A 115,343-nucleotide genomic window follows, 5' to 3' on the forward strand; every position below is an offset into this window, starting at 1 on the left:
CGGGGTGAAACTGGACGAGCTTGAGGATCTTCATATATTCGGTTACGGCTCTCTTCCCGATAAACCGCACTGGCAGCCGACGTCGATGACGCCGGCTTTTTTAACGGGTTTTCGCCGCAGTTTCTGCTGTAAATGTATTAGCCGCGGCACGGATGACTTCACGGGACTGACTTTGGGGCTTGAAAAGCTGGAAGACGGAGTCGTGCCGGGAGCGGTATTATCATACCGCAATATACCGTTGGGGGATCTGGCCGATATGATGCATGTTTTTGCCGACCGCGAAGTACCACGTTTAAAAATTTATCATTTCGGATTATGCGATACGGAGCTGGCTGACGGCCGGATTGTGAAAGCATTGGCCTGTTTTGCCGATACAGGCAGCGAAAATTATCTGCACGGCATGTCCGTGACGGAAAAGTCGCAGATTATCGCCATGGCCAGCGGTGAAAAAGGCACCTGTAAGACCTATCTGGACCATTATGTGCGGCTGCGTGTGCAGAATGCGCGTTTTGACGATCATCCGCCGGAGCGGCAAATTGCTTTGATGCGGGACAAGGATTATTTCATGCGGCTGATGCAGGCGGTTGATTTGCGCCGCGCTGAAATGCGGCTGACAATGCCGGAATATGTTGCGCAGCTCGAAGAGCTGGAAGCACAGCAGCTGCATCTGTGGCAGGTCAGCAAAGGCAAGGCTGATAATGTGTTTGAAAATGACAATCCCGCCGCAAAACATGCCGACAGGGCATAGGTGACATTCCCCCCGCTTTGGTGTAGCTTTTGAGTCCGAAGTTATAACCGCTGGATAAGGGATACGGAATCATGACGACACAAGCTGCATTGAAAAACCGGCGTGAAATTCATGCGCCGACGGGAACCGCGCTGACGGCAAAATCCTGGCTGACCGAAGCCCCTTTACGCATGTTAATGAATAATCTTGATCCCGATGTTGCGGAGAACCCTGATGCGCTGGTTGTTTATGGCGGTATTGGTCGTGCGGCGCGCAACTGGGAATGTTACGACAAAATCATCGAAACCCTGACGGCACTGAATGAGGATGAAACCATGCTGGTGCAATCCGGCAAGCCTGTCGGCGTGTTTAAAACCCATAAAGATGCACCGCGCGTGTTGATTGCCAATTCCAATCTGGTGCCGCATTGGGCAAATTGGGAGCATTTCCGCGAGCTGGATCAAAAAGGTCTGATGATGTATGGCCAGATGACGGCGGGATCGTGGATTTATATCGGCTCGCAAGGTATTGTGCAGGGCACTTATGAAACCTTTGTCGAGGTCGGGCGCAGCCATTTCGGCGGTGATCTGAAAGGCAAATGGATTTTGACGGGCGGGCTTGGCGGTATGGGCGGCGCACAGCCGCTGGCCGCGACGATGGCCGGCGCATCAATGCTGGCGGTGGAATGTCAGGACATCTGTATCTCACGCCGCCTGAAAACCCGTTATCTGGATTGCCGTGCCGAGACGCTGGACGAGGCGATCGACATCATTGAAAAAGCCCATGCGGACGGCAAAGCCGTTTCCGTCGGGCTGCTGGGCAATGCAGCGGAAATTTTCCCTGAAATTGCCCGCCGCGCGAAAGAGGATGCGCGTTTCCGCCCTGATGTGGTCACCGACCAGACCAGTGCCCATGATCCGCTGAACGGTTATCTGCCTATAGGGTGGACATGGAAAGAGGCGGAGATTAAACGCGAAACAGACCCCGATAATGTTGTGAAAGCGGCGCGGGACTCAATCGCCGTGCATGTGCAGGCGATGCTGGATTTATTCCATATGGGTATCCCGACGCTGGATTACGGCAATAATATCCGTCAGGAAGCTTTCGATCAGGGCGTGAAAGACGCCTTCGATTTTCCCGGCTTTGTTCCGGCCTATATCCGCCCGCTGTTCTGCCGCGGTGTCGGCCCGTTCCGCTGGGCGGCTTTGTCGGGCGATCCTGAGGATATTTACAAAACCGATGCCAAGGTCAAGGAGCTGATTCCCGATAATCCGCACTTACATAACTGGCTGGATATGGCACGGGAGCGCATTGAATTTCAGGGCCTTCCGGCGCGAATTTGCTGGGTGGGTCTGGGTGAACGCGCAAAGCTGGGGCTGGCCTTTAACGAGATGGTGGCATCGGGCGAATTATCCGCGCCGATCGTGATTGGCCGCGACCATCTGGACAGCGGCTCTGTCGCCAGCCCGAACCGCGAGACCGAGGCGATGAAAGACGGCAGTGATGCCGTTTCGGATTGGCCTTTGCTGAACGCGCTATTAAATACCGCATCGGGTGCGACATGGGTATCGCTGCATCACGGCGGCGGTGTCGGGATGGGATATTCCCAGCATGCGGGGATGGTGATTGTCGCTGACGGCACGGAGGATGCGGCGCGGCGTCTGGAGCGCGTTTTGACCAATGATCCGGCAACAGGTGTGATGCGTCATGCCGATGCGGGTTATGATATCGCGGTGGACTGCGCGAAAGAACAGGGTCTTAATCTGCCGATGATTAAATAAGGAAAACACAAGGATGGCAAAAGAATTTCTGCTGCAACCGGGGGCATTGACACTGGCTGATTTGCGCCGCGTGCTGGAATCGCATGTGCCGGTCAAATTGCCGAAAACGGCTTATGCCGCCATGGCGAAAAGCGAGAAGGCGGTCGCGGATGTGATCGCGCAGGGGCGAACGGTTTACGGGATCAACACCGGTTTCGGTGATTTGGCAAAAGTCTCAATCTCCACGGAAAAAATCGGACATTTGCAGCGTAATCTGGTGCTGTCCCATGCGACGGGGGTTGGCAATCCGCTGTCGGATGATGTCGTGCGGCTGATACTCTTTATGAAGATCAATGCGCTGGCGCAGGGTTATTCCGGTATCCGCCGCGAAGTTATCGAGGCGCTGCTGTTTTTATACAATAATGAAATCTATCCGATTATTCCGGCGAAGGGGTCAGTGGGGGCATCCGGTGACCTCGCGCCGCTGGCGCATATGGTGCTGCCGCTTTTGGGTGTCGGCAAGGTGCGCATCAAGGGCAAGGAACAGGATGCCGCCGCCGCGATGAAAAAACGCGGTTTCAAATTCCTGACGCTTGCGCCGAAGGAAGGTCTGGCGCTCTTGAACGGGACGCAGGTCTCCACCGCGCTGGCGCTGGCGGGATTGTTTCAGGCAGAGGATTGCTATGCCGCTGCCGTGGTGGCGGGGGCTTTGTCGATTGATGCGGCAAAGGCCAGTACCGTGCCGTTTTATCCCGAAATCCAGCGTGTGCGTGGACAGCAGGGGCAGATCGACATTGCCGCGCAGTACCGCAAATTGATTAAAGGTAGCGCCATCCGTGAATCGCACCGCGCCGTCGATTCCAAAGTGCAGGACCCGTATTGTCTGCGCTGTATGCCACAGGTGATGGGGGCCTGTCTTGACCAGATGCGTTATGCTGCGGATATTTTCGGGCGCGAGGCTAATGCCGTGACTGATAATCCGCTGATTTTTGCCGAAGACGGCAATATTTATTCCGGCGGCAATTTCCATGCCGAACCTGTTGCGATGGCCGCCGATGCGCTGGCGGTGGTGATCGCCGAAATCGGCGCGATGAGCGAACGCCGTATTGCCATGCTGATTGATGCCAAGGTTTCCGGTCTGCCGTCTTTTCTGGTGAAAGATGCGGGGGTGAATTCCGGCTTTATGATTGCGCATGTGACGGCGGCGGCGCTGGCCTCGGAAAACAAGATGCTCTCGCATCCGGCCTCGGTCGATAGTCTGCCGACATCGGCCAATCAGGAAGATCATGTTTCGATGGCGACGCATGGCGCAAAGCGTTTGATTACGATGGCGCGCAATACCTCCGACATTGTGGCGATTGAGTTGCTGGCATCTGCACAGGGCGTCGGTTTCCATGCGCCGCTGAAAACCTCCGTGCAATTGCAAAAAGCCGTGGCGCTGATCCGCGAGAAAGTCGACCCCTATGAGGAAGACCATTATTTCGCGCCCGATATCGCCTTTGCAGGCGGGCTGGTGCGCGCGGGGCATTTCCGCGGTTTTGTCACGGCGGAAATTCTGCCGTCAGGGAATAAAGGGGTATAAAGGAAAGCAAGCGGTATGAAAACGCATAACCTGTATTGCGGTACGTCGCCGCTTTTGATCTCCGTCCCGCATGCGGGCACATTCGTGCCGCCTGATATCAAGCGACGGCTCTCCACCCCCGCGATCAAACTGCCGGATACCGACTGGCATCAGGAACAGATTTACTACGAAATGCATGAGGCGCTGGGCGCGTCCCTGCTGGCGGCGACGCATTCGCGCTATGTGGTTGATCTGAACCGTTCCCCTGCGGATGAAGATTTATATCCCGGTCAGGTCAAGACAGGGCTGGTGCCGCTGGAAACTTTCGCGGGCGAGAAAATCTATCTGCCGGGTGAAGAGCCCGATGCGATCGAACACAGTAACCGCGTCACCGCCTATTGGTATCCTTACCATGATGCGCTGGCGGCGGAGCTGGCGCGGATTAAAGAAGAATTCGGTTTTGCGCTGCTTTATGACGGGCATTCGATCTGCTCCACCGTGCCGCGTTTGTTTGACGGCACATTACAGGATTTGAATATCGGCACGGCACGGGGTGAAAGCTGCGCCCCCGATCTGGCGGAGTGTTTTTACGGCGCCTTGCAGGATCAGGGATATTCCAGCGTGCTGAACGGGCGTTTTGTCGGCGGCTTTATTACCCGTAATTACGGCAAGCCTGCCGAAGGCGTGCATGCCATCCAGATGGAGCTGACATGGAAGAATTACATGAAGAAAGAGGCCGCGCCTTATCATTATGATGCGGATAAAGCGGCAAAGCTTTCCGCAGTTTTGCAAAATGCGCTGGCGCAGCTTATCCGCTTTGCGGGTGAACGGTTTGCCCGCCCCGAATTGTCGCTGCACAAGGACTGAAGCCGATATAGTAGGATAGCTCGGCAGGGTGTGAAATATCCCAGAGTGCGAGATCAGCGGCTTTGCCTTTTTCCAGTGTGCCGCAGTCCTCCTGCCAGCCGAGTGCCTTTGCCGCATTGATTGTTGTACCTTGCAGCGCTTCCAGCGGGGTCATGCCGAACAACATGCAAGCCATATTCATCATCAGCAAAATCGAGGCCGAGGGGGAGGATCCGGGATTGCAATCCGTGGCAATGGCCATCGGTACATTATGCTGCCGCATCAGATCGAGCGGGGGCAGTTTTGTCTCTTTCAGGAAATAGAAAGCACCGGGCAGCAGTACGGCAATTGTTCCGGCCTCCGCCATTTTTTTGATGCTGTCTTCCGTCGTATATTCCAGATGGTCGGCAGAGAGCGCTTGATACTGCGCCGCCAAAGCGCCGCCGTTCTGATCGGAAAGCTGGTCGGCATGAAGTTTGACCGGCAGGCCGTATTTTTTTGCGCGCTCGAAAACGCGGGCAACCTGTTCGGGGGTGAAGCCGATTTTTTCACCGAAAGCATCAACGGCGTCGACAAGGCTTTCGCGGAAAACGGCGGGCAGCATTTCCTTGCAGACATGTTCGATATAGCCGTCAGGGTCATCCTTGAATTTCGGCGGCAGGGCATGTGCGCCCAGAAACGTACGCTGTACGCGTAGCCCCGTATCCGTTCCCAGACGGGTGGCAACACGCAGCATTTTCGCCTCGGATTCCGGTGTCAGGCCGTAGCCGGATTTGATTTCAATACCTGTCACGCCTTCGCCGATCAGCGTATCAAGACGTTTGCGGGCGGCATTATAGAGGCTATCTTCATCGGCGATATTGGTTGCGGCAACGGTGGAGAGAATGCCGCCGCCTGCCGCGGCGATTTCGGCATAGCTGGCACCGTTCAGGCGTTTTTCGAATTCCGTGGCGCGGCTGCCGCCATAGACAAGATGGGTGTGGCAGTCGATCAGTCCGGGGGTCATCCATTTGCCTTCTGCGTCATGGACTTCTTTGGCAAGCTCTTGCGGTGCGCCGGGCGGCAGGGCGGACATTTCACCCAGCCAGCGTATTTTGCCGTCGGCAATACCGAGCGCGCCGTTTTTGATGATACCGTAATCCCCCTCCGGCGCCATCGTGGCAAGATGTGCGTTGATCCAGATTGCGTCCCACATAATTTCCCCCTAGACTGCGTTAGTCGTTGCGTTTTTTATTGAAGCTTATTATCCGCATCGGGGTAGGGAATGACAACAATTTTTGCAAAAACCGCGCTTTTGCCCGCAGGCTGGGCCGATAACGTGTTGATCAGAACGGATGATAACGGCCGGATTACGGATGTGCAGCCGGATAGTGTCGCGCCGCATGATGCCGTGCAGGCAAACGGGCCGGTGCTGCCCGGTATGCCGAATACGCATTCCCATGCCTTTCAGCGGGCGATGGCGGGGCTGACGGAACGGGTGACGGGCGAGAAAGACAGCTTCTGGACATGGCGCGATATGATGTACCGTTTTGCCGCCAGTATCACCCCCGATGATCTGGACGTGATTGCCACACGTCTTTATATCGAGATGTTAAAGAGCGGCTATACCAATGTGGCCGAATTTCATTATCTGCACCACCAGCCTGACGGCAAACCCTATGATGACCGCGCCTTGACCTCGCGCGTTCTGATCGAGGCGGCTTTGGCGGTCGGTATCGGTATGACGCATCTTCCGGTGCTTTACGCCTATAGCGGTTTTGGCGGTGCAGCGCCGCATGCGGGACAAAAGCGTTTTTTGAACAATGTGGACGAGATCTCCGGCATGGTGGCAACGCTGACGGCGTCCTATGCGGATAGCGCACAGGTGCGGATCGGTCTGGCGCATCATTCGCTGCGGGCAGTGACGCCGGAGATGCTGACTGCGGCGACGGAAAATCTGCATGCGGCGGATAAAAACGCGCCGGTGCATATTCATATCGCCGAACAACAGGCGGAGGTCGATGCCTGTATTGAATGGAGCGGAAAGCGGCCCGTGGCCTGGCTGTTGGATCATGCTGATTTGAATGAAAACTGGTGCCTGATTCATGCCACCCATATGGATGAGCCGGAAACGACGGCATTGGCGGAAAGCGGTGCGGTGGCAGGGCTGTGTCCGACGACGGAGGCGAATTTGGGCGACGGGTTATTTCCGCTGACGGGATATCTTGAAGCGGGCGGGAAAATCGCCATCGGCTCGGACAGTCATATTTCCGTCAGCGCACGGGAGGAATTGCGCTGGCTGGAATACGGGCAGCGGCTGTTTTTTCAGGCGCGGGCGGTGACGCGGATTGCGGGTAGTGCCTCTTCAGGAGCGGCGCTTTATAACCGCTGTTTGGAGGGCGGTGCGCAGGCGGCGGGGCGTAAGATCGGAAAAATTGAAAAAGGATTCCGCGCTGATTTGATTGTGCTGGACGGGGAGAGCCCGGATCTGGCCGGAAAAAACGGTGACGATATTCTGGATGTGCTGATCTTTGCGGCCAATAGTAATCCGGTGCGTGATGTCTTCTGCGGCGGTAAACAGGTTGTGAAAGACGGGCATCATGTTATGGAATCTGATACCGATACGGCCTATCGCGCTGTGCTGGCGAAGCTGCTTTCCTGATATTGCAATTCTTTATGTACAAATAAAGCCCGTCATGCTAGGCTCGGCGCATTCAAAACATGTGCATTTTTTAACAGGAGCCTTTCCCATGAAAAAGGAATTCAATCTATTGTCGCGCCGTGTTCAGGCGATTAAACCTTCTCCGACGATGTCGCTTTCCGCAAAAGCGGGCGCACTGAAAGCGCAAGGGCGCGATGTGATTAACCTCGGCGTGGGGGAGCCTGATTTCGATACGCCGGTGCATATTCGTGATGCGGCAAAAGCGGCAATGGATGCAGGCCAGACGCGTTATACGCCGGTCAACGGCACAATGGAGCTGCGCAAAGCGATCTGTGAAAAATTCAAACGCGAAAACAATCTGGATTATGCGCCGGATGAAGTAATTGTCGGCACGGGCGGCAAGCAGATTTTATACAATGCCTTTATGGCGACGCTGGACAAGGGCGATGAAGTGATTATCCCTGCGCCGTATTGGGTCTCTTACCCCGATATGGTCGAACTGGCGGAAGGCACGCCGGTTATGGTTGAATGCACATCGGATGACAGTTTCAAACTGACACCGGAAAAACTGGAAGCCGCCATCACCGAAAACACGAAATGGGTTGTGCTGAATTCGCCCAGCAATCCGACAGGTGCGGCCTATACGCGGGAGGAAATGAAGGCGCTGACGGATGTGCTGTTGAAACACCCGCAGGTGCATGTGCTGACGGATGATATTTACGAACATCTGGTTTATGACGGTTTTGAATTCGTCACTCCTGCGGAGGTCGCGCCGGAATTGAAAGACCGTACGCTGACCGTGAACGGTGTCTCCAAAGCCTATGCGATGACAGGCTGGCGCATCGGTTATGCCGCAGGTCCGAAAGAGCTGATTAAGGCGATGTCGAATATTCAAAGTCAAAGCACTTCCAATGCCAGCTCCGTCAGTCAGGCGGCAGCAGTAGCCGCGCTGAACGGTGATCAGGAATTTTTGAAAGACTGGCGCAAAGAATTTCAGGCGCGCCGCGATCTGGTTTTGTCGCTGCTGGATAAAATCGACGGTATTGACTGCGTGAAACCGGAAGGGGCGTTTTACGTCTATGCCTCTTGCGAAGGGGTGATCGGAAAGACGACGCCATCGGGGAAAGAGATCAAGAATGATCAGGATTTCGCCGAATATCTGCTGGAAGAAAAAAACGTCTCCGTCGTTCATGGTGAGGCTTTCGGTCTGTCACCCTATTTCCGCATTTCCTACGCTTTGTCGCAGGAGGATCTGACCAAAGCCTGTACCCGCATTAAAGAAGCGGTAGATGAATTACAGCCTGCGGCAGTACAAAAACCTGCGGCCAAGAAAAAGCGCGGCTTTTTCAGCGGTTTCGGCAAGCGGTGAAAATCAGGTTTCTATTTTCTTGGCTTCGCGGCGGTAGATTGTCGCGGTGATCTCGAAGATAAAGGCCGTGCTCCATCCAAACAGCAAAAAGCCGTTCGCCGAGGCGATGCTGCCAAGCAACCGCCAGTTATCGGTCGGGATAACATCGCCGTAACCCGCCGTTGTGAAGGTGGCAATGGAATAATAAAGGGATTGTTCCAGATCGGGGAAGGCGCCTAGCCCGTAAAATAATCCGCACCATGCCCACATCTCGATGACCAGCGCGACAAAAACCGCCAGAACGACGATGGCCAGTAACAGCGCCTTCCAGATTCTGCGGATATTGCGCAGAACGCTATCCTCCAGCCAGCGTACCTTTTTGATGATGAAATCAAAGGCAAAGGCGTGAAAGACAACGGTTGCGCCGATCATAAATGTGCCGAGTAACAGCTGTGTAAACATGGGCTTATCTTCCGAAAGCGGTGGCGGCATTATGCTGCCTTTTATCCACTATAGAAAATCCTGTGCCGCAGTGCTATGACGAAATTAGCGCTTGCGATTGGGAAAAGCGGCAATCGTTTTTGGCACGCGGCGCGGTACAAGTTGATCACCCAGTGTTTTTTCACGCAGTTCAATCACTTTGGAATAGGGGATCGGAGTGGAATCCGCCGGCGTGAACCATTCGTAACGGTATCCTGCGGCGCAGGGATAGCCGTTTTCCTCCGAATCCTTTTTTGATGCGGCATTGAAAACGCCGCGCACAGTACGCGGTATGCTGACGACATAGGTATCGCCGTATTTATTATACATGGCCGCTGTTGTCGTATGTTCCAGACCGTAATGCCCGTTACCGCTGCGTCCTGACGGATCACGCAGATGGTCAGGGTTGGTCGGCACATCTTTTTGGCCTGTCAGTCTTTTGGCAAACAGCGCATAGGTCATCTCCAGCCCGCTCGGGATATCTTCCATTTTATCATACAGCGCCAGACCTTCCGGCGTGTCCGTATTGATGTCATAAAGGTACACGGTTTTTCCGTCTTTCTCGGTTTTTTCCTGCATGAATGTCAAAGCGGGATGCGTTGTTTTTTCGGCAAAGCGGAAGGTCGCGTTATAGCGCCCGCCTTTCAAAGACAGCGCACCGTATTCGCGGGCGATTTCATCCAGCAGCGGCTGCGGGTTTTCACAATCGGCTTCATATTTTTTGATGATCTCAAGCGTGCGTCCGCCTGCAATAAAATGTGCGTAATGATCGGAATATTCCTGACCGAATGACATTTGCCTTCTTCCCTTTTTTGATATGAAAATTATTATATTCCATAAATATGGGGTTTTGGTAGGCTTGTCAAGTGTGAAAAAAATCAGCGTTTGGGATGCTTTTGCGGTATTTTGTGGTGTTGCAGCAATGCGGCAACCTGGGGGTTTTTGGCGAAACTGGCGGCAAAAACACGTTTGCCGCGTATATTGGCGGGGATGCTGTGATTCTGCAGGGCTTTGATGCGTTTGATGCGCTGCTGCTCATCCTGAAAATTTTCGCGAATATAGCGGCGCATGGCTTTGTCTTTTATATCCTCCGGTGCAGGGGCCAAATCAATATGGTCACTGATGCGGATGGCTTCGATCAACGCCTCCTGATTGGACATGAAAGCCAGCGAGGTTTGTGCGGGGATGGCGGCAAGTGCCAGCGGACGGTCAGGATTTTGCGGATCCTGCAAAGCACCCCAGACGGCAACATAGGCCAGAGGTTGCGGGATTTTGACGCCGTTTTGCAGGACCGCCGGCGTATCCAGCAGTAATCCGTCGTAATTCGGTTCGGTACCTGTGATGTGACCCGCGGCTTTTGCATCGTAAAAACCGATGGTAATCGTGGCGATGGTGCCTTTATCTTCGTGAATGGTCGCAGGGACGGGGCCGCGCGCACCGACAAAAGCGCCGTGAACAACAGCATGATCCTCCAGCGTGGCGGGAATGACGCAAACCGCCAGCGGCGTGTCGTCTTCGCTTTTGAAATGATGGAATTTGCGTGCCAGCACTTTTTGTGAGGAATTCGAACCGATACCGGCAATAGCGACCCGGTCTTTCAGAATATGCAGATTACCGTCCGTATCAGTGATTTCCAGCGTATAGGAAGGTGTTTTACGTTCAGCATTGGGGAGTGTGATCTCTTTTCCGGGGGTGATGCGGATATTTTCCGGCGTAAAACTGCGGAAAACATCATGACCGGCTTCATGTGTGAAGAGAAATCCGTCCTTAAAATCATCATGTTTCACAAGAGGATAGCCAAGTGCGGACGTTTCAAGAGCGTGAAGCTCTTTTTCGCTGAGGGCTTTTTGCCGGAATTTTCTGCGGATTCTGCCCATTACGGGGATTCTCGCCTCCTTTTATTTCTAAAATATATGAAAATCATTAACAAAGTCTTGCATTTGCAGGGTTTTCTTGACGTTTGCGGCGGAAAAACAAAAAAATGGCGCAGGGTTTTTAAGACTGCTAACGTATTACAGATAGTGGGAGAATTTATTATGAGAAAAATAGCATTTATTTTGATGATTTTCGCGGTTTTCACGCTGCTGCTGCCTGCTGCGGCCAAAGCAGAGGGGCAGGCAATCGGCGTTTTGCTGGAAATTGAGGGGGCGGCGCATATTACCCGTGCGGACGGCAGTGTTAAACAGGCTGTGGTTGATGATGAGGTTTTTCTTGATGATGTCATTAAAACCGGCGCAGATGGGCGCGCTTTTTTGTTTTTGATGGATGGCACCGAATGGACGCTGTCGGAAAATGCGGTTTTCCAGGTCAATCACTATGCGTTTCATCCGGAAGATCCGGAAAAGAACAAGGCGCGTTATTCCGTTGTCTCCGGTGCCTTTCGCTATGTCAGCGGCATGATTGCCAAAACGCAGGAACCTGATATTGCGATTGATACCTCTGTCGGCTCGATCGGTATTCGCGGTACGGATATTACGGCCGCAGTCGATACGGATGGCGGTTATGATATTTACGTTGATGAGGGCAAAATCGAAGTTGCCAATAACGGCGGTAAAATGTTTTTAACGCCGGGGCAGGGAACTTTTGTCAAAAACAAAGGCATTGCACCCTGGCACCCCAAAAAATGGCAGCCGGAGCGTTTGCAGCGGTTGCGTCAGGCCGTTCATTTGAAACGCGGCGAGACAATCCGTGCGCGTGCGAAGAATTTGCGGGAAAAACGCAAAGAAAAGCTGAAAAAGCATCTGCAAAAACGTCAGGAAATCTCGCCGCAGCAACGTGAGCAGTTTAAAGAAAAATGGCAGGAAAAACTGCAGGAACGCCGTGACACACCGCAAGGTGAACGTAAAGGCAATTTGCAGGAAAAGCTGCAGCAGCGGCGTGAAAATAGCGGACAGAATATCCGGCAGGAAAAACTGCAGGAGAAAATCCGCAACCGCCGCGGAGGCGGTGACGGCAAAGCCATACGGAAATGGCGCACCAATCCCTAGAAAGAAAACTTAAGCAGAACGACGACCGGCCGCATCCGTGCGGTCGGTCTTTTTGACCGTACAGTAAGGTGCCAGTTTTGCGGCGGCGAAACGCACATCTTCTTCTGTTGTATCGCGGCCCATGGAAATACGCAGGGCGCGGAATGTTTCCTCATCCGTGAGGCCGATGGCTTTTAAAACACCGGAAGGCTTGCCGCTGCCTGATTTACAGGCCGAACCCGTGGACAGGCAAAGATCATCCGCCAAATCCAGAAGCACATCTTCCGCTGCACAAGACGGCAGCAGCAGGTTGATTGATCCCGGGATACGCGGGCTGCGTGCGCCGTTGATGCGGATATCATCCGGCAATTCCGACAGCAGCAGATCAACCAGCCCGTTCAGTTTTTCGGTATATTGCGCCATGCCTGTGCGGGCAATCTCGGCGGCCACACCCATACCGACCGATAGCGCCAGCGGTACCGTGCCCGAACGGCAGCGTTGCTGTAACCCGCCGTTTAAAACAGGTTCCAGCGAGAGCGGCGGTTTTGTCCGCACATAAAGCGCACCGATACCGCAAGGGCCGTAGAGCTTATGTGCCGACAGGCTCAGCATATCAATCTCCGCATCACGGATATCAATCGCTACCTTCCCTGCGCATTGGGCGGCATCACTGTGGAACAATGCGCCATATTCATGTGCAACAGCGGCCAGTTCCTTGATCGGCTGCACTGTGCCGATTTCATGATTTGCCGCCATCACGGAAACGATACGTGTTTGATCGGAAATAATCTCCTTTAAGGCATCGGCGGTGACAAAGCCGTCCTTATTGGCGGGGATGATTTTGACGGTAAAGCCTTTGCGTTCCAGCGCGGGGATGGAGGCCAGAACGCTCGGATGTTCCAAAGCACTGATCAGGATTTCATGACGCCCGTCTTCGGGGCACAGGCCTAAAAGCGCCGTGTTATTGGCTTCGGTTGCGCCGCTGGTGATGATTAATCCGCCGGCATCGCAATTCAATAAGGCGGCGATTTGTTCTTTTGCCGTGTCGATGACGGCGGCGGCGGCGCGTCCGTTTTTATGAGATTGTGCATGCGGATTGCCGAATTTGTCATGGAAATAGGGCAGCATCGCGTCCACCGCTTCGGGGGCGCAGGGCGTTGTGGCGTGGTAATCAAAATAAAGGGGTTTAGGCTGTGCAGGCATTTTTATCTCTCTCCTTTTTGTCATTTTCCGCAGGATGTTTTGCTGCGGATGCTACCAATCCGTTTTGCAGCAATTCTGCGGCGACGGCGATGGCAATCTCGCGCGGATGCTTTCCTTTTACCCCCTCGACGCCGATAGGGCAAGTCAGATCGGATAAGCGTTCGGCACTGATACCGTCCGCCTGCAGGCGTTTTTCAAATTTTGCGCGTTTCGTGTCTGATCCGATCAGACCCAGATAAGAAAAATGATGCTGCTTCAGCGCTTTTTCAACAATCGCATAGTCAAGATCATGGCTGTGGGTGATGACCAGAATATAGGTGTTGTCTCCAAGATTTTTCAGCTCGTCCACAGGGCCGGCGGTGATGATTTTTTCGACATTGCCGGGCAGCTCTTGCGGGAATTCATTGACGCGTTCATCAACCCATTTGATTTTAACGGGCAGCCCTTCCAGAACTTTCACAATCTCTTTGCCGACATGTCCTGCGCCGAACAAAACAAGTGTTTTGCAATTGGCCAGAAACGGCTCCAGCAAAACTGTGACGGCACCGCCGCAGCATTGCGCCAAAGACGGACCAAGGGCATAGTCATGGATTTCCGGTGCGGCGGCGGCATCTTCCAGCAGTTTTCGCGCCGCTGCAATGGCTTCGAATTCCAGATTTCCCCCGCCGATTGTGCCGAGCTGCTGGAATTGCGTGACGATCATTTTTGTGCCGGATTCGCGCGGGGTGGAGCCCTTGGCAGAGACGACGGTAATCAAGACACAGGGCGTTTCATGTTTGCGCAACTCGCTTAAATCGGAAAGCCAGCGGTGGCTGATATCGGGTTTCATGTCAGTTTCCGTCCTTTCCCGTTAATGGCGTTTAAAACCGCTTCGGGCGTTGCGGGGGCATCCAGATGCGGGATACTGCCGTCAGTGCGTGCGGCGCAAACGGCATCCTTGATGGCAAGAAATGTCGAAATGGCCAGCATAAAGGGCGGTTCCCCCACGGCTTTGGAGCGGTAGACCGTCTCTTCCGGATTGTCGCCCTTATAAAGTTCAATACGGAAGTCATTTGGAATATCGCGCCCTGTCGGAATTTTATAAGTGCTGGGCGCATGTGTTTTTAAGACGCCTTTATCATCCCACCATAATTCCTCGGAGGTCAGCCAGCCATTGCCTTGAATATAAGCGCCCTCAATCTGCCCGATATCAATGGCAGGGTTAATGGAGCGCCCGACATCATGCAGCAGATCGGCGCGCAGGATATTATATTCGCCCGTCAGCGTGTCGATGATGACTTCCGTCACCGCTGCGCCATAGGCAAAATAGAAGAAGGGGCGGCCTTTGGATTTGACGGGATCCCAATGCAGTTTCGGCGTTTTGTAAAAACCGGTGGAGGATAGTGAGACGCGGTTCTCATAGGCCAGCATAATCAGGTTTTTAAAGGAAATGCTTTCATGACCGCCAAGACGGATGCGGTTGTTTTCAAAGATGACGTCCTCTGCGGGGATGTCGAAATGTTTGGCGGCAAATTTTATGAGCCTGTTCTTGATGGTGATGACGGCGGCTTGTGCGGCTTTGCCGTTTAAATCCGTTCCGCTGGAGGCGGCCGTTGCCGAGGTGTTTGGAACCTTGCCGGTATCTGTCGCGGTGATTCTGACGCGGTCCAGATCAACCTGAAATTCATTGGCGACAATCTGCGCGACTTTTGTATGTAATCCTTGCCCCATTTCGGTGCCGCCATGGTTCAGCTGGATACTGCCGTCTTTATAAACATGTACCAAAGCACCGGCCTGATTGAGCATTTTCAAGGTAAAGCTGATACCGAATTTAACGGGGGTCAGGGCGATGCCTTTTTTCAGGATTTTGCTGTCTGCATTGAATTTGTCAATCGCGGCGCGGCGGGCGCGGTAACCGGAGGATTCCGCCAAAGCGGGAAGCAGTTCATGCAGGATATTATCTTCGATGATCATACCGTAAGGTGTGGTGCAGCGGTTTTGCAGATGATCTTTTTTGTCATACAGGTTTAACAGCCGTACATCCAGGGGGTCTTTGCCGAGGCTGCGGGCGATGTTATCAATCATCTCTTCTGCGGCCAGCATGCCTTGCGGCCCGCCAAAGCCGCGAAAGGCGGTATCGGAGACCGTATTGGTGCGGCAGCGGTAACTGGTGATGCGGACATCTTTCAGGAAATAACCGTTATCGGTATGGAACATCGCGCGGTCGGCAATCGCATTGGAGAGATCGGGTGACATACCGCAGCGTACGGCATGGTTCATATGCAGACTTTCGATTAAACCGTCATCGTTAAATCCGGCCTGATAAGAGACGTCAAAAGCATGGCGTTTTCCGGTCAGGGTCATATCGTCATCACGGTCAAGGCGCAGCTTGACGGGGCGTCCGGTTTTCCATGCGCCTAATGCGGCCACGCAGGCAATCAATGATGCCTGACTTTCCTTGCCGCCGAAACCGCCGCCCATACGGCGTACGCGCACAGTGACGGCATGATCGGAGAGGAGAAGGGTTTTCGCAATTAAATGCTGCACTTCCGACGGGTGCTGCGTGGATGACCAGCAGGTAAACGTGCCGTCTTCCTCCGGAATGGCCATGGCAATCTGCCCTTCCAGATAGAAGTGATCCTGTCCGCCGCTTTTGAATGTTGCGGATATTTTATGCGGAGCTGCTGCATAGGCTTTGTCGGCATCACCTTGCTGCATGATATGGGTTTCACCGACGAAATCCTGTTTTTCCAGCGCCTCTGCCGTTGTTAGAACGGCAGGTAATTCTTCATAGTCAATAACAGCCATTTTTGCGGCGCGGCGGGCAAGGGGGATCGTATCGGCAATCACCGCCAGAACGGATTGTCCGGCATAATGCACCTCCTCCTCGGCGAAAATAGGGTCGCCGCCGAAAACAGGGGCGGCATCATTACTGCCCGGAATATCCTGTGCCGTCAGAACGGCATGGACACCGTCAATATGGCAGGCACCGGTATCGATTTTTTTTATGCGGGCATGGGCATGCGGACTTTGCAGGATATAGGCATGTAGGCAGCCCTCCGGTTCGCGTACATCATCCGTATAGACGGCTTCGCCGGAAACATGCAATACGGCGCTATCATGGCTTTTTGCACTGCCTGCGCCTCCCTTGATCTCATGCGTCATCGGCATCTCTGCGCTATCGGGCATAATCGTAAACCCTTGTTTCTGTTTCGGGCTGTGTCGTTTCGATGAAAAAGCGATAGAGAAGATTTTGCGCCGTTTGCATCCGGTATGCGGCACCGGCACGCATATCGGTCAGCGGTGCGTAATCTTTTGCCATTTCTTCCATAGCGGCGCGGCAGTTTTCCTCTGTCCAGTTTTTACCTGTAAGAAATGTTTCGGTATGGTCGGCGCGTTTCGGTGTGGCCGCCATACCGCCATAGGCAATGCGGGCTTCCGTAATGATGCCGTCTGTGAGTGTTAGCGCATAAGCGCCGCAAACAGCTGAGATATCCTGATCAAAACGCTTGGACAATTTATAGGTTTTAAACAGCACATTCTCCGCTTTGCGCGGCACGATAATTTTTTCGAGGAACTCGCCTTTCTGCAAATCCTGTTTGCCGTAAGCGATAAAATAATCCGCGATCGGAATGCTGCGGGTTTCATCCGCTTTGCGCAGGACAAGCTGCGCCCCCAGCGCGATCAAAAACGGTGCGCCGTCACCGATGGGGGAGCCATTGGCAATATTACCGCCCAATGTACCGGAATTTCTGATCTGGACGGAGGCAAAACGCTGCAGTAATTCCGCAAGACTGTCATCAAAATTTGCCAGATGTTCAAAAGCATCTGTGTAGCTGACGGAAGCGCCGATCTCGATAGCACCGTCCGTTTCAGTAACATGGCGCAAGGAGGAAATTTCGCCCGTATAGATCATGACAGGCAGTTCTTTGTGATGTTTGGTGACCCATAATCCGATATCGGTCCCGCCGGACAGGATAATCGCATCGGGATATTCCGCCAGCAATGCGCTGAATTCATGTGCTTTATGCGGTGCGAAAAATTTAATGCCGTCTGCTTCGTAAGCAAGACCGCTGCTGCGTTGTAGATTTTTCAACGCTTTATTTTCAGGGATTTTAAAGCTCCCCATATTGCGGGCGGCATCCAGAATAGGGCGGTATCCGGTGCAGCGGCACAGATTACCGGCAATCGCATTTTGAATATCGGTGTCATTTGGTTTGTCTTTATTATGCCCCAATGCGTAAAGCGACATGACAAAACCGGGTGTGCAAAAGCCGCATTGCGAGCCGTGGCAATCGACCATGGCTTGCTGGACAGGATGCAGCGCATTGCTTTTTTTGTCACGCAGATGTTCAACGGTAATCAGATGTTTGCCGTCCAGAACGGGTATAAAAAGAATGCAGGCATTCACGGATTTATAGCGGGTTTCTCCGTCGATGATTTCGCCGAGGACGACGGTGCAGGCACCGCAATCACCTTCGGCACAGCCTTCTTTGCTGCCTTTCAGGCGCAAATGTTCGCGCAGATATTGCAGCACGGTGGTGGTCGGCGCAAGGCCGGAGATTTCGTGCGGGACATCATTGAGTATGAATTTGATCGTGTCGCTCAAAATTTTTCTCTCTCCAGTATTGCAGGAAATATAGCGTTTTTGCGCGAATGTGTCACGAAAGAAGTATAAGCGGCACGCCGATACACATGGCGATGACGCCGAGAATTTTCGGTGTGGTAATTTCCTCGCCAAAGGCGATGCGCCCGAGAGCGATGGCGGAGATTTGTCCGATAACGCGTTTGACCGATTCCATGATGCCGACATAAACCATTTTCAGGGACAGCATTTGCAGCCCCATTGCGCAGGCATAGAATGCGGCGACAATACCGATGATTTTCCAGCCCTCTTTTTTCGGCAGCGGGTTTTTCTTGAAGCCGCCGCGCAGAAAAATCCACAGCCACAGTAAGGCGGAGGAGACGGTAAAATGGATCAGCGCATGGGTCGGCACATCGACATGGCGCAGGGCGACACGGTCAAAAACAGGGGCAAGCGTCCAGAACAAAGCCGTGACGCACATGAATTTTGCCCCCGGTTCGGAAATAAAATTTTTCCAGACGCCGGCAAAGCCAAAAATTTTCTCCGGCGGTACATAGAGCCAGAGAATACCGAGAACAACCAGCACAATGCCGCCCCATTGCGAGAAGACAAGCGTTTCTTCAAGAAAGAAAAAGCCGATCAGTGCCGTTAACACAGGTGTGATTGACAGCAGCGGCACAGTCTTGCTGAGAGGCGAAGCAAAAACCGCGCGGACAAAAAAGATATTGGCAATGACATTGGAGAGAATATTTAAAGAACCGGGCAGAATATAGGCGCGGGAAAAAACATGATTGCCCGAGGCAAAAAACAGCGCGATATAAAGCGGAATGACAGCGGTAAAAATAATGGCGACCAGCATAGCCGGACCTGCGTGCTGACTGGCCGATTTACGGGTAAAATCCGCACCGGCATAGCATAATCCGCATCCGGCGACAGCCAGCAGGGCGGGAAGGGTCATTTCCATTGTCATACCTTCTTCAATAACACTTTTCCTGTCGTGGGGGGAGGGGGAAAACGCGCTCTTGCGCTTTTTTACCGATAGATATAGGCTTTTGGCAAAGTTTCAAGGAGAGCGGATATGGCAAGAATTCCAAGCATTATCTATGGTACCGCATGGAAGGAAGAGCGGACGGAGGCGCTGGTGCGCCAAGCGCTGGATGCCGGATATACCGCAATCGATACCGCTAATCAGCGCAAACATTATTATGAGGAAGGTGTCGGCAATGCGCTGGCGCATTTTCTGCAAACGGGCCATGTGCCGCGTGCGGATTTATTCCTGCAGACAAAATTCACCTATGCGGCAGGGCAGGATCACCGTTTGCCTTATGATGTCAATGCCTCCTTCGCACAGCAGGTGCGGCAATCCTGTCATTCTTCTCTGGAACATCTGGGCGTTGATTATATCGACTCTTATATATTGCATGGTCCCAGCGCGGGCACAGGGCTGACGAGCGCGGATATGGAAGTCTGGGCGGCGATGGAGGCGCTGGTCAACAGCCATCAAGTACGGATGCTGGGCGTCTCCAATGTGAATCTTGATCAATTGAAATTGCTGTATCGCAATGCGCATATCAAACCGGAATTTGTACAGAACCGTTGTTTTGCGGCAACGGGGTGGGATAAGGATATTCGTGATTTCTGCACGGCAAACGGTATTTATTATCAAGGCTTCTCGCTTTTGACGGCGAATGCGCGGGAATTGCAAAATCCGGCGATTGCCGCATTGGCGAAAAGCAAAGGCAAAACCATTCCGCAAACCGTGTTCCGTTTCGCTGTGGATGTCGGGATGATGCCGCTGACCGGAACAACGGATGAAAATCATATGCGTGAAGATCTGGATATTTTTGATTTCGAGCTGACAAAGGACGAGATTGCGCTGGTTGAAAATATCGCGCAAAAACAGGAAGGACAGATGTAGAGATGCAGGACTTAAAAGGTAAAAAAGCAATTATTTGCGGTGCCAGTAAAGGCATCGGCCGCGCTTCGGCGATTGCGCTGGCTGAGCGCGGCGCAACGGTGACGGTATTGGCGCGCAGTGCCGCGCCGCTGGAAGATGTACGGATATCTCTGGACACGACGGCAGGACAGACGCATCTGGCGCTGGTTGCTGATTTCCATGACCTTGACGGTTTGCAAACAATGATTGATGCTCATCTGGAGGCGCATGGCGCGTTTCATATTCTGGTCAATAATTCCGGCGGCCCGCCTGCGGGGCCTGCGCATCTTGCCGATGTAAAAGATTTTGCCGCCGCTTTTTCACAGCATGTGCTGGGCGGTCATATTATGATGCAGGCCTTACTGCCGGGGATGAAGGCGGAAAATTACGGGCGCATCATTAATATCATTTCCACTTCGGTCAAGCAGCCGTTGAAGGGGCTGGGCGTATCCAATACCGTGCGCGGTGCGGTGGCGAACTGGGCGAAAACGCTGGCGGGCGAACTGGCGGAATGGGGGATTACCGTCAATAACGTGCTGCCCGGCGCGACCGATACCGATCGTCTGGGAGAAATTCTGCAAGGCAAGGCGGATAAATTGGGCAAGACGCTGGACGAGGTTATCGCAGCGGAAAAAGCGGGGATTCCGGCAGGGCGTTTCGGCATGCCGGAAGAGCTGGGCGCGGCTGTTGCTTTTCTGGCAAGTCCTGCCGCCGCTTATATCAACGGTATCAATCTGCCTGTCGATGGCGGGCGTACAAGCTGTTTGTAAGAAGGTGACAAGATGCTGCCGTCAACGGAGAAAATTCTGAATTTTATCGGCGGTGAGATGCGGCAGCCGCAAAGCGGTGCATGGCTCGATAATGTCGACCCTGCAACAGGGCAGGTTTACGGACAGATTGCAGACTCCGCGCGGGATGATCTGGAGGCGGCGGTTCTTGCGGCAAAAAACGCTTTTCCGGCATGGCGCGATGCGGGGGCGGAAAAACGCGCTGCCTGCCTAAAAAAACTGGCCGATCTGATCGAAATGCATTTTGAGGCATTTGTGCGCGCCGAGAGTATTGATAACGGCAAGCCCGTTTCATTGGCACGGGCCGTTGATATTCCGCGCGGTATTGCCAATTTGCGTGCCTTTGCCGATGCAGCGCTGGAATTTTCCGGCGAATGTTTTGAAAATGATGTGTCTGAGAGTTATACGCTGCGCCAGCCGCATGGCGTGGTTGCCACGATCAGCCCGTGGAACTTGCCGCTGCTGCTGTTTACATGGAAAGCGGCACCCGCATTGGCGGCAGGGAATTGCCTGATTGCCAAGCCGAGTGAGGTCACGCCTGCGAGTGCGTTTCTGTTATCTGCGCTGATTAATGAAGCTGGTTTCCCACCCGGTGTCTTTAATGTATTGCATGGGCGCGGTGCGGAAATCGGCGCGGCGATTACGGCGCATCCCGATATTGCCGCAATCTCTTTCACAGGTGGAACGGCAACGGGGAAGGCGATTTATGCGGGTGCGGCTGAGAATTTGAAAAAAATTTCGCTGGAGCTGGGCGGTAAAAATCCGACGATTATTTTTGCCGATGCGGATTTTGACAAAGCTGTTGAAGGAGCGAAAACAGCGGCATTTGCCAATCAGGGGCAGGTCTGTCTTTGCGGCTCGCGGCTGTTGATTGAAGAGAGTATCTTTGAGAAATTCAAAACGGCTTTTCTTGAAAAAACCGCCGCGCTGAAAATCGGCGATCCGCTGGATGAGGGAACGCAGCATGGCGCAACGGTTTCAGAGCAGCATATGCAGAAAGTGCTGTCCTGTATTGCGCTGGCAAAGCAAGAGGGTGGCAAAACTCTGACAGGCGGTGAGCGCGTGACAGTTGAAGGACGCTGCGAAAACGGCTTTTTTATTGCGCCGACGGTGATTGAAAATCTGCCGCAGAATTGCCGCACAAATAAAGAGGAAATTTTCGGTCCTGTTGTGACATTGATGCCGTTTAAAACGGAAGCAGAGGCTTTAGAAATTGCTAACGGTACCGAATACGGGCTGGCATCTTCCGTCTGGACGCAGGATGAAGAAAAAGCGGCGCGTATGGCGGCGGGAATTGACAGCGGCATTGTCTGGATCAATTGCTGGAATTTGCGTGATTTAAATACGCCGTTTGGCGGTATGAAAAAATCCGGCATCGGGCGCGAGGGCAAACACCGCGCCATGCAGTTTTTTACCGAGGAAAAAACCGTCACCCGTCCGAAATAAAGGAGAGAGAAAATGAGTATCGCCCATAATTCAGAAAAAGCGCCCGAACCGGTCGGGTTGTATCCGCATTCGCGCCGTGTCGGTAATTTGCTGTTTTTGTCCGGCGTTGGCCCGCGCAAAAAAGGCACGAAAGAAATCCCCGGCGTGACGCTGGATGCCGATGGCAATATCACGGATTACGATATTGCCGCGCAATGCCACAGCGTTTTTGAAAACGTCAAAAATATTCTGGAATCCTCCGGCGCATCATGGACGGATTTGGTGGATGTGACGGTTTATCTGACGAATATGAAACAGGATTTCCCGATCTATAACAAAATCTGGGCGGAATATTTTTCCGAGAACCCGCCCTGCCGTACAACGGTCGAAGTGACGGCACTGCCGACCCCGATTGCGATTGAGTTGAAATGCCTTGCCGCTTTAAAGGAGGTGTAACATGCTGCCCCCGATTAATTTTAAACAATGGATTGACGATAATCGCGATAAATTAAAACCGCCTGTTTGCAATCAGGTTGTTTATCAGGACAGCGAATTCATCATCATGGTTGTCGGCGGTCCGAATACGCGCAAGGATTATCATGATGATTGCGGCGAGGAATTTTTCTACCAGATCGAAGGTGATATGGTGTTGCGTATTATCGAAGACGGCAAACCGAAAGATATTACGATTAAAGAAGGCGAGATTTTCCTGCTACCGCCGCATGTGCATCATTCGCCGCAGCGTTTTGAAAATACCGTCGGTTTGGTAATCGAGCGTAAACGGACGAAAGAGGAGTTGGACGGCTTTGTCTGGTATTGTGATAAATGCCATCACAAACTTTATGAGGAATATATTCCGCTGAAAAGCATTGTGAAAGATCTGCCCGCCGTGTTTGACAATTTCTGGAACAGTGAAGCTCATCGCAGTTGTGAGGTTTGCGGTTATGTGATGCCGCTGCCGGAAAACCGCAAAAAATCCGCATAAAAATATGACGCAAAAAATGGAAAAATGGGACGTTCATACGCATACGACACTGTCGCCCGCGACTTATGAGGCGTTGGGGCGTTTTACGTCTTATGCGGATTTTGTACGTATCCGCACCCATGCGTCAAAACCCTGCTGTGCCGAAATGGTCAATAGCTGCGGCGAGATTGTGCGGGAGATTGAAGAGAATGCCTATGACGGTGCGGCGCGGATAAAAGATTGCGATATGCATGGTGTGACGATGCAGGTGCTGTCGCCGACACCGATGATGATTCCCGACTATGTCGATAATGCAAATGATGCGGCGGAAATTTGCAAAATTCTCAATGATGATAATGCGGCGACGGTTGCAAAATTCCCTGACCGCTTTACGGCATTGGGGGCGCTGCCGCTGTCGCATACGGATGCTGCCTTGCGGGAATTGCACCGTTTGAAAGATGAGTTGGGAATGCGTGGTATTGAAATCAATTCCAATATCGCCGGGCGTGATCTGGATGACCCGCTGTTTTTTCCGGTATTTGAAGCAGCGGCGGAAATGGGGATGGCGGTCTTTATTCATCCCTGGGGCGGCTTTATGTCACCGCAGGAAGAGACATTAAAAAAACGCATGAATGCCAAAAACGGCTGGCGTCCGTGGCTGATCGGTATGACCACGGAAACCGCACTGGCTTTTGACGCGATGCGGCGCGGCGGCGTGCATGAGCGTTTGCCGCATTTGCGCGTGTTATATGCACATGGCGGCGGTGCCTTTCCGGCCTTGCTGGGACGACTGGAACACGGCGCTTATTGCCGTCCTGATCTATTCACGGAAGATTCGGGGAAAGATCCGTATCAGGTTTTGCGCGATTGCAGCGTTTACACCGACAGCCTTGTGCACAGCCCTTTTGCCTTCGGGATGCTGCTGGATACGATGGGAGCGGGGCGGATTGCCGTGGGGTCCGATTATCCCTATCCGCTGGGGGAAATGGAGCCCTTTGAGGCACAGACGAAAAAAGACCAGCTGGGCAATGATTGCCCCTATGCGGCGCCGAAGGGACTTTACCCCGGCCATATGGTGGAACATCTGCCTGCGCCTGATGCGGATTTGGAACAGGCATGGAAAAATTTTGCATGGATTGAGGACAAAGACAGGGACGGCAATCTGCGCAATCTGCCGCGTCTGACAGATGCGCAGCGCGCACGTATTTTATCCGGTACGGCAAAGGAATGGCTGGGCTTTGAATAAGATTGATGAATGAAGGGAAATCCTCTACAACATGGCTATGGAACTTGCAGTCACAATCGGCAAAAACAGCTACCGCATTGATCCTGCGGAAGGGATGGATATATCCATCCCTGTGCGTTTTGATGAAAACGGGCTGACCGCTTTTGGTGCGGAGAAAGCCTCTTCCACTGCCTATCAGGCGGAAGGTTTTACCGGCGCTGTTGAAAAGGGTGGCAGCTGTAATTGCGGGCTGTATCATTTTTCCCCGCATCTTCACGGCACACATACGGAATGTGTCGGTCATCTCAGCAAAAACGCCCTGCATATCACCGACAGACTGCCGCAGGCTTTTGTGACGGCGACATTGATTACCGTCACGCCTGAAACGGAAGAGGGTGACAGGGTCATTACAAAACAGTCCTTGGAAAGTGCTTTGAAAGAGGCGGCTTATGATTTTATGGATGCGCTGGTGATCCGTACATTGCCCAATGATGCGGAAAAGAAATCCCGCGATTATGACGGCAAGGAGATGCCGCCTTATTTTACTGGTGAGGCAATGGCTTTTATCGTGCTGGCGGGGGTTCGGCATTTACTGGTTGATTTACCCTCGATTGACAGGATGGATGATGGTGGTGCGCTCGCCAATCACCGTATGTTCTGGAATGTGCCGGAGGGTGCCGGGGAAATTTCAGAGGGGATGGCATCGGACAATACCGTGACGGAACTGATCTATGTGCCGGAGGCGATCAAGGACGGAAAATATCTTTTGAATTTACAAGTGGCGGCTTTTGCGGCGGATGCTGCGCCGAGCCGTCCCGTGCTTTATGAGGTGATGACATGATTGATTACCAGAGTGATGCGGCCTTTGCAAAACGCATGGATGCGGAAGACCCGCTGCGCGGCTTTCGCGAGCGCTTTTATATTCCGCCCGCCCCGAATGGCGGCGAGGCACTTTATTTCTGCGGAAATTCGCTCGGCTTACAGCCGAAAGCAACGGAGGCCTCTGTCTTGCAGGAACTGGAAGACTGGAAGAATATGGGGGTGCACGGGCATCTGGGTGCGAAAAATCCGTGGCTGCCTTACCATGAATTTCTGACGGAAAATCTGGCAAAGATTGTCGGCGCAAAACCTGTCGAAGTTGTGGCGGCCAACAGCCTGACTGTGAATCTGCATTTGATGATGGTGTCTTTTTACCGTCCGACGCAGGAGCGGTTTAAAATTCTGATTGAGGGCGGTGCCTTCCCCTCCGACCGCTATGCGGCGGTATCGCAAATTAAATTTCACGGTTTTGACCCTGCGGAGGCCTTGATCGAACTTGCGCCGCGCACCGGGGAGAAGACACTACGCATAGAAGATATTCTGGATGTGATCGAAAGCGAAGGCGCACAGATTGCTCTGATCCTGATCGGCGGTGTGCAATATTATACCGGACAGCTTTTTAATATGGCGGCGATTACCAAAGCCGGACATGACAAGGGCTGTATTGTCGGGTTTGATCTGGCGCATGCCGCCGGAAATGTGGAACTGAAACTGCATGATTGGGATGTCGATTTCGCCTGCTGGTGTTCCTATAAATATCTGAATGCCGGGCCGGGTAGTGTGGCGGGACTGTTTGTGCATGAACGCCATGCGCAAAATAATGATTTGCCGCGCTTTTGCGGTTGGTGGGGGCATGACAAAGAAAGCCGCTTTAAGATGGGGCCGGAATTTCACGCCATCACCGGTGCGGAAGGCTGGCAGCTGTCAAACCCGCCGATTTTGTCACTGGCGGCGGTCAAGGCATCGCTGGAAGTTTTTGCCGAAGCGGGCATGGAACGCCTTGTCGAAAAAAGCCGCAAGCTGACAGGCTATCTCGCCTTTCTGCTGAATGCTTTGGAGAGTGATGCTTTTGTGATGATGACGCCGGATGATCCGGCGCAGCGCGGTTGCCAGATTTCCATTACCGTAACGGGCGGCGGGGGCAAAGAAATTTTTGCGGGGCTGGAAGCCGCGGGTATTGTCTGCGATTGGCGTGAACCTGACTGCATCCGTCTGGCACCTGTGCCGCTTTATAACAGCTATCAGGATATTTATGATTTTGTCCGTATTTTTGCGGAGCAGCTGGGCTTGAACGGAAAATTGCAGGAGGCGGCAGGATGAACGAGACAAAAAAAGAAACACTGCATGTGATCGGCGGCGGGCTGGTCGGCCCGCTGACGGCGATTTATCTGGCGCGCCGCGGCTTTGACGTCAAACTTTATGAACGTCGCGGCGATATGCGTCGCGGTGACGCGGATGCGGGGCGTTCCATCAATCTGGCGCTGACGGCGCGGGGCTTGAAAGCGCTGGAGCGGGTCGGGCTGAAAGAGGAGATCATGAAAATCACCATCCCGATGACGGGACGTATGGTGCATGACCGCGCAGGCAAGACGGAGCTGCAGCCTTATGGTCAGAAAGAAGATGAAGTGATTTACGCGGCCTCGCGCGGGCTACTGAATATCATGCTGCTGGATGCGGCGGAGAGTTATGAGAATATCACTATTCTTTTTCACCAGCGCTGTCTTGAATGCGATGTGGAAAACGGCAGTGCCGTTTTTGAAGATATCAATAGCGGTGCAAAAACGGAAATCAGCGGCGGTCCGATCATTGCGGCGGATGGCGCGTGGTCTGCCGTGCGGAAATCCATGCTGGAGAATGTGCCGAATTACAATTACGCGCAAAGCTTTCTGGATTACGGCTATAAGGAGCTGGAAATCCCGCCCGCTGAAAATGGCGGATTCCTGATGGAGAAAAATGCGCTGCATATCTGGCCGCGTAATGCCTATATGCTGATCGCGCTGCCGAATACCGATGGCAGTTTTACCTGCACCTTGTTTTATCCTTACAAAGGGGAAAATAGTTTTGCGCATTTGCAAACACCGGAAGATGTGACGGCGTTTTTTAAACGCGATTTTGCCGATGCGCTGGAATTGATGCCGACATTGACGGATGATTTTTTCGACAATCCGACCGGAGCGCTGGCAACGATTAAATGCAGCCCGTGGCATGATGGCGGGAAATGCTGTCTGATCGGTGATGCCGCCCATGCGATTGTGCCGTTTTTCGCGCAAGGCATGAATAGCGGCTTTGAAGATTGCGTTGTGCTGGATGATATTCTGGAGGCGGCAGGCGGAACGCCTGATTGGGCGGATGTTTTTGCCAGGCTGGAAACATCACGCAAGCCGAATACGGATGCGATTGCCGATATGGCGGTGGAAAACTTTACCGAAATGCGTGACAGCGTGACCGATCCGCATTTCCTGCTGAAGAAAGAGGCGGGTTTTGCGCTGGAAAAGCGCTATCCGGGCAAATTCATTCCGCGTTATTCCATGGTGATTTTCCACCCGGAAATTCCCTATGCTGAAGCGCGCCGCCGCAGCATCGAACAGGATGCGATGCTGGAAGAACTGTGCCGCGACATTCAAACTGCCGAGCAGATTGACTGGAACAAGGCGGACGCACTGATGCAGGAGCTCAGCATTGCGGCATAACAGCTGTTAGGGCGTGTTACCGTTCTTCTTTTTCTTTTTATTCGTGAACTGTCCGGCTTTGGTCACCATCGGTGTGCCGAAGGTCAGGTAAACTTGTTCATCCGTGATTTCTGCGCTGCGCATATCGGCACCGGACATGACAGCCGTGGCGACCTCTGCGCCGGTAAAGTCAGCCAGCTTTAAAATAGCATTGGCAAAGACCGCGCCGATCAGGTTTGAATCCTTGAAATTCGCCTTTGTCAGATTGCTCCAGGTAAAGTCGGCAACAATCAGATTGCCGTCAATACCGGAGAAATCCATCCCACTGAGGTCTTTTTGGCTTAAATCGAGGTAGCCGCCGCTCTGGATTTTTTCCGTCCGAAGGAAGTCGCAAAAGGCTTCGCGCGATTCAAAGCTCAGCACTTCCAACACCGTCTTATTGTCATACAGGCTACGGATTTCGACGGAAAAACCGGCGGCGGCATCTTGAAAATCTTTTTTTACGGTATCACTCATCATGTGTCCCTTTCCCGTGAGAAAAACTTGAGAGAGGCCGAACCTTCTGCGTGGGCAGTTTCTTATATTTGTGGGTGTTCGCGCATGCGGTTCGGCACCCTCTCCGTCTGTCCTGCGCCGCGATTTGCACGTCCAAAGAAAAGCACGGCGGCAGGGTAAAAACTTGTCGCTGTTTTTTTTGAGATGAAAATCACGGATGTCGGAAGGGATGCCGAAAATCGGGCTTAAAAGCCGGGCGATCAACCTTCTGACACGGATGATTCCCAAGTGTCGCACATATGTTCCATGCGACTCTCGCGGTTTCAGCATTCCGCTTTGCGTCAGAGTTTGTACTTGTTGAACTGCCCCTCGGCCCGCATATTCCCGCTTCGTTTTTTTGAAGCATCAAGGGCGCGCTCATGCGCCGGAATAATTGGATGTGGCTTTATGGGATTACATTACCGCAATAGAAATGCGTCTGTCAATAGCGAAAATTATGGCAGTAGCGAGAAAAAGATTTTATTTCGGCGGATGCGGAAAGCCGTAGCGGTCAAAGCGCCAGTCGCGAAAGGCGAAGCCGTAAGGGGCTCTCAGCGGCGGCCAGTTTTGGTCGAAATGCCATTCATTGCGGTGGTTAAAACGCATGGCTTTTTGCATCATGGTCAGATCCAGACGCCATGCGCCGTCTTCAAAAACAAAGAAGAAAGGGGAACATTGCCTCTCCTGCGGGGTGTAGCGGATGACGGCATAGCCATCGCCGATTCTGGTCTCGCCCGCGCCGCAGCGCCGGATGCTGCGGGCTTCATTATCCATTTGCGCAGGCGTAACCGTCCATTTTTTCAGCATGGCGCGTGTGCCGGTGCTGTAAATCGATAGCGACGGATTGGCGTTGCGTTTCTCCCTTGCAGCAAGATAAGCCTGCAACACAGCGGAAGGGGCATTGCTTTCCGAACGGACATCCGGTGCTTTACGGAAACTGTTATCTGCGCCTTTACCGATATCGGCAGGATTTGCCGCACCGCCGCCGATCGAAGTGCTTTCCATCGGCGGGGTGAATTCCTGCCCCGCTTCGGCATCCTGCGCACGGGTAAAGATCAGCTCCGTCGTGGCTAGAATACCGTCGGCGATTCTGCCCGTGCGGAAAAACGGAATCATCTGGCGGTGCTGTAAATAGGAGGTGAAGGCATCGGTGTAAACAGGTTCCAGCGCGGCGGAGACTTCCAGTCGCACTTCGTTTTGTCCGGCATCAATCAGCAGCAACAACCCGCGGCCGCTTTTACTGTATGTGCCGACCTCCCGCTCACGAAAGGCGGTATGGGACAGTTGATTGATATCGGCGGGCGTATCGCTTTTCACCGTCAGAACGCGGTAATCAATGTCATGGTCTTGCAAAAGTTTGGCGTGATATTGGTCAATACCGGCTAGCTGGTCGAGATCAAACAGATTGGCCTCGTCATAGACGGTCGGGAAGCGCGGCGGGGCAAATTTTAAATCGGTAAAAGCAAATTGCAGCAGGCCGATCGCAATCATAATGAAACCGATTGCCATCCCTGCCTTGCGCCATGCTGCTGTTTTGCCCATTATTTCCGCTCCTTGCCGTCTCTGTTAAAAGGCGGGTTTGACAGCGTTTTCACTGCCGTCATCGGCTTCGAAATAGGCTTTGCGTTTAAAGCCGCCGACACTTGCCGCCAAGGCGCCGGGCATTTTGCGTGTGGCGCTGTTATAGTCGCGCACGGTTTCATTAAAGGCCATGCGGGCGACATTGATACGGTTTTCGGTGCCTTCGAACTGGTCTTGCAGTGTCAGGAAGTTATCGGCACTGCGCAGTTGCGGATAATTCTCGGCCAGGCCGAACAGGCTTGTGACATTTGCACGCAGAGACCGCTGCGCATTTTCCAGCGCCGCCAAAGCATCTTTATCTTCCAGTTTTTTATCCACATTTTTCATGGCGTCCATGGCATTGGCGCGGCTTTTTGTGACTTCGACCAGCACGCTTTCTTCGTGATCGACATAGGCTTTGACCGTATCGATCAAGCCGGGGATCAGATCGGCGCGGCGCTGATAATTGCTTTCCACCTGTGACCATGCCGCCATGACATCTTCTTCCTTTTTCACAAGGTCGTTATAAAGATATGTGAATCCCAGTGCCGATAAAACAATCGGCAGCAGGATGATAAACATGCTCATTCCGGTTGTGACATTCTTGCTCATTTCGCCCACCTTTCCGCTTTGGTTCATAATTTCAGAGACATTTTGAATAACATCGGCATCCGGCGCAGGAGCCGTACCGCCTGTGGTAAAAAAGAAAACAGCGAGAACAGCCGCCGCACCAATACCGGCAATCAGCCCCATCGGCAGCGGGCGCCGCGCATTTTCAAAAACGGGCGTATCCATTGACCGGATGCTGGCGCGCATTTCCTCCGCCTGTTCCACCGTGATTTTTCCGGATGTTTCCATCCTTGTAATGCGATCTTCAAAGCTCACCGTTTAACTCCTTTATCTGCCGCAATCCTTTTTCCGCCGATAATGTTCCGGCTTCGATCTGTTGCAGGATGTGTCCGATTTCTTTTTCATCCTGTTTTTTCAAGCTGCGCATGGCATCAATGACCGTATCCAGTCTTTTACGCAAAGTCGGGTAGCTGATCTCCAGCACCTCCGTTAAGTCTTTCAGATTGCCGCCGCATAAAACAAGTGCCTCGACAAATTTTTGATGTTCCGGTGTCAGCCGCGCAAGGCGCGGGGCACGGAATGAGCCTTCAATACAGATATCACAGCTGTGGCAGGACATCTGCGTTATTTCCAGGCGCTCTGTGCATATCGGACATCTCATCATATTTCCAGAATATCAAAAATAATAAGTATTGTCAATGATAATTTTAATATAATAAAAAAATATACAGAATAATTTTAATAATATTTAGTCTTTCTTTGTTTAATATCACCGCTTGAAACCGTGCGGCGCAGCGGTTATAGCTAGAAGGGAATAAAACAAAGGGAGAATGTGTCATGAAAATCGGCGTGGTCGGATGCGGACAGGTCGGGTCAGCCAGTGCCTATGCCTGTGCTTTGCGCGGTGTCGGTTCACAGCTGGTGCTGATTGATCACAATCCGGGTTTTGCCGCCGCGCAGGCCGAAGATATTCTTCATGCGACGCCTTTTGCCGCGCCCGTACGTGTGCGAGCGGGGAATTATGCTGATCTGGCAGGGGCGGGGATTGTCATGATCGCGGCAGGAGTCAGCCAGAAACAGGGAGAGACGCGGCTGGATCTGCTAAAACGCAATGCGGCTGTTTTTGCAGAGATCATTCCGCAAATACTTGATGCCGCGCCGGAGGCGATTTTGCTGATTGCCAGTAATCCGGTTGATATCATGACACATCTGGCGGCTGATATTGCCGCAAAAAGTCATAAACTGCCTGCCGCCCGCGTGATCGGATCAGGCACGATTCTGGATACGGCGCGTTTTCGCGCATTGCTGGGGCAGCATCTTGGTGTTTCCAGCCATTCCGTCCATGCCTATGTGATGGGGGAACATGGCGATTCCGAAGTGCTGCACTGGTCGGGCGCGACAATCGGTAATCTAAAACTTTCCTCCTTTGCGGAACAGGCGGGAATTCCCGTGACCGAGACACTGCGCGCGGAAATTGATGACGGTGTCCGCCGTGCGGCCTACCGCATTATTCAGGGCAAGGGCGCGACATGGTACGGCATCGGCGCGGGCATGGCGCGGATTGCACAGGCTATTCAGGATGACGAGCAAACGGTACTGACCTGTGCGGTTCTGACCGAGGAGGTTGCCGGTGTAAGAAATGTCACATTATCAATGCCACGCATTATTGCCGCGGGCGGTGTGACGCGCAGTATTTATCCCGCATGTGATACGGCGGAACAGGCGGCGCTGCAAAACAGCGCGACGATTCTGCGCCGCGCTGCCGATGAGCTTGATTTGCCTTAAACTGTGGTGATGATGCCCTGTTCTTCGTGATCCCAGCGCGGACAAGGTTGATCGGCGCGGATTTCACAGCCGCCGACCCAGCGCGGAGGCGGTGACAGCGCAAGAAAATCCAGATCATTTTGCAGAAGTTTTTTGCCTGTCTCATTTAATCTGAGTTCCTGTTCGTGCCATGGCGCGGTTTTGTCTGTGCTGTCAAAAAGCGGTTGTTCCGCTTGCATCATATGATCCAGCACATCCCGGAACATCAGATCACCCAGAAAAGGCAGCGGTTCTTTTTCCGTGGTTAGAATGCCGAATAACCGCCCGCCTTTCAGCGTCCCGTGTTCGGCCAGAATTTCCAGCGTTAGTTGCTGCGTCAGGCTCAGCCCGTTTTGCGCGGAAGGCAGTTCCATCAATTGCCGCAGAATTGCCCCTGCCATTTGCGGAATGGCGGGCGTAGTGTTTTGCGCAATTCTATGCAGTGTTTCGAAATCGGCTTTGCGGTAAGCTTGCCAGACTTTTTTGCCCAGTGCGGTCATTTCCGCTGTGACGGGGCGGCGTTCATGCTCCCATAAATATTGCAATGCTTCGGGGGAAAGCTGCCCCAATCCGACGAAATCGGGAACGCCCGGTACATTGTCTACGCAGATGATCTCGTATTTTTCCGGCAGTTTTACGGCGGCAAGCGTTTCCAGCAAAAAAGCCAGAATAAACTGGTCATAAGCATCATGTTCAAACCACAGTACCAGTTGGTCATAGCCGGAAAACGCGGTAATGGCGGCATATTCCTTTTGCTGCCGTGCCAGCGCGTCTTTCAATGTGATGTCATAGCTTTGTGAAATGAATGCCGCGCGTATTTCAAGAAATTCCGGCAGCGGCAAGTCGGGAACGGGCCCTTGACAATAAGGATCGGCGAATTCCAGAAAGGCGCCTTTGAAACCTGCGATGTCCAGCCCGTGTTTGATATCGGAACCGCAGCGGATATGAACCGTGCGCGGCGTATCGCGGGCGGGGACTGTGCCGCTTTCAATTTGTTTTTTCGCCAGTGCCAGCGCATCGCAATGCGCTTTCATTTTCGGCCAGCTGGTGAAACCGTTTTCCCGTGCAATGACGGATTGGGCATCCGCCAGCTGCGGCGTCGTTTTTGCGGTGCTTTGCGGATGATGGGCGGCAAAGCGTGCTGCAGCTGCGGCATCACCTTTGCGCAGGGATTTCAGCAATTCTTTTGCCTGTTTTTTCTGCTGTTCAAAATTCAAGCGTCCGTGAAAATAGCGGCGTTTTTGACGCGGCGCGGACAGGGCGGTATTAGGGGAGGTGTTTTCAGACATTGACGATCTCCTCATCATTTATGCCTGCGTCCGCCAAAACAGGCCAAGGAAAACCGTAAAATAGACTTTATATTATAAGTCGGGCGCAGCCCTTTCCGCGGACGGGAAGCCAATAGGCTTATGCGGAAAGTGTCGCGTGAATCGCGGCGCATGTCAATATATGGCTTTGTATGTTATTTGCTTTTATAATCAAGCGGTATCCGCATTGTCGGTATTTTTTACGGTGATTTCATGAAAAAGAAAATTTTCTTAGGTGTTGTTATGTCTCTGTTTTTACTCGCAGTCATGAACTATTTATGGCTTGAAACGACACGGGCGCAAGTCGAAAAACTGCCGGTCTTGAAATCGGGTGATTTGGTTTTTCAGACAATCAATACCGGACAAACACTGGCTGTTGCGGCAGCTTCTGCCAGTGCCTATACGCATGTCGGCATTGTGAAGATTGATGAAAACGGTACAGCACTGGTCGTCGAAGCTGTCGGCCCTGTCCGTGAAGTTCCGCTGGAAAAGTGGTTAAGGCAGGGAATCTTTGACCGCGTTGCGGTGATGCGCCTGAACGGGTTGACGGAAAAGCAGGCCGAGAAAATTCTGAAAGCGGCGGAAAAATATTACGGCAGACCGTATGACTTCTTTTTCCTGTTTGATAAGGAGAAGATTTATTGCAGCGAGCTGGTTTATTACGCCTTTAAAGAGGGGGCGGATATAGATATCGGCAAAATACAGAAAGTCAGCGAGCTGCATATTGATAATTTCGCCGTGCGTAATCTTATCAAACAACGCTGGCAAAAATACAAACCCTGCCGCCAGCAAAAGGCAGGCACTTTCAGCGCTTGCCTTCCGGTTATCCTGTCACAGGAACTGATTACGCCGACAAGCGTTGCCAATGATCCCCGCGCGGAAATGATTTACAAAAATTATATGTTCCGCTGGTAGTGTCATTTTGCCTTTTGATAGATGACGGTGCCGTCGATCTGTTTCAGTTTTTTCTCAAGCCCGCTGACGCCGTCGGCCTCGATAAACAGAAATTCTTCGGGCAGACCGGATTCATAGATAAATTGCATCACATCCTCATCGACCTTTTTCTGTGAAGCCCAGAAACCGGGTTTTGTTTTATAGGCGATGACATAGCAGGGGAATTCCGGCATATATTTGACATCTTTTTGCGCCAGATAAACGCGCGCGATAATCGGATGTTTGGCGGCATGCTCGGACAGATAGGTCAGCGCTTTTTCGGGCAGGTCATGTGCTTTGAATTCGTCTGCGGACAGAATGGCATCGCGCTCGTCATTGGCGGCGCGGCTGAGATAATGCCAATCATCAAGTTTTTCGTGATAGGGCTTGGCCTCTTCCGCCCGTCCATCTTTTTCCAGAAATTCAATCGCATAGCCGCAGACATCGGCGGTATAAGAGGGATGCGTTTTCAGGAGTTTTTCCATTTCCGCCAGCTGGCTTTCGTCTTTTTCGACCATCAGCCTGTACCACAGGCAGTTCAGCAAAGCACCGGCACTGTCAGGATGGCGGCGCAGCATTTCTTCGCTGGCTTTGTAATAAAGATCATCATCTTCCATGCGCCCTGCGGCACTGACCAGCTCACGCAAATCTTCTTCTTCCAGATCGCCGACGGGTTTTGTTTTTAATTCCTCGTAACGGTTTTGCCAGTGTTTGCGCTCTTCCTGCCGTCCCTCCCAATGTTCCTGTGCTTTTTCCTGCCATTCGCGGCTGAAATCATTGGCCAGCTTTTCCGCCATGCCTTCCAGCAGGGCTGTCGCGGCAGAATGACCGGGCGTTGGCGGTTCGGGAACATTGAAATCCGTTCCCAGTGCCGCCAGTCTGTCGGAAACGGAGGGGTGGGTGCCGGTATAGTCGGTTTTTCGCTTGAGTGCTTGTTCAATACTGTCGGAGACATCCTCCAGATTGCCGAAAAAGGGAGGAATTTCCTTGTAAGGCGCAATGTTTTGCAGGTTCTCACCTGTATCGCTGCGTTCCCAGATTTTCCGCCAGAATGTGCCGTTATATTGATCGCCGTAAACGGCGAGGGAGGAGAGCGCCTCGGCGATGGCGTCTTTTCCGGCAACGCGGGCGGAAAAGGCATCGGCCTCATATTCGCAGCTGCGCGACAGGGCAAAGCTGTAAGCGCTGAAAGTCGCGATAAACCATTCATAAAAACGGTTCAGTTTCAGCGTGTACCAAAGATGTTCAAAGCGCAGCTTGTCATCCAGTACCAGCCAGCTGTTGCGGATGCGGTAAACCCATTGTCCCCAGACATTGTCCTTGGCGGCGACATGGCCGTATTCATGTCCGATCACGCCGGAAAGTTGTTTGGCCGTTTGCGATTGCATCAGCGGCAGACCGATGGTCAGCACAACGGGCCCCATGCCGAAAAATCCCAGCAATCCGCCGCTACGCGTGACGGAGGCATTTAGCTGGTTATCAATGAAAACGCGCTTGAACATCGGCCCGTTTGCTTTTTGGCAAATCTCCTCCAGCAGGGCGAAAAGTTTCGGGCAGTCCTGCGCCGTGACCTCAACGCCTTCATAATCAAAAGACGGGGATAGCAGGGATTTCCCCATATGCCAGGCAAAACCGATCGGTACGGCGGCGATCACAAAGGCCAGTTTGGCAACGCCCGCATTGCCGCCTGTCAGCACAACCAGCGCCGCACCAAGCCCCAACCCGACCGGCAGCATCAGCAGAATACTGCCGATAACGACCAGATAGCCCAGAAAGGCAAGCCGGATGGTTTTGCGCCGCAGCCAGAGGGGGTTGCCCTGGGCGCGGTTCTCGATGTCTTTTACCAGTTCGACAAAATCCAGATATTTGCGCTTTCGCTCCTGCGGGGTATCAATCGTGACCTCGTCCACCATCAGCCATAATGTCAGTAATACCGGCAGGGCAAGACAGAAGAACAGTGTGAACAGAAATAAACCGTTAAAACGCATTTCTCCGATGCTGTATTTTAATCCGGCATCATGTTCCAGCCCCCATTGCGTCACAAAAGGGAAATCCTGCCGTCCTGTGATGTAAACCGCGCCCGACTTGATTTTGCGCCGTCCGCCGCCATACAGCCACTCCATGAAATCCGCTTTTATCACAACGGGGTAGGGGCCTGATTTTGTGCTGAGATTGGCGTGTATCAGCATTTCCGGCTTGAAACCGTCGAAATAAAAGCTGCGTTTTTCAATTTTCCACTTTTTATAAGGGCCTTTCCAGGCATCGCTTTGTTCCAGAGCAGGGGAAAAAGAGGTGTTTCCGGCGGCAAAAAGCAGGGAGGGAAGCCAGATCACCAGAAAAACGAGGGAGACAATCAACTGTTTCATCAAAAAATCCTTTTAAAATACCGCCTTTTTATCATTGCTTAGAAAGCTTTATAAAAACTTAAAATTTTTTTTGCAAAATAGGCGCAGGGTTTTGCAAAAACGGAACGTATAACCAATATAGGCGGTAAAACAGCCGATAAAAAACGAGACTTATCAACCAGTAAAATAAAAGACGCAACACATTCAAGAATTTTTAAGGAGAAGACATATGCGACGATTTGTAACAGGACGATTTTTAACAGGGCGCGCTTTAACCATGGCAGCCGTTACGGTTTTGACGGTCGGGCTTTCCGGTCCGGCTTATGCGAGAGAGGCGGCAGCGCCTGAAGTGGATGGCGGGCCGGAATATCACCGCGATTACCGCGAAGATGTGCGTGACCGCCGTGAAGATGTCCGCGACCGCCGCGAGAATTGGCGTGACCGCCGTGAAAATGTCCGTGACCGCTATGAGGACAAGCTGGACCGCCGCGAAGATGTGCGTGACCGCAAGGAAGATGTGCGCGATCGTCGCGAGGATGTTCGTGACCGCAAGGAAGATATCCGCGACCGTCGCGAAGATGTTTGGGATGAAAAACATGACGGCGGCAAATACGATAAAATAGAAGACAGATGGGATCGCCGCGAAGATGTGCGTGATCATCGCGAGGATGTCCGTGACCGCAAGGAAGATAAATGGGATCGCCGCGAGGATGTTCGTGACCGCAAGGAAGATGTGCGCGACCGTCGTGAAGATGTCCGCGACCATCGTGAAAATGTCCGCGACCGCCATGAAAACCGTTTTGACCGCCGTGAAGATGTGCGCGATTACAAGAACGGCCCGTCAAAAGGCAAGCTTGGCCGTTTTGAAGGGCGAGGCGAAAATGCCGGCAAACATAAAGGTGATTTTAAAGGAAAGCACCGCGGCCAGCGTAAAAAACGCCCGTCCGGCCAACGCGGTAACCGTTAATATTTCTCTGTAAGAAGACAGCACCCCGCCCTTTATACGCTAATTATGTGTATATGATGGGCGGGGTGTTTCTTTGTCCGCAATTAAAAAGCTTTTTGCCATCCGGCAGTCAGACCGTAATCGCTTTTCAGCTGCGGGCCGTCCAGATCCTGATAAACGGGAATGGCCAGTTCCAGCGCCAGACGGTGACCATCCAGCGTGCCGCCCTGCCGGTAAAAATTCACGCCGACAGCGGCATCAACCCGCGTACCGGCACGCAAATCCGTCCGTGCGGCAGGCATCATTGCCGGATTTAAGGCAGGGTCGCGTCCGTGAATATCCCCCCATCTTTTGCCTTCCAGACGGAAAGACAGTGATGCGGAATCATTCAAATTACGCGCAACCCAGCCTGTGGCACCGTATTCATTGCCTAGGCGGTAACCGTCGCTGTTACTGCCAAAGCGGAAGACGGTGTTGCCTTGTGCGCCCCATGACCAGTTTTGCAGACGCTGCGTAAAGGTGATGCCCAGCATCGGATCAACCGTGCCGGAGCCGAGCTGCATCGGATAGGCCAGCTTCACATTACCCATCGGTGTGGTGTCGCGTTTATCCGTTGACCCTGTCGGCAGGCTGGCCCCTAATTTCAGCAGCAATTTGTCTTTTTTGCGCTGCTGCGCGGTGCTGTTGTTTTTATCATAAAGTGTGAGCAGGGCAGACAGTTTGGCATCGCCGATACCTTCGCTTTGCGTTTTGAAACGCACAAGCCCGACATTGACGCTGCTCATTTCCTTGCGGATATAGGGCAGCATGGCCATCACGGTCAGATTGTCGGAAATGCCGTACATGGCACCGAACATATGCATATCCATGGTCATTTGCAACGGCGCGACCATAAAGCCCGTCAAAACACTCGCCGGGCTAATATCGGTTGTGCCGGTGCGGCTGCCGCTCATTTCCATACGGGCATAGCGGTAGGACAGCATCCATTCGCCTTGTTTATGTGCGTGATCGCCCATAACGCCGATCGGCGCATGGTCATCGGGAAGAGTTATTGCGGCGTCATGTGCCCGGGCCGTGGTTGCGGATGTCAGAATCAGCAGGGACAGGGCGCAAGTCATTGCGTGTTTTTTAAGCATTTTATGCCTCCGTTATCATAGAGCCCGCGCCGGAAAACCGGCGGAGACCATATTTGTTTTGTTATATTATTGTTATGCGAGAAAGCCCTTAGGCGGAGGCGGGCGGTGCGCGGCTGTCATAGCTGCGATATGTGAGGGAGGTATATCGCAGATCATTGCCATGCGGATGCAACACGTCGTCAATAGAGGCCGGAACACGGTCCAGCGCGGCTGTGACGGAAGGCAGGATCTGTTTCACGCCGAAAACGGCCAGATAACATAAGGGACATTTCAGACGGGGATGCTGTGCGGGCTGTTCCTGCCCGTTTTGCAAATCATCGCGCGTGACCCATTTAAAGCCGTCACCGGTACAGATCAGGATTTTGTCGCCGAGCAGGGCGGAGAGCGTTTGCGATTCCGCTTTTGCAGCCAGTTTGACCGCCAGCGTCTCTGTATCATAGGCGGCGTAAAAAGGCAGTAGCGCGTTCAGCAATAATGCCGCCGCGGTCAAAACAATCAGAAAGCGCTTTTTTAAACTGCCGTATGTCATGGACGCTATTGTTAAGGCTTTTGCGCCATTGTGGCAATATCAATGTGTGAAATAGTAGTAAATGAGAGGTGCCCATATAAAGACGGTTGTCAGAGTGCCTTTCACTGTCTGGTAGAGGATCCATCCGGTAAAGGCGTATTTGCCGTATTTGTGCGTTGCTTTGCTTTTTATAAAGGGCATGTTCTGAACTCGACTTTATAGTGGACACCCGAAAGGGTTTTATCATATAAAAAACTTTCATTAATTGATTAAAATCAAGTTTGCGGCATAAAAATGCAGGATATGATAAAATTCCCTTGTTTCTCGGATTTGACGCCGGAGCAGCAGCAGCAGGTTGCGACGCTCTCCTCCCTGAAGCATTTCACATCCGGACAGGAAATTATCGGTTTCGGTGAGGAAGCCGCTTATATGTATTTTGTCGGCGAGGGACAGGTCAAACTGTACCGCGCGGATGAAAAAGGACAGGATGCCGTGTTGCGGGTTGTTCCCAAGGGGGACTGGTTTTTTGAGCTTTCCGCCTTTTTCCCGATGAATGCGCCGGCAGCGGCGGTCACATTGCGGGATGCCGATATTTTAATGATCCCCTCGGGAACGATGCGCGATATCATGTGCCATAATGAAAATTTTGCGCAGAGAATTCTGGGCCATGCGGCGGAACATTTCCAAATCCTGACCAATAAAGTCATGGATATGACTTTGAAAACGCCGCTGCAGCGCGTCAGTTATTTCCTGTTGCAGGAATTTATCCGCCATGGCGGCAAAAACAAAGAATTTACCCTGCCATATAAAAAATCACTGATTGCCAGTGAACTGGGAATGACGGCTGAAACATTCTCGCGCGTTTTGATGCGGTTGAAGGAAACGGGGATAGAGATTGAGCGCAATAAAGTGACCCTGCCGCATACGGGCGCGCTCTGCGGTGTGTGTGATCCCGCATTGATGCATCAATGCCCGAATTTCGATCCCGTACATTGTCCCGCACAGGAGGCATGTCTTTCTGCCAGCTGCCGAAAAACGCGTGTTTCTTGATTCAAATCAAGGACTTTTTTTTCCCTCTTATTATAAAGTCGTCGCAAAGAAACGTCACAAAAAGGGGGCTATCATGCTTAAAAAACTTGCAACAACAACAATTTTGGGCGGTCTGTTATGCTGTGCGGCAGCCGGACCGGTTCTGGCCGAAGGCTTTAATTTTCAAAAAGAAAATCTGATGATTCGCCTGCGTGCGATTGATGTGATGCCGGCTGAAAGCAGTACGCTGAGCATTGCCGATAAAGCAAAAGCCGGCAATCAGGCAGTGCCGGAGCTGGATTTCACCTATTTCTGGACGGATCATTGGGCAACCGAGCTGATTTTGGCGACCTCCGAACATCATATGTCGACCAAAGGCGGAATTGATCTGGGGGATGTCTGGATTTTGCCGCCGACACTGACGGCGCAGTACCACTTTATGCCCGATCAGAGATTCCGCCCCTATCTTGGTGCCGGACTGAACTACACGTTCTTTTATAATGAAAAAGCCGGAACAAGTATCGCGAGCATTGATTACGATAACGGTCTGGGCTATGCTTTGCAGGCAGGTTTTGACTACGGTATTGACGATCACTGGGCTATCAATTTTGATGTCAAAAAAGTCTGGCTGAACACGGATGTCACCACCACCGGTCCCGCTGTTACCGGAGATGTTGACCTTGATCCCTGGATTATCGGTACCGGTGTGTCTTACCGTTTTTAAGAATAATAAAAAGTATAAACGGAAGGGTCGGCAGTTATGGCGGCAGTGCGCGAGACGCGATATAATGATGATATCGTTAAGCTTTTTACAATTGCGACAATCTTTTGGGGGATCGCGGGTTTTTCCGTCGGTCTCCTGATTGCATTGCAGCTGGTTTTCCCATGGCTGAATATCGGTGAATTTCTGACCTTCGGACGTTTGCGTCCGTTGCATACCTCGGCGGTGATTTTCGCCTTTGGCGGCAATGCGCTTTTTGCCACCAGCTATTATGTTGTGCAGCGTACATGCGAGACGCGGCTTTGGGGTGACAAGCTGGCCTTCTTTACGTTCTGGGGGTTTCAGGTCTTTATCCTGATAGCTGGGCTGGGCTATCTTTTCGGCGTGACGCAGGCAAAAGAATATGCCGAGCCGGAATGGTATGCCGATCTGTGGCTGACCTTTGTCTGGGTCGCCTATCTTGCCGTGTTTGTGATGACGCTGAGAAAACGGAAAGAGCCGCATATCTACGTCGCCAACTGGTTTTACCTGTCCTTTATCATCACTGTGGCGGTGCTGCATCTGGTCAACAACATCTCCATTCCGATCGGGTTGTTTGAAACCAAAAGCTATTCGCTCTGGGCCGGTGTGCAAAGCGCATTGATCCAGTGGTGGTACGGCCATAACGCCGTCGGTTTCTTCCTGACGGCAGGGTTTCTGGGGATGATGTATTATTTTGTTCCCAAACAGGCAAACCGTCCGGTTTACTCCTACCGTTTGTCCATTCTGCATTTCTGGTCGCTGATCTTTATCTATATCTGGGCCGGTCCGCACCATCTGCATTACACGGCGTTGCCCGATTGGGCGCAGACGCTGGGCATGACCTTCTCGATCATGCTGTGGATGCCGTCATGGGGCGGTATGATCAACGGCGTGATGACATTATCGGGCGCATGGCATAAATTGCGGGAGGATCCGATCCTGCGCTTTATGGTGATTTCGCTGGCTTTCTACGGCATGTCGACTTTTGAAGGCCCGCTTTTGTCCATTAAAACCGTCAATGCGCTCAGCCATTATACCGACTGGACGATCGGTCATGTCCATGCCGGTGCATTGGGCTGGAATGCCTTTATTACCTTTGGTGCGCTTTATTATCTTGTGCCGAAACTGTGGGATAAGCCGCTTTATTCCATGCGTCTGGTGAATACCCATCTGTGGATTGCCACGGTCGGTATTGTCCTTTACATCAGCGCGATGTGGGTTGCCGGAATTATGCAGGGGCTGATGTGGCGTTCTTATGACGAGATGGGTTTTTTGACCTATTCCTTCAGTGAAACCGTGATGGCGATGAAACCTTATTATATCATCCGTGCTTTGGGAGGATTGCTGTTCACGGGAAGTGCTTTCATCATGGTCTATAATTTTTATAAGACGATATATGCGACGCCCGTTTCCGTTAAGACGAAAACGGCACAGCTGGCGGGAGGTGCGGCATGATGAACAAACACGCAAAAATCGAACGCAGTCCTTTTCTGTTGTTTATACTGATTGTCGTTGCCGTCTCTATCGGTGGTCTTGTCGAAGCGGTGCCGCTGTTCCGTGTTGAAACAACGATTGAACGTGTTGACGGGGTGCGTCCCTATACGCCGCTGGAGCTGGCGGGGAAGGCGATTTATCTCCGCGAAGGGTGTTATACCTGTCACAGTCAGCAAATTCGTCCCCTGCGTGACGAGGTTGAACGTTACGGGCACTACTCCATCGCGGCGGAAAGCATGTATGACCACCCGTTTCAATGGGGATCGAAACGTACAGGGCCTGACCTGGCCCGTATCGGCGGGAAGTATTCCGATGACTGGCATGCGGTGCATTTAAAGAATCCGCGCGATGTTGTGCCGGAATCGATTATGCCTGCCTATGCTTTTATGGCCAAGCGTGGCGCACGTCTTCACGATATCGGCAAAGATATGAAAGCGCTGAAAATGGCCGGTGTTCCCTATACGGATGACATGATTAAAAACGCCTATTGGGATGCGCTGGCACAGGCGAAGAATGATGCTGATACCGACGGATTGACGGAACGCTATGGTGAAAAACTGAATATGCGTGATTTTGACGGTAATCCGACCGTGACGACAGAGCTGGATGCGCTGATTGCTTATTTGCAGGTGCTGGGCACGATGGTTGATTTTGAAACCTATCAGGAGGCGCAGTAAGATGATGTCACGTTTTTTTGCCGATGCTGCGACAATTATGCCCTCGCTGATGCTGATACTGTTTCTGGCATTTTTCTGCGGCGTGATTGTCTGGCTTTATAATCCGCGCAATAAAGAAAAATTCGAAGAATACGGCAGAATTCCGTTTAAGGAGGAGCCTCATGGCGGTGAAAAATAAAAAAAAGCCATCGCAAGGAAAAGCGGGGCGTGAAATTGATAAAATTTCAGGTATTGAAACAACCGGCCACGAATGGGACGGCCTGAAAGAGCTGAATAATCCTTTGCCGCGCTGGTGGTTATGGGTGTTTATTCTGACCTGTGTCTGGGCTGTCGGATATTGGGTCGTCTATCCGGCATGGCCGACGATCTCGGGACATACCAAAGGGAAATACGGCTGGACGCAGCATAAGCAGCTGGCGGCCGGACAGGAAGAAATACGTGAAATTCAGGCGGCATTTCTTGCAATGTTACGCCGGACGCCGTTAACGGACGTTAAGAAAGATCCGGAACTTTACGCTTTCGCGCTGACGGGCGGAGCGGTGGCCTTCAAAAACCATTGCGCGGCTTGTCACGGTACCGGTGCGGACGGTATGGCGCATTACCCGAACCTGAATGATGATGACTGGCTTTGGGGCGGCAGCGTGGACGAAATTTACCGCACAATCAAATACGGTATCCGCTCATCCCATGACGAAACACATATTTCCGCCATGAGTTCTTTCGGAACGGACGGCATTTTGACGCGCCCCGAGATTCTGGCAGTGACCGATCATGTGCGGTCGCTTTCGGGATTGGGGGAAGATAATGCCCGCGGTGCCGTTATTTTTCAGGAGCAATGCTCCAGCTGTCACGGTCTGGACGGCAAAGGTGATCGTGCCATCGGTGCGCCGAACCTGACCGATGCGGTCTGGCTTTACGGCAGCAGCCGCGATGCGGTTTCCTCCGTCATTTTCTCTGCCCGTAACAGCGTGATGCCGCATTGGCATGGCGTCATCAGCGATGATAAAATTCGTCAGCTGGCGCTGTATGTGCATTCTTTGGGTGGCGGCGAATGAGTGATGACGGCAATAATGGCGGGATCACTTATTTTGAAAAACAGCAGAACATTTACCCGCAACGCGTCTGGGGGCGTTACCGCAAGCTGAAATGGCTTGCAATGGTGGTGTTGCTGGGTATTTATTACGGCGTGCCCTGGCTGCGCTGGGATCGCGGACCGCATGTGCCGGATCAGGCTGTGCTGATTGATATGCCCAGCCGCCGCGCTTATTTTTTCTTTATCGAAATCTGGCCGCAGGAAGTTTACTACCTGACGGCCATTCTGATTTTCGCCGCCTTGATGCTGTTTTTTGTGACGGCCTTGCTTGGGCGGGTCTGGTGCGGCTATGCCTGTCCGCAAACCGTCTGGACGGATTTATTTATCTGGGTTGAACGTATTGTGCAGGGTGACCGTAATGCACGGATGAAGCTGGATAAATCACCGCTGTCTTTTGAAAAGATCTGGAAAAAGGGTCTGACGCATAGTCTTTGGATATTAATCGGGGTTTGTACCGGCGGGGCATGGGTCTTCTATTTCAATGATGCACCGACATTGTGGGAGCATATCATCCATTTTGATGTGCCGTGGTCCGTCAGTAGCTGGATTGTCGCACTGACGGCATCCACCTATGTGATGGCGGGTTATGCGCGGGAGCAGGTTTGCACCTTTATGTGCCCCTATGCGCGGTTTCAATCGGCGATGTTTGACGAAGATACGCTGATTATCGGCTATGACGAGAAACGCGGTGAACCGCGCGGAAAACATAAGAAAGGCGACAGCTGGGACGGGCGCGGGCATTGCATTGATTGTATGCAATGCGTCAATGTCTGTCCGGTGGGAATTGATATCCGCGATGGGTTGCAGATGGAATGTATTGCCTGCGGCTTATGCGTAGATGCCTGTAATAATATCATGGATAAGATTGAATTGCCGCGCGGCTTGATCCGCTATGATACGGCGAGCCATATTGAAAAAGGCACGCAGCTGAAACTGGCGCATTTTTTCCGTCCGCGGACATTCTGGTACGCGGCTTTGCTGACTGTGTTGGGGGCATTTGTAATTTTCGGTCTGACGCATCGTTCGGTTGTCGAGCTACATGTCGCACATGACCGCAATCCGCTTTATGTGATGATGTCCGATGGTGATATCCGCAACGGTTATACACTCAAGATTCTGAATAAAACCCATCAGGACCGTGTTTACAGCCTGAGCGTGGAAGGAATTGAAACAACGAAGCTGATGTTGCAAAATGCACCGGATGCCGCTATTGAAACATTGCCTGTCTTTGCCGACAGCGTCGGGCATTACCGCCTGTTCCTGTTTGCGGAAAAACAGAAAGCGTTTCGCAGTAATATCACGTTTATAATAACGGAGCAGCAAGACGGTATTGTGACGGAGCAGGAAACAATCTTTATCAGTGGAGAAGGGCGATGAGCATGGATATCAAAACAGCACCGCGTAAAAGCGATAAATTCATCCCGTTTTATTTTGTCGCCTTCTTTTTATTCCTGTTTGCCGCTGACGGCTTTATGGCCTATCTGGCGGTCTCGACGCATACCGGTGTGGTGGAAGCAGATGCTTATGAGCGCGGCGTCAATTATAATGCGGCCTTGGAAGAAAAGGCGCGTCAGAAGGCAAATGGCTGGTCTTCTGTGATTGTGCTGACGGAGGGGCATGTCGTCGGTTTTGATCTGGCAGGAGCGCAGGGTGAAAAGATTACAGGCGCAAATGTGACGGCACAGATTGTGCGTCCGGCAAGCGCGGGGGGCGATTTTACGCAAGCCTTGTCTGAAACGGAAATGCCGGGACATTATGCGGCGGATATCACCTTCCCTGAAAAAGGGATGTGGGAAATCCGCATCCATGCGGAAAAAGACGGTGTTTCATACAGAAAATATAAACGCGTCATCATAGGGCGCTGAAAATGGGTCGTCTAAAATGGATGTTGACGTACAATCATATCTGACGGAAGAAGGCGGCGGGCGCTATAGTCTGGAAGCCGTTGTCGGCGGAATCCATTGTATGTCCTGTGTGCGCAATATCGAAAAAACCCTGCAGGCTTTTCCGGAAATTATCAGCGCCCGCGTCAATATGACGACGCGTCACCTGACTTTTGTTTTTCACGGAGCGAAGGAAAAAGCCAATGAGCTTTTGGGCGCGGTCAATGCGCTGGGTTTTGATGCGCGACCCTATGTGCCGGATGCGGCGCGCGAAGCTGAAAAACGTGAACGCCGCTTTCTGTTGAAATCCATGGGGGTTGCCGGATTTGCCAGCGGGAATATTATGCTGCTATCCGTTGCGGTCTGGAGCGGTGCAGGCGGCAGCAGCGCAACGCGCGACCTGTTCGAGTTGCTGTCGGCAGCGATTGCCTTGCCGGCGCTGATCTATGCGGGACGAGTGTTCTTTCTTTCGGCTTTTGGCGCATTGAAACAAGGGCGTGCGAATATGGATGTGCCGGTGTCGCTGGCCTTGATTTTGGCAACGGCGCTCAGCCTTTACGAGATGTTGTCGGGAACGGCGGGACATGTCTATTTCGAAGCCGTGACCATGCTGATGTTTTTCTTACTGGCCGGGCGTTATCTGAATTTTCAGGCGCGCGGCAAGGCGCGTTCGGCGGCGCAGGATTTGCTGGCTTTAATGTCCGGCTTTGCAACGGTTTTGGAGAAAAACGGTAAAACACGGCTGATTCCTTATAAAGACATTGCGGAAGATATGCTGTTACAGGTCGCGGCGGGGGAAAAAATTGCCGCTGACGGTGTGATCGAAAGCGGATTGACCGAGCTTGATACAAGTTTGCTGACAGGGGAAAGCCTGCCGCAAAAGGCAAAAACAGGGCAGGTCGTTCTTGCAGGGATGGTTAATCTCTCCGCGCCGGTGACAGTGCGTGTCACACAGTCCGTCGAACGTTCCTTGTTTCAGGAAATTATCCAGCTGATGGAAAAAGCGGAACAGGGCGGCGCGAAATATGTGCGTCTGTCCGAACGTGCGGCGGCGCTTTACACGCCCGCCGTTCATACATTATCGCTGGCAGCTTTTCTGTTCTGGTATTTTGTCATGGATGCAGGCATGCATCAGGCCGTTATCTATGCGGTGTCGCTTTTGATTATTACCTGTCCCTGTGCGCTGGGGCTGGCGATACCGATCGTGCAGGTGATGGCGGGCGGGCGTTTATTTAAAAAAGGTATTCTGATTAAATCCGGCGATGCGCTGGAGAGATTGTCGAAGGTGACGCAGATTGTTTTTGACAAAACCGGCACGCTGACGCGCGGTAAAATGTCATTGATTGACGGGCGGGAAATCAAGCCTGCCGTGATGAAGCTGGCGGCATCTATGGCATCGCAAAGTCGCCACCCTTTGTCGCAGGCGCTGGTGGCAGGTTATGACGGAACGCTGCAAAATCTGACTGTTACGGATATTGCCGGATGCGGGCTGGAAACGGAAAAATCCGGCAAGCGTATCCGTCTGGGGCGGCGCGGCTGGGCGCTGGCAGATGGCAGCGGTGAAACGGAAGATGCTGCGGTTGAATTATGGCTGTCCGAAAACGGCAAAGCCGTGCAGCGTTTTGTGTTCCGTGATGATTTGCGCGAGGATAGCGCCGCTGTGATGGCAGAGCTGCAAAAACGCGGATTGAAAACTGCGATCCTGTCCGGTGACCGTGACGCCGTCACGGCGGAAATTGCGGCGAAGCTGGGTGTGACAGATTATCATGCCGGTGTGTTGCCTGACCGTAAATGCACCGTGCTGGAAGAGATGAAAACACAGGGAGAGACGGTGCTGATGGTCGGGGACGGATTGAATGATGCGCCGGCATTATCCACCGCAAATGTTTCAGCCTCCCCCGCGACCGCAATGACGGTGACGCAGAATGCCGCCGATATCGTCTTTCAGGGTGATAAGCTGGCTCCGGTTCTGGAAGCTTATGAAACAGCAAAAGCGTCCATGCGCCTGACCCGCACCAATCTTGGTCTGACAATCATGTATAATCTGATTGCCGTGCCGCTGGCCTTTGCGGGGATGGTCACACCGCTGATTGCGGCGATTGCCATGTCAGCCTCATCCATGACGGTGGTGTTGAACAGCCTGCGTCTGAACAGGCTGGTTGAAAAAGGACTGGCGAAAAAATGAACGCGCTTATCTGGCTGATACCTGTGACGTTACTGCTGGGGCTGGTCGGCCTGCTGGCTTTTTTCTGGTGTCTTGATAACGGCCAGTTTGACGATATGGACGGCGCGGCCGAACGCATTTTGAAAGATGACGATTAACCACTGATGCCGGGCTGAATAGGCTTTCAAACAGCGGTGAAAGCATGTAAATTATACATACGATCGTATTTACGGACAGATATAAAACATAAAAACAGCCACGGAATGCGACTGCGATGCCTGTTCAATCTTTTTTCTCCTGTATTTTCAGTGCATGCTGCCATTCATTGATGCTGGTTATGTCGCGGACGGCATTGATACGTGACCGTGTCCGTCTTTGTGCGATTATTCTGTCTGCGCTGATGCTGCTGTGGATACCGATTGATCTTGCTTTGCTGGGATCCGAAACCGCCTCCGGCATTCTTGCGGCACGCGGCGTTGCGGCGGCTTTTCTGATTATTCTTATTTTCCTGCGCCCGCCGAAAACGCATGCTGTTTTCGGTAAGCTGTATTTTGCGCTGCTATTGTCCATTCCGATGGTGTTTTTTTGCTATGCCAATCTGCAATTGGCAGGGCTGGAATGGACGCCGCAGAATATCTTTATCAAAAGCGCCTATGCCCATTTTCCGGTTTTGGTGGTGATGCTGCTGTGTCTTTTTCCGCTGACCGTGCTGGAATGTGTGTTATTTGGCGGACTTTTGGTGTTTTTTACTTATTTTTCCGCCTTGAATACGGCGACGCCCGCGGCGATGCTGCTGGAGCTTGGAACGATCTGGATTATGTGTGTGGTCACGGCGATTGCGGCGGTCTCCAGTGTCAGCCAGCTACATTTCATGTCAAAATTTGTCGATTTCACCACCCATGACGAGATGACCGGCTGTTTGCGCCGCGATTACGGAGAAAGCTTGCTGGAAACGATTTTCGATATGTCGCAACGCAGAAAAGCGCCGCTGTCCCTGCTGTTTATCGATCTGGATGATTTTAAAAAGGTGAATGATAATTTCGGCCATGATGAGGGCGACCGTGTGCTGGCCGCGGCGGGGGCGGCTTTGAAAAAAACATTGCGTAAGCAGGATATTGTGATCCGGTGGGGCGGAGAGGAATTCCTGCTTGTCCTGTCTGATACCACGCTGGACGGTTTGGCGCATTTTTTTCCGCGCCTGCAAAAAGACGGGATCGGAAAAAGGCCGGATGGCGTAGCGCAAACGGCAAGCTGTGGCGCGGCGGAATATCTGGAAGACGGTGTGACAACAATACGGGAACTGGTGGAATTGGCGGATAAACGCATGTTTGCGGCCAAGGCAAAAGGAAAAAACCGTGTTGTGATGAAAAATACCGATTTTTCTTTTCTGACTGACTTTAAACATAAATAAATCATTTTCTTCTAAAATAAGAAGGAGAAAATGGCGGATTTGTGTCTATGGCGATGAAAAATTTACGGAACGGATGGTTAAAACGCGCATTTGCAGCAGCAGTGTTGCTGCCTGTTCTTGCCGGAACGGCGCAGGCCGCTTTGACCTATGAAGAGACGGGACATAAAGCGCAGAATGATGCCGCCACATTTGTGACGGACACGGCCTCCTTTGAAGGACTGGTGCAAAATATGTGTGCCGGGGCGGATGTGGTTCTGGTCGGTGATACCGACCATACGGATTTATCACTGCGGCAGGTAATGGGGAGCCATGAGTTCGCTGATGCCTTGAAGAGCTGCGGGGTAACGGATTTGTTCTTGGAGATGCCCGTCACGTTACAGCCGGAACTCGACAGATTTCAAGCAGGGGAACTCTCTTCTGCGGAATTTCAGAATGTTTTAAGTACGCGGCGGGATAATCTGTATTCCCTTGCGCCGGAGTCATGGCAAGAGATGAACAGGCTGGACGCTGCGTTGATAGAGAATGCACATGCGGCGGGAATGAAGATTTATGCGGCTGATCCGGGAACGGAAGGTGACAGTAGCGCCGTGATGAGTGTGATTATCTCGCAGGGGGCGCTGTTGCGTCTGAAACGCGTATTGGGCGAAGAAAATCCCGCCTATCGGGATTATTATGATTTGTTTATGGCAGACCGGGGCGATGAAATCCCTGCTGAAGAGAAAGCGGTGTTCGAGGAAAGTTTTGTGCGTCTTTACCAAGAGCTGGAGATCGACAGGCTTTTCACGCAGGCAGATAGTTTGCGTGAGGAAGGCATCCAAAAACGGCTGAATGACACGATGCTGGCAGGGCTGATATTGGATAAATTAGAAGACAGCTCAAAGGCGCTTGTATTTTACGGCGCGGCGCATATGTCCTCGGCACGTCCGGACGGGCTGGATAATCTGTTGGCCGAAACCAAAAGGCTCAAGCGGATTGATATTGCGCCCTCTATCACATCTGCCGTTTATAAAGAAGGAGCCGACAGACCGGATGCCGTTTTTATAACGGATACGAAAAGCGTCATGCAATTTGAAAAAAAGGCGGTAACGGCGGCAGTGCTGCCTGCCGCTCCGCATAACGGAAGAAAATAATAGCGGTTTTCAAGAAATACGACGCCATTAAAATAATTTATGATATAATATTAGAAGTATGATGTGGCGTATTCTTTTTATAGGTGTTTTTTGTTTTTTATCAACGGGTACGGCCTATGCGGCCAGCTCCGTTCTTGATGCTGTGGCGGCCTTTATTGCCCCGGGAGGGATTTTAAAGCGCGGCGATATCAGCTTCGGCGATATTGTTGTGTCGACATTTCCGACCGCGACAGGCGATGTCCGCCTGCACCCTGACGGCGGTATTGATACCGATATTCCGGAATTTACGCTGATCGGTAATGAAAATGCCGGGCATGTGGAATATTTTCAGGATACCGGCGATATCGAGATACGCTGTTCCGCCAATGCGCTTTTATCCAATGGCAGTGATCTGGTACGGATTGATGAAATCCGTATTGCTTTTCCGACCGCCGCGGCATGGGCGGGGGCGAGTGCCTGCAACGGAACCGCCGGTGCGCCTGCGGGCATATATGATTTGTCATCGGATGTTGATGCGACGCTGAATATTTTTATTGGTGCCAGGCTGCGCATTGACGGTGCCAATCCCCTGAACAATTCCGGCACTTATAACTCGCTCAATGCGGGTGGTACTGTCATTGAAATTGAAGTGACATTGATATAGGTTTTCTTCTTTTTCCCTCTACACTTTTAAAGTGTTTTTTTATGTGGCATAGTTATTGTCGGATGTGCCTTGTATTTTTTAGGCATGTTATATTTTATAAGGTTTTTTATTTTGCTATGTTGATTTTTTTCACCGCGCAGGAACGGAGCATATGTTTGCCTTTTTAAACCCTCTTTTGGAAAAGTTTTTTCTGTTCGGTGATGTTCCGGCGAATGCCGAAAGCGGTTCCTATATTCCTTTGCTTGTTATTCTTTCCTATGTGATTGCGACACTGGGATCTTTTACAGGGCTGCGCCTGTCCACCGATATCCGTGATGCGAAAAGCGAAAAAACAAAAAAACTGCTGCATTGGGGCGGCAGTTTTGCATTCGGATCCGGAATATGGTCGATGCATTTTATCGGTATGCTGGCCTATAAAATGGATATGGCGATCTCCTATGATCCCGTTCTGACAGTCTTGTCTATGATTGTCGCCGTGGTGATTGCCTATGGTGTTTTGGCAATCATAGGTTCGACCCGTTTAAATCTGCTGTGGATTACCGCCGGTGCCTTATTGCTGGGCAGTGCCATTTGCGCAATGCATTACACGGGAATGGCGGCAATAAAGATGGATGCGGATTTGCGTTATATCCCGTCACTCTTCGGTTGGTCCTACTTTATTGCCGCTGTGGCATCGCTGGCGGCGTTGTTGATTGTTTTTGTTTTGGGGCGCCGCGGAGAAGGCGCTCAAAAACTGTTATGGCAGATTTTTGCCGCGATGGTGATGGGGGCGGCCATTTGCGGTATGCATTATATGGGGATGGAGGCGGCGGTCTTTATTCCCTGGGCGGATTGCCGTTATAACCCTATGCAGAGTTTCCATACGCTGGCCATGTCTGTTGCCGTTATCAGCAGTGCGGTTTTTGCCGTTGCATTAACGCTGAGCATGTATAAAAGCGGTGATGCTGCGAAAGAAGGCGATGCTTATTCGGGCAATAAAATCTTTTTACAACTGTCTTTGTTATTGAGCATTTTTTTAATTTTGCTGACGGGGTCGTTCCTGTTTCTGAATGGTCACGAGCGCCATTACGAAGAAAAAGTGATTAACGCGGCAGGGCTGCAGCGCATGTTGATGATCCGCTATGTTCACAATGTTTACAAGATTGCAGCTTTGCAGGATGAGGAAGCAAAAGCGGTGATATTGAAGCAAATGCGCAAAGACCGGGAATATATGGACATCAATTATCAGGTGTTTTTGGACGGTGAGGGTATGTTGATCAGCGCCGGTGATCAACGTGAATGGATGCCGAAGAAAGAAATATTTCAAACTGATGTGAATGTGGCGATCAATGCGGCAAAACAGGAGTGGGAACGGTTACAGGCCATTGTCGGCACAATTCTGGAACGGAATAATACTGATTTTTCCAGTGCGGATTATGTTGCAATGGAAGCCGGCCTCGATACTGCACAACAGGGACAGGCAAGAATTATTCGTCTGCTGCAGGCTGTGTTTCAGGAAGAGGATGATGCATTATCTCTGCAACAGGAAATAGTTTTGGGAACAGGTTTTCTGATTTTTGTACTGACTTTACTATATGCCCGCAATTGTATCGTAAAGCCGCTTAATGAATCACGGCGTGCTTTGAATAAACACCGGGAAAATCTGCAGCAGCTTGTGGAGGAGCAAACGCAGGATATCGCGCAGGCGCGTGACAAATTGCGGGAGGAAAAATCCTATCTGACCGCCATCATGGATAATATGATGCAGTCCCTGATCACAATCGACAAATCCGGAAAAATTAAAACATTTAACAAATGGGCGGAGCATATTTTTGGGTATAAGGCGGCGGATGTGGCAGGGGAAAATGTCAAAATACTGATGCCGGAGCCGCATAAAAGCCGCCATGACGGTTATCTTCAGAATTACCTGAACACAGGGCAGGCAAAAATTATCGGCAAAACCAGCCGTGACGATGTCTCTGCTGTCAGGGCGGATGGAGAGGTTTTTCCGATCTCTTTAGATGTTACGGAAGTCAATGTGAACGGTGAACCCGTTTTTGTCGGCCTGATATCGGATATTTCAGAACAGCACCAAAAAGAGGAAAATCTGCGCAAGGCGCGTGATGACGCCGAAAACGCACATATGCGTTTGCAGAAAGAGACGCAAACAATCAAATTGCTGGAACGCATTACCAATGCCATCAATGAATCGGTTGATATGCAGGAAGCAATCCGTATTTGCCTGCAGGAGATTTGCGGTTTCACGGGATGGGGGGCAGGGCATGCCTATCTGGTGGATGAGGCGCATCAGCGTCTTGTGCCGTCCAAAATATGGTGCATACAAAATTCCCGGCAGTATCAGACTTTAAAAAAAGCGACGGAAACAACAATCCTGCCATCGGGGGTGGGGTTGCCCGGGCAGGTTCATCAGAAAAAAGAAGCTGTCTGGGTTAAAAATGTTATACAGGATCAGGATTTTCTGCGCGCCAGACATGTGGGGGATATGGCGGTGCAGGCAGGTTTCGGCTTCCCCGTATTGGTCAAGAAAGATGTTGTGGCGGTGCTGGAATTTTTCGCCGGAAAACCGGAAAAGCCCAGTGATGATTTTATGAGCATGATGGCCAGTATCGGTACGCAGTTGGGACGGGTGATTGAAAGAGAGAAAATCGAGAAAGCGCGTGCCGATGCGGAAAAGGCCAATCAGGCGAAAAGCGAATTTTTGGCCAGTATGTCGCATGAGCTGCGGACGCCTTTGAACAGTATTCTTGGTTTGACACAGATGCTGGTCGAAGACCCGTCTTTGAAAGAAGATGACCGCAGCATGGCAGGAACAGCGCATAAATCGGCGAAAAATCTGCTGGAGATTGTGAATGATATTCTGGATATCTCAAAAATCGAGACCGGCAATATCGTCTTGGAAAAGGCCGGTTTTGATTTTAAAAACGTGGTCGCGAGTGTCATGGAAACGATGACCCCGATTGCCAGCGCGAAAGGCATTACGCTTCACTATAACTTTGTGAAAAATGATATTCCCTTTCTTCTGGGTGATGCGCTGCGTGTCAGCAGGGTCCTGACAAATCTGGTGGGCAATGCCGTTAAATATACGGAGGAGGGTGGTGTCGAGATTACGTTCAACAGCCATCCGCTGCCTGTATCCCGTAAAAAATCCGGCCCCGGTATCGAAATTTATTGCGAGGTGAAAGATACCGGTATCGGTATTGCCAGAGAAAATCTGGGTTTGATTTTTGATAAGTTTACGCAGGCCGATGCGTCTATTTCGCGCAAATACGGCGGCACCGGTCTGGGGCTGGCGATTACGAAAGAGCTTGTGGAGCTGATGGGCGGGCGTATCGGCGTTGAAAGTGCGCCCGGTTCAGGTTCCATGTTCTGGGTCAAGCTGCCCTTTGCCGTTGCGGAAAAAGAGGAGACTGATAAGAAGACAAAACAGCGCCGCGCGCGTCAGAAAAAGAATGCCAAATCACGTATGGATGTTGCAAAAGCATATGTGCTGGTGGCGGAAGATCATCTGCTAAATCAGGATATGCTGAAAAGACTGTTGCCGCGTATGGGATTTGAACAATTCGATATGGTTGAAAACGGTAAACAGGCCGTGGAGCGTTTCGCGGAAAAAACATATGATCTGATTTTGATGGATTGCCACATGCCGGAACAAAACGGCTATGAGGCAACAGAGGAGATTAGAAAAACGGCAGGTGAAAAAGGTCAATCCGTTCCTATTATCGCTTTGACGGCGGATGCGATGAAAGGCACGCGTGAAAAATGTCTTGAAGCCGGTATGAATGATTATCTCAGTAAACCGATTGACCGGGAAGCGCTGCAAAATGTGCTGGAGCAATGGTTTGTCTTCCCTGATAAAGATGCTCTGCAGGAAAAGCGGCGTGAAAAAGAAGGCGAAAGCGGTATTATTGATCTTAGCATGATTAAGGAATATGCCGATACGCCGGAGGAAATCCGGGAATTTGCGGAAATGTTTATTGCGCAAAGCAGAGAAAGCATGGCGTTGTTGAAAAAGAACAGCACAGCCGGCGAGAATACGCTTTGGGTCGAAGTCGCGCATAAAATGAAGGGCGGCGCAGGCATGTGGGGGGCGGAAACATTACGCATGCTGTGTGAAAAGGCCCAAAATATGAATAAGGCAAGTGCGCAAGAGCGCAAAGAGCTGTTCAAGAAAATTGACGCCGAATATGCCCGTGTTGAAGCCGCTTTGGAAAAACTGACGCATGACGCATAAAGCTTGTTTTAATTCTTCTTATCTTTTTGTTTTTTAAGTGTAAAATTCCTCAGCCCTTGACATATTATGTTAAATTGTATATGCTGTATGACATCATATTTTATCGTAATTTTCTGAGGTCTGACGCTTATGGCGCTGAAAAATTCCAATTCCGTTGCGGGTGTTTTCACCACTCTTGCTGCGAATGGCGCCTTGTTTTTGACATCAGGCTGTGCCTATTCACCGTGGAAGGGAGATGATCCGCGCGGTGTCCTTGATGCGGTTCCTGCGCCTGCGCTGGATCATACCGGCATGGTTCTGGAGGATGTGACAAGTGAAGCTTCGTTACAAACTATTTCCAATCACCCTATGTTGAAAATTGATAAGTTTTTGCATCGCAAAGATGATTTTACAGTCGAGAAATTGAATTTTACCAGCAGTAGCGGCGATAAGGCGACGGCTTATCTGACAATACCTGATGGGGAAGGGCCGCATCCGGTGATCGTGGTTTTTCCGGTGTTGTCCGATAGTCTGACGATTTCGGAAATGCTGGCAAAACAAATGGCGCGTGAAGGTTATGCCGTGTTGCGTATGACGACGCATCCGCTGGAATTTGTTGATACGGATAATATTGCAACACCGATGACGGCCTACCGCCATGCGGTTCTGGATGCGCGCCGTATGATTGACTGGATGCAGGAAGAACGCAGCGATATTGACGGTGATAAAATTGGTGTGGCGGGGGTTAGTCTCGGCTCACTCCTTTCCTCCACGCTTATGGGGGTTGATGAGGATATTAAAGGCGGCACCTTCTTTTTGGTTGGCGGCGGACTTGCGGAAATCATGTCTGATAGTACGAATGAAAACATCGAAGCATTTCGCCGTCGGCTGATGGAAAAACAGATGATTGAGAACCGTGATGATCTTGTTCGTCATCTACACGGCACAACACAAGCGGTTGACCCGTTGACTTATGCTGCAAATGTTGATCCCTGCCGCGTTTTGATGATTACCGGGCGTGCGGATACCGAAATCCCGACAGAGAATTCCGAAATGCTGTGGAATGCTTTCGGTGAACCTGATTGGCGTGTCATGCCGACCCAGCATAAAAAACATGTTGCGATGTTCTTTTACTGGATGATGAACCGCGCCGCAGACCATTTTGATAAAGTCCTGCGAGAGGGCAGATGTGAAAAACCCTCTGCGTCCGTGCCGGACTCTTCTGTAAGAGCACAGGCGGTTTCCGCAAAGGGTCTCCATTAATCACAAAAAAGGCAGGCGGCTTTACGCCCGTTTTTTGCCTTTATTACTGTCTTTCCGTTTCGCAAAACGCGGTTTTCCGCTTTTGAACGGTTTGCCGCTAAAGGGCTTGCCGCCGCGTTTTTTGTTATTCTTTTTCGGTTTGAAAGGCGTAACGTCATCCGTCGTTTTAATACCCATCAATCGTGCAATCGCATGCCATTTTTTACCGTCTTCAGGAGAGACAAAGCAAAGTGCTTCACCTTTTGCTCCTGCGCGGGCGGTGCGTCCGATGCGGTGGATGTAATCTTCCGGAACTTGCGGCAGGTCGTAATTGATGACATGCGCGATATGCGGAATATCAAGACCGCGGGCGGCAACATCCGTTGCAACCAGAATACGGTATTTCTTTTCGCGGAATTGGCGAATGACTTTTTCACGGCGATTTTGTCTTAAATCACCGTGAATGGCATCGGCGCGCAGCGCTTCGTTATTCAGTCTTTTTGCCAGACGTTCCGTGCCGTATTTTGTTTTCACAAAAACGATGATGGAGCCTTCACGCTCATTCAGCTGGTGAATCAGCTCATTGTATTTTTTGTCTGAGGCAATATGAATGACATCCTGCTTGATGTTTTGAACGGGAGTCACTGTTGACCCGACGGCAATGCGCTCCGGGTTTTGCAGATACTGTTCCGACAATTTCAAAATATTGGCCGGCAAGGTTGCGGAAAACATCAGTGTTTGACGTTTTGCAGGCATGTATTTCAAGATCCGGTCGATCTGGACGCTAAAGCCCATATCCAGCATGCGGTCGGTTTCATCAAGAACCAGAAAGCGCGTATCCTGTAAAGACAGGCTGCGGCGTTCCAGATGGTCGTTGATGCGTCCGGGTGTGCCGACAATGAGGCGCGGACGGCGGTTCAGCTGCGAGAACTGTTTACCCATCGGCTCACCGCCGATAAGAAAAGCGGTTTTAATCGGTGATTTCGGGCCGAGCAGTTGATGCATGATATCCATGATCTGTTTGCCAAGTTCCCGTGTCGGGGTCATAACAAGCGCCGAGCCTTGCGGCGAGGACAGGAGCGCCTGTACCAGCGGAATCGCAAATGCGGCTGTTTTTCCCGTACCCGTTTGGGCGGTTCCCATGATGTCTCTGCCTTGAAGTGCCGGAGGTATTGCCTGCGCCTGGATAGGCGTCGGGACGGCATAGTTCATGCGTGCCAGCGAATCCGCCAGCATAGCGTTGAGGCCGAAGCCTTCAAAATTTTTCATTATTTTTTCCTTTAATGGCATATGCCATTCACGTCAGGATGCATCCGGCACAATCGCTGGATGGCATCCCTATAATAACGCGACGCATAGCCGTTCCTGATTTTTTAGGAACCGCGTTAAATTATGCGGCTTCTTTCAGGTTGGTTGCGCTGGTCTTGCGGCTTTTCGGATCTTCTTGAAGATCGAATGTCACTTTCTGGCCTTCCAGAAGTGTGTGCATGCCGGCTTTTTGAACCGCACTGATGTGAACGAAGATATCTCCGCCGCCATCATCGGGTTGGATGAAGCCGTAGCCTTTTTGATCGTTAAACCATTTTACTGTGCCTGTTTTTTGCATTGTTTTGTCCTTTCGCTGAAACAGTTCATTCGAGGGTATCGCCGCACCGTGCGGCCATAACACCTCAATAATTCGAGAGAGCAATATTCGTGGAGAAACTGAACTTTTCAGGAAAAGCGAGATTTTTTCAGGCCCGCCGTATTCTTCCGCAATTCGCGGAATAAACCGCAAGTAAAAGCTCTGTTTAACAAGAGCATCTTTTCGAACAATTCGGAAACTATCAGCAATTTACGTATTTGTCAAGAAAACACGCGGCGCTTCAAAAACTGCTGGCGGCCTCCTTTGATGCAGGCTAGGATATGTTTGCTATGTTACGGTTTAAAAAGGATATTCCGGCGGAAAACGCCACACTGCGCCATGATATTTATGGCGGCGATGTTTATGTGACACCGCCCTGCACCGGGTCACGCAAACTGGTGTCTTATGCAAAAGACATGATTCGCGATATTCTGAATGTGACGGATATCCGCCGCGCACATCTTGAGCTGGATGAGGAAAGTTTTTTTACCCGTATCGGAAAATTGCGCCGGACGCTTTATCTTGCGGAAGATTATCACAAACTGCTTTTCGCGACATTGGCGGAAAACGGTTTTGACCCTGAGCGTATGGCGTTTGATCCTTTGCGGCTGCGCGTTATTTGTCCGGACGGACATTTAAACAAGAAGGCCGCGCCGGTTTATTTCCCGCATCGTGATACATGGTATGCGCATCCGCAATGTTTGATCGTGTACTGGACGCCGCTGGATGATCTGGAGGAGGAAGAAACTTTCGCCATTTATCCTGATTATTTTGACCGCGAAGTTCCCAATGATTCCGAAGTCTTTCATTATGATGACTGGATCAAGGACGGGCCTGATTTGAAAATCGGCTGGCAAAAACAGGATTCAGGTATGACGGCGACTTATCCGCGTTCCGCCGAAGGTTTTGCGCCAGGGAGGGATGTCGGATTTTCCTGTCCGGCGGCAGGGCAGGTCTTTATCTCCGGTGCGCATTATCACGCCACACGCCCGCAAAATACCGGAAAAATCCGTTTCAGCCTTGACGCCCGTCTGGTTCATCTGGGGGACGCCGCCGCAGGAATCGGTGCGCCAAATGCGGATAACCGTTCCACAGGTGATATCTTGAAAGATTATATCAAGGCTGCTTAAACAATCTTCTCTACGGCAGTGACGGCGGCTGTTAATTTTTCATCCCAGCTGCCCGACAGGCGGATATAAGGTTTTTGATCTTCTTCCAGACGTTTGATGCAGGATTTCATAAAGATGTCCTGTGTTTCAATTCCGTAACGATGGGCATCCTCTTGCCATGCTGCATCTGTGTCCAGCAACAGGTAGAGGTCATAACGGTTCTCACGCGCATTGGCATTGAGCCATTCCGGGCATTTTCCCAGCAGCATCTTACTCCAGATCGCCGTCGTCATAATTTCGGTATCACAAAACAGGACACGCCGCGCCTGATAGACCAGCGCCTCTTCCGAGGCCTTTTGGGCTTGCGCAATCATTTTAAAATCATCCTCGTTTAGGTCGCGTCCGCGGTGCATAATCAGCGTTTCCGCATATTCAGGGACGATAACGGTCTGGAAATGCTGTGCCAGTTTTGCCGTTAAGGTCGATTTCCCGGTTGATTCCGCGCCAATGACGGCGATGCGTTTGACGAAATAAGGGCGGACGATTTCGGGAATGTAATCCCAGTTTTCAGCGGGGTGGGTACGTATATCCGTGCCGCTGGTCGGGATGATGGCGCGTCCCATATTGCTGGGAACGAATGTGCCGCCCAATGTTTCCGCCAACGGCGCGCCGTAATCTTCCCCCGCGAAAATATAGTCGGGTTTTTCGGGCAGAACGCGCATCAGGGCATCATGCCACAGCTGCCAGAAATCAGGATGTTCTTCAGGGAGCTGCGGCAGCTCGTCTGTCAGATGGATGACGTTGCAGTCAGGAAAAATCTGCCGCATCCAGTCATAGCGCAGTGTGCCGGGGATCGGCTCGTTTTGTAACGAGCAGACGACAATCGACAGTTTATCGACATAATTCTCGGCAAAACGCGCAAGATACACATGTCCGTTATGCGGCGGCATAAATTTTCCCAGCAGCATTCCTGATGTTGTCATGCGCATCTCCTGTGATGGGCGGGGCTGGAAAAAATATGGCGCAGATATAAACGGATCAAATCATCTGACGGCGGCGGACAAGCGATGCCGTAATCGCGTTCGGTTGCGGTGCAGTCAAAACGGATGCCTGTGGCTTGAAACAAATCCATTGTGCGGTAACGGTCGAAATCGTCAAGGCAGCGGCACAGCGCCAGATAGGCGGCAGATTCTTCTGTTGTCATTTCTTTGTTCTGAAAGGAGGCTTGCCAGTCTTGTGTGGGGATTTCGCGGATATTGCCGATACTCTCCATCAGCTGTGCGAGTGACAAAGAACCTGAACCGGCAATGTGATAAATATCTTCCCGCCCATACAAGGAGAGATGCGCCATGGCCGCTGCCGCATAATCGACAGGGGTGATATCGATCAGTAATTTTTTGGCAAAACCTTCCGGCACGGAACCCAGACTGCGCATGCCGCGGGAAAACATCTTCAAAAAATCCGTTTCGGAACACAGCCCTGTTTTTGTATCGCCGGTAATCAGTCCAAAACGGTAATGGGTGATGTCGCAGGATGCGGCGGGGATTTGCAGCAGCATATATTCAGCAGCCCATTTCGTCTGGGCATAACCGCCATAGACAAATTCCGTATTTTCCAAACGGTCGCTTTCCAGAGCCGTGCCGCTGTTGCGGTCGGTCGCAACGAAAACAGACAAAGTAGAGGCAATATGCAGCTTCTTACGTTTTCCTGTCAGGGCAAAACGCAAAACTTCCTGTGTGCCGCCGATATTTGCCGCACGTAAAACCTCATATGGCTGTACGACATTCACACGTGCTGCACAATGATAGACGGCATCAATATTGCCCGCCAGTTTTCGCCAGTCGCTTGCGGACAGCCCGAAATATTGCTGTTCCAAATCGCCAGTGACGGGCGTGATGCGCGTATCTTTGACGGGGATGCGGGCAGGGTCGCGGACAAGACAGATAATCTCCGCTGTTGTTTGTTGCAGTAATTCCGTGAGCAGCCGTCCGCCCAAAAAGCCGGTGGCGCCGGTCAGGAAAATCCGTGCGGGTTCTTTCACTTTTTTTTGCGGGCGCTTTGCTGCCGCCTCAGTCAAGGCCTGCCAGTCACTGTCAAAAGCAACATCCTGCCGAAGCCAGTCGCAGGGCAGGGCGCCGCTATCATCCGCACGGGCGGCGAGTGCCTGTGCCAGGTTGCGGATGTTCGGATATTGCACCAGTAAGGCGGGAGAGATGCGCAGATTTCGCTTTTCTGCGGCAAGGCTGAGATGGATCACGGCAAGAGAGTCGCCGCCAAGGATAAAGAAATCATCATCAATGCCGAAACCGGTTTTCTTTAAAACGGCAGACCATATCTCATACAGTATTTTTTCCGGTTCCGTTTCCGGCGGTGCTGTGGCGGTCGGTGCGGTTTGTAAATCAAGTTTCCGCAGCTGTGCAAAATCCGGTTTTCCGGTAACGGTTTCCGGCATTTTTTCCAGCCATGCGATATGCTGCGGCAGCATCCATTTTGGCAGGGTTTTGGATAGATGCGTATTGATAGTCGTTGTTTTTTTGCCCGCGACAAAAGCAACAAGCGCCTCCGCGCCGCCATGATAAAGCGGACGTTTCAGCACGGCGGCTTTCTTGATTTGCGGATGGCTGTGCAAACACGCCTCGATTTCTTCGGGGGCGACAAGCTGTCCGCGGAGTTTGAACTGGCGGTCGCCACGCCCCAGAAACTCAATCATGCCTGCTTCATCTTGTCGCACTTTATCGCCTGTTTTGTAAAAACGCTCCGTGCCGCGCATGATAAATTTTTCCGCATTTAAGTCATCGCGGTTCAGATAGCCGCGTGCCAGCTGCAACCCGCCGATCAGTAATTCATCATTTTCTATTCTATAAATGACATTGGGAAACGGATTGCCGATCAAAGGCTTGCCCCAGTTATCGGCATCACAGGCAATCAGGCTGGTGCAGACAGTTGTTTCCGTCGGGCCGTAAACATTGATAACGCGGTAGGCTTTTGCCCATGCGCGTACCGTATCGGGCGGACAAACCTCGCCGCCGATGATAATTGTTTCCAGACTTGCCGGCATATCGTCAATGGCAAGAATGCCCAGCAATGACGGCGGCACATCCATATGGGTGATGTGTTTTTCCTGCAATGCGGCAACAAGTTTTTTGCCGTCGCGCAATGTGCTGTCATCTTCAATCACCAGCGTTGCGCCGGACAGAAGCGCTGTGCCGATATCGGAAATAGACGCGTCAAAAGCAATGGACAGATAAAACAGACTGCGGCTGTGTTCATTAATTTGAAACGCCTGAATTTGCGCATCAAGGAAATTCACAATGCCGCGATGTTCTACCATGACGCCCTTCGGTGTTCCGGTAGAACCTGATGTGTGCATGATATAAGCCAGCCTGTCCGGTGCGGTTTCGGCAGGGGCGGGGCGGCATCTTTCCGTCGGAATATCTTGCGCCGTTAAAACGGTTTTGATATTTGCGTCTTTTAAAATGAAGTCTTTACGGTCTTTTGGAAGATTTGAAGGAAGCGGTACAAATGCCGCGCCGGCATGCCAGATACCCAGCAGGGCAATCAGGTAATCAGCTGATTTGTCGATGGCAATGCCGATGATTTTCTCATTATGACTTTGTCCCAATTGTTTTCCAAGCGCGGCGGCCTGTTCCGACAGAGCGCGATAAGTCAAAGCCGTACCGCGATCCAGCACCGCGATATTGTCAGGGAATTTTTCCACAATTTTTTGGAAACGCTGCCAGAACATTTTTCTTTACGCTCCCGCAGGTTTTTCGGAAATTGTGATGCAGCGGATGGAGGTATCGGGATCAAATGCGCCGCCCTGCATATCGCCATAGAATTTGATATTCACAAAGCCGGCCCCGGTCAGCAGGTGCGTAATATCTTCCGCCGTATAAAGTTTCGCGCCGCCGCCTTTGTTTTCCTGATGCGTGCCATCGGGCGCGGTGTAGATCCAGTCCTTGTACACCATATTTGTGTCAGGCTCGTAGCGCGATTCCCAAACTGTTTTATGCCCGTCTTTTTCCGCGACATCGCGCAAGGTGTTGCTCTGTGCGAAATCCTTCAACACGCGCGCGCCGTTTTTATAGTCAAAGCCAAAAAATCCTCCCGGTTTTAACGTCTCGAAAATACGCTGCATCATCAGGATGTTTTTATCATCATTCTCGCTGTATCCGAAACTCGTCCACCAGTTGATAGCGGCATCACAGGGTTTGGACGGCGTAAAATCATAGGCGTTTCCGGTATGAAAGTCGCAGGCCAGATTTTCTGCTGCCGCTTCCGCCTGTGCGCGGGTGATATAGCTGTCAATCAGATCAACACCGGTGACATGCAGTCCTTTCCGTGCGAGTGCAAGGCTCAGCGTGCCAAGTCCGCAACCCTGATCGAAAAAACGCATTCCGGCTTTGAGTGATAATTTATCCATTAAAAAATCAACGGCTTCATTGACCTCTTTGTCACTGCGCTGCAAACAATGCTGTGCGAACAGATCGTCGTAAAAATCCTGATGCCATGTTTCCGCTGTGTTTTTGCTCATGCCGTTTTTTCTGCCAGTCCGAATTTTTGTTGCACCAGATGCGCGGTCAGAACCGTCATTAAAACAGGCTCCATCGCTGTCCGTGATTTTGCATCCTCTTGCGGCAGTTTGTCCAGCGCGGCAATGATTTTTTTGCGGTTAAAAAACGGCACGGCATTGAAAGACTCGCTACGAATACTGTCCTGAATAAAGCCGTTTAGCCCGTCATTGGAATAGACGCTGACAGGAGGTGCCATAAAGGGATGCTTCTCGCGGCGGTAAACCCGGTCGGTAATATGCGGACGAACCGCCTCACGTAGCGCGAATTTTTCCGTCACGCCTTTGATTTTCATCGATAGCGGCATTCTGCACACGGTTTCAAATAAGTGATGATCCAGAAAGGGCAAGCGGCCTTCAATCGAATGCGCCATTTCCATGCCGTCGCCCAGCGTTTTCAAAATGTAATTGGCCAGTGTGAGTTTGGTCCAGAGATAGAGGGCATTATTAACGGGATGTTTGCCTTGCAGCTGTTCCTGCGGCACGGCGCGCATCAAATCCGCATAACAATCCGTTTTGGCAAAATCGTCTTTGTACCGGTCGGACAGGATGTGATGGATGCGGTTTCCGAGGGCAGCTTTTGCGGCAAGAAAGGACGGCACATGACCGATACTGTTGGCGACGGCTGCGGTGGGAAGCTCCGCGCCATAGGCCAGCTGTACGCCGGTGGAAGCCAGATTACTTGCATAGAGTTTTTGCATCTGCAGGGCGGTGTTTTCATTGACCGTGCCTGATGCCAGTAAATCCTGCCGCAAATGCGGATAGCCTGCAAAGACTTCATCCGCCCCTTCGCCCGTGAGTGCGACTTTAAATCCGCGTGCGCGGATATGGCGGTTCAGGATGTATTTTGCGGCCAGATGGCCGTTTACTGCCAGACCTTCGCCGTAATAAACGGCATCGGGCAGCTCCCGCACCAGATCATCCTGCGAGACATTGACCACATGCAGATTGGCGCCGTTATGAGCGGCGCTCTCTGCGGCGACGGCATATTCGTCATAGCCGTCATGGGAAAAGCTGACGGTAAAAGCATCAAGAGGCTTGTCGCTTTCGCTGGCGGCAAGTCCCAGCACGGCACTGGAATCAAGCCCGCCGCTCAGGTGGAAACAGACGGGAACATCGGCACGCAGGCGCAGCCGCACGGCTTCGGAAAATTTTTCCGCAACGGCATCAACCCATTCCGCTTCGCTGCGGTTATCGGTGTCGGCTTCGGGCAGATAGTCCAGATCCCAATATTTGGAAATTGTTTTGTGCCCGTTCTTAAAAACCAGCATATGGCCGGGTTTTAACTGGGCGACATTGTCAAATAATGTACGGTCCTGCGGCACATATTGCATCGAGGCGGCATGATAGAAGGCATAAGAATCCCAGACCGCGGGAACACCTGCTGCGAATAGCGCCTTTGCTTCGGAGGCAATGAAAAACCCCTGCGCGGTTTCCGCATAGCAAAGCGGCTTAATGCCGAAACGGTCGCGTGCGGCAAACAGCCATTCCTTGTCATCATCCCATAACAGGAACGCAAACTCGCCGCGCAGATATTGCAGGCAGTCCGTGCCGTATTCTTCATAAAGATGGATCAGGATTTCGCTGTCTGATCGGGTCGCGAATTGATGACCCTTATCTTCCAGATTTTGACGGATATCTTCATAGTTGTAAAATTCGCCATTTACAACGGCGCGGATATGTCCTGTTTCATTGACGAGAGGCTGTTGTCCCGTCGCAAGATCAATAATGGAAAGCCGCGCATGCCCTAATCCGGTCTTGCCGTTTTGAGACACCCAAATACCGGTGCCGTCAGGTCCGCGGTGATGCAGCGCTTTCAGCCCTGCCTGCAAATCCGTTTTGCGGAGGCCGTCGCGCGACAAAATGCCGATTATGCCGCACATTATTCTACCTCGGGCTCTGTTCCCGGTTTAAAAAACACTTTTGATGTCTCACTGGTTTTCGATGCAGCGAAGACGGCGGCAAAGCTTTCCAGATCATGCACATCACCCAGTAGATCATCAACCTGAATGCGTCCTTCGGCCATTAAAGCGATTGCCTCGTCAAAGGGGCCGTAATTGACAGCCTGCATGGTGACTTCTTTTTTAACGGCAAGGTCAAAACAGATGCCGACCGGCTCATGCTTGCGGCTGCGGATAATCACGCGTCCGCGCGGGCGGACGGCGCGGAAGATTTCTTCCATTGCGGCCTCTGTCGCCAGTGTTTCGATGGCGAAATCATAAGCGTTATCTTCCAGTTTTTCCGTTTGCGGGTCATGGATGCTGACATTATCAAAACCGTAGGAACGCATGATGCGCCGGATCAGTTTGGCAAAACGGTTATTGCCGTAAATAAAGCCGCGCTGTGCGGGAGAAATATCGGCCTTCATAACCGCGAGGGCGGCGGCGACAGGCTCGCTATAGGCACCGTGTTTAAAAGAGACATTTGCGGGAAGCTTATAGACCGTATTGGCGGGAACGCGGATATATTCGGCAAAGGCACCGTCATGGTTGATTCCCAGCATGGTCGTGTTCTGGCAGCTGTCCTTTGCGCCGGAATTGCAAAAGCCGCATTTGCCGCAGGGGATAACGGGCATGACAGTCACGCGGTCACCTTTGGCAAAGCCTTGGGCATCCGCTCCGGCATCTTCAACAATACCGGCAAATTCGTGGCCGAGCGTAACGGTTTCATTGCCGTTGATTAACCCGTCGGCCATAAAGACATCTGTACGGCACAGCCCTGCCAATGCGATGCGGATAACAACATCATCGGCGGATTGCACTTGCGGCTGTTCAATATTGCGGACGGCAACGTCCGTTTTGTCTTTTATCAGGGCGCGCATCTCTTTAACTCCGTTTTTTCGCGTGTGTATTTTTATTAACATAAGAAACTTTATTTTCAAACTATAAAATAGATATACGCATTTTGAGCATAAGTAAAGCGTTATTATGCTTATTTTGAGCATAAATGAAAAAAATAGGAGGGAAACTTTAAAATTGCTAAGCTGGCACGGTAAAATACAGGAGAAAAATAATGGAACAGCGTATCAGTCTTATGACACTTGGTGTGTCAGACCTTAAAAAATCCCGCGCATTCTATGATTCGCTGGGCTGGAAAACGGCTTCTGAAGATATGGCGGAAGAAATCGTCGCCTATGATCTGAATAATATGACATTGGCATTATATCCTTTCGACAAATTGATGGCGGATGCCAAGCTGACATTTGAAAAACCGCTGCATTCGGCGGTGACGATCGCCTATAATGTGCGGACGGAAGATGAGGTGGACAGCATATTGGCGGAAGCGGTAAAGGCGGGCGGTATGCTGGTTAAAGCCGGTGAAAAAGTTTTTTGGGGCGGTTATTCCGGTTATTTTGCCGACCCCGACGGTCATTTGTGGGAGGTCGCGCATAATCCTATGGCACCGCTGGGACCGGACGGGGAATTTCAATGGAAGGGCTGCACGGCGTAATTCCCCCAGCGTAAAAAAACTTTAACGAATATGTAACAAAACTTTCCTACACTGCGAATGACGGTATGGCGGCTTATACCGTCACTTTAATTCCCGGCAAGCGGGAAAATGTTAAACATGATGTTATTGTTTTTAAGGAGCATATACACAATGAAAGCACAGACAAAAACCAAAATAACAAATCCTATGACGGCAGCGGTTGTTGCCGGACTTTTTGCTGTCGGTACCATGGGCGCAAGTGCAGCCTATGCCGGTGATAAGGCGAATAGCTGCGGCGCACATGGCTGCAAAGCAAAGTCAGAGAAAAATGCCTGTAAAGGCAAAGCAGACTGCAAATCCAAGAATGCTTGTAAGTCAAAAAATGCCTGCAAGTCGAAAAATAAATGCAAATCTGCAAATAATTGCAAAAGCAAGAATGGTTGCAAGGCACAATGCAAAGCCGGTGCGGGCAAAAACTCGCCTTATGGCGGTAAAGAAGCCGACCGCTTTAACTAAGGCGCAAGACGGTTTATTATATTGTGGTCTCTGCCTTTGTGCAGAGGCCACAGTTTTTTAGAAAAGAGTATGTGCCGTGAGCAATATTTTTGATCTTCCGATGATGGGTTTCGGTTTGGGGCTGCGTCCTGAACATTACCCGCATATTCTGGAGCACAGCCCCGATGTGGACTGGTTCGAGATTATCAGTGAAAATTATATGGAGACGGAAGGCCGCCCGAAATATATGCTGGAACAAATTCGGGAAAAGTACCCGCTTGTTATGCATGGTGTTTCCCTGTCCATCGGCACGGTTGACCCGCTCAATTCCGACTATCTGAAACAACTGAAAGATCTGATTGCCTGGGTCGATCCGGTCTGGATTTCCGATCATTTGTGCTGGACGGGTGTGGCGCATAAACAGACACATGATCTGTTGCCCGTTCCTTATACGGAAGAAGCGCTGAAACACATCATTGAAAGACTGCGCATGGTGCAGGATTATCTGGAACGCCCGATTTTGATGGAGAACCCCTCCACCTATCTGGAGTTTCAATCTTCGGAAATGACGGAATGGGACTTTATCCGCCGGATGGCCGAAGAATCCGGCTGCGGGTTATTGCTGGATGCAAATAATGTTTATGTCAGCTGTTATAATCATAAATGGGATCCGAAAACCTATCTGGATGCGCTGCCGATGGAACGCGTGGTGCAAATTCATCTGGCCGGACATCAGAATAACGGCACACATATTATTGATACCCATGATGACCATGTCACGGATGAGGTCTGGAAGCTGTATGAATATATTATCGGTACGGCCGGGCAGATCAGCACCATGGTGGAATGGGATGATAAAATTCCCGCATTCGATGTGGTAAAGGCCGAGCTGGATAAGGCGCGCGGTTTTGCGGCGCGTGCGCACAAACCGAATGATCTGCCGCAATTTACGCCGAATTCATTGGTGCAACCCGCTTCTGACAATCTGCCGTCCTATACACCGCAACTGCATAAAATGCAGGAGGCGATCTTAAGCGGTGATGAGGAAAAAGCCGCGCCCGAAAACTGGGTGCGCGCGAAACCGGAATTGTCGGAAAGCGAGCAAATCGGCATTTATATTCGCGGCTATCGCTATCGTTTGTTTGATATTGTCCATGATGATTATACCGCGCTGCGCCATTATCTGGGCGATGATGATTTTGCGGATTTAATTGATGCATATATTGAAGCCGTGCCGTCGGAATATCCCAATCTGGCGCGCTATATCGAAAAATTTCCGGATTTTGTGAAAACGCGCTGTGATGATGTCGCCTATGAGCTGGCTGTGCTGGAAACGGCGATCGAGCGTATCTCCGACGCAGGAGAAACCGCCGCATTGTCGCCCGAACATCTTGCGGAGCTTGACCCTGATGCGTTGATGGCACAGCCGCTTCCGTTGCGCAGGGCTTTATCCCTGTACGCATTCCGCTATCCGGTGAATGCCTATTACGGTGCGGTCATCGACGGAGATGATCCTGCGCCGCCATCGCCGGAATCCTCTTATGTGGCTGTTTACCGCCATGATTACGAAATGTGGCGGCTGGATCTGGAGCGGGAGGAATATGAAATTCTGACGATTTTACAAAACGGCGTATCACCTGCGGCGGCACTGGAAAAAATTCTTGGCGACAGGCATGATGCGGCGGAGAATGTCAGCCGCTGGTTTGCCCGCTGGATGAATAATCATCTGCTCGCCAAAACAGCTTAGCCAAAACAGTTTAGAAGGAGAGGTGGCTATGGGACTGCCAAAAACCATTCTGATTACAGGGGCAACCAGTGATTTTGGTGTCGCTTTTGCAAAAAAATTCGCAGAGGCGGGGGCGCAGAAAATCTATCTGCACGGACGTAATGCCGATAAACTCGCGGCGCTGCAAAAAATGCTGCCCTGTGAAACGGAGATACTGCTTTGTGATCTTTCCGATAAGCAGGCCATCGATACGGCTTTTGCCGGTTTAAAAGATATCGATCTGTTGATTAATAATGCAGGCGGCGCTTTGGGACTTGAAAAAGTCTATGAGGCAAAGCCGGAGGATTGGGAACAGATGGTGGAGGCCAATGTCTCCTCCCTGATCCGTATTACCCGTCACATCCTGCCCGATATGGTGGCGCGGCGCAGCGGGCATGTCATCAATATCAGCTCGGTCGCAGGCAGCTGGCCTTACCCGGGCGGTCATGTCTATTGTGCGTCCAAAGCCTTTGCAACGCAGTTTTCGCTGGCGATGCGCGCCGATCTGGTCGGCACAAATGTGCGGGTGACATCCATTGAGCCGGGTTTGGTGGAAACGGAATTCTCTCTAAAGCGTTTTAAAGGTGATCAGGAGAAAGCGGCGGCGGTTTATGCCGATACCCGCCCGCTGAAAGCCGCTGACATTGCCGAAACAGTGTTCTTTGCCGCGGCAATGCCGGAACATGCGAATATCACGCGGCTGGAAATCATGTCGACCGATCAGGCGACTGGACCGTTCCAGATTTATCGCGGAGCGTAAGGATGAGCACAGGTCTGCTGGCATTATTGGATGATATTGCCGCACTGGCGAAAATGGCGGCGGTGACGCTGGATGATGTCGCGACACTGACAGTGCAGGCGGGAACGGAATCGGTCGGTGTGGTGGCGGATGATGCCGCCGTGACGCCGCGTTATGTGATCGGTTTTAAACCTGAGAGGGAGCTGCCGATTATCCGCAAAATCGCCATCGGCTCTTTAAAAAACAAACTGGTTATTTTACTGCCCGCCGCGCTGCTTTGCGGCTGGCTGATGCCGTGGATTATTACGCCGGTGCTGATGCTGGGCGCATGCTATTTGTGTTTTGAAGGTTACGAAAAACTGCATGACTATTTTCATCCTGCACAGCGGGAAAAAACGCTGCCGGAAGCCGTGGAAGAAAAGCTGCCGAATGTTCAGGAGATGGAAAACGAACGCGTGGAAAGTGCCATCCGCACGGATTTCATCCTGTCGGCGGAAATTATGGCGATTGCTTTTGCCAGTGTGAAAGATCAGCCGCTGCTGATGCAGGGATTTATTCTGCTGGCGGTGGCTTTTGGAATTACGGCGCTGGTTTATGGTGTGGTCGCGCTGATTGTGAAGGCGGATGATGCAGGTCTTTATCTGGCACAGCGCAAGGGCAAGGGGGAGAAAATCTGGCAGGCTATCGGTCGCGGCCTTGTCCGCAGTATGGCACCGTTTCTGCAAGGGTTGAGCGCATTGGGCACTGTGGCGATGCTCTATGTCAGCGGCGGCATTCTGGTGCATGGTTTTGCCGGATATGGCGCGCATTTTCTTGAACGCCTGATTCATATTATCCCTTATGGCTCACCGGTACTGACGGTGATACTGGCGGCGGCGGCGGGATTTCTGGTCGCATTGGCTGTGCCGTTTTTGCAGACATTATGGGGCAAGGCGGCAAAAATCATCACGAAGAAATCTTAAAGCCTGTTTTCTTGCGGCGCGGTTCTGATTTCATCTTCCGTGACGGGGATGCAGGTCACGCTGAGGATTTGCGGATAAACATCCCAGTTGCGGACAAGGAATTTCCAGCGCAGACCGTAACGCGTCACCGTGCATTTATTGATATCGTTCTGAATGCCCGCTGCGACAAAATCGGGAAAAAAGATATTGCCGTTATGCCACAGACTCCAGAGATGATGCGCCAGTGACGGTTTGATGCGGAAATAAATACTGGTTTGATCCGAACATTCGATCGTGGCACAGCCCTGTGCGGTAAAGACATTGCCTTCCGGATCAATCTCCTGCGATTTACCCAGATACCAGATTTCATCCTTTTTGTAAGTGGTCAGCATACGGATGCCGTCAGTCATAAATTCCAGCGTGCCGTAAAGGAGTGCGGGCAGCATATAAAGAAAGAGGCCGGTCGCGGCAATCATCATCAAGGCGCGCTTTTTGGAAAAATCCTCTTCACCGTCGCCGTCGGGATCAATATAGACAGCGCTTTTCCACAGACGTCCGTAAGTGCGGAATAATGCACCCCACCAGGGATGCCGTGAAACGGGCAGAAAGATTTTATTGTAGAACCATGACAATCCGGCTGTCGTCTGCTGGTAGGTTTCCTGAATATCCTCGATATGTTCGCGCGCTTTTTCTGCCGGGGAGTCTTTGCGGCGGCGTTTGACGGATTTCTTTGCCGCGCCGGAAAGCGTCTTCAGTTTTTCGGCTCTTTCAAGAAGTTCGTCATCCGCATCGGACATGGGAGGAGTTCCTTAAAATTTAGGCGTAGCTTTTGTCACGTTTGGCGGGTTTGCCGTCATTGGCTTCCGTCGCTGCTGACGGAACGACTTGCAAATCTTTGGTTTTTTTATCGTAAGTCACCTTCATAATCCCTGCGCTGAGTTCTGATTCCAGCAGCATATTGGCGATAACGGGATGCACTTTTGCCGCGAAATACCCCGGTATGCCGCGGGCACCGTTTGACGGGCTGTAATGATCTTTACAGATGGCGGCAAGAGAAGGCTCGTCAATCTCGATTTGAATATTACGTCCCTGTGCTTTGATTTGTGCATTCAATTTGCCGATTTCACGCGCGGCGATGCGTTCGATGACGGCAAGGTCAAGCGCGTTAAAGCAGACGATATTCTGCCGTCCGTTAAAGCGGTTCAGGAATTCAAGGCGGTAGGTGTTATCCAGTTCCTGAATGGTTTCTGCGACCGCTTCATCATAAGACATAGACGGGTCGAGAAAGTTTTTCTGCCCGATATTTGTGGTCATGATGATGACGGCTTCGCTAAAAGAAACAGTCAGTCCGCGGTTATCCGTCAGCCGCCCGTCATCCAGCACCTGCAGGAAAACATTGAACACATCCGGATGCGCCTTTTCGATTTCATCGAAGAGAATAACAACATAAGGATTGCGGCGCATGGCATTGGTCAAAATGCCGCCGGCCTCATAACCTTCGTAACCGGGCGGCGCGCCGATCAGTTTTGCCACCGCATGTTTCTCCATATATTCGGACATGTCAAAGCGGAGCAGGGCGCGTTCATCGTCATGCAGTGCGGCGGTCAGCGCCTTGGCCATTTCGGTTTTGCCGACCCCTGACGGGCCGAGGAACATGAAGGAGGCTTGCGGTTTGTGCGGGTCTTTCAAACCGACGCGGGCAACACGCACGGCATCGGCCAGTTTTCTGACGGCGTGGTCCTGCCCGAAAACACGGGAGGACAGCGCTTTATCAAGTTCAAGCAATTTGGCCTTTTCATCGCGGTTCAGCTTGCTGGCGGGAATGCCGGACAACATGCTGAATTCCGCCAGCACATGCTCGGCTTTCAGTTCCAGCCCTGCATTGATTTCCTCTGTCAGTGCCACAAATTCCGCTTTATTTTTTTGAATGGCATCCTGCACTTTTTTCATGACGGCTTTCAGCGCGTTGACTTCCTCGCTTTCAAATCCGGCTGCTGCTGTTGTCATGCTGAAAGGTTTGAAGTTTTTTTCGCTATTTTCCGCTGCCTTGGCATCATACGCGGCTTTGCGTTCTTCCAGATTTTCCTGATCTTTTTTGCGCTGGGCTTCCAGCTCATCTTCCAGACGGCGCAGTGTTTCTTCCGCTTCGCTTTGGTTGTGATGCAGTTTCCGCAGGCGGGATTGCGTATCTTCCCATTTTGTTTTAATCGCCGCGATCTCGGCCTCCAGCTCTTTCATATCTTTGCTGTTCGGCTTGACTTCGGTTAGGCGGCTTTGTTTTTCCGTCAGTTCGGGCGGCTGGCCATGTGCGGCCTGACGATAGGCGGTGAAGGCACGGTCAAGAAGATTCATTGTCCGCTCCGGCTGGGCGCGGCTGAGGCTCATTTCGCGTACGCGGTATTTGCAGGTCAGCTGAATGGCGGTGTCAATTGCCTCTTCCGAAATGCCGACATGGTGATAGGCCTGCAATGATTTAACGGCTTCCTGTACGATAATTTTTAAAGAACCGTCATCGGGCTCCTGCAAATCCATCATTGTGTAACATTCGCTGATATTGGAATGGCATTTCAGCACGACTTCCAGATCCTCGTCACGGCATTCAAAAATCGCCTGAAATTTTCCGCGCTCAACCGCCTGCATCAAAGCATTGATAAAATGGGTGCAGCCGTTATTGCGGGTGGCTTCGATGAAGTCGCGCATATCCTCGATCAGCAGCAGCGTATCGGGGTAATGCGACAGCCGCCGAAGCATTTTTTGAAAATTCTCATTCGTTTGCTGGGTATTGCCGGAGGAAAACAGCCCGTCCGTATCCAGCCAGAACAGCCGTTTTTTGATGATGTCAAAAGGCGTGTCGGGCAGGTTTTTCGCGGCCTCCAATCCAAGACAAAGCGCGGTGCAGCCGACACCGCCCGCACCGACCAGCAGGATGCTATTGGCTTTGTTACGCATCAGAATACGGGAGAGCTGCTGCAGTTCCTTTTCCCGCCCGACGAAGGTAAATTCAGGGCGGCGTGCCAAATAATCCTCGCCGCGTATCAGAAAGTTTTTTGAAATATCCGTTGTCATGGGTGCCGCTATCAGCCCTTGTTGATGTTAAACGGGTCGGGTGCGCCATCGGCATCCGCAGCAAGGTCTTGCGCATCATCGTCATTATCGCCGCCCGATTTTCCGGCAACGACTTCGGCGGCGACCGCGATGGATTCTTTGACATCCTCCTGCACATCTTTGGCGGCGGCTTCCAGTTTGCCCAGCAGGTCTTTCGTTTCCTCAAGACCTTCGCGCGTGATCGTCGTGGCTGTGCGGATAACCTCGCCATATTGCTCCAGCCCTTCCAGCGCTTTGGACAGATCGCTATTCTGCTCATGTGTGCCAAGCGCGATGCGGATAACCTCTTTCTGCGACAGGTCGGTGGTTTTCTGGTTCATGCGTTCCAGCGACATCCGTGCCATTTCCGAAGATTCGCCAAGTGCGGCGGCGGAGACAGCCTGCAAAACGGTGCTGAGCTGATCGGCGACACCGGCAACGCCGGAACTGTGCAGCTGGCGTGTTTTTGCAATTTGCTGGTCATTGCCGTCCTTCATGGATTTGATACGATGGCCGGCATTTGTCAGTTCCGCAAAAACCGATGTCGTATCGACAGAGGAGGCGTTGAGCGCACCGATATAGTTTTCAAGATCGCGTTTTTCCCGCTCGCGGTTCATTTTTTCGATATCGCTTTCCGCACTGTCTTCCGGCTCCAGCTTTTCGCGCGTTTTTTCGTTTTTCTCATGCGCCTCTTTGGTGGCATCATTTAAAATCGCATAGATTTCACGCATGGAATAATTGGCATCCATCAGATTATCAATCTGTTTATCCATGCCGTCAAAATGCTCTGAAATGCCGGAAACACGCTCTTCCGTTGTGTTGACAAAATGCTGGGCAGCGGTCACAAGATCCGTTTGCCGCTGCTTGTGTTCGTCCGAGCTGATATCCAGCAGCTCCCGCAATTTGGCTTTTGATTCAAGAAATTGTTCATCCAGTTCTGATTGCGGCAATTGATAAAGCGATTCGTCTTTCATTTTATCAATAAGCGCATTCAGTTCCGTCTCATGCTCTTTCAGCTCCAGCTGGGCTGTGGCGATTCTTTCCCGTGCGGGCTGGCGAATGCCGCCAAGCCCGAAAAAGCTGCGGTCTTCGCTCCATTTCGCGACATTGTGATTAATGCGTTTGATATGATCTTCCAGTTCGGCCAGTTTCTTTTCCTGCTCTGCGCGCAGGGCGGCGATCCGGGCTTCGGCTTCTTTATCAAGCGTGATTTCCTTGAACACGTCAAAGGTCAATCCGTTCATACGCAGTTCGTAAACCGCATCGACAATTTCCGTCAGCGGATTGATCTTATCTTCAAAAGACAGCAGCGCGTTATTCAGTTCGTCATAGACCTCTTTCAGCTCCGAGAAGGCCTCGGTATCGGTCAGCTCGATAATCTGCTGCGCCATGCGTTTGCGTTCAAACTGCAGATATTCCTTAAACTGTTTAAATTCTTCAAGGCGGGCATTCGCGTCTTCCTTGCTTTCGGAAAAGGTCAGGGTTTTTGTGACGGCGGCCATCTTTTCTTTCGGAGTCGCATCGGCATCGAACATGATTTTGAAAAAAGCATTCTGGTCGATTTTTGCGAATTTCGATGAGGAGGGAGAGGTTTTTTTCTCCGCCGCTTCATCCTCGATACTGCGCGCACCCTGCCGTTTGGAAGTGGCTTTCGCCTGTTCCATCAGCTCTTCAATATCGGATTTACTCTGTTTCTTTTCGGAAGTCTGTTTTGCGCTTGCGCCACCCGATGTCATACCGCTGTCCCCTATTACACATTAATACCCACTCTTTCAGAATATACATCACTGGTTAACCTATAATTAATGCGCATTACGAATAATGAAAGAGAGGGGTGATTATTGTCCCGTCTTCATATTTCCAATAACGGGAAAAAATGTTCGATATTCTCTTTGACGGTATTTCTGCATGGAACCAGACCGGTCTGATGATCGGCGGCGTGATTTGTTTTCTGATCGGCGGATTGTTTCTGGCCGATTTTTTGTATTGGCGCATAAAAGGTATTCGTGTCAAAGGCGAGATCAAAGCGGTAAAGACGAAAATCAGCCGTATTGCACATCGCCGGAAAGAGGAAAAGGAAAAAGAGGAGCGCAAAAAAGAGGAAACGGAAAAAGAAGGTTTTTGGAAGGGGTTTCGAAAAAATCCGTTTTCCAGCCTGATCGCCCTTATTTTTGCCGGCATGTTTATTGCCTTCCCGTTTGTGTTTATCGGCATCGGCGTTTATCACGGCTATAAATATTACGATTTGAAAACGCACGGCATTTATACCGATGCCGTGGTAGTACAAAACAAACATGAAACCGATAGTGAAGGCGGGTCGAGCTATTATGCCATTGTGTCTTTTACGGATCGTCAGGGGAATTATCAGGAACACCGTGACAGCATCAGCAATCAAAACGGCGATACGTTCCGGCGCGGTACGCATCTGCCTGTTTATTATCAACCGGATAAGCCGTCGCGGTTTATTATTGATGACTTCTGGCACAATATGGCGGCGATTTTCATCTTCCCCGCTTTCGGGCTGTTTTTTATCGGGGTGATATTCTTTGTTTCCCACATGAATAGCAAGCAGAAGAAAAAAGGGGAAAGGCCGGATAAGCCGAATTATATGAACGAAATGTACACGGCAGTCTATGAATATCAGCTGCCGACGGGCGAGGTTTTGCAGGCGGAGGGCACAACATCTTCTAATATACTGACGGATAAAATTCCGGGAACGCGCGTGACGTTGCTGGTGTCCCCCAATAAGCCGGACCGTGTCCGCAGACCGGGAAAAATAGGTATTACAATCGCCATGATTTTGCTGGGGGTTGGCGCTGTTCTGTTTTACGCCGCCTTTGAAACATTCAAATTCAGTATGTTTTCGGTGCTGTTTCCTTTTCTGCTGCTGGGATATTTCGGTGTGAAAATATATTCCAAACTCTCTGCCAATCCCGAAATGAAGGCAGGTATTAAAAAGATGCTGCAGGATGTTCGGGACAGGAAACAGCCATTAGTTGAATTTGACGGCGGTCGCAGTTCCTCCGCGGATGGAGCGGATTTCCTGACCGAAGAGGAAATCAAAGCCCGCCTTTACTGGATGGACCGCTATAACCAGTATTGGGTGCCTGTGCTACTGGCCTTGGGGATTGCCGCGATTGTCGGCGGCAATTATCTCAGCAAAAATCTGACGCAGATGCTGGAAATGGGTATCAGCACAAAAGGGCATGTGGTGCGGATGGAAAGCAGGTATGACAGTTCTTCCGACGGCAGCGGCTATACTTATCACGCAGTGGTGGAATTTGAAACGCAGGAGGGAGAGACGATCAGCTTTACCGATAAGTTGGGGGCAAGCCATCCGCTATATGAAACGGGGGATGAAGTCACAGTTGTGTATGAGGCGCATAAACCTCGTGACGCCATGGTCGATCGCGGCATCTGGAACTGGGCGCTGCCGGGCGGCTTGATGGCGTTCGGTTGCTTCCTGATATGGGGTGCGCTCAACACGCAGGTGAAAATTTTACGCAGGCGCAGACGCGCGGTTTAAAGAAGGTAAGGGGGCATATGAGTAAACTGACATTCTCACGCACGGAAAAAGATTTTCTGAATTTCAGCCGCATCGCTGCGGGGCCCTATCGGCGGCGGGGAATTATTTATATCATTGTTGCCGTCGGTATCGCGATTGCGGCAGCACTGGCTGTGATCGATATGGTACGGGTGGCGGGATATTTCCCGTCGGACAGGTTCACGCAGACGGTTTTGACCACCCTTATTTATTTTCTGATTTTTTATCTGCTGCTGCGTTTTTTTAATGCCTTTGGCAAACAGTCATGGCTGGCTGAAGATGGAAATTTCCTGTCAAAAAAAACATTCCAGATGACGGCGAAAGGGATAAGTGAGGAATCGGATTACCAGAAAAGCTTCACCGATTGGCGCGGCGTCATCAGTATTCAGGAAACGCCGGATTACATTCTGTTTTATATCGACCGGATGCAGGCTTATCTGCTGCCGAAATCCGCATTTAAAAAGCCGGAGGATATTCCCGGTTTTCTTGAAAAGGCGCATGGTTACTGGCAAAAAGCGGGCGGCGGCGTGAAGCCTGAAAAGGAAAAAAATGATACGGCTGTTGTGGAATAATCTGAAAGGCGGCTTCAATCTGGCCTTGTTGCGGCGTTGCCCGCAAGAAATCTTTTCGCCGTCATGGCATTCCATTATCTTTGCCTTTTTGCTTTCTATGGCAGTGTCTTTTGCAACGGATGCGCTGTCAGCTGCGCCGCCGCGCGTTTTTTATATCGATGGGATCCAGGAAAATCTGACCTATTTTGCGCTGCTGCTTTTTGCCGCTTATGCCGCCGCGCTGCTGTTTGCGGAAACATCGAAAACGCTGCTGCTGGCAACGATGCTTTACAATGCGTTTCTTGTGCCGTGGTGTTTGTTTTCGCTGCTTTCTGCGCTTGCTCCCGATCTGCTGGCGATGGGAAATATCGAACGCGACTTGGGTGTGATTTACGCCGTGTGGATATTTCTGATCGGTTTCCGCGCGGTGGCGCTGATTTTTGATCCGGAACCGCTGCGGCAGATACTGGCATCGCTCGCGGTGCTTGCGGGGCTATATCTTCTGCCTTCTTTTTTCTATTTTGATACGCTGTGGTATCACGATTACAGCGCCGATAAACCGTCACCGTTGGCGGAGATAACGCATGAAGAATTATTTCAAGGGCAGACCGCACTTCTGGATCAACAGCTGACAGCATTGAAACCCTCGCGGGCGGGGCATACTGATGTTTACGGCGTGATATTCGGCAGTTACGGTTATCAGGATGTGTTTATGCGCGAAGTTGCGTTTGTTGCGGAGACGCTGTCATCACTTTACGGCCCGGATGCCCGTATTGTGCGCATGATCAATAATGAAAAAACGCTGACGGATATGCCGCTGGCAACGGCGACAAATCTGCGTGCCACGCTGAAACATCTGTCCGGCATGATGCAGAAAGAGGATGTGCTGCTGTTATATCTGACCAGCCATGGCGGCAAGGATGGCACACTTTCGGTCTATCTTGGCGGCGGTTACCGTTTTCAGCAAATGAAGCCGGAGCTATTGGCTGAGATTCTACAGGAGAGCGGCATCAAAAACCGCATCATCTTCGTCTCGGCCTGCTATAGCGGGATGGTGCTTGACGTATTGAAGAATGATGACACGCTGATTATGACCGCGGCGGCAAAAAACCGTCGCGCTTACGGATGCAGTGATGATAGCAGGCTGACCTATTTCGCCGAGGCCTATTTCGAACAGGCCTTCACACAGGAAAAGGACTGGATCAAGGCTTTTGATACGGCGAAGAAATTGCTGGAACAGCGCGAGAATGCGGAAGGCAAAACGGAACATGCCGCACCGCAGATATTTATCGGCAAAAACATTGCCGCACAGCTGCCGGCCACGCTGCCGCAATACTGGCCTGAAAAATCCGCGGAAAATCCGGAATAGCCCCCGAGTCCTTTTTGAACCTCCGTGCTTTTTTGATAATATAATTTTTTTTGTAATAGTTTGAAATATATGAATTTTTCATACTTTCTGCTATGCGCCGCTTGCGACATTATGAAAACGGGCGTATAAAGGCTTATCCGCATAATTTGTGTGTGTTTGCGGTGATGTAACAAAAATAAAAAACGGCAAAAAAGTGAGGGTATAACAATGAGTATCAAAAGTGTTTTTCTTTATAATGTCACGCCTGATGATCATATCAGCATTAACGGGCGTGTGATCAAATCTTCCGGCAAAAAAGAGGCGGATTGCAGTTTCGACGGATTACGCGTTATTTTTAACGGCGATTTTCAATCCGCCAAAGCGCAGGGTATTGAAGAGCGTATCGACAGCCTGTTCCTGAATCTGGACGATATCCGCGCAGCGGGTCCGCAAGAATATATGCTGCTGGGCCGCAAGAAGAAAGTCGCGGTCAAAGTCGGCTAGAATTTTATTCGACGGCTGCAGGGTCTGTAGGGGTTTTGATGTCGCGTAGAAAGGCGGGAATATCTTCGTCGCTTTCAATGACGCGTGTCGGACTGCATAGCGAAGCGCTGACATGAATTTCGCCGTCAATCTTCGCAAAAACCAGATAGGTTTTGCCCTCTTCAAATTGAAAGGCGCAGCTGCCTTTATTATGCAGAGGCAGCAGGTCGCCGGAGGCATCGCCTTTGAAATTTTCCTGAACACGCAGGATTGTGGTCCGGATATATTTCTCGCCGATATGGGCAACGGGTCTGTGTATCGTGGCTTTAAAGATGTGAGGGAAGGTTGCGGCGCTGTCCGCCGTGATGTCCGGCCGGACGCATTTGCAGGCATAGGCCGGTGCGGTTGCCAGAAAACATCCGGTGAAGAGCATCAGGGACAGCAGGCGAAAAAATCTCATGGCAAAATCTCGCAAAAAAAGATGAATAGGCTATTCCAAATTTTGGCACAGAGGCGGCGGATTGAATAGACGTAAATTCGCAATAATATTACCCGTAACAAGACTTGCGCCCCTATTATATTTGACATATAATTAACCTCGGTTTATTGGAACTGAGTCGCCGGAGTTATCTTCGGGGTGTGTGATATAGCGTACTGCACGGTATTTTTACCAATTATTAACAGCGCGGCTATATAATATGTAATATCGTTAAGGCGATTTTTTTAAGAGGCGGAATTATGAGCGGCGTCGGTGATTTTCTGAGAGATGCATTTGGTGGGAATAAAGGTGATGTGCCAAAGGCACGGATTGTCGTTGTACAGGATGCCTCAGGCGTGCAAAGCGATGCGAAAGCCGTTGCGAAATCCCTGAAGAAAAAAGGCAAGGCCGATATTTCGATTGAAAGTTTCGAATATGGCGATCTGCTGCGGGATCATTTGAAAAAACATACGAAAGACCCGGATAAAATACCGGAAACATTTTTTCTGGACTGTTGCGGTGCCGGTCACAGGCTGGGGCTTGAAATTGCGGAATGGTTCGAACAGAACCGCCCGGAAGATCCGCTGCCGGCTATTTATTTCCTGTCGCTCAGCACCAGCATGGCACTGGAGGAAGCGGCAAGCCTGACCAGCCTGCATCCGAAAGTCAAAACAGGTTTTGTATCGGAGGGTGAGCTCTCCAATGTCAGACATTATCTTGACGGCAAATCTGCTGACAGAACATTGGTACATGCCGATACCCGGCAGCTGCGCAAAATTCTCAATGAGAGGTTCAGTACGGAATTGCCGCTGGATGTCGATGAGAAATATCATGAAAGCTGGGAAAAACAATATCAGCGCGCCTTGATGGGCGGTATTTTTAAAGCGATGGAGGCCGGAAAAGCCACAGAAGCGGATGTGATTGAATATTGGCGTACCTATGCCATGAATTTGGCGGAGTCCTTGCAAACCGGTCTTTACGGTGCGAAGGGCGGCGATGTTGATACGGATGCGGCATTTTACGAAGGAACCGGATTTCCTGTAAAAGGTGAAGCGGTCTTTAGCCTTGAAGCTGTGGAGAACTGGCCGCAAAGCCGTCAGGATAAACCCATTCTGGTCATGCAAAGCTATGATCCGGAAGTCGTACCGCTGCTGGATACCGGCAAGCTGGGCGGTATTGTGCTTTGCGGTCCGTATCTGGCCTCGCATCTGGCATTTCTGTGTGATGCGAATAAAGTCACCGGCGTTTTCGGTCTGGTACCGTCGGAGAACGGTGAGGCTCCCGCCGGAGAATTTAACCAGATGGCAAAATCACATCTGGCACCGTATTTCAAAGACGGGCGCGCCGAAATTAACGGCACGGTGATTGAGGAAGGGCAGCAATTGATGATCGGTGTCGGGAAAAACGGTCTGGTTTTCCGCCCCGAGACAATCGCGAAATTGCAGGAAACATTGAAAAAACCGGAGGGCGGGCCGAATGATTACGGCGAGTTTGAATGTGAGCAGGAAATGAAGCGTCTGCAAAGCATTTTCGCCAGATATTTCGTTGAAAACGGCGGTAAAGCACATAGTGTGAAGGCGAATGTCGATTCACCCGATAACCCGTTTCTACGTTTGGCCGGCGGTATCGGTCTTGTTCGCAGTGAGCAGGTGGCTGCCGGTTGGGCGCCGCAGGCAAATGCGCTGCGTGAGGTCTTGCTGACAGATTCAGATGATGCCTATTCAGAGCTGACTTTTTCTATGGAAGAAAGCTACCGGAATTTTATTTATAAGATCAATGGAGGTTATCCTGTAAAAATTCGCTTGTTTGACCTGTCTCCGAAAGAGCTGTTTAACCGCGAAGATCAGGTGAAATTTCACGAAAAATACGGCAGCTATAATATCCATGGTGGTCAGGCGCTGGAAACATGGCCGAAATTGTATAAAAGGCAGGTGGATGCTGTTTTTAAAGCCTATAAAGATACCAATATGGGTTATGCGGGCAGACCGCTGCAGGTGATGATGCCGGCCGTCCGTACCGAGGCAGATACCTTGACCGTCAAAAAAATGGTGGAGGATTCTGCACGAAATGTCGGTGCACCGGATAAAAGTTATAACTTTGGCGTGATGATCGAGACGCTGGACAGTTGTAAAAATGCGGCTGATATTATCAAGCATTGCGACTTTATCAGTTTCGGTACCAATGATTTGACCCAGCAGGCACTGGATGTACCGCGGGATGATCTACGCGCCCGTGCCCGTTATGAGGAAAAACACGGTTTTGACCCGTATAAAAAACTCGCACCGGAGGTGATGGTGCTGATTCAGCAGGTTTGCGAAACCGCGCGTGCCACTAATCCGAAAATTGAGATTGATATCTGTGGCGGGCAAGCGGCGGATCCCGATGTTGCGATGGCACTGTTTGAAGCGGGCGTGGATAATATTTCCGTGGCTCCCAGCGCGGCGAATTTGCGTGCCCTGCCGCTTATGCTGAATTATCGCCAGTTTGACCGGATGAAGGGGGCGCAGCCGAAAATGCAGGCAGCAGCGAAACATAAGCATAGCACAAGAGCCGCGGGCTAAACGGTATTGAAATTTTATGAGATGAGAGAGAAAGGGCGGTCTTTAAGACCGCTCTTTTTTATCTACCTTAGGCGGCGCCACAGAAATAATCCGGCAAAAGTGGTACCGAAGACAAGTGCAAACAGCCAGATGACGTTTTCGCCGGGACCGGAATGTCCGGCAAGCTCAAGCCCTGTCGGTTCTTCCAGTTTCCACAGCAGAGGTGTTGAAAGAATGGCACCCATAACGCCGATGATGGCTCCCAGAATAAACAGGGCAATTGCAGATAGAGACAGGAATACTGTTTTGGCGATTTTCATGGCATGTATGCGCTGTTATTTCGGGCGGGGGCGGAAACGGCGCAGATTTTTCTGCCCCTGTATCTGGCGCGCTTTACGGGCGCGGGTTTCGGCGGCTTCGATGGCATCGGCTAGTTCTTTCTGGTGATGCGGCGCTAGGTCACTTGTATCTGCGCCACCCGCAATCAACACTTCCGAACATTCCGTATGATGATGCATCGCTGATTTACTGAGGGCACTGAAACCGACATCTGTTGTCAGTCGCGTATCGGCACCGGCATCAACCAGTGCCTTGAGGCAATCCAGATGTCCGCAATCTGCCGCCATAATCAGGGCCGTCTGGCCTTTTCTGTCTTTGGCGTTCAGGTCGGCATGGGCGGTAATCAGTTTTATCAGGCAGGCGGTCTCGCCGTAATCGGCGGCGCGGATCAGTGCCGTCGCGCCAAGATCATCACGGGCATCGACATTGGCGCCATTGGCCAGTGCCGTTTCCAGCCGCGGCACGTCACCGTGTTCCGCCGCTTGTAAAAGCTCCCGATTCCAATCAGTCTCACCCACGGATGATCCTTTCTGTTTTTATGATGTCTTTTTGTAGCACGATTTAAATAATATGTAAATATAAAAAGAGGCACAAAAAAAGCGGCATCCCGTTGAGAAGGATGCCGCTTTTAACAGTTTTTTCTTATTGGTTACTTACGAAAACGTTTCGGCATCTGCGGATTGTTCGCAGGATTGCTGTCGCGGTTACGGACACCGGTGATGTTTTTATCATCAATCAGCGCATTGATGTCGGCTTCGATTTTACCGGCAACTTCTGCGCCATAGGTTTCTTTACCTTCGACATAGACCGTGAATTCTTTTTGGTATTTTGCCTGTTTGACCGGGTTTTCGATCGTGTCTTTTGTCCATTCATACAGGAAATACTGTCCGCGGACGGCATCTTCCAGATCGGTTCCGGCAACTTTGGCAATCGCGGTTTCAGCCTCGTTGACATAGCCTGCAAAGGCATCAAACTGGCATTTCAGCGTGGCATCATATTTTTTCAGCACATCCATCAACGGCTTTAATTCCGGCGCATCGGGGGCGTTGCGGGCAACGGCTGCAAATTCATCACTCAAATAAATGCGGACCTGACGGGTCCATTCTTTTTCCTGGCTCATCGGTAAACCTTCCTGCTGTTCTAGCGGTTTCATTTCAAGTTTTACGGTGGCTACACTATAAGGATGATTACAATAATTGACAATAAAAGAAAATATGCAATTTTGCGCGGGAAACTTGCGGAATTGCGGCTTGCCGCAAAGGGGGGATTTGCATTATATTATGTTAATTAACATAAACCGCATATTCCAGAGAGGAACGCTAGAATGAAAGGACCATTCGGAGAGCCGACAGCAAAAGAATTGGAATTTCTGCAAGCCGCCTTGGAAGGCGATTTACAGACGGTGATAAGGTTGTGTGAAGAAAAAGAGATTAATGTAAATATACGCGGTCCGCAAAATGGTATGACGGCACTTTATCATGCGGCCTCGCACGGGCATAACGCGATGCTGGATTATCTGCTGGCGCAGGACGGTATTGATGTGAATATTCCCAATGCGCTGGGGCAGACGCCTCTGATGCGTGCGGTATGGTTTGAACAGGAAAAAGCCGTTGAAAAGCTCCTCGATCATGCCGATATCGATGTTTCGGCAACGGATCATGAGGGGCTCAGCTCCGCATTCTCATGGGCGGATTTTATCGGTAACCCGCAAATTTCAAAAACTCTGTCCGAGAAGACAGGCGTGCCGCTGAATGAAGAAAAACGTTTTATATCTAAAATAGAAAATTGGTGGAATGGTTGATAGGTACTCCGATTTTTTACGGTTTCAGTCTATAATAATAATAGAGAATTGATTGAACCGTAGAAAATCGGAGTGTTTTTATGCCGCTTGATTGGAATGACATACGTTTTTATCTGGCTGTTGCGCGCCACGGCAATATTGCCAAAGCCGCCGAAGAGCTGAAAGTCAATCAATCAACCGTTATGCGCCGTATTGATGCGATGGAAGACCGTCTGCATCTGACGCTGTTTTTGCGCAATCGCGGCGATTATCAATTAACGGCTGCCGGTAAACTGATTCTGGCACCGGCGGAAAAAATGGATGAACAGGCGCTGGAACTGGCAAGATGCCTGACGGGGCATGACGATACCGATGGCGGTGATGTTGTTTTGACGGCCCCGTCTTTTATGATCCGCCATCTTTTGTCACCGGCATTGCAGGATTTTTTTACCGCCCATCCCGATATTAATCTGACGCTTCATGCGACAAACAGCTTTCTTGATTTGCAGCGCAATGATGCCGATGTTGCCGTGCGCCTGACCAATGACCCTGAAAAACATCTGCCGCCTAATCTGATCGGGCGCAAGCTGGGCGATATTGAACTCTGCGCCTATCAGGATGCGGCAACGGATACGGAAAAGGCATCATGGATCGGCTGGGATGAGAGTGTCGATTTTAAAGGCTGGCTGGTGCAAAATAATTACCCTGACCGTCCGGTACAAATGGTCTCCGATGATATTCTGGGGCAGGCGCAGGCGCTGCATGCCGCACCGCTGATGGCGGTGCTGCCCTGTTTGCTGGGTGATAGCGAGCAGGGCTTGCAGCGCGTTAAAAATTGTAAAGTGTTTCAAGGTTTTGAAGTCTGGGTGCTGACACATCCTGATCTAAAAGGCACAAAACGCATCAGCGCGGTGATGTCTTTTGTCGCGGATGCGATCCGGCTTTAGTTTTCTTCGTTTTTCAACTGCCGGAGGATTTCCTCGCCTGCCCGTAATGCCAGCGCGGCGATGGTCAGGGTCGGGTTTGCCGCACCGCCTGTCGGAAAAACGGAGGAGCTGATGACAAACAGGTTTTTATGGTCATGGCTGCGGCATTGCGCATCAACGACAGAGGTTTTCGGGTCATTGCCCATACGGGTCGTTCCCATCAGATGGTGATGGGCAAAAGGTTCGCTGGTATGAACGACGTCCGCCTTCAGCGCTTTGACCATTTTTTTGAAAATGCTACGTGAATGCGCGAAACCCGCCTGTTCATAATCGGAATAGCTGTAATGCATCTTCATGACAGGGTGTCCTGCACTGTCGTGCTTGTCCCAGTTCAGGCTAAGCGCATTATTGATATCGGGCAGCTGGTCAACATGTGTATCAATTTCCAGCTGACGAATAACGCGGTGGCGCAATTCTTTGTCAAGCGACGGCGGTTCCGTGCCTTTTACCAATAATTCGCGTGTGATGTCGTCTATATGCGGGCGGTTATAGACCGCCATGGTCCAGCCGGCGCGCTTCTTTCGAAAATCACCGTCACGGAAATTATGGCTGGTCATTGTGTTTTCAGGGCCGCGCGGATAAACCGGCTCAGGCATCACAATCCTGCAATAAATGCCCGGATGATCGAAATAATATTTTCCAACAAGGCCGGAACTGTTGCCAATACCGTCAGGGCGGCTTTCAGTCGCATTCATCATCATCAGCTTTGGCGATTCAAGCCCGTTGGCGGCCAGTACAAAAATCTTCCCGCGTACCGTCAATTCCGTTCCGTCTTTGGTGACGGCGAGGACATCCCTGATATTGCCTTTTTCATCCGTGAAAATTTTATCGACACGGGTGTTATCGAGCAGTTTTACGCCAAGGTCTTCCGCTTTTTTGACATGTATGCCGGCATTATATTGCGCGCCTGACGGGCAGATCGGGGAACAAGTACCAAAGCCCTGGCAACGGATACGTCCGTCATACTGTGTACTATTGCGTGCACCAGGGCGGGCAATAAAATCGATGCCGATTGTTTTGGCCGTTTTTTGAATAATCTTGTCGGAATAGCTGTGCGGAATCATCGGCATCGGATAAGGGCGGGAGCGCGGGCTGCCATCTGCGGCAGTACTGTCACCGGAGACGCCGATTTCATATTCCGCTTCACAGTAAAACGGCTCCAGCTCGTCATAAGAGATCGGCCAGTCAACGGCCAGATCATATGTGGTCTTCATCTTCATTTCCGCAGGGGTCATGCGGATGGCGACCGCAGCCCAGTGCCATGTTGTGCCGCCGACGACTTTCAGATACTCGACTTTTGAAACCTCAGGCCCCGTATACTCAATATAACCGCCATCCGGCTTCCCCCAATCGGGGCGGGGCGCCCATTTTTCATGTGGAAAACCGGCAGATAAATCCAGATTATGTGATTGCGTGAAAGCCTTGACAATTTCCGCACGGTCTATGCGCGGTCCGGCTTCCAAAATAACGGTTTTTACCCCCGCTTTTGCCAGTTTATAGGCTGTTATGGCACCGGCGACGCCTGATCCTATGACGACCACATCGGCCCAGACCATATTGCGCGCACCAATCATTCTATCCCCTCCGGCGGTTCGGCCCATGCACCAAAACCGACATTTTCAAGATAGGGAATAGGCAGAACGCCGTCGAACGCCTCGAACATCAGTGCCTCTTCATATAATACGCGCTGCGTCGGTCTTTCCTGATGGTAGTAAATGCCAACATACCATGTGGTTAAAAGATGTTCGGCAAACCATTTTTCGCCGTCGGTAAATTTCCAGCTGTTATCTTTTAAGGCGGGGCGTTTTTTATCAAAACCTTGTGCGAGTGCCGCGGTGATTTTTTGGTGAATGCCCGCAGCGTGCTCTTTGGACCAGGGCTCGTCTTTAAAAACATGATACATTTTTTGCAGGGCGTCAGGGTCAAGCGTTTCGCGCAATGTCACAAAGCGGCTGACCTCTGTAAAAATCTCCAGAGAGGAGAGCTTATCACTTGCGGCGGCATGGATGATGCCGCCCGTTGTCAGAAATTGCGGAAGGGAAAGAAAAACCCCGCCTGCGCCAAGCGTCAAGATCGTCTTAAGAAGTTTGCGTCTTGAAATCGCTGTGTTGCGTACCATAAAGGCCGGCGGGGCTTTGAAATTAAAACTGTGAGCTGAAGCCAAGTGTGCCGTAAGCACCGTCATCGCCCCTACCGCTTGTATTGGCGTAACCGCCGCGGATGGCAACATCGGTAAAGCCCAGCTGAATGTTGGAAACGGACAGACCGAAACGGCGCTGGTCGTATTCTTCATTTCCCATGAACAGGACTTCGGGTCCGACTGTGACGGATTGCATGTCATATCCAACGGTGCCGCGGCTCCAGTAAGAGTCGAAGGCTGTGGAATAGCTGACGGCGGCGTTGAAAACAATATCTTCAGCAGGTGTGACGTTCAGTTCAACCATTCCCTTGGCACCGAATTCCGATCCTTCAACCGAATTGGCGGCATCGCGGGGGGATTGGTCATGGTTCTGCAATTCACCACCGGCATAGAATGTGATGTGATTGGCACCGGTATCGAAGAAATGACGGTAACCGATCAGCGCATCTCCGGCGATGACATCGCCATCAATATTGGCAGGTGTCGGGCCGGGCAGGACGGTGTTGTAATCATATTGGCCATAGCCGGCATCGCCGCGGAGCAGCCAGCCGCCTTCGCTGTCAATGTCGCTTTGGCCGGAAATGCCGGTCACGGCACCTGCAAACAGGTAATAGGAGTTAGGGCCAACATCAATGCCGGCCCATGCGCCGCTTTTTTCGGCATGTGCCGCTGTTGCTGCGGTTAAGATTGTGCCGGCAAGTAAAACTGCGAGAAATTTATTTTTCATTGTTTTTAATCCTTTGTTGAAAACAGTGTGAAAACGCGATCACCTTTTTATAGCAATGCTGTTTTTGTCTGGCAAGCCGCAAAGCCTTATCCACAGTGAAAACAGCAGGCCTGTTGTATTTATGCAACAGTTGTGACGATGTAGCGGTGAGGGGCGGCACCGTCCAACCCTTTTTCAACGAGAGAGTGCAGATGCCCTTCCCCAGCGACTTTAATTGCGGAACTTGATACTCCGTCCTTTGTAAACGCCATGATGTTATAATGCTGCCCTTGCTGCAATGCGCTGAAAACAATCAGGGATTGCCGCCGGTCGGGTCTGCGGATCAGGATGCCGTAATCTGTGAAACCATCGTCGCCGCTTTGCAGTAAAATAGCCTGCCAGTCATTTTTGCTATGGGCGGAAACGGGCTGAAAGCGCAAACAGGACAGCAGTACGTCGGAAGGCGTCAGGAAATAGGCGCTGCGGTGCAAAAATTCCCGGTGCCAGTCAACGGAATACAGCCCGTTGGCCAATTGATCGCGGTCTGCTGCGGAGGTCCAGATCAAAGAGCCTGCAACCGTGTTGCAGCCGTTTTCCTGTGTGATGTTTTCGACCCGCAGCGTCAGTTGTAAAGCCCCGGCAGGCATGAAGGCTGTTAAGGTGATGTCCTTGCCTTTGGTAAAAGGGGCGGCGTCACTCTTATAAATATGCAGAGCTGCCCAGTCTTCGGAAAGGGCGGTCATGCGTCCGTAAATTTTATCCCGGCCATTCAGCAGGACGGGCACGGGAATGCGGAAACGGAAAAAATCATGGGTGTTTTTTGCATCATGTAAAACCTTGCGCATAAAAAATATGCCGCGCAGCGCATTATACAAGGCCCAGAAACCGGCAATCGCTACCAGTTCGACCGTATAGCCGCGCGGCATGACTTCGTAGATATCAATTGCGGGTAGGGTTCGGGTTGTTAGCCACAGGTAAAAATATGAACCGAGCGGTCCGCTAGGGAAACCCGTTGCCGTCAGGCGTATGACGCCGTAAAAAACGGCTAGAAGGCTGATAATCGTGACTGTTAATTGCGGTGCCATCATCCGCCAGTCGGTTTTGCCCTGAATGTTTTTTGAAGAACTGTTAAAGCTGATTTTTTTGCCGAATAATCCGGCGGTTGATGTCAGATAGACCGGCCAGCGTGCCATGGAAAACAGCTCATTGGCCCAGTAGCGGGAAAAGCCGCAGCCCAGCTCCTGCAACAGCAGGTAAGATAGAACAGGAAAACTCAGCACAATCAGCATGTTGAAAACCGTAATCGTAAAAGGCTGCAGCCCCCAAATCAGTGCGACCACCGGAATGATAAATAACAGCAATTGCTGCCAGCCTTCCAGATAGATCAGGCCGAGTGACAGGTAATGCAGACGCTGCCGCCATGTCAGCCCTTTGCAGAACAGAATATTCTCATGCCGCAAGGCATGCAGATTACCATGCCCCCAGCGGTGGCGGGTTTTGTAATATTCCCCGAGATCCGCAGCAGCAATGCCGTAGGCAATGGGTTCATTCAGAAAAACGGTCTGATACCCTGCTTTGTGCAGTTTAAGAGATGTGTGAATATCCTCTGTCACGGTTTCACAAGGAATGCCGCCGATCTTATCCAGCGCGCTGCGGCGGTAGACAACACCCGTCCCGACGCAGGAGGCCGCATTTGAGGCATCGGCGCAAGGTTCGGCAATATTGTAAAAAGCGGATTGGTCATGCCACAAGCCGCCGGTGCGGCGGGCGTTGAGATACTGGAAGGCATCAGTGTTGTAATAATCCTGCGGTGTTTGCACCATTACGACATTTTCATCATCAAAAAAGCCGAGCATCACATCCAGCGCATGCGGCAGCGCGATATGGTCGGCATCGAATGTCATGACAAAATCGGCTTTGCTGTGCTGCAATGCGTGATTGATATTTCCGGCTTTGGCATGTTTGCTGTCCGGGCGGCGCAGATAGGTGACGCCTAATTCCTCTGCCAGTGCTTTCACCTCATCGCGCTTGCCGTCATCCAGCAGGAATGTGCCGTGCGGGTAACGGATCGCTTTTGCCGCCATCACGGTGCGGCGGATGATGTCCAGCGGCTCCCTATAAGTCGGTACGAAGACATCTACCGATAACCCCTTCGGTGCGGGTGGCGGTGTGCGGTGGTTATAGTGCCAGGAATTGAAAATTGCCGTCAGACCGAGGATGAAAGCGATGCACTCTGTCACATAATAGGTGATGGACAGCGCCGGAGAGTCAGGATTGATAATGGTGAAGCGCCAGAGGAGATAAATAATCAGCAGCAGGATATAAGCCGCGGCAATGAAACGCCGCCACAGCCGCCGCCGCGCAAAGCGTTCCGCCATTTGTGCCGAAACGGAGTGCCGTTGCGCAGGTTCGGCAGGTTGTTCCGTGATGTTTGTTTTTTGCTGTGTCTGCAAAACCGTTTCCTTTTATCAACGCAATGACACGACTTATACGCGCATGGCATTGATATATCACAGACGGGGGGCGGAGGCTATGCCGTGTTATTTCCAAAGATCGGTGTTTTTGGAAACGCGCCAGAAACTTTTTGCATTCATGGCGTAATAGGGCAGATAGCGGCTTTTGTCTTCTTCGATCAGGCGGCCGATTTCACTGCCGTCATTATCCAGCACGCGGAAATCCGTATCCTTGTTACCGGCGAAAAGTTCCTCGATCCAGTCAGGTGTCAGCGCACCGGCAATTTTTGCGCCGACGCCTTTTTCCTTTACATCCACCAGCAGGGTGGCATGGTCGAGAATATTGTCATTCTTGTCGCCGACGGCAACCACATACATATGCTCATCTTCTACGCCGAGATATTTCAGGGCGAAATATTTTAAAATGGCGAAGTCGTCGCAATCGCCTTTTTTGTGCCACAGCGTTTCGATGGGGGAGGCAAAATAATCCTGTTTGCCGTACAAAACAGGGTCGGGTGTGTATTCGATCAGGCGGTCGACAATGGCGTCGACTTCCGTGGCCTGCTCGGCGACGGATTTGCCGCGCAGATGGTTCAGCGAGCGCAGCCATTGTTTCATGAAGATGCGGTTGTCGCTGTCTTCCATCAGCATTTCATAGCGCCCCAGCGCGGCATACCATTTATCGGCAATATCGACATTGGCAAAGAAGTCATTTTCCGCCTCTTCGCCCATCAGCCGGATGTTGCTGCGGTTGTAAAGATTAACATCTTTCAGCTCCTGATCTTTCAGGAAGGGATTGGGGTTTTGCGGGTCCAGCACCGCATGGGTTTCGGCCATATCATTGAATTTCTGGGAGATGCTGTCGCCGATTTCCGGCACGTAATAATTCGCGGCGCCCCATGCCACAACGGTATAAAAGGCCCATTTCAGCTTGCGGCTTTGTAGAAAGCCTTTTTTCTTTGGCTTTTGCGGCGGCTTTTTCTGTGGTGCCGTCATTTTTGACTATCCCTGCTGTTCTTCGTGGAAATATTTGACATATTATCCATCGAGAGGGGGAAAGTCAAGAAAAAAGCAGAAGCTTAGTAATGCGGGGGTTTTTCGTGCAGGGATTGTTCGATAGAGGACAGCCCGTCATTCTCCGCCAGCTCATCCTCGCTGAGCCGTTCGATTTTTCTCTGCAAGGCGTCGACTTTTCTTTTCAGCACATCAATCACATCAAATTGCTGCGCCGCCATTTTGCTCAGCGTTTCAATCTGTACTTCCTGATGGGCGAGCGCCTCTTCAATCGCGTTGAGTTTTTCTTCTGTCATGGCTTTATTTTGCTATTGATTGTTATTTCGGTGCCGCAGGTTTCGGCGGTTTTGGTGCTTGCGCGGGGGCGGGCGCGAATTTTTGTTCCAGCCGGTTATAAAATTCTGCCAGTTCATCCAGCTTGTGCTCTTCGCCTGCCTGCACATATTTGCAGGTGCCTGCCGCGAGTTCTTCGCGCATTTTATCCAGCATTTCATGGGCGCGGGCAATGGTCATCATTTTCTCCGGCGCATCGGGGTCGGTCATTTTATGGTGGATGCTTGCTTTGAACGCCTTTTGCTCCTGCGCGGTCAGCGTGTCCTGCGGGGCATTTTCAAAAATAATGCGTTTGGCAAATTCCGGGAAACGCGCCAAGGTCGGATTGTCTTTTAAATCATCGGCAAAACGTGCGGTGAAGCCCCGCATCAAATCGGCGCGGGTTTCCCAGTCGCCTGCCTGAAATTCGTCGCGCCAGACGGAAAGCCGTGTTTCGACTTCTGCGGGCAGATCAATATAAAGCTGTTTTTCAATCGCATCGGGGACGGGGATTTCCTCTTCCGCCAGTGCGGCGGCCTGTGCGATTTTTGCCTGAAATTCGAGATTGTCGCGGATCAGTGCCGCGCGGGTTTTCAGTGTTTCTTCATCAATATCTGCGGGCAGCAGCTCTTTCGCTGTGTCCTCCAGCGACATGAAAATCGGCTGCTTTTGCGTCAGGACTTTATAGAACGGGTTGTTCTTGGCTTTTTTGCCTGTGTCCTTGTTCAAAAGGGCGACAAGCTCGCTCATCGGTTTGTCCATGTAGTCAGCGGGGTCTTGTGTCAGGTCAAACAGAATTTCCTGCCGCTCATAGGCATCATTCACGGCAACGGGCGCAACCATGTAATGTTTCATATTGCCCGCATAACCTGTGGCATAGGAGACGATCTCGTTCTCATCCAGAAATTCTTTCACGCCTTCTTCGGTGACCATGTTCAGCATTTGCTGCCACAGCACAGGCGCTTCATCGCGGATTTTTTTGGCGACCGCGATGGTGGCTTTTACATCGGCGACGGCTTCATGCGCTTCTTCTTCGGAAAATTCCACACCGTTCTGGCGCGCGACAACACCCAGTGATATTGCGGGCTGCGGTGTTTTGTGGCGTGTTTTCTGCTCAAGGGTCAGGGCATCGGGCGCATGCACGATACAGGCCTGTACCAGCCGCATCACATCAATGCGCTGATTGCGCGGCGTGTCATCATCCTGTTTTTGGAAGGTCAGGGACGGGTCCATCAACGTCTGATGCAGGGCGGAACGCAAACCGCGCTCGTCAAAATCCATACTGTTATAACCCGATGTCGTAATCGGCCAGTCATAGCTGCGGAGAAGCTGATCAATTTCCTGCATCATGGTGAAGATTGTGTCATCCTCATCCGTCAGCTGCTGCGGCGTAATGCCGGTGACCAGCAATGCCTGCGGGGAGGGAACAACGGCGGGCTGCAAGCGGCAGCGCAGGCTTTTTTCTTCCACAATATTCAAATCATCATCGGTGACGACAAGGCCGACCTGTAGTATCTGGCCGAAATCTCTATCAATATCCGTGGTTTCAAGATCGTAAAATATATACATGGAGCCTACCCGCTGGTGATGTAAATCTGCGTTATCCTAGCGGGCGGCATTAATTATGTCAAGTTTATATTATATTTACCAATATCTTCCCTAAAACGGCAATAGACTGCTATCAATGTAATACCATAGACTGTTGGGAAGATGGTTGTTGATGATTGTGACCAGTATGACGAGGCATCCCATTGTTGCCGAACCATAGATGTAATTGCTCATTGTTTTGCTCCGTTTTTGCCGTATATAAATGTGATACGGGTAAAAACGGAGAAAACCTGCGGAAAAAATACAAAATGCGGAAAAAATACAAAAAAGGGCGCGGAAATAAATGAAAATATGGGTTGATGCGGATGCCTGTCCGAAAGTCATCAAGGAAATTTTATTCCGTGCCGCCGACAGGACGGAAACGCGGGTGATGTTTGTCGCCAATCAATGGCTGCAGCTGCCGAAATCCGATTTCATTATTTTCGTTTTGGTGGAGCAGGGATCGGATGTTGCGGATGATAAAATTGCCGATGAATGCGCAGCGGGTGATCTGGTGGTGACAGCCGATATTCCGCTGGCGGCGCGGGCTGTTGAAAAAGGTGCCTCCGCGCTTGATCCGCGCGGAACCATGTATGGCACGCATAATATCAAACAGATATTATCCATGCGCGATTTTATGGATTCTTTGCGCGGCAGCGGCATTGATACCGGCGGCGCAAACAGTTTCGGCCAGCGTGAACGGCAAGCCTTTGCCGATGAGTTGGACCGTTTTATTACCAAAGCGCTGCGGTGATTTTAATCCGGCAGGATCACGACGGCGACCGGTTTGGGGATGGCCTGTTTTTCGTGAACCAGCAGATATAAACCCGTTGCAATCAGTCCCGTTGCGCCGATCATCACCGTTGTTGTCGGTAATTCGCCGAAGATGAGATAGCCTAAAAACACGCCCCAAACCATTTGCGTATAGTGGAATGATGTGACGGATGCCGCCATTGGTGCAATCTGCAACCCCTTTGTGACAAAAAACGCACCGAAAATGACCAGAACGCCGTTCACACCGATCAGCCATATGTCACGATGGTGTAAATAAGGGGCGACTTCCACACCGTTGATCAGCAGAACCGTGCCGGAAACGGCAAGCCCGCCGCAGAAAGTGTAAAATGTGAACAGCAGCGCGGAATCCTTTTGCCCGATTTTGCGTACCACCACGCATGAAACCGCATAACAAAGCGTACTGATAAAAGCGAAGAGCGCACCGATTTGAAAAAGCGATTGCCCCGGCTGTATCATGTATAAGACACATAAAAAACCGATAATGACGGCGATAATGCGCTGTAACCCCAGTGTTTCCTTTAAGACCGCTGCCACCAGTAACATGACCACCAAAGGGGCAATGAAAATAACGGCATAAAACTCGTCCATTTGCAGGGTTTTTAAGGCATTGACGTTTAATAGTGAAGAACACCCTCCCAGCCCTGCGCGGAAGGCGTGTAAATAAGGATGCGTTGTTTTAAAAGCAGTGCGGCCATGACGCAACAAGCCGTAACTGCCAACACAAAGACAGCCGAGCAGGCTTTGCAGGAAGATAATCACCATTGGCGGGAATCCTGCAGAGGCCAGTTTTGCAATCGCATCCGTAAAAGTGAATGTGGCAAAGCCCAGACAGGTCAGCAGAATCGCCAATGCTGTCGGTGAAAGCACGCGGTCGGCCGCGATAAGCTTTTCTTTTGCCATGCCTCATATCTCCGATAAAATATAGCCCGTTATATATAGCATTACCGTTTCTATAAATGGACTCCTTTATAGCAGGCAGGTCAACAATAATTTCCGTGTTGCGTCAATACTTTCGTAATACATTTTTCGTTACAATAACCGGTCTGGAAAATCATCGTGGCAGTCGCCGCGTAAAAGTCTGGTTGGAGGAATAGTATGGAAGAACAGGTGCAGGCCTCTTCGCCTGATAAAGGTTCGAGTGGCTTATACTTTTGGCTTTTGTTCTTGTTGTTGATTTGTGGCGCCGTGTATGCGGGGTGGGAAGAGATTCAAGATGCGAATTATCAATTGCAAGGGAAGAGTGAAAAGGATCTGTTTAACGAATCCGTAAAATTTGAAAGGTTGCAGGATGTAAGAACTTTGATCCTTGATACGGCTGGGAAGGGTGTCAAGCTTTCCGGGAAGAAGGTCTATTGGGATATAAATACGGATGGATTTGAAAATGCAGTGGACTGGATTGTTAAAGAAAATGCCTTTGTGGGCATTGATAAGAATAAAAACGGATATATAGATGATCACTCTGAAATTTTCGGCGCGGCGGGGGTGGGCGCATTTGATGAATTGGCCGCACTGGACAGCAACCGTGATTTGATGGTTGATGCGCAAGATGAGAGATTTGGCGAGATAATCCTGTGGTTTGATGTCAATCATAATGGCAGAGCAAGCAAGAAGGAAATTTGGCCGGCGTCACAAGCGATCCGCCGTTTTTCTTTAAATCAGAATGTTGTATATCGCTGGCAGGATGATTTGAAGAAATATTCTGTTCTTGAAGTGATAAAAATTAGGCATAGCCGCCCCAGTATGGTTGCCGTGAAGGGCTATGCAGAGCTTATAGATGGAAGAAAAGTTGCTTTAGAAGATTGGAAGTTAAAATTTGATTTGATGAATACTCTTTTTCGCTATCAGGTGTCTTCTCCGCGTGTGAGATCGCTACCGAACTTGCGGGGGATTGGCCAGATACCGTCATTGGCTGTGGCAATGGAACTGGATTCTGATGCGGGTGATCCAAACAATATATTAGAAAAAATAGAACGGTTTCATCAGAAAAGCCTGGAAGAAATTTTTGTTAATTATGAGCAGACGCAAAATGACTTTGTGCAAATTTTTTACAGATGGGCGCGCGTGGATAAAGTGGACCCCGCAACGAGAGGGGAAAATATTGATGCGCGCCAAATTTCGCTTTTAGAAAAAGTGAGCGGAGAGCCGTTTCGTCAATTAGGCTTCCTGCAGAACCCCCGGCCAAATGCGGCACATTTGTCAAAACAGGCTTTTATCAAGGCAGCGGACGCCAATGCTGCGCAACTCATCGTGCAGGGGGCGGGCCGAGGGCTGTTTCTTGGTCAGCCCCGGCTATCTTTTGCCAGTGCCAGGCTTACTTATCCTGCCCGTCTGGATATGGACAAAGTAAATGAACTCGCTATGAAGGCGAGAGCAAAATATGGCAAAAGAGAGATGCTGTTGTTTTGGGTTTTTGTCATTAAATATTTAGATAGTTTGATTGGTATAGATAAGGTGCATGTTCAAGACCTGAAAAATCTTGATAATGCAATCAGCCAAACAGTTCCGGGGGCGCGCATTAAAAGTGCCATGACCTATATAGAATGGGAAGAACATGCGAATAGGCATACACAGTTTGATTTTTCTACATATAGCTATCATTGATTTGGGTGTGATCGCATGAGGGCTTTAATCTATATTCTATCAACCGTTTCGGTCTTTCTATTTGTGCTGTATATGGCGCTGAGTAATCCGGAACTGGGCAAACCGGGATTTATTACTGCAAGGATTTGGGCTGCGAAAGCCGGCGATACGAAGTCACAAATTTACCTTGGGGAAGCTTACCGGGTAGGCGCACATATTTCACGGGATAGCGGTAAAGCGATCAAATGGTATAAAAAAGCGGCAGAAGGCGGGGCGGTCGAGGCATATTACCAATTGGGGCAAATGTATGAATTGGGAGACGGGGTTGATGCAGATCCTGAGGCGGCGAAGTCTTGGTATCTAAAAGCGGCCAAGCAAGGCCATACTTTAGCTAAGTTGTCATTGGTTACCTTGAGCCCTGATAGCGAAGGGGATGAATTTGGTTTGGTTTTGGAGAATTATACCACTCTGGAAGACCTTCAAGATAGATTGGAAACACTTTTTGGGCGGGGAACGCCTATTGAAGCGATTGATGCAGTCCTTGTGCAGGAACTTGGTTTTTTTCGCACGAATAATTTGATTCTGTCATTTGACCCGCATTCAATGTCGCATCATTCGGAAGATTCAAATCATTTCTCTCGCGGTACCTCTTCTGATAAAAACTTCGTCTTCTATTTTAAACCTCATCCCTCTAAAGAAAACACGGGTTGGAAAGACGCTTCTGACGGATGGGTTATAAAAGCCGTCCATGGCAACATGCCCAGTGCAAATGATAGTGATTTCCAAAGGAGCATGGGGGGATCTCTTCAAGGTTTAAAATATATTCGCGCTTTAAAAATACCGGCTATTGAAAAGTCCAATGAGGAAGATAAGTCAATCGCGTTGGTGAAAGAGCTGCTGCAGTATAAGGCGGAGATTCAGGAAGTAGACGGTTTTGACGGGCGGGTTTGGTCTCAATTGGTTGAGGAGCATAAAAACTCTTCCTGTGTCATAGATTTCACTTATCAATGTTTGATTGACCAGTTTATGTCACTGGCCGAATTCCCGCAGCCGTCCCGGAGAAGTTATTATGCGTTGATGGCGAAGAAGGCAATGTTACACGGAGACCGGAATGCGGCACAGAAATTATTGGAGGCATGGCCGACAACAAGAGACGTGCGAGAAGAAGAAGAGAGCTATTCCCGCCTGCGTAGACATTCGGATGCTGTCATACAAAAAGTGATAAGCGATTATCAAATCAATTACATGAGACTGCTGTTCTTTGTTGGTCAATATGATAAAGCAAAGACATTGCTGGAAGAGCTGCATGCTGAACTTCAAACAGGTGATGATTATGGTGCGATTGATGCGCTTATCAGCCGTGGAGATTTGTCATACGCATCGACAATTGCAAAAGAAACCCTGAAATGGAAAAGAGGTCGACCGGACCCGCTCAGAAATTCATCCGCACATGGCCATTGTCAAAATTACACACATAATCGGGCGGAGGCTATTGGACGGCTGGGCCTTGCCTATCTGGAACAAAACAACATCACGGATGCGAAAAAGACAGCAGAATTATTAGAGGTTTATATCCGGAACAAGGCGTTCGGGCAATCAAGTTTCTGTTATGTGGAGGCCGCCAAGAAAAGTTATGATGACCTTATGCGCAAAATTCTTTTTATGTATCGTGATGAGGGCAGAGAAAAAGAAGCGCATGACGTCTTTGATAGATTGTTCAAAGAAAAACTGCAGAATGATGAACCTATCCGCCGTTATGTGTGGCGCTCATATGAACCTCTGGCTTTTACGGCTGCGAAGCTTGGCTTGCAAAACAAGTTGATCGCATTGGCGGAATTTATTCAAGAACATAACAAGATGGATTATCCCGGAATTTATGCGCGCGCGACTTATGATCCGGTTCCGTATTTATACGCCTTGGCCGGAGAACATGAAAAGGCAATCCGGTTATGCGAGAGTAATGATTACAAGAAAAGTGAAGATGCGGCGGAAAAATCCCAGCCTAAAATTTTGAAAATTGAAGATGCTTCAACAGCAGATGTCAGGCTTACAACCTATTTGAAAATTGCCGAAAGCCTGGCCGCGCTTGGGGATGCTGAAAATGCTCTTTTATATTTGGAAAAAGCTTCCCCATATATGAATCATAGGGTTTATGAGCATGATGTCGTACTCCGTAATCTGGAGGATTATATCGATAAGGCGAATATCTACACGACACTGAAACAAAAGAAGCTGAGTGAAGAAACATTTGAAGAGCTTTTAAAGAAGTTCGGTGAAACAACGCCGGCTGATTTTCGCGGGGGACAAATCACTGCCGGGTTTATGGGGCGGTTCGCATTGCTGTTTGCGCAGCACAGGCATATTTCTGAATTGATGACATGGTCGGAGACATTGCCCAGATTTTATGCGGGAGCTTATTATGCGCGTATTGGAAAATTATTGCTCGATGAAGGGCGTATGGATGAGTATGAACTTTATGCGCCGGAAATGGTCAGAGTGTTTTCTAGCGATAAACAGCCCTTGGGTAATTGGCTGCACTTATTTAATGCTCTGATAGAACAACAAGCATTCGATCAATTTATGCGTTTTTATAATTCGGTGAATAAAGGGAGCCAACTGGACCATGACCGGCAACCGCAACAGTTTGGAACTTTCTTGAGAGCGCAAAGGCCTGAAACCAAAAATACGCCGCAACAAATATGGATGATGGGGTTGCTGCTTAGAGCCAAGCTGAAAGGTGAAAGAGTTCCTGCGGATGTGTTTCAACAGATTTGGGAGCAATATATAGATAATTGCTTTTCACACCGTCATGCACTCACCGGTTATGGGCGTGACAGCAATATTAAAGCCAATGAAAAAGAAACAATGGCAGCTTGTTACGCTGTTCTCATGTGATATCTTTGGAGCTTGTCTGGGAAATACCGAAAAGAAAAAGTGACCGGGGACGTAGTCAAAAGATAAGTTTTCTCTTAGACTAGGGCGCTATGAAATACTTGTTTATCATTGGCCTGTTCCTGTGCTGTGCTGTCTCCGGGAGTTATGACGCTCAGGCTGACCATCCCCTGTTCCCTGCAAAAGCTGCTGTTGTCAGCTCACACCCTCTTGCCACCAAGGCCGGTGAAGATATTCTGGCGCGCGGCGGCAACGCCTTTGATGCCGCCGTTGCCGTCAGCGCGATGCTTGCTGTGGTCGAGCCTTTTGGTTCAGGGCTTGGCGGCGGCGGATTTTGGCTGATCTATGATGCAAAGACAAACAGCTATAACATGCTGGATGCGCGGGAGATGGCACCGCAAGCCGCGACAGCCGATATGTATCTCGATCATCACGGCAACCCTGTCCCCGGTCTCTCGACGGAAGGCCCGTTATCGGCGGGCATTCCCGGTCTACCTGCGGCACTCGCCAATATCGCTGAAAATTACGGCTCTCTTGAACTTGGCGCATTGTTGCAATCTGCGATCCGCGCCGCGCAGGACGGGTTTGCTGTTGATCGGCGTTATATAACGGGTGCGGAATACAAACTTGACCTATTGCGCCAAAATCCTGAAGCGGCCGGAATTTTTCTTGATAATAACGCTCTTCCCGCGCCCGGCTGGGTGCTAAAGCAGCCGGATTTGGCTAAAACGCTGACATTGATTGCGCAAAATGGCGCTGCAGGGTTTTATGAAGGGGAACTTGCGGAGCGTCTCGTCAAAGATATCGCAAAACATGGCGGTATTTGGACATTGGAGGATTTAAAAGCCTACCATGTTGTAAATCGCACACCTGTCACAGGCACTTACAAAGGCACAAAAATTATTGCTGCCGCTCTCCCGTCTTCCGGAGGCATCACTTTAATCAACAGCCTCAATATTCTGTCCAACTTCAATCTGGCCACGCAGGATGCGGTGACGCAAAAACATCTGATTATTGAAGCCCTGCGACGTGCCTATCACGAACGGGCGGAATATCTGGGCGACAGCGATTTTGTTGAAGTCCCGACGGAGCGTTTGTTGAGCGCGGAACATGCAACAGCACAAAGCCGCTCTATCAATTTGGCGCAGGCAACAAAAAGTGACACGCTATCGCTTGATGCACCGGCGCAAAATAAAGGTACGGAAACCACGCATTTCGCCGTCATCGACCGCGAAGGCAACCGCGTCGCCGTGACGCAATCCATCAATTTCTGGTTTGGTGCGGGTTTTGTTCCCAAAGGGACGGGGGTTCTGCTCAATAATCAAATGGATGATTTCGTCATAAAACCCGGAGTCGAAAACGGCTATCAGCTGATTGGTACCAAGGCCAATGCCGTTGCGCCGGGGAAACGCATGCTCTCCAGCATGACACCGACATTTCTGGAATCAGATCAGGGCGTAGCCATCCTCGGCACACCCGGAGGCTCACGGATTATCAGCATGGTTCTGCTGGCGGCGCTGGACCGAATGCAGGGAACAGACGGCAAAACAATCGTTGCGCGTCCGCGCTTTCATCACCAGTTTCAACCCGACGAAGTATTTTACGAGAGCGGTGCCTTTTCGGACGAGGAAATTCGCACGTTAAAGCGCAAAGGTCACCATCTAACGCCGGTCATAAGACGGTATGGCAATATGCAGATTATTCTTTGGGATTATAAAGACAATACCGTCAAAACTTTCTCCGACCCGCGCGGCAAAGGTGATGAACATGTTTATTAAAGGGGCAGGGCGTTCTTGCAACGCAATATTCTCGGATCGTGAAGCGTGTTGGGGAAAAGGATGGCTGTCATGTCAGGCAAAAGCGGTTTACTCTGGAAACTAATCTAGTCTAGAAAAACTTGAATATGCGCCATAAAAAAAGGCCACCCGAGGGTAGCCTTTTTTTAGGTTTTTTAACGACGTTTCCTATCGGATCTAAGCAGTTAATCAGTTACACCCGTTGTCTTTCCAACTGTCTAGTTCTTGCCGAAGCAGGAACAAAACTAATATAGCCGTATTAATTGAAGAGGGCAAGGGTTTTTATTAAAAAACGGTGTTGTCATTCGTTTTTGCTATCCCGAGGGGGCATCTACAATGTAATCAATCTCTAAAACCTCAATGGTTTCAATGCCGGATTCTTTGCGGATTGTGACTTCGTCACCGACTTTGGCTTTCATCAGTGCTTTGCCAACGGGGGAAAGCCAATAGATCGTTCCTTTGGAAAAGTCGGCTTCATCAATGCCGACGAGTTTGACGGTGACTTCGGTCTCATCTTCGCGTTTATAAACAACCGTGGCGCCAAAGAAAACTTGCTCAACGCCTTGCTGTTTTTTCGGGTCAACGATTTCCGGCTGATCAAGGCGTTTGGTCAGGTATCTGACGCGGCGGTCAATCTCTCGTAAACGCTTTTTACCGTAGATATAGTCCCCGTTTTCTGAGCGATCACCATTACCCGCAGCCCATGCAACGACCTCGACGATCTTTGGCCTCTCTTCTTTTAACAGCCGGCGCAGTTCCTCGGCCAATACCTTATGCCCACCCGGTGTCATACAATTCCGAACGTCCGCGACGGTACCCGCTGCCTCGACCTGCTGATTGCTTGTTGTGTTTTTCTTGCTCATGGATGAAGAGTATAAAAGTTATTCCTCTCCCCGCATAGCCTGAACCAAATCGGCGATGATATCTTCAGACGTTCCGTCAGACGAAATCGCACTGCTGAAATATAGGTTGGTAATCTGACAAGCCCCTTTGCGCGGTTGCTTTTATGGGGCGGGTGTCTTGCTGTTGTTGGTTGATTTTTTTATTTGGGGAGGTGTTTCACGCGGGGCTTTGTTCTCGCCGATTGTAAATTTTGTAGATTTTTTCGCGGTGGTGTCCAGCGATTTTTTAACTTCCGCCAATAGCTTTTCGCCAAGAGCTTGTTGGCATGGTGCGTTGAACCGAATAATCACATCGCGCAGCCCTTCAGGTAAAAGAGGGGCGTTGATAACGTTATTAAAGAAGAAAATGTCGCGGCGCCTATATCCCAGATAATGCCCCATATCTTTATCAAGCTCTACTTGAGAGACATCCCGCCCATTGAATGCCTGCTTGTTAAAGGCAACGACTTGTTTGAGTTTTTCCTCATTCTCAGGCTGGGCGTAATGACGATAAACGCCAACATATTCCGGATGCTCGTCATATCTTTGTTCAACATCAATCGCAATCAAACGCCCTTCTTCAACGGCCCTATCAAGACGCTTCCTTCCTTCGTGCTGGCGTTGCATCCGCGGGTCATCAAACTTGGCTTCATCAGGAGCAACAAATACCCATGTTATGGGCTTTTTCCCCGCAAGCATAAGATCTGCCTCAATATCGGCGTGAGGGCCGATAACGGGAAAAGAGGCGAGAAAACGTGATTTGATCGATTGCATGCTCATCCATAAGTATACCATAATGCAGATTTATCTGTCAAAATACGGCGGTGATGTGTCATGCCAGAATAAATCAAACCGCTCTCATAACTCCGGCTCGAATCTTTGTTTGGAAGCTGCTGAAAGAATAAGATTGGCAGTACGGACTTTAATTGGATGTGTTGGGAAGAAAAAGTGGCTGGTGGCATCATTCATAATTTAACATTAAGTTATTGGTATATATTAGTAAATGATAAATGAAATTGCATGGATACCAACATATATACCAACTATTAAAAGGGCTATACCTATTAGTCCTAACGTAAAAGACAGTATTGCATTTCTTACAGATCGTTGCTTGAAATCTCCAAAATAGATATAGGGTTTAAATATCTCAGGTAAATCATTGACAGTTTCCCATACAAAACTCAAATGCGCTCTCTGTTGGTCGTGTTTATCATGAGAGTTGTCTTGATAGGTGATAAAGAAGGAATATGCTTTATCTAATTTGTCGAGCTTGCCATGTATATCTGTTCCGAATAATGATCGAGCTTTATGATAGCCTATTCCTCGAAACGATGATTCAGAAGCCATAAGGGCAGCTAGGATAGATTTATTACGTTCTTCGTCATCATCGCAATGCTTAGGAAGGCCGCCGTATTGAGTAACACGGCTGCAAAACTCTAGTACTTTTTCATAGACTTCCCAGCGTTTGTCGAGCAAGTCTAAACGAAAGCGTTCCTTTGTATGTCTGTAAGCTAAGAAGCTAAAAACAACGGCAACAATACCAAAAACTATATTGCTATCGATAATATCACAAACTATTTTGCCAGCTATTTCCATGTACACATCTTAGTGGATTTTCTTCTTCTTGCGAATTTTTTTTGAGCATAAGTGTCTATACGATCATTTATATTCATTTCTGATAATTGTTCCAGCTAATATTCGGAGCAGAACAAGAGTTCTAGTGACGGCATGAGCGTCACGCGTGAATATATTATAAGCTGTCACCTAGCGCGTAATCATCAAGTATAGATACGCGCATCCCCCCTTCCGTCCCCCCAAGGGGAAACACACACTTCTATTTCCATTCAGATTAGTTACAATGTGGGAAATTCGAAACAAGAGTATTTATGCTCTGTACTGCATTATTTTTAAATATATATGGATGTTTTTCTATGAATGAAAAAAAGCCTAGGATAACTAGAATCGAAATAGGTATGACGCCAGAGCTGCGTGATGCGGATGAGCTTCAAATTGATTTTAAGTCCGGTGAGGTGATGGCAATCAAAGATGGGCAGAAGATACCACTAAAAATAAACGGTACACAACTTTCACATTTTAGATCCAAAGGGAATAAGATTATTACAGAGACGCCTCAAAGAGAGTCTTTAGGCTATCGGGTAGATGAAATGGCTTCTTTTGCTGATTATGACTTTGTTTTTGTAGTAGATACAAACTCGGCTCTATCGGAAAAGGGACGCTTTCATGTTTCCTGTATAACTCACATCTGTGTTGACGAAGGAGAGAACGAATATAACTTGGATATAAATGCCAAAATGCTCTCTTTTGTATTTCCAGATATGGGCTACGATGAGCCTGAAAAGGTGGCATGGGCACTTCTTCTGAACCAAAAATTTTTGCGGATGTTGGTGAATAGTGGGAAAAGAATTGGCATAGTAGTAGATAGTGCTTTGAGTGACATTCCCAAACTCAATGATGGAAAAATCCCTCTTTTTGAAAACTATTTTCTGCCAAAGAATGTAACTCTAATTTATGCTTCAGCAGATAAATCAGATATGCTTTTCAATAGGTTGATAAAATATATGGATAAAGAGGCTAACAAGCTAAAAGCAGATATCCTAAGTGGGGAAGTCATCCCATTTTATATCAAAATTATGCCGCTATGTTCCAAAAACAATGTATATTGGTCGGCGACTAAACTAGGACCGGTTTTAACTTCTAACGTATCTCCAAAGTCTGGTTTTGTTTTGAGAGAAAATACGCCTGTTATATTGGTGGGGGTTGAAAGAGATGGTGACGGGAATGAAATCCTCCATCATCTTAAGACATTTAATGTTCCTCCCGAGGAAGATCGGTGAAATGAGACAGGGCTTGCTACTAATGCAGTTAAAAAACTAATCGCTGTGTTTAGAAGTTGGTCTTGTATGGAATGGATTTTTTCCCATGCGATATGGCCAGAGAGCGCAAGTTTGAATGTGGCACAACCGAACCTCAGCTTTTTGATATACACAACAATCTAGACACTTTTCTCGAATAACCTTTATTAGAGGCTTTTTTGTATGAAGGGTTTTTAGGGTGTCTTCACTATCTGAAACGTCTTTCATTTTTATTTTCTCCGCTATTAAGACTAAAAACTGGTAAAAAGGGCACAAAAAATTTGATGCCTTATCTTTGATTTATGCGGTCTTCTATCCATGCGTCTATTTCACTTTCCAACCAACCCACGGATCGAGGGCCAATATTAATGTTGGTAGGAAAAAGCCCTTGGTTTATATGTAGGTAGATCGTGCTCCGACTTAAGCCGGTGCGTGCCATAACATCTGTGAGGCGGAGGAAACGTTCTTTTTGCGATTTTTCTAGCATTTGCATCCCTTTCAATAAAGTTTAAGTGGGTACAAATATTCTTATCGCAGTCCATCATTTCTTCATAAGGATGATGGAAGAAAAAGTTCCTTCAAAAATTTTTGATTTTTTTCTGTGACCCTAGAAATCTACATCATTGGGAAATAGTCATCCCACGGAGCTTCATGACGTTCTTTTCGTGTTTCTTTAATCGCTGTTTCTATTTGGGAGATTGTGACATTGGGGTCTAACCGTTGAATAATGAACAATAGCAATTCGGAATCACCAATTGTCTTTTTGGATATATACTCTCCACCTTTATCTGTCTTATAGTATCTGCTTTGTTCAAACCTGTGACCGATTATCGGTTCTAGTTGGGCGGCCACTATCATCATCCAAATATATAAAGCTTCACTTCTATTTGGAGTTTTTTTTGTTTCATAGTTGTTCAGCGTAAGTTCTATACCATCTGCCACTGCGCCCAAAAGTTTAAGTGACTGCATTGGTGACGTTACAGTAAATAACTGCCCATTATCTCTTCGGGTGTCTTTTAAAATCCCATTTAGAGACGGGTAATTTTTCGAGATGGCTTCGTGAAGAGCATTCACGACATCTTCTCCCTGGTTGCCAGTTAAGAATACCTTGTTAAGTGAGGTTGTGGCTTTCTCAATGTGGCGTAATGCTTTTTGAAGTTCCTTTTTGGTCTCGTGTGAGGGATATTGTCTTAGGTGTTCGTTGTAATGACTCATATATGCTTGGGCGGCTAGAATGATAGCTCTCTTCAAAGAGTTCTGTGTAAATTGGTTATCGAGATTAACCATGTTAAACAGTTCATCGTAAAACTCTTCGGTATATGAATTTTCATTACCTAGTGGCTTATTGTTTTGTGATCTAGTCTGTTTCATTCGATCAAACCATCAATATAGTCAGCCCACTCCTGCATCATCTGGGTTCTTTCATCAAGAAACTGTGCGCGATCATACGCTTTATCTATTTTGCTTTTTGGAACGTGTGCAAGTTGTCTATCTACAACTTCATGCCTGTAGCCTAGTTCTTGTTTGATAGTGCTCATGGCTAAGGCGCGGAATCCATGCCCAGTCATGCGGCCTTTATACCCGAGACGTTTTATTGCGCCGAGAATGGTGTTGTTGCTAATTGAATTTCTTGGTCTTACTGAACTTGGGAAGACAAGCGGCCAGTTTCCGGCGATTACTTTTTGACTTTTAAGTATCTCAATAGATTGGTTAGCAAGCGGTACAATGTGCGCTCTATTCATTTTCATCCGTTCAGCGGGGATAATCCATTCTTTGTTTTCAAAATCGATCTCTTTCCATTCCGCATTAATTAGTTCGCTGGTTCTTACAAAAGTAAGCGTGATAAGTTTGAGAGCGTTTCGTGTGGTTTGATATAGCCGTGCTTCATTACTTTCGATAGCTTTCAAGAAATCAGGTAGCTCTTTTACTTCGATTGCAGCAAAGTGACCTTTTTTAACGGGCTTAAGGGCTTCTTTGATATCTGGGGAGGGATCGCGCACTGTTTTACCACATGCTATAGCGTAACGGAAAATTTCACCGCATTTTTGCAGTTGTCTTCTGGCTAGATCATAAGCGCCGCGATTCTCAATTTTGCGGATTACTTCCAAAAGTAAGGGAGGTTCAATCTCTTTAATAGGATATCCGCCTAAATGGGGCAGGATATCATCTTCTAGTCGCTTGAGTACTTCTTCTGCGTAACGGGGACGCCAGCGACTCTTTCTATTTTCGTACCATTCGCGCGCAATGACTTCAAAAGTATTGGCAGCGTTTTGATTTGCCATGATGTTGGTCTTTTTGCGCTCTAATGCCGGGTCTTTCCCTTCAGATACCAACTTACGGGCTTCTAGCTTTTTGTCTCTAGCTTCTTTTAGGGATATTTCTGGATAAACGCCAAGTGCGAGTGTTTTTTGCTTCTTTTGTCCCTCTTGGGAAGAGGGGACTCTGTATGTATATCGCCAATATTTAGCGCCATTCGGCATAACCCATAGGTATAAACCTTGCCCATCGGCAAGTTTGCGCGGTGCTTTGGATGGAGGTTCCATCGGTTTTGCGTTTTTACATTGATTGTCTGTGAGTTTCATTTTGTTGGTATCAAATTTGTTAAAATTGCAAAGTACCAACTCAAGTACCAACTTTTTTGTTGGCTTTTGTTGGAATAAATAGGATTTAATGGAATTGAATATATCAAAAAAGCCCTTGAAAATCAAGGGCTGCGTGGACTTTATCGGATGTGTTGGGAAGAAAAAGTGGCTGGGGTGGCAGGATTCGAACCTGCGCATGCCGATACCAAAAACCGGTGCCTTACCGCTTGGCCACACCCCAACAACGAAACAGAACATATCCTAAATATGTACCAATTTCAAGCATAGAAATCGCAGAAAGATTTGCCAAGTTTTTTTTACATGACTTTTGCGGATTTCTCTGTTATCGTCTTGAACATATTTCGAACATCAGACAGATCAAAAAACGGCCATGGCACGTCAGCAAAAAGATAATGATATCTTTTTAAATCATCAAGATAAAGTCAATGCGGAGATTTTTCACGCAATTGAAGCGCTAGGCCGCCGTCTTGAAAAAACGGAGATTGTCCGTGATGATGTTGCCGCCCGTGTTGCCGATTTAGAATCGGGTGCCGAGCTTGATCAGGACAGCGGTAAATTCTTTCTGCCGCTGGCGATTGACCCCTCGCAACTGCCTGATACATGGTCGCCCGAGGCACAGCCCGCGCGTTCCAAAACCGCCACATTGACATCCGTTCTTAGCTTTTTCGTCGCCACAACGGCGCTGGCCGTTGCGCTGATGCAGCAACCGGCTTCGAAAGAATTTGTCACCCGCACGGAATTTGCCAAGCTGAATACGGCACAGAGCACAGAGGTCGCTTTCGCCCCTGAATGGCAGACGCTGGACCAGTTAAAGGCGCGTGACAAAACGGACCGCGCGGTTGCCCGCCTTGCCGAGAGCATGGAAAGACATGAACAATTACTGGCGGAACTGCAACAGCGTCAGGCGAAAACCGAAGATATGTATGCACGCGTTCTGGCAGAGCTGAAAAATGTGCGCACAGATGATTTTGTGGCTGCCGCTACGCCGCAGCCTGAAGAAATCGTTGCGGAAACAGCTGCCGTGGCGGAGGTTATCGCGCCTGTTCCGGAAGAATATATTGAAACCGTTGTCGCCGAAGAGCCCGCTCCGGTGGAGGAAATCGTTGTCGCGGTGCAGGATGCGCCGGTTGAACAACCCACACATGTTAAGCCGCAAGCGGTCAAACAGCCTGTGCAAGAGGCCGCGCCTGTTCAAGAAGCAACGACGGAAACCTTGTGGCTGGCACATGCGGAAGATACGGTGACATTACCGCCGCAGCAGATGCCGGCTGTTGAAAAACCGCTGCAGGCCGAGAAGCTTGCGGTGACGCCGCCGCAACCCGCGCCGCAACCGTTACAGCAACCTGTTATGGCCGATGCCGCAGCGATGACTGCGCAGGCGGAACAGGCCGCCGCGATTGCACCCGCCGCGGGAACGGGCGATCAACGCATCACAATGAAGAATCTTGACCGCATTACCGCTGATACGTCATTGCCGACGGAATTGCAGGATCTTGAAACGCGCGCTTTCTCGGGCGATGCCGCCGCGCAGCATGATCTGGGCGCGCTTTACGCATCAGGCCGCGTTGTGCCGTCGAATTTCCGCCGTGCCGCTTACTGGTTTGTGAAGGCCGCCGAAAACGGTGTCGCCAATGCGCATTACAATCTGGGCGTCATGTATCATCAGGGATTGGGACTGCGCCGCGATATGACGCAGGCCATGTACTGGTACCGCGAGGCCGCCGCTTTTGATCATCCCGAGGCGCTGTATAATCTGGGCATCGCCTATGTTGAGGGGATCGGTGTAAAAGCCGATGTCAAACAGGGGATGGGATATCTGGAACATGCCGCCCGTCTTGGCGTTGCGCAAGCCGCTTATAATATGGGCGTGCTGTATGAAGGCCGTTTCGCGGGAAACGGTGCGGATAGCCGTGATAAAGCGATTGCCTGGTATGACAAGGCCGGAAAGCTCGGCTTTGCCGAGGCAACGGCATCTGCCGACCGTCTGCGCGGCCGCCGCGTTATCGCGATGCCCGCGACAAATGCGCTGGACCTGCCGGAAAATCTGAATGCCATCGAAACGGCTGCAGGGGGAGATTTCGATCTGCCGCCGCCCGTTGCACTGGTAGAGGAAGGTTCAACCGATGGTCCGGGTTACACGCCGGAGGTGCAAAAGCAGCTTGTTTCACGCGTGCAGCGTATGCTGATTGATATGGGTATGCTGCCGAAAAACCGTCCGCTGGGTGATCTGGATGCGCAAACCGCAGATGCCATTCGTGCCTTCCAGAAAAAAGCGGGGCTGGCAGTTGATGGCGAGCCGAGCCAGCAGCTGTTGGACCGGTTGCTCTACAGCAACCGCGCCGAACAATAAAATAATCCCGATAATATTATGAGGTTGCGCCGCCGGATTGTGCTTGCGGCGGTTGCCCTTGTTGTCCTGCCGGAGCCTGTCCTGCAGGTGCTTGGGCCTGCGGCGGTTTTTGCGCCTGAGCCTGCTGTTGTTGCGCCTGCGCAGCGGGAGCGGCGGCTTTCTGTGCGGCAGCGGCCTCCGGTTTTTGCGCGACGGGGCCGCGCGGCGGCTGCTGTTTTTTCTTCGTATCATCAGCGCCGCCCATTTGTTTCTGGATCATCGAGGATAGCTGTTCCAGCGCGAAATCAATTTGCGGGATCAGGGCTTCGGTCGTCTGGATGGTTTTTTGCATCAGAGAAAGCACCTCGCCATGCGGCATTTTGCTGTCAATCGTGATATAGTCCGGCTCGGCATGAATATAGGCATAGAGTTTGGACAGGGTGCTGGCAAGCTGCATGTCCAGTGCCGATAATTTGCTGATGCTGCCTTCAAAAACCGTGCGGTTCAGGGCGGGGTGTTTGTGAATCAAATCACCGCCCGAACGCTGATATTTCGGCGTGACGCTATCATCCTGCAATTCTTTCAGCAGGTCGTGGTAGATGGTCAAAAAGGCTTCAATCTTGACCTTGTTTTCAGACAGCTCCCCTTCAATGGCGGAGGCCAGAACCAGTTTTTCACGGCGCAGCAGCGCTTCTTCTTTTTCGCGCGTTTCCTTGAATTCCATTTCCTGACGTTTGATCATATTGCGGAATCCCTGACGTGCCGCCAGTGCAATCAAGGCCAGTCCGGTCAGCGGGCCGAAAATCAGCGACAGCGGTACAAGGCTGGACATATAGGGATCAAGCCAGTCGGGGATCAGCTTGTCACGGTCTTCCGCGACGACAAATTCCCAGACGCCCGCACGGCGGTCACGCGCTGTGATCTGCGCATCTTCATAAGCCGATGCAAAAACCGACCCATAAGTCTGGTGACGGTCAACAACGGCAAAGCCGCTTTGTAGCAGCGCAAGGTTGATTTCATCACTGCTATGGGTGGTGCAACGGGCATAAGGGATGCCGCGATCCACTTTTTCAATACGGCAGGAGACGACATCATTATTGATCATTTTCTCGATAAAATCCATCGCGCGCAGTTCCAGCGGCGTTTCGCGGGTTTGTGCCGCCTTGATGCCCCAAAGCCGGATGCTGATGCCTTCAACCTGTAATGTGACGGGGTCCAGCGGTACCATCGGGCGTACAACCCGCTGTCCGGCACTCAGTGTTGTGCCGGCCTGTGCGAAAACCGCGGAGGAGATAAGGGCAAAACATGCTGCAAACACAAGGCAGGTCAGCATTGCTTTCAAGGTAAAGATTTTATCTGTATGGGGCATGTTTAAACCTCGTTCGCGGAACGCTTGGAAGGCGGTGCGCATTCATCCTTATCATTACATAGGAAATCCCCGTCATTGTCAATTTTTCGGAAAGACAATGAAGGGAGAAATCCAGAAGCCGAGATCGCGCGGATTCCGTGTCTGGATATAGACGCGGCCCGGCCCTTCGAAAATACAGGCCAGCCCTTCACCGGAGGTGAAAGAGGAAACCCATGAGGTACCGCCTTTTGCCAGCTGGTATTTCATATCGGCATGCCAGGCGACAAGATGGCCGTTATCGACGCGGACGGTTTCGCCTTCGCCGACATCAAGCGGAATGATTGATCCGTAACTGGAAAAGAACACGGTGCCCGCACCGCCGATTTTAATAACGAAAAACCCTTCGCCGCTGAACAGACCTTTTGTCAGACTCTGCGCTTTGGTGGAAACCTTGATATCCTGCGTGCCGGCAAGAAAACCGCCTTTTTGCACGATCCACTCCCGCGATCCGTCCAGCTCGACCGGTGCAATGCCGCCCGGTGCCGCTGTGGCCAGCATAACCCAGCCCGGAGCGTCCTGCGCTTCGATTGATTGCAGGAAGAAGGATTCTCCGGTAAACAGGCGGCCTATTGCCTTGCCGAAGCCGCCATCCATTTTACCTGTTAATGTCATATTGGAGGACATCGAGACCATCGCGCCTGATTCCGCGCGGATGGATTCCCCTTTCTCCAGATAACATTTCATAATGGGGAATGTATCCCCGCCATGCATTTCGTGACGCATAATATGCTCCTTTCTGTTCAGATTTTCATCTGTGTAAATTTAGTCGGCGTAACCTCCCGACGGTGAATAATTCTCCTGCCATTCCTGCAAGGCGTAATAGGCCTCGCTGTCCATCATCTGGATGGACGGCATAATGCGTTGTTTTCTGTCCATGGCGATCTCGGCGGCAATATCCTGATGCCCGAAACCGAATTCCTCGGCATCGCGGACGGAATTTGCGTAATAGACTTTGGAAATGCCGGCCAGATAAATGGCTGCAAGGCACATCGGACAGGGTTCTGTACTGCAATAGATTTCACATTCGCGCAATTTGTAATCGCCGGAAACTTCGCAGGCCTTGCGGATGGCGTTGATTTCCGCATGGGCGGTCGGGTCGTGTTTTTCAACAACTTCGCTCCAGCCTTCCGCAATGATTTTATTGTTTTTGACAATGACGGCGGCAAAGGGGGCGGCGCGTAATTCGCGCATTTTCTCAAAACTTAAGTCCAGCGCACGCTGCATAAAGGCCTCGCGCTCTGCCTGCATGTCTTCGGCGGATTCCGGTACGGGGATGGCCGGGGCGGCAGGCGGCACAGAGGCTTGCGGCGACGGTGCGGCAGGAGCCGGTTCAGCAGGCTGTGCGGCGGCCGCTGTGGCGGCCTGCGCCTGCGGTGCAAAAATATCCAGACTGTGATACAACGCATCCGGCGTGAAAGGTTTGGGCAGGACGCGCTGCTCTCCGCAGATTTCAAGAATATCGCCGTAGAGCGTATGCTCCTGCGAGATGATAAAGATGGCGCGTTTCAAAATGTCGTGCTGTTGGCACATATTCCACAGGGAAAAGGCGGCTGCGTCATCATCGCCGATGTCCAGCACCAGCACGGAGCTGGAGAGGGAATGTTCCGTCGTCAGCTCCTGTGCTTCGGTAAAGTTCAGGTTTTTTTTGCGTAATACGCCGCAGACAAGCTGCCGTAAAATATTATCCTGACTGATGATGATGTGGTTATGTGACATGGTCCGCACTAAAATAAATTGCCGCTTCGTGTTCTCAAGAATAAAGAGAAAAAGATACGAAAGCGTTAACACCCGCTTTTCACAGTCTGGAAAAATTTTCAGTAATTTGCAAGCCGGGTTTTTTATGTTAGAAAAAAGGGATATGCGTTATTTTATTCATTTTTTCAAGGG

The 115,343-nt window shown here is 50.7% G+C and carries 101 protein-coding genes and 1 tRNA gene (1 of these 102 running past the window's edge); 53 read left to right on the forward strand and 49 right to left on the reverse strand.

The window, feature by feature from the left end; all coding sequences use genetic code 11:
- The 4 genes from HND56_02425 to hutG all read left to right on the forward strand — a co-directional run.
- Positions 1-748: the 3' portion of a hypothetical protein gene (locus tag HND56_02425; GenBank protein ID QKK04609.1), read on the forward strand. The gene continues 80 nt to the left of window position 1, outside the view; only the last 748 of its 828 coding nucleotides appear in the window; its start codon lies beyond the left edge, outside the window; its stop codon occupies positions 746-748.
- A 71-nt stretch (positions 749-819) separates the two neighbouring features.
- Positions 820-2,508: a urocanate hydratase gene (gene hutU, locus HND56_02430; protein QKK04610.1), complete on the forward strand. Its 1,689-nt coding sequence runs from the start codon at positions 820-822 to the stop codon at positions 2,506-2,508.
- Positions 2,509-2,521: 13 nt separating this feature from the next.
- A complete protein-coding gene (gene hutH / locus HND56_02435; protein QKK04611.1) occupies positions 2,522-4,069 on the forward strand; it encodes a histidine ammonia-lyase in 1,548 nt (515 codons plus the stop codon).
- Between the two features lie 15 nt (positions 4,070-4,084).
- Positions 4,085-4,915 carry an N-formylglutamate deformylase gene (gene hutG / locus HND56_02440; GenBank protein ID QKK04612.1) on the forward strand — a complete coding sequence of 277 codons (831 nt, stop codon included), beginning with the start codon at positions 4,085-4,087 and terminating at the stop codon, positions 4,913-4,915.
- Here hutG and HND56_02445 read toward each other — a convergent pair.
- Positions 4,857-6,089 (reverse strand): imidazolonepropionase, encoded by a 1,233-nt coding sequence (locus HND56_02445; protein QKK04613.1) that lies wholly within the window; start codon positions 6,087-6,089, stop codon positions 4,857-4,859. The two genes, hutG and HND56_02445, sit on opposite strands and share 59 nt — an antisense overlap.
- A 69-nt stretch (positions 6,090-6,158) precedes the next feature.
- On the opposite strand from HND56_02445, the gene HND56_02450 reads away from it, so the two are divergent.
- Together HND56_02450 and HND56_02455 are read left to right on the forward strand one after the other, a co-directional pair.
- Positions 6,159-7,535, forward strand: coding sequence for a formimidoylglutamate deiminase (locus tag HND56_02450; GenBank protein ID QKK04614.1), 1,377 nt, complete (start codon positions 6,159-6,161; stop codon positions 7,533-7,535).
- Between the two features lie 88 nt (positions 7,536-7,623).
- Positions 7,624-8,904 carry a pyridoxal phosphate-dependent aminotransferase gene (locus HND56_02455; protein ID QKK04615.1) on the forward strand — a complete coding sequence of 427 codons (1,281 nt, stop codon included), beginning with the start codon at positions 7,624-7,626 and terminating at the stop codon, positions 8,902-8,904.
- A gap of 3 nt (positions 8,905-8,907) precedes the next feature.
- Here HND56_02455 and HND56_02460 read toward each other — a convergent pair whose 3' ends face one another.
- From HND56_02460 to HND56_02470, 3 genes are all read right to left on the reverse strand, one after another.
- On the reverse strand, positions 8,908-9,345 hold the full coding sequence (locus HND56_02460; protein ID QKK04616.1) for a two pore domain potassium channel family protein: 438 nt from the start codon (positions 9,343-9,345) through the stop codon (positions 8,908-8,910).
- Between the two features lie 84 nt (positions 9,346-9,429).
- On the reverse strand, positions 9,430-10,158 hold the full coding sequence (locus tag HND56_02465) for a hypothetical protein (protein ID QKK04617.1): 729 nt from the start codon (positions 10,156-10,158) through the stop codon (positions 9,430-9,432).
- Between the two features lie 83 nt (positions 10,159-10,241).
- Positions 10,242-11,240, reverse strand: a complete 999-nt coding sequence (locus HND56_02470; protein QKK04618.1) for a hypothetical protein — start codon at positions 11,238-11,240, stop codon at positions 10,242-10,244.
- A gap of 159 nt (positions 11,241-11,399) precedes the next feature.
- On the opposite strand from HND56_02470, the gene HND56_02475 reads away from it, so the two are divergent.
- Positions 11,400-12,350 carry a FecR domain-containing protein gene (locus HND56_02475; protein ID QKK04619.1) on the forward strand — a complete coding sequence of 317 codons (951 nt, stop codon included), beginning with the start codon at positions 11,400-11,402 and terminating at the stop codon, positions 12,348-12,350.
- Positions 12,351-12,359: 9 nt separating this feature from the next.
- On the opposite strand, the gene HND56_02480 is transcribed toward HND56_02475, so the two are convergent.
- The 5 genes from HND56_02480 to HND56_02500 are packed head-to-tail and all read right to left on the reverse strand — an operon-like array spanning position 12,360 to position 19,060.
- Positions 12,360-13,532, reverse strand: a complete 1,173-nt coding sequence (locus HND56_02480) for a cysteine desulfurase (protein QKK04620.1) — start codon at positions 13,530-13,532, stop codon at positions 12,360-12,362.
- Entirely contained in the window at positions 13,516-14,361 is an 846-nt protein-coding gene (xdhC, locus tag HND56_02485; protein QKK04621.1) for a xanthine dehydrogenase accessory protein XdhC, read from the reverse strand. Before xdhC ends, HND56_02480 begins: the two co-directional genes overlap by 17 nt.
- Positions 14,358-16,700 (reverse strand): xanthine dehydrogenase molybdopterin binding subunit, encoded by a 2,343-nt coding sequence (xdhB, locus tag HND56_02490; protein ID QKK04622.1) that lies wholly within the window; start codon positions 16,698-16,700, stop codon positions 14,358-14,360. The genes xdhC and xdhB overlap by 4 nt, the downstream gene beginning before the upstream one ends.
- Positions 16,690-18,120, reverse strand: coding sequence for a xanthine dehydrogenase small subunit (gene xdhA / locus HND56_02495; GenBank protein ID QKK04623.1), 1,431 nt, complete (start codon positions 18,118-18,120; stop codon positions 16,690-16,692). The genes xdhB and xdhA overlap by 11 nt, the downstream gene beginning before the upstream one ends.
- Positions 18,121-18,172: 52 nt before the next feature.
- Positions 18,173-19,060, reverse strand: a complete 888-nt coding sequence (locus HND56_02500) for an EamA family transporter (GenBank protein QKK04624.1) — start codon at positions 19,058-19,060, stop codon at positions 18,173-18,175.
- A gap of 114 nt (positions 19,061-19,174) precedes the next feature.
- On the opposite strand from HND56_02500, the gene HND56_02505 reads away from it, so the two are divergent.
- From HND56_02505 to HND56_02545, 9 genes are read left to right on the forward strand one after another with little or no spacing between them, the layout of a single operon-like run.
- Positions 19,175-20,014 (forward strand): aldo/keto reductase, encoded by an 840-nt coding sequence (locus tag HND56_02505; protein ID QKK04625.1) that lies wholly within the window; start codon positions 19,175-19,177, stop codon positions 20,012-20,014.
- Between the two features lie 2 nt (positions 20,015-20,016).
- Complete coding sequence (locus tag HND56_02510; protein QKK04626.1) at positions 20,017-20,802, forward strand: SDR family oxidoreductase; 786 nt, start codon at positions 20,017-20,019, stop codon at positions 20,800-20,802.
- Between the two features lie 12 nt (positions 20,803-20,814).
- On the forward strand, positions 20,815-22,266 hold the full coding sequence (locus tag HND56_02515; protein ID QKK04627.1) for an aldehyde dehydrogenase: 1,452 nt from the start codon (positions 20,815-20,817) through the stop codon (positions 22,264-22,266).
- Positions 22,267-22,278: 12 nt separating this feature from the next.
- Positions 22,279-22,701, forward strand: a complete 423-nt coding sequence (locus HND56_02520) for a RidA family protein (protein QKK04628.1) — start codon at positions 22,279-22,281, stop codon at positions 22,699-22,701.
- Position 22,702: 1 nt separating this feature from the next.
- Positions 22,703-23,230, forward strand: coding sequence for a 3-hydroxyanthranilate 3,4-dioxygenase (locus tag HND56_02525; GenBank protein QKK04629.1), 528 nt, complete (start codon positions 22,703-22,705; stop codon positions 23,228-23,230).
- Positions 23,231-23,234: 4 nt separating this feature from the next.
- On the forward strand, positions 23,235-24,455 hold the full coding sequence (locus HND56_02530; GenBank protein ID QKK04630.1) for an amidohydrolase: 1,221 nt from the start codon (positions 23,235-23,237) through the stop codon (positions 24,453-24,455).
- Positions 24,456-24,486: 31 nt separating this feature from the next.
- Complete coding sequence (locus tag HND56_02535; GenBank protein ID QKK04631.1) at positions 24,487-25,275, forward strand: cyclase family protein; 789 nt, start codon at positions 24,487-24,489, stop codon at positions 25,273-25,275.
- On the forward strand, positions 25,272-26,573 hold the full coding sequence (gene kynU / locus HND56_02540) for a kynureninase (GenBank protein QKK04632.1): 1,302 nt from the start codon (positions 25,272-25,274) through the stop codon (positions 26,571-26,573). Before HND56_02535 ends, kynU begins: the two co-directional genes overlap by 4 nt.
- On the forward strand, positions 26,570-27,943 hold the full coding sequence (locus HND56_02545; protein ID QKK04633.1) for an FAD-dependent monooxygenase: 1,374 nt from the start codon (positions 26,570-26,572) through the stop codon (positions 27,941-27,943). Before kynU ends, HND56_02545 begins: the two co-directional genes overlap by 4 nt.
- A 6-nt stretch (positions 27,944-27,949) precedes the next feature.
- Here HND56_02545 and HND56_02550 read toward each other — a convergent pair whose 3' ends face one another.
- From HND56_02550 to HND56_02565, 4 genes are all read right to left on the reverse strand, one after another.
- Positions 27,950-28,441, reverse strand: a complete 492-nt coding sequence (locus HND56_02550; GenBank protein ID QKK04634.1) for a pentapeptide repeat-containing protein — start codon at positions 28,439-28,441, stop codon at positions 27,950-27,952.
- Between the two features lie 495 nt (positions 28,442-28,936).
- Positions 28,937-29,998: a TPM domain-containing protein gene (locus HND56_02555; protein QKK04635.1), complete on the reverse strand. Its 1,062-nt coding sequence runs from the start codon at positions 29,996-29,998 to the stop codon at positions 28,937-28,939.
- A 24-nt stretch (positions 29,999-30,022) separates the two neighbouring features.
- A complete protein-coding gene (locus tag HND56_02560; GenBank protein ID QKK04636.1) occupies positions 30,023-30,901 on the reverse strand; it encodes a LemA family protein in 879 nt (292 codons plus the stop codon).
- The gene (locus HND56_02565) at positions 30,891-31,205 is read right to left on the reverse strand and encodes a DUF2089 family protein (GenBank protein QKK04637.1); all 315 of its coding nucleotides are present in this window, start codon (positions 31,203-31,205) and stop codon (positions 30,891-30,893) included. The genes HND56_02560 and HND56_02565 overlap by 11 nt, the downstream gene beginning before the upstream one ends.
- Positions 31,206-31,423: 218 nt before the next feature.
- Between HND56_02565 and HND56_02570 the strand changes: the two genes are divergently transcribed.
- Positions 31,424-32,371 (forward strand): L-lactate dehydrogenase, encoded by a 948-nt coding sequence (locus HND56_02570; GenBank protein ID QKK04638.1) that lies wholly within the window; start codon positions 31,424-31,426, stop codon positions 32,369-32,371.
- On the opposite strand, the gene HND56_02575 is transcribed toward HND56_02570, so the two are convergent.
- On the reverse strand, positions 32,368-33,678 hold the full coding sequence (locus tag HND56_02575; GenBank protein QKK04639.1) for a DUF1835 domain-containing protein: 1,311 nt from the start codon (positions 33,676-33,678) through the stop codon (positions 32,368-32,370). The genes HND56_02570 and HND56_02575 overlap by 4 nt on opposite strands.
- Before the next feature lie 261 nt (positions 33,679-33,939).
- Between HND56_02575 and HND56_02580 the strand changes: the two genes are divergently transcribed.
- Positions 33,940-34,611: a peptidoglycan peptidase gene (locus HND56_02580; protein ID QKK04640.1), complete on the forward strand. Its 672-nt coding sequence runs from the start codon at positions 33,940-33,942 to the stop codon at positions 34,609-34,611.
- A 2-nt stretch (positions 34,612-34,613) separates the two neighbouring features.
- On the opposite strand, the gene HND56_02585 is transcribed toward HND56_02580, so the two are convergent.
- Complete coding sequence (locus HND56_02585; GenBank protein ID QKK04641.1) at positions 34,614-36,995, reverse strand: M48 family metalloprotease; 2,382 nt, start codon at positions 36,993-36,995, stop codon at positions 34,614-34,616.
- Between the two features lie 256 nt (positions 36,996-37,251).
- Here HND56_02585 and HND56_02590 point away from each other — a divergent pair, with 256 nt between their 5' ends.
- A complete protein-coding gene (locus HND56_02590; protein QKK04642.1) occupies positions 37,252-37,941 on the forward strand; it encodes a hypothetical protein in 690 nt (229 codons plus the stop codon).
- An 83-nt stretch (positions 37,942-38,024) separates the two neighbouring features.
- Here HND56_02590 and HND56_02595 read toward each other — a convergent pair whose 3' ends face one another.
- Positions 38,025-39,056, reverse strand: a complete 1,032-nt coding sequence (locus tag HND56_02595) for a transporter (GenBank protein ID QKK04643.1) — start codon at positions 39,054-39,056, stop codon at positions 38,025-38,027.
- A gap of 88 nt (positions 39,057-39,144) precedes the next feature.
- Positions 39,145-39,585, reverse strand: a complete 441-nt coding sequence (locus tag HND56_02600) for a hypothetical protein (protein QKK04644.1) — start codon at positions 39,583-39,585, stop codon at positions 39,145-39,147.
- A gap of 273 nt (positions 39,586-39,858) precedes the next feature.
- On the opposite strand from HND56_02600, the gene HND56_02605 reads away from it, so the two are divergent.
- From HND56_02605 to HND56_02675, 15 genes are all read left to right on the forward strand, one after another.
- Positions 39,859-40,614, forward strand: coding sequence for a Crp/Fnr family transcriptional regulator (locus HND56_02605; GenBank protein ID QKK04645.1), 756 nt, complete (start codon positions 39,859-39,861; stop codon positions 40,612-40,614).
- A gap of 178 nt (positions 40,615-40,792) precedes the next feature.
- Complete coding sequence (locus tag HND56_02610) at positions 40,793-41,317, forward strand: OmpW family protein (GenBank protein ID QKK06528.1); 525 nt, start codon at positions 40,793-40,795, stop codon at positions 41,315-41,317.
- 36 nt (positions 41,318-41,353) lie between these two features.
- A complete protein-coding gene (gene ccoN, locus HND56_02615; GenBank protein QKK04646.1) occupies positions 41,354-42,790 on the forward strand; it encodes a cytochrome-c oxidase, cbb3-type subunit I in 1,437 nt (478 codons plus the stop codon).
- Complete coding sequence (ccoO, locus tag HND56_02620; protein ID QKK04647.1) at positions 42,787-43,506, forward strand: cytochrome-c oxidase, cbb3-type subunit II; 720 nt, start codon at positions 42,787-42,789, stop codon at positions 43,504-43,506. The genes ccoN and ccoO overlap by 4 nt, the downstream gene beginning before the upstream one ends.
- A gap of 1 nt (position 43,507) precedes the next feature.
- A complete protein-coding gene (locus tag HND56_02625; GenBank protein QKK04648.1) occupies positions 43,508-43,684 on the forward strand; it encodes a cbb3-type cytochrome c oxidase subunit 3 in 177 nt (58 codons plus the stop codon).
- Positions 43,668-44,561 carry a cytochrome-c oxidase, cbb3-type subunit III gene (gene ccoP, locus HND56_02630; GenBank protein QKK04649.1) on the forward strand — a complete coding sequence of 298 codons (894 nt, stop codon included), beginning with the start codon at positions 43,668-43,670 and terminating at the stop codon, positions 44,559-44,561. The genes HND56_02625 and ccoP overlap by 17 nt, the downstream gene beginning before the upstream one ends.
- Positions 44,558-45,976 (forward strand): cytochrome c oxidase accessory protein CcoG, encoded by a 1,419-nt coding sequence (gene ccoG, locus HND56_02635; protein QKK04650.1) that lies wholly within the window; start codon positions 44,558-44,560, stop codon positions 45,974-45,976. The genes ccoP and ccoG overlap by 4 nt, the downstream gene beginning before the upstream one ends.
- Positions 45,977-45,978: 2 nt before the next feature.
- Complete coding sequence (locus HND56_02640; protein QKK04651.1) at positions 45,979-46,464, forward strand: FixH family protein; 486 nt, start codon at positions 45,979-45,981, stop codon at positions 46,462-46,464.
- 16 nt (positions 46,465-46,480) lie between these two features.
- Positions 46,481-48,667: a cadmium-translocating P-type ATPase gene (cadA, locus tag HND56_02645; GenBank protein ID QKK04652.1), complete on the forward strand. Its 2,187-nt coding sequence runs from the start codon at positions 46,481-46,483 to the stop codon at positions 48,665-48,667.
- On the forward strand, positions 48,664-48,804 hold the full coding sequence (ccoS, locus tag HND56_02650; GenBank protein ID QKK04653.1) for a cbb3-type cytochrome oxidase assembly protein CcoS: 141 nt from the start codon (positions 48,664-48,666) through the stop codon (positions 48,802-48,804). The genes cadA and ccoS overlap by 4 nt, the downstream gene beginning before the upstream one ends.
- Before the next feature lie 116 nt (positions 48,805-48,920).
- Positions 48,921-50,057, forward strand: coding sequence for a GGDEF domain-containing protein (locus tag HND56_02655; protein QKK04654.1), 1,137 nt, complete (start codon positions 48,921-48,923; stop codon positions 50,055-50,057).
- A 47-nt stretch (positions 50,058-50,104) separates the two neighbouring features.
- Complete coding sequence (locus HND56_02660; GenBank protein QKK04655.1) at positions 50,105-51,187, forward strand: hypothetical protein; 1,083 nt, start codon at positions 50,105-50,107, stop codon at positions 51,185-51,187.
- Positions 51,188-51,245: 58 nt separating this feature from the next.
- Entirely contained in the window at positions 51,246-51,830 is a 585-nt protein-coding gene (locus tag HND56_02665) for a hypothetical protein (GenBank protein QKK04656.1), read from the forward strand.
- Positions 51,831-51,981: 151 nt separating this feature from the next.
- Positions 51,982-56,061 carry a response regulator gene (locus HND56_02670; protein ID QKK04657.1) on the forward strand — a complete coding sequence of 1,360 codons (4,080 nt, stop codon included), beginning with the start codon at positions 51,982-51,984 and terminating at the stop codon, positions 56,059-56,061.
- A 129-nt stretch (positions 56,062-56,190) separates the two neighbouring features.
- Complete coding sequence (locus HND56_02675) at positions 56,191-57,303, forward strand: hypothetical protein (protein QKK04658.1); 1,113 nt, start codon at positions 56,191-56,193, stop codon at positions 57,301-57,303.
- A gap of 21 nt (positions 57,304-57,324) precedes the next feature.
- Here HND56_02675 and HND56_02680 read toward each other — a convergent pair whose 3' ends face one another.
- Positions 57,325-58,551, reverse strand: a complete 1,227-nt coding sequence (locus HND56_02680) for a DEAD/DEAH box helicase (GenBank protein ID QKK04659.1) — start codon at positions 58,549-58,551, stop codon at positions 57,325-57,327.
- A gap of 121 nt (positions 58,552-58,672) precedes the next feature.
- The gene (locus HND56_02685) at positions 58,673-58,888 is read right to left on the reverse strand and encodes a cold-shock protein (GenBank protein QKK06529.1); all 216 of its coding nucleotides are present in this window, start codon (positions 58,886-58,888) and stop codon (positions 58,673-58,675) included.
- 308 nt (positions 58,889-59,196) lie between these two features.
- On the opposite strand from HND56_02685, the gene HND56_02690 reads away from it, so the two are divergent.
- Complete coding sequence (locus tag HND56_02690; GenBank protein ID QKK04660.1) at positions 59,197-60,036, forward strand: hypothetical protein; 840 nt, start codon at positions 59,197-59,199, stop codon at positions 60,034-60,036.
- On the opposite strand, the gene HND56_02695 is transcribed toward HND56_02690, so the two are convergent.
- The 5 genes from HND56_02695 to HND56_02715 are packed head-to-tail and all read right to left on the reverse strand — an operon-like array spanning position 60,033 to position 67,406.
- Positions 60,033-60,983, reverse strand: coding sequence for an AAA family ATPase (locus HND56_02695; protein QKK06530.1), 951 nt, complete (start codon positions 60,981-60,983; stop codon positions 60,033-60,035). The two genes, HND56_02690 and HND56_02695, sit on opposite strands and share 4 nt — an antisense overlap.
- 11 nt (positions 60,984-60,994) lie before the next feature.
- Entirely contained in the window at positions 60,995-63,760 is a 2,766-nt protein-coding gene (locus HND56_02700; protein ID QKK04661.1) for a thioester reductase domain-containing protein, read from the reverse strand.
- A 6-nt stretch (positions 63,761-63,766) separates the two neighbouring features.
- Complete coding sequence (locus tag HND56_02705) at positions 63,767-64,549, reverse strand: methyltransferase domain-containing protein (GenBank protein QKK04662.1); 783 nt, start codon at positions 64,547-64,549, stop codon at positions 63,767-63,769.
- Entirely contained in the window at positions 64,546-66,468 is a 1,923-nt protein-coding gene (gene asnB, locus HND56_02710; protein ID QKK04663.1) for an asparagine synthase (glutamine-hydrolyzing), read from the reverse strand. Before asnB ends, HND56_02705 begins: the two co-directional genes overlap by 4 nt.
- Positions 66,468-67,406 carry an alcohol dehydrogenase catalytic domain-containing protein gene (locus tag HND56_02715; protein QKK04664.1) on the reverse strand — a complete coding sequence of 313 codons (939 nt, stop codon included), beginning with the start codon at positions 67,404-67,406 and terminating at the stop codon, positions 66,468-66,470. Before HND56_02715 ends, asnB begins: the two co-directional genes overlap by 1 nt.
- Positions 67,407-67,597: 191 nt before the next feature.
- Here HND56_02715 and HND56_02720 point away from each other — a divergent pair, with 191 nt between their 5' ends.
- The 5 genes from HND56_02720 (at position 67,598) to HND56_02740 (ending at position 71,975) form a co-directional block, all read left to right on the forward strand.
- Positions 67,598-68,035, forward strand: coding sequence for a VOC family protein (locus tag HND56_02720; protein QKK04665.1), 438 nt, complete (start codon positions 67,598-67,600; stop codon positions 68,033-68,035).
- 117 nt (positions 68,036-68,152) lie between these two features.
- A complete protein-coding gene (locus HND56_02725; protein QKK04666.1) occupies positions 68,153-68,530 on the forward strand; it encodes a hypothetical protein in 378 nt (125 codons plus the stop codon).
- A 100-nt stretch (positions 68,531-68,630) separates the two neighbouring features.
- The gene (locus HND56_02730) at positions 68,631-70,256 is read left to right on the forward strand and encodes a DUF692 family protein (protein QKK06531.1); all 1,626 of its coding nucleotides are present in this window, start codon (positions 68,631-68,633) and stop codon (positions 70,254-70,256) included.
- Positions 70,257-70,284: 28 nt separating this feature from the next.
- Positions 70,285-71,034 carry an SDR family NAD(P)-dependent oxidoreductase gene (locus HND56_02735; GenBank protein ID QKK04667.1) on the forward strand — a complete coding sequence of 250 codons (750 nt, stop codon included), beginning with the start codon at positions 70,285-70,287 and terminating at the stop codon, positions 71,032-71,034.
- 2 nt (positions 71,035-71,036) lie between these two features.
- Positions 71,037-71,975, forward strand: a complete 939-nt coding sequence (locus HND56_02740; GenBank protein ID QKK04668.1) for a DUF808 domain-containing protein — start codon at positions 71,037-71,039, stop codon at positions 71,973-71,975.
- On the opposite strand, the gene HND56_02745 is transcribed toward HND56_02740, so the two are convergent.
- The 3 genes from HND56_02745 to HND56_02755 are packed head-to-tail and all read right to left on the reverse strand — an operon-like array spanning position 71,972 to position 76,774.
- Positions 71,972-72,751: a hypothetical protein gene (locus HND56_02745; protein ID QKK04669.1), complete on the reverse strand. Its 780-nt coding sequence runs from the start codon at positions 72,749-72,751 to the stop codon at positions 71,972-71,974. The two genes, HND56_02740 and HND56_02745, sit on opposite strands and share 4 nt — an antisense overlap.
- 19 nt (positions 72,752-72,770) lie before the next feature.
- Complete coding sequence (locus tag HND56_02750; protein QKK04670.1) at positions 72,771-75,020, reverse strand: ATP-dependent Clp protease ATP-binding subunit; 2,250 nt, start codon at positions 75,018-75,020, stop codon at positions 72,771-72,773.
- A gap of 11 nt (positions 75,021-75,031) precedes the next feature.
- Positions 75,032-76,774, reverse strand: coding sequence for a hypothetical protein (locus tag HND56_02755; protein QKK04671.1), 1,743 nt, complete (start codon positions 76,772-76,774; stop codon positions 75,032-75,034).
- Between the two features lie 140 nt (positions 76,775-76,914).
- On the opposite strand from HND56_02755, the gene HND56_02760 reads away from it, so the two are divergent.
- From HND56_02760 to HND56_02775, 4 genes are all read left to right on the forward strand, one after another.
- A complete protein-coding gene (locus HND56_02760) occupies positions 76,915-78,564 on the forward strand; it encodes a DUF3592 domain-containing protein (protein ID QKK04672.1) in 1,650 nt (549 codons plus the stop codon).
- Positions 78,565-78,581: 17 nt separating this feature from the next.
- The gene (locus HND56_02765) at positions 78,582-79,154 is read left to right on the forward strand and encodes a YcxB family protein (GenBank protein ID QKK04673.1); all 573 of its coding nucleotides are present in this window, start codon (positions 78,582-78,584) and stop codon (positions 79,152-79,154) included.
- Positions 79,132-80,502, forward strand: a complete 1,371-nt coding sequence (locus HND56_02770; GenBank protein QKK04674.1) for a hypothetical protein — start codon at positions 79,132-79,134, stop codon at positions 80,500-80,502. The genes HND56_02765 and HND56_02770 overlap by 23 nt, the downstream gene beginning before the upstream one ends.
- A 207-nt stretch (positions 80,503-80,709) precedes the next feature.
- Positions 80,710-80,985, forward strand: coding sequence for a hypothetical protein (locus HND56_02775; GenBank protein ID QKK04675.1), 276 nt, complete (start codon positions 80,710-80,712; stop codon positions 80,983-80,985).
- Positions 80,986-80,989: 4 nt separating this feature from the next.
- Here HND56_02775 and HND56_02780 read toward each other — a convergent pair whose 3' ends face one another.
- Entirely contained in the window at positions 80,990-81,424 is a 435-nt protein-coding gene (locus tag HND56_02780) for a hypothetical protein (GenBank protein QKK04676.1), read from the reverse strand.
- 278 nt (positions 81,425-81,702) lie between these two features.
- Between HND56_02780 and HND56_02785 the strand changes: the two genes are divergently transcribed.
- The gene (locus HND56_02785; protein ID QKK04677.1) at positions 81,703-84,003 is read left to right on the forward strand and encodes a hypothetical protein; all 2,301 of its coding nucleotides are present in this window, start codon (positions 81,703-81,705) and stop codon (positions 84,001-84,003) included.
- A gap of 62 nt (positions 84,004-84,065) precedes the next feature.
- Here the strand turns inward: HND56_02785 and HND56_02790 are convergent, their stop codons facing one another.
- The 3 genes from HND56_02790 to HND56_02800 form a co-directional block, all read right to left on the reverse strand.
- On the reverse strand, positions 84,066-84,302 hold the full coding sequence (locus tag HND56_02790) for a hypothetical protein (protein QKK04678.1): 237 nt from the start codon (positions 84,300-84,302) through the stop codon (positions 84,066-84,068).
- Between the two features lie 15 nt (positions 84,303-84,317).
- The gene (locus tag HND56_02795; protein ID QKK04679.1) at positions 84,318-84,839 is read right to left on the reverse strand and encodes an ankyrin repeat domain-containing protein; all 522 of its coding nucleotides are present in this window, start codon (positions 84,837-84,839) and stop codon (positions 84,318-84,320) included.
- Between the two features lie 131 nt (positions 84,840-84,970).
- On the reverse strand, positions 84,971-85,441 hold the full coding sequence (locus tag HND56_02800) for a hypothetical protein (protein ID QKK04680.1): 471 nt from the start codon (positions 85,439-85,441) through the stop codon (positions 84,971-84,973).
- Positions 85,442-85,645: 204 nt separating this feature from the next.
- On the opposite strand from HND56_02800, the gene HND56_02805 reads away from it, so the two are divergent.
- Both HND56_02805 and HND56_02810 read left to right on the forward strand, forming a co-directional pair.
- Entirely contained in the window at positions 85,646-86,122 is a 477-nt protein-coding gene (locus HND56_02805) for an ankyrin repeat domain-containing protein (GenBank protein ID QKK04681.1), read from the forward strand.
- Positions 86,123-86,202: 80 nt separating this feature from the next.
- Positions 86,203-87,048 (forward strand): LysR family transcriptional regulator, encoded by an 846-nt coding sequence (locus HND56_02810; protein QKK04682.1) that lies wholly within the window; start codon positions 86,203-86,205, stop codon positions 87,046-87,048.
- Here HND56_02810 and HND56_02815 read toward each other — a convergent pair.
- The 7 genes from HND56_02815 to HND56_02845 form a co-directional block, all read right to left on the reverse strand.
- The gene (locus tag HND56_02815; GenBank protein QKK04683.1) at positions 87,045-88,661 is read right to left on the reverse strand and encodes a GMC family oxidoreductase; all 1,617 of its coding nucleotides are present in this window, start codon (positions 88,659-88,661) and stop codon (positions 87,045-87,047) included. The genes HND56_02810 and HND56_02815 overlap by 4 nt on opposite strands.
- Entirely contained in the window at positions 88,658-89,206 is a 549-nt protein-coding gene (locus HND56_02820; GenBank protein ID QKK04684.1) for a hypothetical protein, read from the reverse strand. Before HND56_02820 ends, HND56_02815 begins: the two co-directional genes overlap by 4 nt.
- 22 nt (positions 89,207-89,228) lie before the next feature.
- Positions 89,229-89,954, reverse strand: a complete 726-nt coding sequence (gene bcsS, locus HND56_02825; GenBank protein QKK04685.1) for a cellulose biosynthesis protein BcsS — start codon at positions 89,952-89,954, stop codon at positions 89,229-89,231.
- Between the two features lie 119 nt (positions 89,955-90,073).
- Positions 90,074-92,386: a glycosyltransferase gene (locus tag HND56_02830; protein QKK04686.1), complete on the reverse strand. Its 2,313-nt coding sequence runs from the start codon at positions 92,384-92,386 to the stop codon at positions 90,074-90,076.
- Positions 92,387-92,473: 87 nt separating this feature from the next.
- Positions 92,474-93,382 (reverse strand): hypothetical protein, encoded by a 909-nt coding sequence (locus HND56_02835; protein ID QKK04687.1) that lies wholly within the window; start codon positions 93,380-93,382, stop codon positions 92,474-92,476.
- An 83-nt stretch (positions 93,383-93,465) separates the two neighbouring features.
- On the reverse strand, positions 93,466-93,696 hold the full coding sequence (locus HND56_02840; protein ID QKK04688.1) for a SlyX family protein: 231 nt from the start codon (positions 93,694-93,696) through the stop codon (positions 93,466-93,468).
- A gap of 22 nt (positions 93,697-93,718) precedes the next feature.
- Complete coding sequence (locus HND56_02845) at positions 93,719-95,281, reverse strand: hypothetical protein (GenBank protein QKK04689.1); 1,563 nt, start codon at positions 95,279-95,281, stop codon at positions 93,719-93,721.
- A gap of 322 nt (positions 95,282-95,603) precedes the next feature.
- Here HND56_02845 and HND56_02850 point away from each other — a divergent pair, with 322 nt between their 5' ends.
- The gene (locus HND56_02850; protein QKK04690.1) at positions 95,604-96,053 is read left to right on the forward strand and encodes a YaiI/YqxD family protein; all 450 of its coding nucleotides are present in this window, start codon (positions 95,604-95,606) and stop codon (positions 96,051-96,053) included.
- Between the two features lie 2 nt (positions 96,054-96,055).
- Here the strand turns inward: HND56_02850 and HND56_02855 are convergent, their stop codons facing one another.
- Positions 96,056-96,994 (reverse strand): DMT family transporter, encoded by a 939-nt coding sequence (locus tag HND56_02855; GenBank protein QKK04691.1) that lies wholly within the window; start codon positions 96,992-96,994, stop codon positions 96,056-96,058.
- Between the two features lie 195 nt (positions 96,995-97,189).
- On the opposite strand from HND56_02855, the gene HND56_02860 reads away from it, so the two are divergent.
- The 3 genes from HND56_02860 to ggt all read left to right on the forward strand — a co-directional run bounded on the left by HND56_02860 (position 97,190) and on the right by ggt (position 103,344).
- Entirely contained in the window at positions 97,190-98,695 is a 1,506-nt protein-coding gene (locus HND56_02860) for a hypothetical protein (protein ID QKK04692.1), read from the forward strand.
- Positions 98,696-98,710: 15 nt separating this feature from the next.
- Positions 98,711-101,569, forward strand: a complete 2,859-nt coding sequence (locus tag HND56_02865; GenBank protein ID QKK04693.1) for a sel1 repeat family protein — start codon at positions 98,711-98,713, stop codon at positions 101,567-101,569.
- Positions 101,570-101,658: 89 nt separating this feature from the next.
- Positions 101,659-103,344, forward strand: coding sequence for a gamma-glutamyltransferase (gene ggt, locus HND56_02870; GenBank protein QKK04694.1), 1,686 nt, complete (start codon positions 101,659-101,661; stop codon positions 103,342-103,344).
- 332 nt (positions 103,345-103,676) lie between these two features.
- On the opposite strand, the gene greB is transcribed toward ggt, so the two are convergent.
- The 3 genes from greB to HND56_02885 form a co-directional block, all read right to left on the reverse strand.
- Positions 103,677-104,225 (reverse strand): transcription elongation factor GreB, encoded by a 549-nt coding sequence (gene greB, locus HND56_02875; GenBank protein QKK04695.1) that lies wholly within the window; start codon positions 104,223-104,225, stop codon positions 103,677-103,679.
- Positions 104,226-104,366: 141 nt separating this feature from the next.
- A complete protein-coding gene (locus HND56_02880) occupies positions 104,367-105,017 on the reverse strand; it encodes a hypothetical protein (protein QKK04696.1) in 651 nt (216 codons plus the stop codon).
- Positions 105,018-105,239: 222 nt separating this feature from the next.
- The gene (locus tag HND56_02885) at positions 105,240-105,839 is read right to left on the reverse strand and encodes a hypothetical protein (protein QKK04697.1); all 600 of its coding nucleotides are present in this window, start codon (positions 105,837-105,839) and stop codon (positions 105,240-105,242) included.
- A gap of 335 nt (positions 105,840-106,174) precedes the next feature.
- On the opposite strand from HND56_02885, the gene HND56_02890 reads away from it, so the two are divergent.
- A complete protein-coding gene (locus tag HND56_02890; protein QKK04698.1) occupies positions 106,175-107,098 on the forward strand; it encodes a hypothetical protein in 924 nt (307 codons plus the stop codon).
- Between the two features lie 307 nt (positions 107,099-107,405).
- Here HND56_02890 and HND56_02895 read toward each other — a convergent pair whose 3' ends face one another.
- The 4 genes from HND56_02895 to HND56_02910 all read right to left on the reverse strand — a co-directional run bounded on the left by HND56_02895 (position 107,406) and on the right by HND56_02910 (position 109,939).
- A complete protein-coding gene (locus tag HND56_02895) occupies positions 107,406-107,603 on the reverse strand; it encodes an AlpA family transcriptional regulator (protein ID QKK04699.1) in 198 nt (65 codons plus the stop codon).
- Between the two features lie 128 nt (positions 107,604-107,731).
- Complete coding sequence (locus HND56_02900) at positions 107,732-108,487, reverse strand: hypothetical protein (GenBank protein ID QKK04700.1); 756 nt, start codon at positions 108,485-108,487, stop codon at positions 107,732-107,734.
- Positions 108,484-109,698, reverse strand: coding sequence for an integrase arm-type DNA-binding domain-containing protein (locus tag HND56_02905; GenBank protein QKK06532.1), 1,215 nt, complete (start codon positions 109,696-109,698; stop codon positions 108,484-108,486). Before HND56_02905 ends, HND56_02900 begins: the two co-directional genes overlap by 4 nt.
- A gap of 166 nt (positions 109,699-109,864) precedes the next feature.
- A tRNA-Gln gene (locus HND56_02910) sits at positions 109,865-109,939 on the reverse strand.
- A 150-nt stretch (positions 109,940-110,089) separates the two neighbouring features.
- On the opposite strand from HND56_02910, the gene HND56_02915 reads away from it, so the two are divergent.
- Complete coding sequence (locus tag HND56_02915) at positions 110,090-112,069, forward strand: hypothetical protein (GenBank protein QKK04701.1); 1,980 nt, start codon at positions 110,090-110,092, stop codon at positions 112,067-112,069.
- 16 nt (positions 112,070-112,085) lie between these two features.
- On the opposite strand, the gene HND56_02920 is transcribed toward HND56_02915, so the two are convergent.
- The 3 genes from HND56_02920 to HND56_02930 form a co-directional block, all read right to left on the reverse strand.
- Positions 112,086-113,417 (reverse strand): hypothetical protein, encoded by a 1,332-nt coding sequence (locus HND56_02920; protein QKK04702.1) that lies wholly within the window; start codon positions 113,415-113,417, stop codon positions 112,086-112,088.
- Between the two features lie 78 nt (positions 113,418-113,495).
- Positions 113,496-114,179 (reverse strand): TIGR00266 family protein, encoded by a 684-nt coding sequence (locus HND56_02925; protein QKK04703.1) that lies wholly within the window; start codon positions 114,177-114,179, stop codon positions 113,496-113,498.
- Between the two features lie 39 nt (positions 114,180-114,218).
- Complete coding sequence (locus HND56_02930; GenBank protein QKK06533.1) at positions 114,219-114,704, reverse strand: nucleoside deaminase; 486 nt, start codon at positions 114,702-114,704, stop codon at positions 114,219-114,221.
- Positions 114,705-115,343 lie beyond the last annotated feature (639 nt).

It is taken from the genome of Pseudomonadota bacterium (assembly GCA_013285465.1).
In the GTDB taxonomy this organism is placed as follows: domain Bacteria; phylum Pseudomonadota; class Alphaproteobacteria; order Micavibrionales; family CSBR16-224; genus CSBR16-224.

Coding starts and splice junctions, on each gene's coding strand:
- HND56_02775 (QKK04675.1), top strand. CDS start 80,710: ATGAGTATCAAAAGTGTTTTTCTTTATAATGTCACGCCTGATGATCAT.
- HND56_02760 (QKK04672.1), top strand. CDS start 76,915: ATGTTCGATATTCTCTTTGACGGTATTTCTGCATGGAACCAGACCGGT.
- HND56_02785 (QKK04677.1), top strand. CDS start 81,703: ATGAGCGGCGTCGGTGATTTTCTGAGAGATGCATTTGGTGGGAATAAA.
- HND56_02915 (QKK04701.1), top strand. CDS start 110,090: ATGGCACGTCAGCAAAAAGATAATGATATCTTTTTAAATCATCAAGAT.
- HND56_02685 (QKK06529.1), bottom strand. CDS start 58,888: ATGCAAAAAACAGGCACAGTAAAATGGTTTAACGATCAAAAAGGCTAC.
- HND56_02450 (QKK04614.1), top strand. CDS start 6,159: ATGACAACAATTTTTGCAAAAACCGCGCTTTTGCCCGCAGGCTGGGCC.
- HND56_02585 (QKK04641.1), bottom strand. CDS start 36,995: ATGAAACAGTTGATTGTCTCCCTCGTTTTTCTGGTGATCTGGCTTCCC.
- HND56_02595 (QKK04643.1), bottom strand. CDS start 39,056: ATGCTTAAAAAACACGCAATGACTTGCGCCCTGTCCCTGCTGATTCTG.
- HND56_02930 (QKK06533.1), bottom strand. CDS start 114,704: ATGCAGGCAGAGCGCGAGGCCTTTATGCAGCGTGCGCTGGACTTAAGT.
- HND56_02705 (QKK04662.1), bottom strand. CDS start 64,549: ATGAGCAAAAACACAGCGGAAACATGGCATCAGGATTTTTACGACGAT.
- HND56_02745 (QKK04669.1), bottom strand. CDS start 72,751: ATGTCCGATGCGGATGACGAACTTCTTGAAAGAGCCGAAAAACTGAAG.
- HND56_02600 (QKK04644.1), bottom strand. CDS start 39,585: ATGACATACGGCAGTTTAAAAAAGCGCTTTCTGATTGTTTTGACCGCG.
- HND56_02570 (QKK04638.1), top strand. CDS start 31,424: ATGAAAATCGGCGTGGTCGGATGCGGACAGGTCGGGTCAGCCAGTGCC.
- ccoS (QKK04653.1), top strand. CDS start 48,664: ATGAACGCGCTTATCTGGCTGATACCTGTGACGTTACTGCTGGGGCTG.
- HND56_02810 (QKK04682.1), top strand. CDS start 86,203: ATGCCGCTTGATTGGAATGACATACGTTTTTATCTGGCTGTTGCGCGC.
- HND56_02885 (QKK04697.1), bottom strand. CDS start 105,839: ATGGAAATAGCTGGCAAAATAGTTTGTGATATTATCGATAGCAATATA.
- HND56_02790 (QKK04678.1), bottom strand. CDS start 84,302: ATGAAAATCGCCAAAACAGTATTCCTGTCTCTATCTGCAATTGCCCTG.
- HND56_02625 (QKK04648.1), top strand. CDS start 43,508: ATGATGTCACGTTTTTTTGCCGATGCTGCGACAATTATGCCCTCGCTG.
- HND56_02655 (QKK04654.1), top strand. CDS start 48,921: ATGCCTGTTCAATCTTTTTTCTCCTGTATTTTCAGTGCATGCTGCCAT.
- HND56_02525 (QKK04629.1), top strand. CDS start 22,703: ATGCTGCCCCCGATTAATTTTAAACAATGGATTGACGATAATCGCGAT.
- HND56_02770 (QKK04674.1), top strand. CDS start 79,132: ATGATACGGCTGTTGTGGAATAATCTGAAAGGCGGCTTCAATCTGGCC.
- hutU (QKK04610.1), top strand. CDS start 820: ATGACGACACAAGCTGCATTGAAAAACCGGCGTGAAATTCATGCGCCG.
- HND56_02670 (QKK04657.1), top strand. CDS start 51,982: ATGTTTGCCTTTTTAAACCCTCTTTTGGAAAAGTTTTTTCTGTTCGGT.
- HND56_02680 (QKK04659.1), bottom strand. CDS start 58,551: ATGAAAAATTTTGAAGGCTTCGGCCTCAACGCTATGCTGGCGGATTCG.
- HND56_02920 (QKK04702.1), bottom strand. CDS start 113,417: ATGCCCCATACAGATAAAATCTTTACCTTGAAAGCAATGCTGACCTGC.
- HND56_02880 (QKK04696.1), bottom strand. CDS start 105,017: ATGCAATCGATCAAATCACGTTTTCTCGCCTCTTTTCCCGTTATCGGC.
- HND56_02815 (QKK04683.1), bottom strand. CDS start 88,661: ATGATTGGTGCGCGCAATATGGTCTGGGCCGATGTGGTCGTCATAGGA.
- ccoP (QKK04649.1), top strand. CDS start 43,668: ATGGCGGTGAAAAATAAAAAAAAGCCATCGCAAGGAAAAGCGGGGCGT.
- HND56_02465 (QKK04617.1), bottom strand. CDS start 10,158: ATGTCATTCGGTCAGGAATATTCCGATCATTACGCACATTTTATTGCA.
- HND56_02865 (QKK04693.1), top strand. CDS start 98,711: ATGAGGGCTTTAATCTATATTCTATCAACCGTTTCGGTCTTTCTATTT.
- HND56_02675 (QKK04658.1), top strand. CDS start 56,191: ATGGCGCTGAAAAATTCCAATTCCGTTGCGGGTGTTTTCACCACTCTT.
- HND56_02715 (QKK04664.1), bottom strand. CDS start 67,406: ATGCGCGCCCTGATAAAAGACAAAACGGACGTTGCCGTCCGCAATATT.
- HND56_02455 (QKK04615.1), top strand. CDS start 7,624: ATGAAAAAGGAATTCAATCTATTGTCGCGCCGTGTTCAGGCGATTAAA.
- HND56_02720 (QKK04665.1), top strand. CDS start 67,598: ATGGAACAGCGTATCAGTCTTATGACACTTGGTGTGTCAGACCTTAAA.
- HND56_02740 (QKK04668.1), top strand. CDS start 71,037: ATGAGCACAGGTCTGCTGGCATTATTGGATGATATTGCCGCACTGGCG.
- HND56_02765 (QKK04673.1), top strand. CDS start 78,582: ATGAGTAAACTGACATTCTCACGCACGGAAAAAGATTTTCTGAATTTC.
- HND56_02555 (QKK04635.1), bottom strand. CDS start 29,998: ATGGGCAAAACAGCAGCATGGCGCAAGGCAGGGATGGCAATCGGTTTC.
- HND56_02605 (QKK04645.1), top strand. CDS start 39,859: ATGCAGGATATGATAAAATTCCCTTGTTTCTCGGATTTGACGCCGGAG.
- HND56_02860 (QKK04692.1), top strand. CDS start 97,190: ATGGAAGAACAGGTGCAGGCCTCTTCGCCTGATAAAGGTTCGAGTGGC.
- xdhB (QKK04622.1), bottom strand. CDS start 16,700: ATGCCCGATAGCGCAGAGATGCCGATGACGCATGAGATCAAGGGAGGC.
- HND56_02845 (QKK04689.1), bottom strand. CDS start 95,281: ATGTATATATTTTACGATCTTGAAACCACGGATATTGATAGAGATTTC.
- cadA (QKK04652.1), top strand. CDS start 46,481: ATGGATGTTGACGTACAATCATATCTGACGGAAGAAGGCGGCGGGCGC.
- HND56_02460 (QKK04616.1), bottom strand. CDS start 9,345: ATGTTTACACAGCTGTTACTCGGCACATTTATGATCGGCGCAACCGTT.
- HND56_02565 (QKK04637.1), bottom strand. CDS start 31,205: ATGTCCTGCCACAGCTGTGATATCTGTATTGAAGGCTCATTCCGTGCC.
- HND56_02445 (QKK04613.1), bottom strand. CDS start 6,089: ATGTGGGACGCAATCTGGATCAACGCACATCTTGCCACGATGGCGCCG.
- HND56_02505 (QKK04625.1), top strand. CDS start 19,175: ATGGCAAGAATTCCAAGCATTATCTATGGTACCGCATGGAAGGAAGAG.
- HND56_02660 (QKK04655.1), top strand. CDS start 50,105: ATGGCGATGAAAAATTTACGGAACGGATGGTTAAAACGCGCATTTGCA.
- HND56_02850 (QKK04690.1), top strand. CDS start 95,604: ATGAAAATATGGGTTGATGCGGATGCCTGTCCGAAAGTCATCAAGGAA.
- HND56_02805 (QKK04681.1), top strand. CDS start 85,646: ATGAAAGGACCATTCGGAGAGCCGACAGCAAAAGAATTGGAATTTCTG.
- HND56_02895 (QKK04699.1), bottom strand. CDS start 107,603: ATGCTAGAAAAATCGCAAAAAGAACGTTTCCTCCGCCTCACAGATGTT.
- HND56_02900 (QKK04700.1), bottom strand. CDS start 108,487: ATGAAACAGACTAGATCACAAAACAATAAGCCACTAGGTAATGAAAAT.
- HND56_02545 (QKK04633.1), top strand. CDS start 26,570: ATGAACGAGACAAAAAAAGAAACACTGCATGTGATCGGCGGCGGGCTG.
- HND56_02695 (QKK06530.1), bottom strand. CDS start 60,983: ATGCTGCTGGGAAAATTTATGCCGCCGCATAACGGACATGTGTATCTT.
- HND56_02550 (QKK04634.1), bottom strand. CDS start 28,441: ATGATGAGTGATACCGTAAAAAAAGATTTTCAAGATGCCGCCGCCGGT.
- HND56_02890 (QKK04698.1), top strand. CDS start 106,175: ATGAATGAAAAAAAGCCTAGGATAACTAGAATCGAAATAGGTATGACG.
- HND56_02755 (QKK04671.1), bottom strand. CDS start 76,774: ATGACATCGGGTGGCGCAAGCGCAAAACAGACTTCCGAAAAGAAACAG.
- ggt (QKK04694.1), top strand. CDS start 101,659: ATGAAATACTTGTTTATCATTGGCCTGTTCCTGTGCTGTGCTGTCTCC.
- HND56_02735 (QKK04667.1), top strand. CDS start 70,285: ATGGGACTGCCAAAAACCATTCTGATTACAGGGGCAACCAGTGATTTT.
- HND56_02475 (QKK04619.1), top strand. CDS start 11,400: ATGAGAAAAATAGCATTTATTTTGATGATTTTCGCGGTTTTCACGCTG.
- ccoO (QKK04647.1), top strand. CDS start 42,787: ATGATGAACAAACACGCAAAAATCGAACGCAGTCCTTTTCTGTTGTTT.
- HND56_02780 (QKK04676.1), bottom strand. CDS start 81,424: ATGAGATTTTTTCGCCTGCTGTCCCTGATGCTCTTCACCGGATGTTTT.
- HND56_02690 (QKK04660.1), top strand. CDS start 59,197: ATGTTACGGTTTAAAAAGGATATTCCGGCGGAAAACGCCACACTGCGC.
- HND56_02580 (QKK04640.1), top strand. CDS start 33,940: ATGTCTCTGTTTTTACTCGCAGTCATGAACTATTTATGGCTTGAAACG.
- HND56_02725 (QKK04666.1), top strand. CDS start 68,153: ATGATGTTATTGTTTTTAAGGAGCATATACACAATGAAAGCACAGACA.
- HND56_02700 (QKK04661.1), bottom strand. CDS start 63,760: ATGTTCTGGCAGCGTTTCCAAAAAATTGTGGAAAAATTCCCTGACAAT.
- kynU (QKK04632.1), top strand. CDS start 25,272: ATGATTGATTACCAGAGTGATGCGGCCTTTGCAAAACGCATGGATGCG.
- HND56_02590 (QKK04642.1), top strand. CDS start 37,252: ATGGCAGCCGTTACGGTTTTGACGGTCGGGCTTTCCGGTCCGGCTTAT.
- HND56_02520 (QKK04628.1), top strand. CDS start 22,279: ATGAGTATCGCCCATAATTCAGAAAAAGCGCCCGAACCGGTCGGGTTG.
- HND56_02905 (QKK06532.1), bottom strand. CDS start 109,698: ATGAAACTCACAGACAATCAATGTAAAAACGCAAAACCGATGGAACCT.
- HND56_02665 (QKK04656.1), top strand. CDS start 51,246: ATGATGTGGCGTATTCTTTTTATAGGTGTTTTTTGTTTTTTATCAACG.
- HND56_02800 (QKK04680.1), bottom strand. CDS start 85,441: ATGAGCCAGGAAAAAGAATGGACCCGTCAGGTCCGCATTTATTTGAGT.
- HND56_02925 (QKK04703.1), bottom strand. CDS start 114,179: ATGCGTCACGAAATGCATGGCGGGGATACATTCCCCATTATGAAATGT.
- HND56_02640 (QKK04651.1), top strand. CDS start 45,979: ATGGATATCAAAACAGCACCGCGTAAAAGCGATAAATTCATCCCGTTT.
- HND56_02480 (QKK04620.1), bottom strand. CDS start 13,532: ATGCCTGCACAGCCTAAACCCCTTTATTTTGATTACCACGCCACAACG.
- HND56_02515 (QKK04627.1), top strand. CDS start 20,815: ATGCTGCCGTCAACGGAGAAAATTCTGAATTTTATCGGCGGTGAGATG.
- HND56_02855 (QKK04691.1), bottom strand. CDS start 96,994: ATGGCAAAAGAAAAGCTTATCGCGGCCGACCGCGTGCTTTCACCGACA.
- HND56_02835 (QKK04687.1), bottom strand. CDS start 93,382: ATGACGGCACCACAGAAAAAGCCGCCGCAAAAGCCAAAGAAAAAAGGC.
- HND56_02750 (QKK04670.1), bottom strand. CDS start 75,020: ATGACAACGGATATTTCAAAAAACTTTCTGATACGCGGCGAGGATTAT.
- HND56_02730 (QKK06531.1), top strand. CDS start 68,631: ATGATGGGTTTCGGTTTGGGGCTGCGTCCTGAACATTACCCGCATATT.
- HND56_02610 (QKK06528.1), top strand. CDS start 40,793: ATGATTCGCCTGCGTGCGATTGATGTGATGCCGGCTGAAAGCAGTACG.
- asnB (QKK04663.1), bottom strand. CDS start 66,468: ATGTGCGGCATAATCGGCATTTTGTCGCGCGACGGCCTCCGCAAAACG.
- HND56_02510 (QKK04626.1), top strand. CDS start 20,017: ATGCAGGACTTAAAAGGTAAAAAAGCAATTATTTGCGGTGCCAGTAAA.
- ccoG (QKK04650.1), top strand. CDS start 44,558: ATGAGTGATGACGGCAATAATGGCGGGATCACTTATTTTGAAAAACAG.
- xdhC (QKK04621.1), bottom strand. CDS start 14,361: ATGAAACCCGATATCAGCCACCGCTGGCTTTCCGATTTAAGCGAGTTG.
- hutG (QKK04612.1), top strand. CDS start 4,085: ATGAAAACGCATAACCTGTATTGCGGTACGTCGCCGCTTTTGATCTCC.
- hutH (QKK04611.1), top strand. CDS start 2,522: ATGGCAAAAGAATTTCTGCTGCAACCGGGGGCATTGACACTGGCTGAT.
- HND56_02840 (QKK04688.1), bottom strand. CDS start 93,696: ATGACAGAAGAAAAACTCAACGCGATTGAAGAGGCGCTCGCCCATCAG.
- HND56_02500 (QKK04624.1), bottom strand. CDS start 19,060: ATGGAAATGACCCTTCCCGCCCTGCTGGCTGTCGCCGGATGCGGATTA.
- HND56_02575 (QKK04639.1), bottom strand. CDS start 33,678: ATGTCTGAAAACACCTCCCCTAATACCGCCCTGTCCGCGCCGCGTCAA.
- ccoN (QKK04646.1), top strand. CDS start 41,354: ATGGCGGCAGTGCGCGAGACGCGATATAATGATGATATCGTTAAGCTT.
- bcsS (QKK04685.1), bottom strand. CDS start 89,954: ATGAAAAATAAATTTCTCGCAGTTTTACTTGCCGGCACAATCTTAACC.
- greB (QKK04695.1), bottom strand. CDS start 104,225: ATGAGCAAGAAAAACACAACAAGCAATCAGCAGGTCGAGGCAGCGGGT.
- HND56_02530 (QKK04630.1), top strand. CDS start 23,235: ATGACGCAAAAAATGGAAAAATGGGACGTTCATACGCATACGACACTG.
- HND56_02470 (QKK04618.1), bottom strand. CDS start 11,240: ATGGGCAGAATCCGCAGAAAATTCCGGCAAAAAGCCCTCAGCGAAAAA.
- HND56_02820 (QKK04684.1), bottom strand. CDS start 89,206: ATGGTACGCAACACAGCGATTTCAAGACGCAAACTTCTTAAGACGATC.
- HND56_02535 (QKK04631.1), top strand. CDS start 24,487: ATGGCTATGGAACTTGCAGTCACAATCGGCAAAAACAGCTACCGCATT.